Genomic DNA, 115083 nt, shown 5'->3' on the forward strand with positions numbered 1-115083 from the left:
TCCGTCCGGGGTAATCGAGCCAACCGTCGCTGCCGAGCCCGTGGCACTCAAGACTCCCGAGCCGGCCGCGGCGCAACCCACCACTGCAACCCTGGCGCCGATCACGCCGACGGCGAATGTCAGCCCGCCACCAAGCAACGCGGCCCCGGCCAACATACCGGCCGTTTCACCGCCCCCGGCCAAGCCATTTCGAAGCGTAATCGCCATGGAGCACGCCAAGGAACCCGAGTTCATCGTTCCTCCCGCGCCAGTCGAGCCAACACCCGTCGCCGAGAACGCCGCGCGCGAAAAAACCGCACGGCTGGAGGCTGCGCAGCGGGAAGCCGTACGACAGGAAACGGAACGACTTGAGGCCGAACGCCTCGAGAACGCGCTACAGGCAGCCGCCCGACAAGAATTGACGCGCCAGGAAACGGCCCGACTGGAAGCCGCGCAGCTGGAAAAAACACGAGCAAACGCTGAACGCCTCGCCACCGAGCGCCTAGAGAACGAACGACAAACCGCCGCCCACCAGGAAGCCGCCCGGGCCGAAGCTGAGCGCCTCACCGCCGAGCGTCAGGAAAACGAACGGCAAGCTGCCGCTCGCCAGGAAGCAGCGCGACGTGAGGCTGCTCGTCAGGAAGCTGCCCGCGCAGAGACCGAGCGCCTCGCCGCCGAACGCCAGGAAAACGAACGGCAAGCTGCCGCCCGCCAGGAAGCAGCGCGCCGAGAGGCGGCACGGCAGGAAGCCGCCCGGGCCGAAGCTGAGCGCCTCGCCGCCGAGCGTCAGGAAAACGAACGGCAAGCTGTCGCCCATCAGGAAGCAGCGCGACGTGAGGCTGCTCGTCAGGAAGCCGCCCGGGCCGAGGCCGAACGCTTGGCCGCCGAACGTCAGGAAAATGAGCGGCAAGCTGCCGCCCGCCAGGAAGCAGCGCGCCGAGAGGCGGCACGTCAGGAAGCCGCCCGGGCAGAGTCTGAGCGACTGGCGGCCGAGCGTCAGGAGAACGAACGACAAGCAGCCGCTCGCCAGGAAGCGGCACGACAGGAAGCAGCGCAGCGTGAAGCGCGCGAGCAGGCTGCCAGACGGGACGCGAAGCTGCGGGCGATTGGACGACAACTCGACGAGGAAGCCGACCGCCGCAAGGCGGCGGAGGCAGCAAACCGCCTTTCACCGTCGGCCAGCTCCTTGCGCCGTGGCCGGCTCTTCGGGCGCGCCGACCCCAACGCCGAACTCATCATGTATGCCGAAGCCTGGAGCCGGAAGATTCATTTCAGCCCGGCCTTCGAATCGATACGCGAGCTGGTCAGGCAGCCGCACACCAAGCCGCTGGTCACGGTGGCCATTCGCAGCGACGGCTCGGTCGAGTCCGTGACATTTGTGCTGTCCAGCGGCGTGCCCGCCATCGACAACGCGATACGGGAGATCGTGCACAGCCTGGCGCCCTATCAGACCTTCTCGCCAGCGCTGGGCCGCGACTTCGATGTCGTCGAGATTCGCCGGACCTGGTATTTCGACTCGGCCATTCGGCTCTACTGACGGCGCAGCGGCCCCGCGGCTTGCCCGGCCGCTCAGCGTTTCGGAAAGATCTTCTGCAACAGTTTGAGCAAAGCCTGCGGCTTGAACGGCTTGATGATGTAGCCACTGATGCCAAGCTCACGCAGGGTTTCCAACAGTTTGGGGTCGCCTTCGGCCGTCACCATGACGATGGGAATGGTCTTGTTGCGGGCGCGGATCGCAGTGACCAGCTGCGTTCCGTCCATGCCCGGCATGTTCCAGTCGGACAAGACCAGATCGAACGGACGGCGGGCGAGCAAATCGAGCGCGACACGCCCGTTGCTGACGCCCAGCGGCTCGCAACCGACGCTTTTGAGATGGGCCATGATGACCTGCCGAATCGCGCTCATATCATCGACCACCAGCACTTTTTTGCCGACCAGATTCACTCGCTCAGGCTCCCCTCACAAGCGCGCTCCGCGCAACGCTGCCACCACGTTCTGCAAATGTTCCGGCGTCGCCGCTTGCGGAGAAATCGGCGCCCCGACACGGAGGCTGATCGACGAAAACACGCCACGCCGGAACGGCGTCTTCATCGCCTCGCCGTCGATTCGTGAAAAGTAGCTGCCCCACAGGCCGCCGAGCGCCATCGGCACGACCGGCACCGGGTTGGCAGCGAGAATGCGCGAGACGCCCGGGCGGAAGGTCTGCAATTGGCCGTCGCGGCTGATGTGGCCTTCGGGGAAGATGCCGACCAGATCGCCATTGGCCAGCGCCTTGCCGACCTCGGCGAAAGCGGCTTCCAGCATCGCCGGGTCGTCCTTGGCCGAGGCGATGGGAATGGCGCCGCAATGGCGGAAGATGAATCCGAGCATCGGCGTCCTGAAAATACGATGGTCCATGACGAAGCGCACCGGCCGGGGCGAAGCGCCCATGATCACCACCGCATCGACGAAACTGACATGGTTGGCGACAAGTACGGCAGCGCCTTCCTGCGGGATGTGCTCGATGCCCTCGGTACGCAGCCGGTACACCGCCTTGACCAGCAGCCAGGCGACGAAACGCAGCAAAAACTCCGGCACCAGCCCGTAGATATAGATCGCCACCAGCGCATTGAGTAGCGCCGCCAGGCCGAACAAGGCCGGCATCGACAGGCCGGCGCCCAGCAGGCTGGCCGCCCCGAGCGCCCCGACGACCATGAACAGGGCGTTGAGAATATTGTTGGCGGCGATGATGCGCGCCCGATGTTCGGGCGAACTGCGCAGTTGAACCAGCGCGTAGAGCGGCACGATGAAGAAGCCACCGAAAACGCCAAGCATCATGAGGTCGAACAGCACACGCCAGATGGCCGGGATGCTGAGCAAGGCGAGCAGTTCGTGCGGCGTCGTGCCGGGCAGGCCGACCGGCGAGGCGAAGTAGAGGTCGAGGCCGAACAGCGTCAGGCCGATCGAACCGAAAGGCACCAGGCCGATTTCGACATGCTTGCCCGACATCCGCTCGCAAAGCATCGAGCCGATGCCGATGCCGACCGTGAAAATCGCCAGCAGCATCGTCACCGCCGACTCGCCGCCACCGAGCACGAACTTGGCGTAGGCCGGGAACTGGGCGAGGAAGAGCGCGCCGTAGAGCCAGAACCACGAGATGCCAAGGATGGACAGGAAAACCGTGCGGTTCTGCCGGGCGAAGGCGATGTTGCGCCAGGTTTCGGACAGCGGGTTGAGGTTGATCGTCAGCTCCGGCGCCGGCGGCGGCGCGGTCGGAATTCCCCGGCTGGTCAAGTAGCCGGCAAAGGCCACGACAAAACCGCCGACCGCAATCCATGCTGGATGCTCGACCGACCCGGCAAGCAGGCCGCCGGCCAGCGTGCCGATCAGGATGGCGACAAACGTCCCGGCCTCGATCAGCGCATTGCCGCCGACCAGCTCATCGGTGTGCAGATGCTGCGGCATGATCGCGTACTTGACCGGCCCGAACAGCGTCGAATGGCAACCGAGCAGGAACAGCGCCTCCATCAGTACGGGCAGGCTGTGCGCGAAGAAACCGGCCGCCGCGACGCCCATGATGACCATTTCCAGCACTTTGACGAGGCGGGCGAGCATCGCTTTGTCGAACTTGTCGGCGAGCTGCCCGGCCGTCGCCGAGAACAGGAAAAAGGGCAGGATGAACACGCCCGCCGCCATGTTGGCCAGCAGTTCGGGCTTGACCGTCGTCCATTGCGCCGCCTGGAAAGTCAGCAGGACGACCAGCGCGTTCTTGAACAGGTTGTCGTTGAAGGCACCAAGAAACTGCGTGACGAAGAAAGGCGCAAAACGCCGGGTTTTCAGGAGTCCGAATTGACCGCTCATGCGTGGCTCGCAGCAAGAAAATGACTGACCAGCATAGCCGTCAAAGGAAAGGATTTCATTTTTGGGCAATTAATCCGGTTGACCGTGGGAACGCAGAAATTCGAGTTCATACCGCCTCCGCCAGGCGTTTCAGCGTCACGTAATCGACCTTGCCGGTGCCGAGCAGCGGCAGCGAATCGACCTTGTGGATCTTGCGCGGCACAGCGAGTTCAGGAATGCCGGTTTCGCGGGCCTTGGCGGCGAGCAGTTCGCGGGTCAGTTCGCCGTCGGTGGTGAACAGCACCAGCGCCTCGCCCTTGGCCGGGTCGGGCTGACTGGATGCCGCGTGCGGCAAGGCCGGAGAGGTCGCCGTGGCGAGTTTTTCGACGACTTCGAGGCTGACCATTTCGCCGGCAATCTTGGCGAAACGTTTGACCCGGCCGACGATTTTCACGAAGCCGTCGTCGTCCAGTTCGACCACGTCGCCGGTTTCATACCAGCCTTCGCCGACATCCGACACCGGCGCTTGCAGCACGCCGGGCTGGTCGGCCTTGAGGTAGCCGGCCATGACGTTCGGACCGCGGACGTGCAGGATGCCGCCGCCGTCGATGCCGGGCACGGGAACCAGCTTGTGTTCGACACCCGGCAGCAGGTTGCCGACAGTGCCCGTGCGATAGGCCATCGGCGTATTGACGGCGAGCACCGGCGCCGTTTCGGTCGCGCCGTAGCCTTCAAAAATGCGCAGGCCGAATTTCTCGAACCACTGACTACGCACCGATTCCGACAGCTTTTCGGCCCCCGCCACGACGTAGCGCAGACGATAAAAGTCGTAGGGATTGGCGAACTTGGCGTAGTTGGCGAGGAAGGTCGAGGTACCAAAGAGCACCGTGCAGCCGCGGTCGTAGGCCAACTCGGGAATCACGCGGTAATGCAGCGGCGACGGGTAGAGGAAGAGGCTGGCGCCGCTCAGCACGGGCAGCAGCGCGCCGGCCGTCAGACCAAAGGAATGGAAGATGGGCAGGGCATTGAGCACCTTGTCGTGGACCGAGAAGTCGATGACCGAGCATATCTGCGCGACGTTGGCGAGGATGGCACGATGCGGCAGGACGACGCCCTTCGGCTTGCCTTCGGAACCCGAGGTGAAGAGCACGACGGCGGCGTCTTCCGGCGAGGCCGGCAACTCGAAGGCGCGCGGGAAATGCAGTCCGTAGGCCATCAGCCAGAGCTTGTCGCCGAGGCCGATATTTTCGCGGACGTCTTCGAGATAGACGAGTTGCACGCCCTTCAAACCGGCCAGTTTGTCACCCAGCTTGGCCTGCTCGACGAAGGCGCGCGAGGTAACGACCGTGTGGATTTGCGCCGCATCGACGGCGGCCTGCATGGCGTCGGTGCCGGCCGAATAGTTGAGCATGGCCGGGATGCGCTTTCTTGCGGTCAACCCGAAAATCAGGCCAATTGTCGGCACCAGATTGGGCAGCAGCAGGCCGACCTTCTCGCCGGGCTGCGAGATGCGCTCGATCTGGCGGCCGAGCATGAGCGCCATCTTGAACAGGTCGTTGTACGAATACTCGATCTGCTTGACGTCTTCGAGCAGGCGCCGGCCGCGGCCGTAGATATCGGCGGCGTCGCACAGCGCGGAGAACAGCGTCTGCTGCGGGCGCGAGGCGAAGATCATTTCCTGCATCAAGCGGCGCATCGCTTCGCCCGACTTGCGGCGACGCAGCTTGGCGGTGGCGCCTTCCGGCATCGGGAAATGGCGCTCGGCGAGAATGCTCAGGCGGATTTTCGGGAACAGCGTCCGCGGATGTTTGCCCGACAGGCGCGAGAAGTAGCTGCGCGAAGCGCCATCGAGGCGCACCGGCACCACCGTCGCCCCGGTCTTGGCGGCAACGAAAGCCGGGCCGTCGTAGACCTTCATGAGCGAACCGGTCAGCGTGATCCGCCCTTCCGGGAAGATGACCACCGGCCGGCCGGATTCGATCAGGCGGATGACCTTCTTCATGGCCATCGGGCTGGTCGGATCGACCGCCAGATAATCGACCTGCGAAAGCAGGATGCGGAAAAAGAAGCTCTCGGCGATGGTCGTATGGACGACGAAAACCGGGTCGACGGGCAGGAACAGCCCGATCAGCAAACCATCGAGAAAAGACTGGTGATTGGCGACGATGAGCAGTCGCTCATGCTTGAAATTGGCCTGTTGCGCCGAAATTTCGACGCGAAAAAGCAACCGGGCCAGGCCGCGCAACAGCGGCCGCAACAATTTGCGCATCAGGAATTTTCCTTGAGGTAATTCAGGACGTTGGTGAAAGTGGTTTCCAGCGAATCGCGGTTGATCCAGAACCAGACTTCCTTGCCGATCTTTTCGGAAGCCAGTACGCCGGACTCGTGCAGGATTTTCAGATGGTGCGAAACGGTCGACCGGGCCAGCGTCGACACCTCGGCAATCTGCCCGACATTAAGCCGCTCGCCCGGCTCAAAAAGCAGCAGGATGCGCTGCCGATGCTCATCGCCCAGCGCCACGAAAATCCGGGACATCGCCTGCCATGCGGCCGGAATGGTTTGGGTATAGTCGTTTTTCATATCGATGATCTTAGTTATATCGACATGACTTCGTCAAGCGTTTTTATTTTGGATTTTCCAATGCCGCCATACGAGAACGTTCGGCAAACAAGTCTGGCTCGATGAAACTGTGTGGCCGCGGAGAGCGCATATGGGAGAACAATTGCGTCCCGCATGGGGTTTCGGGCTTGGCGCGGCGACGCCGTCCCCTCGGAGGCGGCACTGCAGCAAACTTCATTGCACCTTGGCTGTCATGGGCTGGCGTTCGCGCCGTCGGAATGAACCTCCTCTGCTTTCTCCGCCTTTGCGCCAACCATCGTCGATTCAGTCATGTGGGCAGACTTGTCGATGATGAACTTCGGCCCGCGGCCGCAAAAAAGCACCTTAACCTTGACGGTGTCGTTTCGCTCCGGATTCTCGACCCGTTTGCGGGCCGCTTTGAGGCAACTGACAAGAAAATGGTACTTAACCTTCAAATCTTCGTCACGCGCAGCATTCAGGACGTCGACCGCGTAGTCTCCACCTCTGCTGTCAGCGAGGAGTTTGGCGACAAACTGGTCCAGCCTCTCCATCCAATCCGGCGGGCAGTCAGCCCGGCGGAATACCGCCTCGGCCAGGTGTCCCAGGAACTCGCCGTAGGCGCCTAGCTGAGGGTTGATCCGGAGCAGCATTTCTAAAAACTCAAGAATCACCTTCTCGATTGACGCGAGTTCCGTCTCCGTCGACGAGACGTAATCCTTTAGTCGCGTCATTCCCCTTTGTAGCGACCAGTCTCCCTGGGAGAGCATCCAGAGGATGTTGCCGGAGTCCAGGGACACGAAAGAACGCTTGGAGAGAAAGGAGCCGGCGGTGAAAGCATTCGCATCGTGTTTGGGTAGGATGCCGGAAGCAGATGCAGCCATCACCAGCGCTTGAGGCCACACGCCTCCGACTCCCGCGAAGTGCTTTGCCAACTGGCGCAGCCGTCCGTCGAGAGTAAGGAGCACCCCGCCATGCTCCTTCGCGAGAAGCACGGCCTCCCGTCCCTCATCCCCGAGAATCTCGGAAATCTTGGCAGCCTCCTCGTCGTCCCCGAAGTCCCCGTAGCCAGGCTCGACCCGGCAGTACTCGCGGAGAACATTCAGAAGCCTTTCGCCGAAATCCGATTGCCTTTTTCGGTATGACTCGTCGTATTCGACGAAGCCAATCCGGCCACCGGCGTCGTAGGCCGTTCCGGCTTCGGGGGAGGACTTGGAGCGTTCAGCGAAGGCTTCGATTATCTCCTTCGTTCGGTGGCTGACCACAACCTCGCCAAGACAGGAAAGCGCTGACTCCGAGTCGAACCTGGCGAGTTCGACCAAGGCGAAGGAGTCCGCCACGAACGGCTTTTCGCGCTTCAACACGAGTTCCAGGGCTGCAGTTCTCTCTGCGCCCAACCCAGCGCCCACAAACAGGGGCGGCGCCTCGTCCGGCCACCCTTGACAGACGTCCACCGGCGAACGCCCGAGCAGTTCCGACAACTTGGATAGCGTCAGCAGGCCTTGGGCGTAGATGTCCAGCATTCCTTGGGAAAAGGCCGAGGACCTGCTCAGCATTTCGTGCAGGGGGGCCAAATCCTTCACTGGATCGCCGGAATCGCCGATTTTCAGCGACTGCACGTTTGGCAGCCCGTCCAGTCTGGCGGCGCGCTCCTGAGCCATTTCAAGCAGGGTGAGATATGAGGAGCCGATGGCTGCTATCCGTACCGTCTTCGCCGTCCCGAACATCATCGAGACCTCGACCTCGTCCCCCACGCCCCTGCCGATGAAGGACTGGGCGAACTCCGAAGCCGGATGGTAGAAGCCGGTCCTGTCTGGCAAACCGTCGCAGTCCATGGGGTCGATGACGAAACTGTCCCGACGCCCGTCCGCCTCCTCGAACACGCAGTTGCAGCCGGGGGAAATACAGGTCGGGCTGCTTTCCAACGACGGAATCTTGTTTGTCAGCAGGGACAGCAGGTATGCGGAAAGCGCTTGGGGGTTGTCTGGATTCATGCGCACCAGCCGATAAAGGCGGCGAAGGGCACGCTCCGTCCGCCCGTATCTGAACTCCAGGCTTGCCAGGGTGGCGACGTTCCGCACCGACCCTGACAGGTCGTCCGGAACGCCAAGCAGTTCGTCTTGGAAGCGCGACGGGCCGGCCACCCGGTCCAGAACAGACATCCAGAACAACCACGAGGCGGCCTCGCCAGGACGCTTGTCGAGTTGCTTCCTGGCCAATGGCTCAAGAAAATGCCAATCCCCGGCCATCTGGCCCATGTCCATGGCACACCGCCTCAAATCCTCGACGTCCGCCCATCCCTCAGGAAGCGAGGCCAGCAAGGCCTTGGCCTTCCCCCTCTTTTCAGTTTCGACGTAGCAGGTCAGGAGTCTGGCGTGAAGTTCGGACGCCGTCTTGGCACCCGGGGCAAGCAGCCGTTCGTAGAGCTTGGACGCCTCCAGCCATCTCGACGCGCCGAATAGCGTCTCCGCCACGATCAACAACTCGCCCTGCGGACTTTCCGGGCCGATTTTCGACAAGGCGGCGGTCTCCATCCTCTCCGCCTCCTCCGGCCGTCCCGCCCACCTCATGATTGGCGCCGCCCTGCACAGCATGTCAATTTCGCCGGTGCCGAATGGGTCGGCGCGGATGATCATCTCGACGACCTTCGACTTCCCGCCCCTCTTTGCAGTCGCAGCCCACACTAGGCCGCCGATGTAGCGAAGTATTTCACCCCTATCCGGGAAACGTTCCCCGGCCGTCAGATGGGCGGTCTCCACGAACTCAGCGTCGCCGCCGGCAGCGGCTATCTCGCATGCGGCTGCAACCGCCTCGATGGTCAGATCATCGAGGTGCTCCTTGGCGACGGCGAGCGCATCGGCCTTCCGGCCGAGTTCGTAGAGGGCCTGTATCTCAATCCTGACGAGTTGGGGGTCTGCAACGCCGCCGACCCGGGCCTCTCCGACCAAGTCGAGGGCCGCCCGGGCGTCGCCGAGCAGAAGGAAGGCGAACCCGAGATTGGCGGCGGCCCTGGAGACGTCGTCGGTTTGCACTGACCACAGCCGCTCGGAGTGCGGCAGGAACAGTTCCGTCGCCCTCACCAACCTGCGTCGACGCTCGGCCGGAAGCAGCCCGTGCAGAGCAAGAACCGGGTCCTTGGCGCAGTCCTCCACCGCAAACGCGAGGAAGGCGTCCCGCGCGAAAAACCCTGAATCCTTGTGTTCAGCAGCAGATTCAGCCTGTTCCAATGCCTTTTCATGGTTTCCCGCCTGATGGCTGGCGGCCGCCGCGAAATAGAGGATTTCAGCCTCCCCCCTTATTTTGCGCGGCGCGTCTTCGATGGTGACGTTCTCCCCGAGCAAAATGCGGGCGTTGGCCGTCGCGATCCAAACCTGGGCGGACAGGGGAAAGCGTTCCGACTCCTCGATCCCCGCCTTGACGGCGCCTTCGTTGTCCCCGGAGAGCATCAGCCCGCGGACCCTCCCTGCGGCGACCCTCTCGTCGTCCGGGCAGCATGCGTACGCCTTTGCGAACAGTCGGGCCGCTTCCTTGGCGTCGTCCCTGGACAGCCAGAAGCACACCCCCCTTTGATGGTGCCAGCGCGCCTTTTGGTGGGCATCGAAGCCGGAAAGGTCTTTGCCAGCGGCATCGGCGTTTTCAAGGGCGTCGCGGAACTTGCCTGCCCTGACGAGGGCGCTCGTCCGGTCCAGCTGTTCGGTGACCATCTTGTTCAGAGAATCGGCCCTGCCCTCAGGCAGGACGGCCTCCACGAGCATCTCCTTGGTGTCCAGCACCGCTTTAAGGGTGTCCGAGACACCTCTTTTTATTTCCTCATGCCCCCTCTCGACACGGTTGAAGACGCCGCCGGGCGAGTTCGGGGCGTAGGTTTCCTGAAGGATGGGAAAGGATGAGACCCTAGTCTCGATGTCCTCCCAAAAATCGACGCTCACGTCGAACATGTCCTTCGCAATCCTCTCGCCGGACAGCTTCTGGACCTTCTGTTGCAGAGAGGCGTCGCTGGGAGTGGTCGTCGCGATGAGAAGGCGAACTATTGGCTGTTTTCCGTCGTCCGCCTTGCGCACCTCATCCTCGACGTGCGCCCAAGTCAGTTTCGTCTTAAAATATTTCTTGCATTGGACGCCGATCTTTCCGACACCCTTGTGGGTCACGTAGACGTCCACGCCCCTTTGTTCCTGTCCCTTGCGTCCGTTCATGTTCGGTAGAGGGTCCCCGAAGAGGACGCCGTATATCTCGGCGCACATCTTTTCGAAATCGCTTTCGTTTTTCGGGATGGAAAGTTCTGACGGGATGCCTAGCAAGATTCGTCCTCAGGTCGCGCGACTAACGTTGAATTATGACGTATATGAGGAAACGCAGCCCTTCAAGTGACATGAAGCCTCAATGTCGGCAACCTACGAGTCACCGGCCACTCGACCGAGCCACCGCCAACGTATGCAATGGCCAAGAAGTGGAACCTGGTCACTCATCTATTCATCCGACAAAATCAGGGACGTAGAAATCACCCGGCAAACCTTCGATGCATCAGCCGATCACAGAATGCCTAGAAAACTTAGGCTCAAGTTGAGTTGCATGTTCAATGAATTGCAACCTTGTGAATGGATATCTGCCCAATGGCATTGAACGACAGTAGCAAGGAACGTTTATGCCGACTTCACCTGGCCGTCCGCCCATCGAGCCCGACACCCCAAACCCCAAGGATCCTATCCATCACCCCCATAAACCGGACCACCCGTTTCATGATGAACGTGAAGAAGAAGGGATCGAAACGGATGACGATGAAGATACCGGGGCAGACCCTTGGTGGACTTAGGGCTACTTCAGCCCCGGCCAGAAGTGGGCGTGCTTCCTCGCTGAACAGCTCACCGCGCCTGAACCAGAATGTAGCCCCGGTTCTCGACCACATCCCTGGTTCGCATCCCTTTGATCAAGGTGGAAACGGGCATCCAGACCCACGGGTAATGGCTGGGATTGACGTCGAGGATGAGTACCGAGTCGGTCGCGGTGTCGTAGGCGGCTAGGGGCGAGATGTGGCCGCCGCCGGATTGGCCGACGGCGGCGCGCTGGTAATTGACGATCACCACGTCGCCGGGGCGGTTGAGGTTGTCGATGAGATCGCGGCGGATATCGGCTTCGGCGGTTTGCGCATCGACGATGACGAGGCGGGTGGCGAGGCTGTGGGCCTTGAGCAGTTCGTCGAGCTGGCGTAGCTGGTAGCCGCCGTCGCGCATGAGCTTGCCGTTGACGGTGGCGGGTTCGCCGAAGACCTGGGCGCGCGTCTTTTTGCCGATGGCGATGACGCTTTCCTGGGTGTGGCGGGGCACGGTGAGTTGCAGTGTTTTCGGCAGGTAGCGGTCATCTTCGGGACGCAGGCGGCTGCGGTCGCGGGGCGTCTCGATGGCCGCTGGGCGCAGGGTGTTGAGGACGATGGCGGCGGTGGTCGGGCCGCAGAAGGCGATGGTGGCTTGGGCTTCGAACTGGTTGGCGAGCGGGGCGAAGTCGCTTTTTGCCGTGCTCCGCGCCAGGCGTTCGAGGCCTTCTGTCGAGGCGAAGGGCAGCAGGGGCTGGACTTGCGGCGTGGCGTCGGCACGGGCGAGCGCGGTAGCGCCGAGCAGACTGGCCATGAGCAGCACGCTGGCAATGTGGCCGGGCTTTGACATCGTTTTCTCCAGCGAACGGGGGAGGCCATTTTAACGCTCGCTGCGGCGCCAACGGGATGGCGTCAAAGCGTGTCAAAATGGCCCATCCCCAACTGCCAGCGCGGGCTTGCGCCGCTTCATGCGGCCAGCCGTGCCGAACCATGATGAAACCTTCACGCTCCGAATTTCTCGATCTGCCCGACGTCCGCCTGCACATCCGGCGCTGGGGCAACCCCGATGCGCCGACGCTTTTCCTGCTGCATGGCTGGATGGATGTTTCGGCCTCGTTCCAGTTTGTTGTCGATGAACTGGCGAAAGACTGGAATATCGTGGCGCCGGACTGGCGCGGCTTTGGCCAATCGGAGTGGCTGAACCGGCCGTATTTCTTCGCCGAACATCTGGGCGACATGGAGGCCATCGTTGATCGCTATGCGCCGGAGGGCAAGGTGAAGCTGGTCGGCCACAGCATGGGCGGGATTTTGTCCTGTCTCTATGCCGGCATTCGGCCCGAGCGCGTTGAAAGCGTGGTGTCGCTGGAGGGTTTCGGCATTGCGCCGACGACGCCGGAGATGGCGCCCGAGCGTTACCAGCAGTGGCTGGGCGCCCTCAAGAAGCCGCCGCGCATGCACGCTTACGCCGACCGCGCGGCCTTTGCCCGCCGACTGTTGCACAGCGACCGCTTTTTGACGGCCGAGCGCGCCGAGTTCCTGGCCAAACATCTGGCCCGCGTCGGCGATGGCGAAAACCGGGCCGGCCTGCGTCATCACGGCATCATCTGGAACGGCGACCCGTGGCACAAGGCGCCGGCGCCGTATTTGTTCCGACTGGAGGAATCGATGGCGATCTGGAAGCAGATCGCCTGCCCGGTGCTCTGGGTGGCTGGCCGGCAATCGTGGGTCATTCGCGATTTCGGGCAGCGGCCGGGCGACTGGGAGGCGCGTCAGGCGTGCTTTGCCAATGTCCGCGAGGAATGGGTCGAGCAGGCCGACCACATGTTGCACCATGACCAGCCAGCCGAGGTGGCGCGCATTGTCGAGGCGTTTATCGGCTGATTCGGGGGAATCCCACGGTCAACCGGAAATTTGGGCCAAAAATGAAAAAAGCCGGGAAAACCCGGCTTTCAGCCAAACCTTACCTTCTTAGTGGTAGGCGGTCTTCGAGGCCAGCTTGGCGGCCATGAAGCAGGCCAGACCGATTATAACCACGGTGAAAGTGATGCCGACGTAAGAGAGTTCGTCCATTTTTATATGCCTCTGTTTAGGTTGGGTTAGTTTGCAAAACAGGCTGTAAGACACGGCTCGCGGCAAAAGTTCCCGATTGATGAAAAATTTTTTGTGCAACGCAACAAGGCCCGGTGGACGACACCGGGCCTTCTGTTTTTTGCAGCTGGAAAAATCAGCGGCCGACTGACCCGCTCGGCGCCGCGCGCAAGTATTGGTTGGGCCAGACGCCGACCTGTCGCAATTCCTGCGCGGCCTGCAGCGGCCAGTAAGGATTGCGCAGGATTTCGCGGCCGATCAGCACCATGTCGGCCTGACTGCTGCGCACGATGTGGTCGGCCTGCACGGCCGAGGTGATCAGGCCGACGGCAGCCGTCGGCAAGCCGGCTTCGCTGCGGACGCGGGCGGCGAATTCGGTCTGGAAGCCGGGGCCAGCCGGAATCTTCGCGGTCGGCACCAGACCAGCCGTCGAGATGTCAGCCAGATCGACGCCGAGCGCCTTGAGGCCGCGGCATAGCTCGACCGTTTCGTCAGCCGTCCAGCCGCCTTCTACCCAATCTGTAGCCGACAAGCGGATGAGCAGCGGCAGGTTGTCCGGCCACACGGCGCGCACGGCGGTCACGACCTCGCGCAGCAGGCGGGTACGGTTGTCGAAACTGCCGCCGCAGGCATCGGTGCGCTGATTCGATAGCGGCGACAGGAACTGGTGCAGCAAATAGCCGTGGGCGGCGTGCAGTTCGATGGCCTGGAAGCCAGCCACGACAGCCCGCTTGGCGGCCGCAACGAAGGCCGTGACGACTTCGGCAATCTCGGCGAGGCTCAGTTCATGCGGCTGGGCGTAGCCTTCGCCGAACGACACGGCCGACGGCGCCACGGCCTGCCAGCCGCCTTCATCGGCGCGCAAGCTCCGCTGTTCGCCCCAACCCAGCCCGACACTGGCCTTGCGCCCGGCGTGGGCAAGCTGGATGGCCGGCACGCAACCCTGCGCCCTGGCCTGGGCTGCAATCTTGGCCAGAGGCGCGATCTGTTCATCGTTCCACAAGCCGAGGTCACCCGGGCTGATCCGGCCGGCGGCCGTGACCGCCGTCGCTTCGAGGATCATCAGGCCGGCGCCACCGATGGCGCGGCTGCCGTAGTGGATGAAATGCCATTCGCCGGCCATGCCGTCGGTGGCCGAGTATTGGCACATCGGCGGGATGCCGATGCGGTTCTTGAAGGTGACGTCGCGCAGTTTCAGGGGTTCGAAGAGGTGACTCATGATTTCAATTTTGGGCAAAAATTCCGGTTGACCGTGGAAGCTCGAAAAACAGGTGGATTCACTCGCCGCGCGCCCGGCGAACGGTGATCGACTCGCCGGCCACGCCCCAGTTGTCGGTATCGACTTCATCGATGACGACGACCGTGGTTTTCGGGTTCTTGCCGAGCACGTCGACGAGCAATTGCGTTGCGCCGGCAATCAGGCGCGCCTTCTGTTCCGGCGTCGCCCCTTCGCGGGTGATCTTGATATTGACGTAGGGCATCAGCGATTCACATCCACAACGACACGGCCGCGCACTTTGCCTTCCATCAGTTGTGCCGCCGTCGGAATGGCTTCGGCCAGCGAGACTTCATGCGTGATCAGGCCGAGTTTGCCGACATCGAGATCGGCAGCCAGGCGCTGCCAGGCAACAAGCCGCTCGGGCCGTGGACACATCACGCTGTCGATGCCGACCAGCGTCACGCCGCGCAGGATGAAAGGCGCCACCGACGACGGGAAATCCATGCCGCCAGCCAGCCCGCAGGCGGTCACGACGCCGCGATATTTGGTCGTCGCGCAGATGTTGGCCAGCGTGTGCGAACCGACGACATCGACTGCCCCCGCCCAGCGCTCCTTGCCGAGCGGCTTGCCGGGCGCCGAGAAAACGCTGCGGTCGAGCACTTCGGCCGCGCCGAGCTGCTTCAAATAATCGGTTTCTTCCGGCCGACCGCTGACGGCAACAACCGTGTAACCGAGCTTGGCCAGCACGGCGATCGCCACGCTGCCAACACCACCCGCCGCGCCGGTAACGACGATTTCGCCATCGGCCGGCTTGACGCCTTGGCGCTCGAGCGCCAGGACGCAGAGCATGGCCGTGTAGCCGGCGGTACCAATCGAAACGGCCTGTTTCTCGCTGAAAGCGGCGGGTAGCGGCACCAGCCAGTCGCCCTTGAGCCGCGCCTTCTGGGCCAGCCCGCCCCAGTGCGTTTCGCCGACGCCCCAGCCGTTGAGCACGACTCGGTCGCCGGCCTTGACGTCGGCGTGGCTGCTGCTTTCGACCGTGCCGGCGATGTCGATGCCCGGCACCATCGGGAACTTGCGAACGACCGGCCCTTTGCCGGTAATCGCCAGGCCGTCCTTGTAATTGAGCGACGAATAGTCGACGCGCACCGTCACGTCGCCTTCCGGCAACTGGCTTTCATCGATGTCCTGTACCGACGCGCGGTAACCGGCGTCATCCTTCTCAATCAGAATTCCCTTGAACATGTCTGGTCTCCGTTTAGTTCTGCAAGCTGGGTTCGAGCGCCAGGGTGGCGTCCCGCTTTTCGACAAGTTTCAGTATAGCCAAGAGGACAACGCCAACCACCATGACGCCGGCCGCGATGGTCAGGCCGATCGAATAGTTGCCGAGCCGCGTCGCCAGCCAGCCAACGATGGCCGGGCCGATGATCTGCGCGACGCCGTAGGAAAGCGTCATCTTGCCCATCATCTTGGCCGGCTTGGTCGGGTAATAGCGCCCGGCCATGGTCAGCACCAGACTGACCATGCCGATGAAGGTGCCGCCAAAAAGCAGGGCGCCGAACAGGGTGGCGTAGAGCCCGCCCACCGCAACGGGCATGATGATGCCGACAATCTGCAGCACGGCGGCGAGGATGAGGGCATTGATGTCGCCCGTATAGCGCGCGATCAGGTCCCAATTGAAGGCAGCCGGGGTCGCCGCCAGACCGATGGCCAGGAAGGCGAGTGCGCCCTGCCCGGATAGCCCGGGCAAACCGTCGACGATGGCAACGATGAAGGTGGCGCTGATCACATAACCGAAACCGGCGCAGAAATACGCCGCCATGAAGATACGCAGAAACAGCGGGCTGGGCGGGTTGTCGCGCATCGGCGCACCGCTCTTGGTTACCGTGCTGGTATCGGGTGCCGGCAACCAGGCGAGCGCCGGCACGATGAGCACGCAGGCAATGGCCGAAAAGGCGAACCACTGTTCGCGCCAGTCCAGCCAGCCGTTGGTCAACCACACGGCAATCGAACAGCCGGCGATGCCGAGGCCGATGCCGCCGAAATGGATGCCCAGTTCCGGCCGATGGTTGTGGCGGATCAGCCAGTTGAGAATGAGCCCGGTGCCGAGCAGCATGCCGGCCGCGCTGGACAGCCCGGCGATGAAGCGCGAGGCCATCCACAGCCATGGATCGGCAGTCAGCCCCATCATGATCGTGCTCACGATGGCGACGACCAGACCGATCCGGTACAGCCGGTCCTTGAGCACCAGATCGCTGATCAGCGACGCAATCAGCGCCCCGCTCAGGTAGCCGGCGTAATTGAACGCCGCCAGCCAGCCGGCTTCCGCCAGGCCAAGGCCAGCCTGCTGTTGCATGATCGGCAGCAGCGGCGTGTAGGCGAAACGGGCGACACCGAAGGTCAGCAGCAAGCTGAAAATCCCGGCACCCAGCACCTTGAAGCGCTCTCTCTGTGAGTTCATGGGATGTTCCCTTTGTTATTGATACCCGAACAATAAACAGAGTAAAGTATCAACTCAAATGATTTGTTTTGAACGAACCATTCTTATTTAGAGATACACGATGGAACTCGTCGCCCTCCGCACCTTTCAGGCCGTCGTCGAAGAAGGCGGCATCCTCGCCGCCTCACGCAAGCTGAACACCGTGCAATCGAACGTCACCGGCCGCATCCGGCGGCTCGAAGAAGAACTCGGCGCCGAACTGTTCTTCCGCAAGGGTCGCGGCCTCGAACTCGCGCCGTCAGGCAAGGTGCTGCTCGACTACGCGCGCCGGATGCTCATGCTCGAACGCCAGACGGCCAGCGCCGTGCGGCAGGTCGGCGAAAGCGCCGGCGAACTGCGCATCGGCGCCATGGAAACCTTCGCCGCCCTGCATCTGCCAAGCGCCCTCAAAGCCGTGCGGGCCGAACACCCGGGCCTTGAACTGCGGGTGACGACCGACACGACCAGCACGTTGACCGGCAAAGTCCTCGACCACAAGCTCGACTGCGCCTTCGTCGCCGGCCCGGTCATCCATCCCGATCTGCGCTTCGACGAACTGGTCGTCGAGGAACTGGTCCAGGTGCACGCCGCCGGCACCGATCCGGTCCTGTTGCCGCTCATCCTCTTCCGCGAAGGCTGCGCCTACCGGACCCGCGCCGTCGCCTGGCAACGCGCCCAGGGCCATGCCGTTTCGGATGCCATGGAATTCGGTACGCTCGAAGGCATCCTCGGCTGCATTGCCGTCGGCCTCGGCTGGACGCTGATGCCGCGCCGCGTCGTCGAGCAATCGAGCCATGCTGCCGACCTCGTCATCGAAACGGTGCCCGACGAATTCAGTCTGGTTCCGACCGGCATGATCTATCTGCGCGAAGCGCGGGCGATGGCAGCGCTGAAGACGCTGAGCGACGGCATCATCGCCTCGGCCAATCGCGTCAGGATTTAAGCAGCTCTTCGCGCGAACCGAGCCAGCGTTTGAGGTGGCGTTCGGCCAGTTCGAGGTGCTCGGTCAGCATTTCCTCAGCCACGTCGCGGGCCATTTCGACCAGATCGGCATCCATTTCGAGATCGGCGTAGCGCAGTAACGGCACCCCGCTCTGCCGGGCGCCGACGAACTCGCCCGGTCCGCGAATCTGCAGATCCTGGCGGGCGATCTCGAAGCCGTCGGTATTTTCGAAAATGATCTTCAGGCGCTGGCGGGCAATCTCGCCGAGCGGCCCGGCATAGATCAGCACGCAACTCGACTCATATTTGCCGCGGCCGACCCGGCCGCGCAACTGGTGCAGTTGCGACAGGCCAAAACGTTCGGCGTGCTCGATGACCATCAGGCTGGCATTCGGCACATCGACGCCGACTTCGATGACCGTCGTCGCCACCAGCACATCGATGTCGCCGGCTGCGAAGGCGGCCATCACCGCCTGCTTTTCATCGGCTTTCAGGCGGCCATGCACCAATCCCACGGTCAACCCGGAAAATTGCTCAAAAAGGAAATCGTAGGTTTCCTGCGCCGTCTGCAATTGCAGCGCCTCGGACTCTTCGATCAACGGGCAAACCCAGTACGCCTGCCGGCCTTCCTCGACCGCCTTTTTCACAAAACCGACCACATCGTCGCGCCGGTTATCGGCGACCAGCCGCGTCTTGATCGGTGTCCGGCCGGGCGGCAGTTCGTCGAGCACGGTGACGTCGAGATCAGCGTAATAGCTCATGGCCAGCGTACGCGGAATCGGCGTCGCCGACATCATGAGCTGATGCGGGTTGTCGCCCTTCTTACGCAGGGCGAGGCGCTGGGCGACGCCGAAACGGTGCTGCTCGTCGACAATGGCCAGCCCGAGCTTGGCGAAATCGACGCCATCCTGAATCAGCGCGTGCGTGCCGACGACCAGTTGCGCTTCGGCCGCCGTCGCCGCGAGTTGCTCCCGTTTGGCCTTGGTTTTCAGGCTGCCGGACAGCCAGGCCACCTTGACCCCGAGCGGTTCCAGCCAGTCCTTCAATTTCAGATAATGCTGCTCGGCGAGAATTTCCGTCGGCGCCATGAAGGCCGCCTGCCAGCCGGCCGAAATGGCCTGACACGCGGCCAGCGCGGCAACGATGGTCTTGCCGGCGCCGACGTCGCCCTGCAGCAGACGCTGCATCGGATAAGGCTGGGCCAGGTCATCGGCGATTTCGGCCATCGCCCGCAATTGCGCGCCGGTAAGACCAAACGGCAGCTGGTCGAGGAGCCGCGCGCCGAGATCGTCGCGCGCCACCAGCACCGGCGCCCCCTGCTCGCGGCGCGCGAGATAGGCCCGGCGCAGCGACAGTTGCTGAGCCAGCACTTCGTCGAATTTGACGCGCCGCCAGGCCGGATGGTTGCGCGCGTGCAGGGTGTCGAGATCGGTGCCGGGTGGCGGCGTGTGCAAAAAGCGCAGGCTGCGCGCCAGCCCCGGCAGTTTGAGCCGCTGGCGCAATTCCTCAGGCAGCGTTTCGGACAGATCGCCGACCGCCAGCGCCTTGCCGATGAGTTTTTGCAGGGCCGAATTGGCCAGGCCGGCGGTCGTCGGGTAAATCGCCGTCAATTCCGAAGGCAGCGGCTCGTCGTCGCCGACCTTGCGGAAACGCGGGTGCACCATCTCGGCACCAAAGAAGCCGCCGCGCACTTCGCCAAAAGCCCGGATGCGCGAACCTTCGCTGAGCGCCGCCTGCTGGTTCGGATAAAAACTGAAAAAGCGCAGCGTGATCTCGCCGCTCTCGTCCGCCGCCCGCACGATCATCTGCCGGCGTGGGCGGAACTGGATTTCATTGCTTTGAACAACGACCTCGATTTGTACCGGTTCGTTGCCAAAACTCCGATTGACCGGCGTGATGCGCGTTTCGTCCTCGTAGCGCAGTGGCAGGTGCACCAGCAAATCGGCCTCGCTATGGAGGCCGATCTTGGCGAGCTTCTTCTGCAACGCCTCGGAGGCGCGAATGGGCGGAGAAGTCGGGGCTGGCGCCCCGCTTGTCGTCATCAGGCGTAAATCAGTTGCCCAGGCACATCACCGCATCGGCCTCGACCAGCGCGCCGCGCGGCAGTTCCTTGACGCCGACGGCAGCACGGGCCGGGAACGGCTCGCTGAAATACTTGGCCATCGTTTCATTGACCTTGGCGAAGTTGGCCAGATCGGTCAAAAAGACGTTGAGCTTGACCACATCGGCCAGCGAACCACCGGCTGCTTCGGCCACAGCCTTCAGATTGTCGAAAACGCGAACGATTTGCGCGTCGATCCCGTCTACCATTTGCATGGAAGCCGGATCGAGCCCGATCTGCCCGGACATGTACACGGTGTCGCCGACGCGCACGGCTTGCGAATAGGTGCCGATGGCGGCCGGGGCGTTCGGGGTGGCGATGATGGTCTTGGCCATGAATAAGCTTCCTGTATCCGGATTGCAAAACCCTATTTTAGCCTTGGTAGCCCATGAACCCACGTATCGAATCCCTGGAAAAAATGCTCGACGGCCCGCGCGACGGCGCCCTGCTCCGCTTCTCGCTCGGCAACGAATACCTGAAGGCCGGCGACTCGGCCAAGGCGGCCGATTGCTTCCGGCATGCCGTCGACCGCGACGCCAACTACTCAGCTGCATGGAAAGCACTCGGCAAGGCCCTGGCCGAAGCCGGCGACCATCCCGCAGCCCTGGCAGCCTACGAACGCGGCATCCTCGTTGCCGAATCGAAGGGTGACATTCAGGCTGCAAAGGAAATGACCGTGTTTGCCCGGCGGATTCGCACGGCGTTAGCTGAATAGCGCGCAATCCCCGTAGGGCCAAAATCACCCAGGACCTGCGCTAGGTCAACAATCAGCATTTCCGTTTGGCATAATATCGCCCTCTTTCATTGATAACAGGGGGTGGTATATGAGAAAAGCCATGAAATTGGTGGCCTTGCTTGGACTTGTCGCTACGCTTAGCACCGGCTGCGCGGTCAACCGTGCTACCGGAAGCGTCGATCCTTCAACCAACCTCTCCGCGCTCAAGACGATGTACGTCAAGAGAGTTGCCGAGGATGACAACACTTATAACCTGATAGCCGACAAGCTCCGCACCAAGGGTGTCACTGTCACCACCGGCACCGATGCCCCGGCCGGCAACGTTGATGCCGTGGTCACCTACATCGACAAATGGATGTGGGACATCACCATGTACATGCTTGAACTGACCATTACGATTCGTGACCCGAAAACCGATTTCCCGTTGGCTACCGGCAACTCATTCCATACATCGCTAACCCGCCTGTCACCCAAGGAAATGGTCGAAGAGGTCGTAGAAAACATTTACAAGGGAGCAAAATAAATGAGAGCCGTAGTACTGAACTGGCTGGCCATTGCAGCAATCTCTCTGATCCTGGGTGGATGCGCCTCGCCGGCGGACCGCGCGGCTATGACCCCGAAAGATCTGACCGTCAGCAAACATTTTCCATATAGCCTGAAGGTCCAGACAGGTGGCGGCGCTCAGACCGGCGCCATGGACAGCAGCAATATCGCTGACGAGGACCTAAAAGCCGCCATTGAAGAAGCCGTCGTCAAGAGCAAGCTGTTCAATACCATCGTCCAGGGGAACGATGGCGACTACGCGCTCAGCGTCAGTGTCACCAGCCTGTCGAAACCAGTGTTTGGCGGCACATTCACCGTTGAGCTTGAAACAGCCTGGTCGCTGACCAAACTATCCGATCGCTCCGTGGTCATGCGCAAATCGGTAAAATCAAGTGGCACCGCCACCATGAGCGACGCCTTTGCTGGCGTAACCAGGCTGCGAATGGCTGTCGAAGCGGCAACCCGTAGCAATATCTCGCAAGGCCTCAGGGCAATCGCACTGTTGAACCTCTAACGATTTGTTACAAACAAGCCCGGCATCCATGTATGCCGGGCGGGGGGTGTCCGCGTTATTTGCTCACATGACCCCCGGACACATTCCTCAATGAACATCTCGCAAAAGCTTCTTCGCCTTGGCCTCGCTACCGCACTGATCGGCAGCCTGGGTGCCTGCGCAGTGGCACCTTATCCGGTGGGCTATCACCGGCCACCGCCGGCTTATGTCGAAACCTATCCGGGCTATGGCCAACCAAGCGGGACCATTTACTACAACTCCGGGTATCGGCATTACAACGACCGTGGCGGCAGGTATTACGATGATCGCGGTGGCCGCTATTACGATGACCGTCGTTATGAAGAGCCTCGTCGCCAGGCCGCGCCGTTGCCGCCCCCGCTGCAGTTGCACCGCGATGTCCGGCGCAGCCTCGGCTTGCCGCGCCTGCCGGGCATGCCGGGCATGCCCTGAGCGAGTTAGTTTTTACCCTTGGGCGGAACGAGGATGGTCTCGACGCCCAATTCCTTGAGCTTGGCCTGTGCCGCCTCGGCCTCTTGCCGGGTCTTGAACGGCCCAACCTGAACGCGGGTTTCCAGCGTTGAAGGAACGCCGCTCAGGGTTAGCCGGGCATGCAGTTCCTCGGCACGCTGGACGCTCGAGAAAACGCCAGCCTGCAACAGGAACCCAGAGAACAGTCGAGACACGGCCGGCGGCGTAACCGCCGGCGCCGGGCGTACGTCAACGATCCGCGCAGCGGGCTTGGGCGGCGTTGGCTCAACTGGAACTGCGGCGCGTGGTGGCGGCAGGATATTTGATGGAGCGGTAGTCGCCTCCGGCACCGGTGCTGGCGGCTGAACAGCGACCGGCGATGGCGCTTGCGGCTTTTTGGTGGATTCCACGGTCGACGGGGATTTTGGCCGATTTTCGACAACCGCCTCCGGCTTGGCCTCGACCACGGCCGGCGTATGTGTCTCAACCTGCGGTGGAGGAGGCGGTTCAGCCGGCCCTGACTTTTCAGGCTCCGGTGGCGCGGGCAGGTTTTCGGCCGGGGTCACTGGCTGCGATGCTTCTTTTTTTGGTGCAACCGGCACGGGCTGGGTGAATACCTGCTCTTCCGATTCGTCCGGCGCCGTAGCCAGATAATCAAAGAATGCCAGCACGCCGAGCAGAACAGCGACCAGCACGCCGGCCACGGCCAGGCGCGCGAGGAGTTTGCTGCGAATCTCGCCGGCCCCCGCCTCGCTTTCGGAAACTTCCGGTTCTTCTGCCATTGCCACCCTCAACGTTCCTGACTTTTGGCCAGCGCCACGACCAGTTCGGCTTCGGCGCGGGCGATGCCGCAGCGTTCGGCGATCGCCGCCGGATCGTAACCCGAAACAGCCATCTGCATCGCGTCACCATAAATGGGGGAAACCGTCTGGCCAGCGCGCAGATGGGCCAGCTCTTGATGCATGTCCTGGCGCAAGGCGGCCAGTTCGCCGCGAATGGCGTCGACTTCGTCGCGCATCTGGGCCAGTTCCTGCTCAAGACCGTTGCGCAAGGTGTCTCCGGCCAAACCCGCCGAGGCCAGCGCCCAGCTGTCGTCGACATTGGCGGAGGCCTCAGGCTGCTTCTCATCCGCTTCGTCGCCAGGCACGACCGACGGAACAGTTTTTTCTTTAACGGCCTGGCGATTGCGTGGCAGAAGCATGCGCAGCAAGACGAACAGCATGTAGGCTGCGACCAGCGCGATCAAGCCGATCACGCCTTCGCGCAGCCCCAGCGTCATGCCACCCAGTTCAAGCGCCGGCAATTTGGCCTCGGCCGCGACAGCTTAGAAACCCACCGAATATTGCACGCCGACGATATGGGCACTGGCGTCGTACTTGCCCTGCACTGCCCCTTGGGAAATGGTCGGATCGATAACATAAAGGTAGGTGTAGCCCAGATCGAACTTTCCGACGGGCCCCGCATTCCACTGGCCGCCGAGTGACAACCACAGACGATTGTTGTCCGGCACACGGGGCGAGCGATATTCGTCACGAACCGGCGTGCGGTCGAAGGCGATGCCGAACTTCAGCTTGGCTTTATCGGTCGCCTTGTAGCCGGCACCCCAGGCAAAACGCCAGGAGTTTTCGTAATTGAAGGTTTCGCTGCTCACCAGCCCTCCGCTGGCGCTGCTCATGACATTCAGCGCCTTCATTGAACTCCAGCGGGTGTAGGAGAGATCGCCCATTGCCTCCCAGCGATCCGATACCTGCTGCCAGACCGACAGGATGAAAGTATCAGGCAGCTTGACGTCGGCATAGACCGGCAATGCTCCGTTAACCGTACCTTCAAGCTTGTGCTTGACTGCGGAGCGGTAGGAAATACCAACTCGCATGGCGGGGGACAGGGTGAACAATGCACCGGCATTCCAGCCCCAAGATGTATCGTCGGCCTTGAGGGTAACCAGCGCCCCCGGATTCCGCGTCAACTCACCTTCGATGCTCTGGTAGTTCAGGCCAAAGCCAAGCGACACCTTGTCGCTGACACGATAGGCCAGGGAGGGATTGATGTTGATTGTCGTAATTTCCGACTTGATTGCCAGCGACTTGCCGGCCCAGTTGCTGTCATATTCCGTGGCCAACCCGAACGGCGCCGAAATCCCCAAACCAAGGAAGAGGTCTTTGGTCAGTTGCCCCGAGAGATAGGCATTCGGTACGGCAGCCCAGCCGCCAGCGTCACCCCCCGACTTTACGCCGAACTGATCGCGGTATTCGTAGCTCGGGCCGACACCTGCCACACCGGCCGAAAGCTGGATCCCATTGCCCAACTGCGTCATGCCAGCCGGGTTGTAGAAAATCGTGCTGGCATTGTCGGCAACTGCAGCCGAGCCGGCGTAGGCGTTACCCAGACCGCTTGCATTTTGTTCGAGAAGCTGGAAAGCAGCGGCCGAAGCGGCGCCGGAAAACGCAACCAGCAACAGAGCCGGAACGATACGCAAGGTCATTTTATTCATTGGCTTGCTCCCTAACAGGAGGGGTAATTGGATAACTGACGGATTTTAATCCATTTTCGGCAAGTTTTCGGGCGGAACCTTGCGCTTCATTCCGTCGCCATCAATGGCCACGTAAGTCAGTTCGGCTTCGGTGACCTTGACGATGATCGGCGCGGCGTAATTGCGTTCGGCATAAACCTCGACCTTGACCGTGATCGATGTCGTGCCGACACGCACGATGTCGGCGTAAAGACTGACGATGTCGCCGACTGAAACAGGCTGTTTGAACAGGAAGGAATTGACCGAAACGGTAGCCACCCGGCCACGCGCCCGGCGCATGGCGGGAATGGCGCCAGCCACGTCAACCTGGGCCATGACCCAGCCGCCGAAGACGTCGCCGTTCTGGTTGAGATCCGCCGGCATGGGAACAACGCGCAAGGTGGAGTGCTTGCCGGGAAGGGTGATCTGGTCGAGGGCCATTTGTTGTCCAAAACGCTATGTATGTCGGGATTTTCCCGGAAAGCGAGCAGTTTTCATATACTCGCAGAAGTCACCTCACTCGCCAATCTCCGTCAGGCCCCGCCATGCGCCGTAGCACCGCTCTTCCCAAACCCCCCGCCGGACAACCTCTGCCGGAAACCCATGTGTGGCTGACCTTGCGCACGCTCTTCCCCTACCTTTGGCAATACCGTCTGCGCGTTCTTGCCGCGATGGCTTGCCTGATCAGCGCCAAGGTGGCCAATGTCGGGGTGCCACTGGTTTTCAAGGAGATGATCGACGGGCTGTCGGGCGGCGAGCAACTGCTTGCCTTGCCGATTCTGCTGCTCGTTCTTTACGGCACGCTGCGCTTTTCCACCTCGCTGTTTCAGGAACTGCGCGAAATCCTCTTCGCCCGGGTCACGCAACGCGCCGTCCGGCAGGTGTCGCTGGAAGTCTTCCGCCATCTGCACGCGCTGTCGCTGCGTTTTCATCTCGAACGGCAGACCGGCGGCGTGTCGCGCGATATCGAACGGGGCAGCCGGTCGATCTCCAGCCTGATTTCCTACACGCTTTATTCGATCCTGCCGACACTGGTCGAAATCGGCCTGGTTCTTGGCATCCTGCTCGTCAAATACGACATCGGTTATGTCGTCATCACGCTGATTTCCCTGGTCACCTACGTTGTTTTCACCATCAAGGTCAGCAACTGGCGCATCGACATCCGCCGCGCCGTCAATGAAAACGACTCGGCGGCCAACACGCGTGCGGTCGATAGCCTGCTCAACTACGAGACGGTCAAGTATTTCAACAACGAAGCTTGGGAAGCCCGCCGTTACGACGAACAACTGATCAAATGGGAAGAGGCGGCAACGCGCAGCCAGACGACGCTGGCTTTTCTCAATCTCGGCCAGCAGGCGATCATCGCGCTGGGTGTCACGGCCATGATGTGGCGCGCAGCGAGCGGCGTTGTCGATGGCCGGATGACCATCGGCGACCTCGTGCTGGTCAATGCCTTCCTGATCCAGCTCTACATGCCGCTCAATTTCCTCGGCATCGTTTACCGCGAAATTCGCCAGGCGCTGACAGATATCGAACGGATGTTCAAACTGCTCAACGAGAACCGCGAAATCGCCGATGCGCCGGATGCCCGCGACCTGCCAACCGGCCCTCTGCAGGTCAATTTCGACGCCGTCGAGTTCGCCTACGAGTCGAACCGGCAAATTCTGAAAAACCTGAGTTTTGCCATTCCTCCCGGCAAGACGGTGGCCGTCGTCGGTCATTCCGGGGCCGGCAAGTCGACGCTGTCTCGACTGCTTTACCGTTTCTACGACGTCACGGGCGGTGCCGTCCAGATCAACGGCCACGATCTGCGCGCCTTGAAGCAAACCAGCCTGCGTGCCGCCATCGGCATCGTCCCGCAGGACACGGTGCTGTTCAACGACACCATTTTCTACAACATCAATTACGGCCGCCCGGAAGCCAGTCGCGACGAGGTTTTCGCCGCGGCGCGGGCCGCCCAGTTGCACGACTTCATTGAATCCTTGCCGCTCAAGTACGAGACACGCGTCGGCGAGCGCGGACTCAAATTATCCGGCGGCGAAAAGCAACGTGTCGCCATTGCCCGGGCCCTGCTCAAGAATCCGCCGATCCTGATCTTCGACGAAGCCACTTCGGCGCTCGACTCGGCGACCGAACGGGCCATTCAAACGCAACTGGAACAAGTCGCCATTGGCCATACGACACTGGTTATTGCCCACCGATTGTCTACGGTCATGAATGCCGACGAAATCCTGGTCATGAACGAGGGGCGGATCGTCGAGCGCGGCAGCCATACCGCTCTGCTGGCCGCCGACGGCACTTACGCCCGGATGTGGACGCTGCAACAGCAGGAAGATCGCGACATGGAGCCGATCACGCCGTGAATGCAATGCGCGGCACAACATTGAGGCGAAACCGTGGCAACTGGTTGTTGCCACTGGTGACTTTCTTGTTGCTGGCCTTGGTGACGCTCGCGACTTGGCACTGGCAGCTGCGCCTGGAGACTCACGCCGAGGAACTGGCCAACAATCAGGAAAGCGCGGCGATTACGGCCGAGATTCGCGACCGCCTGAATCTGCACGGCCAGTTCCTCCGCTCGCTGCAGGCCTTTGCCACTGCGGCGCCGATGCAGGATCTGGCAACGTGGCGACGTTTTGCCAAGGCCATGGAAACCGAGGGCAGCCTGACCGGGATGTTTGCCTTCGCCTATGCCCCGGTTGTGCATGGCGACGCCGCAGAGTCATTTCAAAAATCGAGCAAAATTCCGGTTGACCGTAGCAGGCTGCGAATTTTCCCTAAAACCGACTCCCGGCTGGTCTTGCCGCTTGTCTTTATCGCACCGGAGTCGCCAGCCCTTCAAGCCGTGATCGGTTTTGACCTGTTGTCCGAGCCAACTCGCCGCGAAGCGATCAACCGCGCCATCCTTACCGGCAAAATCGCGATGACGGCACCCATCGAACTTCAGCCCGACAAAGGAAAAAAACGTCCGGGCTTCCAGATGGTCCAGGCCATCTTCCACGACCGCACCTTGACCAGCCGCCTCGACACGAACAAGCGCGCTTTCGCCGGCGTCGTCCTGACGGCTTATCGCTTCGACGAGTTCATGTCGTCCTTCAAGCTTCCCCTCGGCAGCCGCTTCGTGCTGCAAATCTTTGACGAATCACTGGCCGGAGACAGCGCCGAGGCTTCGGTCCCGACCCTGATCTACAACTCGGACCCCAGCCACAGCATTGGCGATGCACCTTTGCTGCATCACGAAATCGATTTTGGCGGCCGCAACTGGATTCTTCACTTTTATTTGAACAGCCATGCCAACAAAGGACTCGACACCCCGGCATTGGTTCTCTACGGCGGACTTCTGGGTAGCCTGCTGCTGGCGCTCCTCGTTCACCACCTTGCCACCCATCGAGAACGCGCTGAACGCTATGCACTCTCCCTGACACGAGAGCTGAGCGAGCACCGCGACCATTTGCAGGAACTCGTCCACGAGCGAACAGCCAGTCTCGAAAGCGCCTTGCAGCAGGCGCGCGCCGCCAGCCAGGCAAAATCGGAGTTTCTGGCCAACATGTCGCATGAGCTACGCACGCCGATGCATGCCATCCTCGGCTTTGTCGAACTCGGCAACCGACGCGCCGCGAATGCCAACGACCCCAGAATCACCCAGTACTTCCAGCGTATCGACCAAAGCGGGCAACGCCTGCTCACCCTGATCGATGAATTGCTCGATCTCTCGAAACTGGATGCCGGGCAAATGGCCTTGCACCCGATCACTTTCGACGTGCTTGCCTTGGTCAAGCAGGTCGGGGCACAGCTCGAATCGCTGCTGATCGATCGCAAGTTGCAACTCGATATCAGCAACCTGGCGGCGAGCACTCGCCTCACCGCCGACGAAGGCCGGATAACCCAGGTCATCTGCAACCTGCTCTCCAACGCCATCAAATTTTCACCGGAAGGCGGATGTATTCGCATCGAAATATCGGAAGCCAAACTCCCGGCGGGCCGGCGCGTCGAGGACAGCGGTTTGCAAACGGCACTGGCCATCAGCTTCATTGATCAGGGAATCGGCATACCAAGCGATGAACTGGAGCACATTTTCGAAAAGTTCGTGCAAAGTAGCGCCACCAAGAACGGGGCGGGTGGAACGGGACTCGGGCTGGCTATTTGCCGGGCAATTGTTGCCCAGCACCGTGGTACGATTGCAGCCCACAACAATCCAGGGCCAGGCGCCTGTTTCGTCGTCACCCTGCCATTGAACTGCTGGATGGAAAAATCGGGACAACATGACTAAGAAACGTGTCTTGCTGGTGGACGACGAAGAACTCAACCTGGAAATTCTGGTCGAGTATTTCGAAGGGGAGGATCCCTTCGTCCTGCAAACAGCAGACAGCGGCGAAGCCGCGTGGCAACTGCTACAACATCCGGAAAGCGATTTCAAACTTATCCTGCTGGACCGGATGATGCCAGGGCTGGACGGCATCGCCCTACTCAAAAGGATGAAGGGCGACCCGCGCCTCTCCGGCATCCCCGTCATCATGCAGACGGCCGCCAATTCCCCCGAGCAGATTCGCGAAGGTCTCGAAGCCGGCGCTTACTACTACCTGACCAAGCCCTACCGTCGAGACAGTCTGCTCGCCATCGTTCACGCGGCGCTGAGTGATGCCGAGGCACGTAACTCGCTTAGCCGGCAGTTGCACCAGCACATCAACTCGCTGCAGTTTCTCGACCGCGCTGAATTTTCAATCCGGACCGTCGATGAAGCAGCCCGATTGGCCTCGTTTATTGCGCACGCCTGCCCGAATCCCGAAGCTGCTGTGATGGGAATTTCCGAGTTGCTGATCAACGGGGTGGAGCACGGCAATCTCGGCTTGGCCTATGCCGAGAAAAGCATTTTGAAACAAGAGGATCGCTGGCACGAAGAGATCATCCGACGCGCCGCCCTGCCGGAAAATGCAGCCAAGGAAGTCCGCCTGAGCTATCACCGTCAGCCTGAAGCCATCACCCTTCGCATCTGCGACCAAGGCAGTGGATTTCCATGGCAAAACTATCTCGAAATGGACCCTGAGCGCGCCTTTGATCCCAATGGTCGCGGTATAGCAATGGCCCGCATGCTGAGCTTCAGCAGCATCACCTATGAGGGCAGCGGCAATATTGCCGTCGCCACCATTCGCTGTGGCAATGGAAACAATGGTGAGCATCAAACATGACTTCGATTTCAAGCAAGATGAAGGTACTGGCCGTCGATGACAACCGCACCAATCTGCACATTCTTCAGGTTTTCCTGAAGAAACTGGGGCACGACGTACTGCTGGCCGAGAACGGTGAAGAGGCCGTCCGCCGCTTTGCAGCCGAGTCCCCGGATCTGGTGTTGCTCGACATCATGATGCCGGTGATGGATGGGTTCGAGGCGGCACGCAGAATCAAGGCAATGCCGCGCGACCGCTGGACGCCGGTCATCTTCCTCTCAGCGTTGAATCGCGATGAAAATCTGGTTGAAGGCCTTGATGCCGGCGCCGACGACTACCTGACCAAACCGATCAATTTCGTTGTCCTCGAAGCCAAGCTTCGCTCGATGCAGCGTTCGCTGGCCATGCAACAGGAGTCCATCGACTCACTTCGGCGCGTACAAACCATTTCAGACAACGTGCTCGATGCCATTATCACCAGCGACGAATACGGCACCATGGTATCCGTCAACAAGTCCACCGAGCGTATCTTTGGCTGGACTTCCGATGAAATGGTAGGCAAAAACGTTTCCATGCTAATGCCGGAGCAGGAACGGTCGGCGCATGAGGTCCGAATCAGAGATCACGCCACGGACAGTTCGCCAAAGCCCATCGGCCTAGAGCGGGAACTCGAAGCTCAACACAAGGATGGTCACCGGTTTGCTGCGACAATGACCATCACGGAAATGGTGCTCGACAATCAGCGAATGATGGTCGGCGTCATCCGCGATATTTCTGAGCGCAAGCAAACGGAGCAAAAACTCCGCGAAAATGCCCGCCAGTTGCAGGACTATTACGACCAGACCCAAGCTGAACAACATCTCGCCTTGGGCCTGATGGAGAAGCAACTCCATCGCAAGGGCCTCCAGGACAGCCGTCTACGCTATACAGTCATCCCGGCCGAGAACTTCAGTGGCGACATCGTTGCCGCCAATCGCTCACCAGATGGACTTTTCTACGCCTTGCTCGCCGACGCCACCGGGCACGGCCTGACTGCAGCCATCAGCGTGTTGCCCGTGCTCGCGCTGTTCTACAGAATGACAAAGCTCAATCGGCCAATACGCGAGATTGTTCTTGAACTGAACTACCAACTAAAGGAGTCCATGCCTGTTGGGCGCTTCGTCGCCGTTACACTGGTTTGCCTCGACGAAACGAAAAAACAGGGCGACATCTGGGTTGGCGGCACCCCCGAAGCCTTCCTGTTCGACCGATGGGGAAGGATATCCCGCACCTTCCCATCGGCTAATCTTCCATTGGGGATCGTCGGCAATGACGAACTCGGCGGCAATCCCCAACATTTCGATTGGGCTGGAGAGAGCCAGTTAGTACTCTGCTCGGACGGCTTGCTTGAGGCGACCAACCCAGAAGGCATTCAATTTGGTGTCGAGGGGCTGATAACCGCTACCGCCAATACCTCGCCGACTGACCGCTTTGCCAAAATTGAGGCCGCGCTGGCGAGCCACCAAAATAACGGCGTCGCTAGCGACGACATATCGCTAATGCTTATCGACTGCCCGTAAGCATCAGCAAAAAATACGGACAAAAAAAAGGCCGGAAATTCCGGCCTTTTTAACTACCGCTGCATTTAGGCAGCGGATTCTTCGATTTCCACAGCCTCGGTGGGCTCCGGACGGTCGACCAGTTCAACAAATGCCATCGGAGCATTATCGCCAACACGGAAACCACACTTCAGAATACGAAGGTAGCCGCCCGGACGGGTTGCATAACGCGGGCCGATTTCGGCGAACAGCTTGACCACGATATCGCGGTCGCGCAGGCGGTCGAAGGCCAGACGCTTATTGGCCAGCGTCGGGGTCTTGCCGAGGGTGATCATCGGTTCAACAACACGGCGCAGTTCCTTTGCTTTCGGCACGGTGGTCTTGATGGCCTCGTGCTTGAGAAGGGAAACGGTCATGTTGCGCAGCATCGCCAAGCGATGGCTGCTGGTACGGTTTAGTTTGCGAAGTCCATTGCGGTGACGCATGGTTAATCCTTTCTATATTCTGCAGGCGTCCCTTGACTACCCGGGCGGAAAAGGCTTACGCCTTTTCCAGACCGGCGGGCGGCCAGTTTTCCAGTTTCATGCCGAGCGTCAGACCGCGAGCGGCCAACACTTCCTTGATCTCATTCAGCGACTTGCGACCCAGATTCGGAGTCTTGAGAAGTTCATTTTCGGTACGCTGGATCAGATCGCCGATGTAGTAGATATTCTCAGCCTTGAGGCAGTTCGCAGAACGAACCGTCAATTCGAGATCATCCACCGGACGGAGCAGAACCGGATCAACCTGAGCTGGCTTGGAAGCCTCGGCCACAGGTGCGGTACCCTCCAGATCAGCAAAGACCGAAAGCTGTTCCATCAATACGCGAGCAGCGTAGCGAATGGCTTCTTCCGGCTCGACAACGCCGTTGGTTTCAATATCGACAATCAACTTGTCCAGGTCGGTACGCTGTTCAACGCGAGCGCTTTCGACAGCGTAAGCAACGCGACGAATCGGGCTGAACGATGCGTCAAGAACCAGCTTGCCAATTGACTTGGCATCGCCGAGATTGCGCATATTGCCGGGTACGTAACCACGGCCCTTCTCGACCTTGATCTCCATGGACAGCTTGCCGCCCGTGGAGAGGTGAGCGATTACGTGTTCCGGATTGATGATTTCCACGTCGTGCGGCAATTCGATATCGCCAGCACGAACGGGACCTTCACCTTCCTTGGCCAGCTTCAGGTTAACGACATCGCGATTGTGCAGCTTGAACACGATACCCTTGAGGTTGAGGAGAATGTCGACGACATCTTCCTGCACGCCATCAATGGTCGAGTACTCATGAAGAACACCATCAATACCAACCTCGGTCGGTGCATAACCAACCATTGAGGAAAGCAGGATACGACGCAGCGCGTTGCCAAGAGTATGGCCATAACCGCGCTCAAACGGCTCCATGACCACCTTGGCCTGCACGGGCGAAACGCTCTGCACGTCGATGATACGGGGTTTAAGAAGTCCACTGCTTTGCATGGGCTAGATCCTCTGCTCAGTGCTTACTTCGAGTAAAGTTCGATGACGAGACCTTCATTCAGGGTCGCCGGCAGTTCAGAGCGCTGCGGCATGGCCTTGAATGTGCCCTTGCCTTCCTTGACATCCACCGAAATCCACTCGGGGAAACCGCGGGACTCTGCAGCTTCCAGCGCAGCCTTGCAACGCAGGGAAGCGCGGGCACGATCGGTCAGCTGGACAACATCACCCGGCTTGACGATAAAGGAAGGAATATTGCAGCGCTTGCCGTTGACCAGAACGCCATTGTGACGAACGATCTGACGGGACTCGGTGCGGGAAGCACCAAAACCCATACGGTAGGCGACGGAGTCGAGGCGGGCTTCGAGCAATTGCAGGAGGTTTTCACCGGTCTGGCCCTTGCGACGGTCAGCTTCGGCAAACGTCTTGCGGAACTGGCCTTCGAGGACGCCGTAGACACGACGGATCTTCTGCTTGGCACGGAGGTGAACACCATAGTCAGACAAACGAGCGCCTGATTTTTGGCCGTGTTGGCCAGGAGCATACGAACGACGCTCAATGGCACACTTGTCGGTAAAACACTTTTCGCCCTTCAGGAACAACTTTTCGCCTTCGCGGCGGCACTGACGGCATTTCGGATCGAGATTACGAGCCACTTGTCTTTCTCCTTAGATGCGGCGCTTTTTGGGCGGACGGCAACCGTTATGCGGCACCGGCGTCACGTCGGAAATCGCGGTGATCTTCATGCCCAACGCGTTCAGAGCGCGGACCGAAGATTCACGACCAGGACCAGGGCCCTTGATGCGAACTTCCAGATTCTTAACGCCACATTCCTGAGCAGCCTTGCCAGCGGCTTCAGCAGCAACCTGAGCAGCAAACGGGGTGGACTTGCGCGAACCGCGGAAGCCGGCACCACCGGAAGTAGCCCAAGACAACGCATTGCCCTGACGATCGGTAATGGTGATGATGGTGTTATTAAACGATGCGTGAATATGGGCGATGCCCTCAGCAACGTTCTTTTTAACCTTTTTGCGAACTTTGGTAGCAGTCTTTGCCATGTTCTGTCCCTATTACTTCTTGCCAGCAATGGCCTTGCGCGGACCCTTGCGAGTGCGAGCATTGGTACGGGTGCGCTGACCGCGGCAAGGCAAGCCCTTGCGATGGCGAAGGCCACGGTAGCAACCGAGGTCCATCAGACGCTTGATGTTCATTGTGACTTCGCGACGCAGATCACCTTCTACGGTGAATTTGCCGACTTCGTCACGCAGACGATCCATGTCCGCATCGGACAGGTCTTTCATTTTGGTAGAACGAACGATACCGGCCGCGTCACAAATCTTCTGTGCGCGGGTACGGCCGATGCCGAAAATCGCGGTCAACGCGATCTCTGCATGCTGATGGTTCGGAATGTTTACCCCTGCGATACGGGCCATCGAATCACTCCACTATTTCAAAATTAACAAATGCCGACGCCAAAGCCATTAGCCTTGGCGCTGCTTGTGACGCGGGTCCTTGCAAATGACGCGAACGACACCCTTGCGACGGATGACTTTGCAATTGCGACACACGCGCTTAACTGAAGGATGCACTTTCATGTTTAACTCCTCGTCTGCGAGAGCTTGGAAGCAGCCGTGATTCCTTGCCCTGCGGTTTATTGCGTAGAGAACTCTTTTACTTGACCCGGAAAACGATCCGGGCCTTGCTTAAATCATATGGCGTCAACTGTACGGTCACTTTGTCACCGGGAAGAATGCGTATGTAATGCATTCGCATCTTTCCGGAAATGAACCCAAGCACAATATGGCCGTTTTCCAACTTGACCTTGAAGGTCGCATTTGGGAGATTTTCAACAACCTCCCCTTGCATTTCTATGTAATCCTCTTTTGCCATGAGCAATTACTTGATCATCGGTGCGCCTTTGAAATTTGCCTTCTTCAGCAAGCTTTCATACTGGTGCGACATCACGTAGGCCTGAACCTGCGACATAAAGTCCATGGTCACGACTACGATAATCAACAGCGAAGTGCCACCAAAATAGAACGGTACGTTCCATTTCAGGATCAAAAATTCCGGAAGCAGACAAACGACAGTGATGTAGGCGGCGCCGATCAGGGTCAAACGCATCAATATCTTGTCAATGTAGCGCGCTGTCTGCTCACCCGGGCGAATACCGGGAACGAACGCACCGCTTTTCTTCAGGTTATCCGCAGTTTCCTTGGAGTTGAACACCAAGGCGGTGTAGAAAAAACAGAAGAAGACGATCGCCGAGGCATACAGCATGACGTAAATCGGCTGTCCTGGCGACAAAGTACCAGCAACATCCTTCAACCAGTGCATCGACTCGCTAGCGCCAAACCAGTTGGCGGCTGTGGCGGGGAACAGGATGATCGACGAGGCGAAAATCGGTGGGATAACGCCAGACATATTCAGTTTGAGCGGTAGATGCGAGCTCTGACCACCGTAAATCTTGTTGCCAACCTGGCGCTTGGCATAATTGACCAGAATCTTGCGTTGACCGCGCTCTACAAACACTACGAAGCCCGTCACCACCACAACCAGAACACAGATGATCAGTGCGGTCAGCGGATGCATGGCACCGGTACGAACCAGTTCAAGCAGTCCGCCAATGGCGTTTGGCAAGCCGGCAGCGATACCTGCGAAAATGATGATCGAAATCCCGTTCCCAAGACCGCGCTCGGTAATCTGCTCACCCAGCCACATCAGGAACATCGTACCGGTCAGTAGCGTCGACACCGTGGTCAGACGGAACATGAACCCAGGATCGTTAACCAGCCCAGCCTGCGCCTCGAGCGCCACAGCGATACCCAGCCCCTGAAAGAGGGCGAGAATCACGGTGCCATAGCGGGTATATTGCGTAATCTTGCGACGTCCGGCTTCACCCTCTTTTTTCAGGGCTTCGAGTTGCGGACTGGCAACACTCATCAGTTGCATGATGATCGAGGCCGAAATGTACGGCATGATCCCAAGTGCAAAAATGGTGAATCGCGACAAGGCACCACCCGAGAACATGTTGAACATGCCCAGGATGCCGCCCTGTTGCGAATTGAAGAGATCGGCCAGCGCGTTCGGGTCAATCCCAGGAACCGGAATATGGGCGCCAATGCGGTACACGACCAGCGCACCAAGCAGGAACCAGAGCCGGCGCTTGAGATCGCCGAACTTGCCACCCTTGCCAACGGTATTGGGATTTGCTGCCAACGTTCTAACCTTTCCCTGTCTTACTCTGCGACGACCGAGCCGCCGGCAGCTTCGATAGCAGCCTTGGCACCCTTGGTAGCGCCCACACCCTTAAGGACAACCTTGCGGGCGATGGCGCCAGATAGGATAACCTTGGCGGAGAGAGCGTCACCCGGAACGATACCGGCAACCTGCAGGGCGAGGAGATCAATCTCTTCAACCGGCAGACGCTCGAGGTCGGTCAGGCGAACTTCGTAGTTACGGGCACGGGTCAGCGAGTTGAAACCACGCTTCGGCAGGCGACGCTGCAAAGGCATTTGACCGCCTTCGAAGCCAACCTTGTGGAAACCGCCCGAACGGGACTTCTGACCCTTGTGGCCACGGCCGCAGGTCTTGCCGAGGCCGGAACCGATGCCACGACCGACGCGCTTGGCGGCCTTCTTGGAGCCTTCACCCGGCTTGATGGTATTCAGACGCATGGCTTAACCCTCAACCTTGACGAGATACTGAACCTTCTGGATCATGCCGCGCACGCACGGCGTATCCACCAGTTCAGAGGTGCTGTTCAGCTTGCGCAGACCCAGACCACGCACCGTGGCGCGGTGGTCCTGCTTGGTGCCGATGATGCTCTTGACGAGCTTCACTGTGATTTTCTTGTCAGCCATCACTTACCCCAGAACCCGTTCAATCGGAAGACCGCGCTTGGCGGCGATTTCCGATGGCGTATTGACCTTCGACAGACCGTCGATGGTGGCACGCACGATGTTGTAAGGATTGGTCGAGCCGTGCGCCTTGGCCACCACGTTGGTGACGCCGACGACTTCGAAGACAGCGCGCATGGCGCCGCCAGCGATGATGCCCGTACCTTCCGGAGCCGGCTGGATCATCACGGTGGTGGCGCCGTGACGGCCCATGACGGTGTGATGCACGGTGCCGTTCTTCAGGCTGACCTTGGCCATCTTGCGACGGGCCTCTTCCATTGCCTTCTGAGCAGCCACGGGCACTTCGCGGGACTTGCCCTTGCCCATGCCGATGCCGCCATCGCCGTCACCAACGACAGTCAGGGCTGCGAAACCGAGGATTCGGCCGCCCTTAACCACCTTGGTAACGCGATTGACCGCGACCATCTTTTCGCGCATGCCGTCATCACGCTCTTCAGCTTGCTGCGGCTTCTTGTTTCTTTCAGGTTTAGCCATTTTTTAACCTTATCCTTTCGCAGCGATCAGAACTTCAGACCGGCTTCACGCGCGGCTTCCGCCAGCGCCTGAACCCGACCGTGGTACTGAAGACCGGAACGATCGAAAGCCACTTGCTCGATGCCGGCGGCCTTTGCGCGCTCGGCAATCAGCTTACCCACCGAAGTGGCAGCAGCCTTGTTACCGCCGTTCGGGACGTCGTTGCGAACGTCCTTGTCCAGCGTGGAAGCCGAAGCCAGGACCTTACCGCCACAGGGCGAGATGATCTGGGCATAGATGTGCTGATTCGTGCGATTGACGCACAGACGCACAGCCTTGAGTTCGGCGATTTTGGCCCGGGTTTGGCGGGAACGGCGCAAACGCGCTTGTTTCTTATTAAACATATGCCACCCTTACTTCTTCTTGGTTTCCTTGATAACCACCACTTCGTCCGAGTACCGAACGCCCTTGCCCTTGTAGGGCTCCGGCTTGCGGTATGCACGAACTTCGGCAGCGACCTGGCCAACCTGTTGCTTGTCGGCCCCCTTGATCAGGATTTCGGTCTGGGTCGGGCATTCCACTTTCACACCAGCCGGCATCTTGTGCGCGACCGGGTGTGAAAAGCCCAACGACAGATTCAGGACATCACCCTGAGCCTGGGCGCGGTAACCCACGCCGACCAACTGGAGCTTGCGCTCGAAACCCTTGGAAACACCAGTGACCATATTGTTGATGTTGGCACGCATGGTGCCCCACATGGCAGCTGCGTTAGCGGCGCCTTCAACCTTGGAAACCTGGACGTTTTGACCTTCGACGGAAATCGTCACGGACGGATGCGTAATCGCCTTCAGGGTACCCAGCGGGCCCTTGACGGTAATGTCCGCACCAACCGAAACTTCAACGCCGGCCGGCAGAACGATGGGATTTTTACCAATACGAGACATCGATATCCCCTTATGCCACGATGCAAAGAACTTCGCCGCCGACCTTGCTGGCGCGAGCCTTGCGATCAGTCATGACACCCTTGGGGGTCGACACGATGGCAACGCCCAGACCGTTCATGACGCGAGGAATATCTTCGCAACCCTTGTAGATACGCAGGCCAGGCTTAGAGACACGCTCGATGCGCTCAATGACCGGACGACCGGCGTAATACTTGAGTGCGATATCGAGGGTCGGCTTGCCATCAGCCTGACGAACTGCGAAATCATCAACGTAACCTTCATCCTTCAGCACGGCAGCGATAGCAACCTTGACTTTGGACGAGGGCATGGAGACAGACGCCTTTTCGGCGAGCTGGGCGTTGCGGATGCGAGTCAGCATGTCCGCGATCGGATCGCTCATAGCCATTTCTGAATCTCCTTTTTACCAGCTGGCTTTAACAACACCCGGAACTTCGCCATTGAAGGCCAGTTCGCGGATCTTGTGACGGCACAGACCGAACTTACGGAAAACACCACGCGGACGACCAGTCAGCTGGCAGCGGTTGCGCAGACGAGACGGGCTCGAATTGCGCGGCAGGGCCTGGAACTTCAGACGGGCAGCGTAACGCTCATCGTCAGACAGGCTCGCGTTATTGAAAATCGCCTCGAGGGCAGCACGCTTCTTGGCGTACTGAGCCACAAGCTTGCGGCGCTTTTCTTCACGGTTGATCAGAGCAAGTTTTGCCATGATTGCCTCAATTCTTGAACGGGAACTTGAACGCCGCCAACAGAGCCTTGGCTTCTGCGTCGGATTTCGCGGTCGTGGTGATGCTGATGTTCATACCCCGGAGAGCATCAATCTTGTCGTACTCGATTTCCGGGAAAATGATCTGCTCTTTGACACCCATGTTGTAGTTGCCCTGGCCATCGAAACCCTTGCCAGAAACACCACGGAAGTCGCGAACTCGCGGCAGCGCAACGGTGACCAGACGATCAAGGAACTCGAACATGCGCGGACCACGCAGCGTGACCATACAGCCAATCGGATAACCGTCACGAATCTTGAAGCCGGCAATAGACTTGCGGGCCTTGGTCGTCACCGGCTTCTGACCTGCGATCTTCTGCATGTCGCCAACAGCATTCTCGAGAACCTTCTTGTCAGCTACCGCTTCACCGACACCCATGTTCAGGGTGATCTTGGTGATGCGCGGGACTTCCATCACGGACTTGTAACCAAATTGCTTGCTCAGATCAGCAACAACGGTTTCTTTGTAAAACTCTTGCAAACGCGCCATGACCACTCCTTATGCGTTGACCAGTTCGCCGTTCGACTTGAACACGCGAACCTTGCGGCCATCCTCGAGCGCCTTGATGCCGACACGGTCGGCCTTCTTGGTCGCCGGATTGAACAGCGCAACATTGGAGATATGAATCGGCATGTCCTTATCAACGATGCCACCCGCTACACCCTTTACAGGGTTCGGCTTGACGTGCTTCTTGGCACGATTGACACCCTCGACGAGCACATGCTCATCATCGACACGACGCAGCACGGTACCGCGCTTGCCTTTGTCTTTACCGGTAATAACGACGATTTCGTCGCCTTTACGAATCTTTTCCATGGCCAGTCCTTACAGCACTTCAGGAGCCAGGGACACGATCTTCATGAAGCGCTCGGTACGCAGTTCGCGGGTTACCGGGCCAAAGATGCGCGTGCCGATCGGCTCGAGCTTGTTGTTGAGAAGAACGGCGGCATTGCCATCAAAGCGAACCAGCGAACCATCGGGACGACGAACGCCCTTGGCGGTACGAACCACCACAGCATTGTAGACATCACCCTTCTTGACGCGGCCACGCGGCGCAGCATCCTTGATGCTGACCTTGATGATGTCACCAATGCCAGCATAGCGGCGCCTGGATCCACCGAGCACTTTGATACACATTACTGAACGTGCGCCGGTGTTATCGGCGACATCCAGAGTCGTCTGCATCTGAATCATTTAAATTAACTCCAACTTAATCCGCTTGCGCGGTCAGTCTTGGAACCCGTACGGGTTGAACAACTTCGCAAACCCTCAGGACGAAGGCTGCAAAAAAGAAGCCGGATTATACCGGCTTCTTTCAAGACTGCGCAAGCATTTTAAGAAATTTTCGTTATACAACGATCGCCTTCTCAAGAACACTCGTCACTGCCCAGGTCTTGGTACGCGAAACCGGACGGGTTTCGACGATCTCAACGAGATCACCTGCCTTGGCCGAGTTGCCCTCGTTATGGGCATGATACTTCTTCGAACGAACCATCACCTTGCCGTACATGGGGTGCTTGACCTTGCGTTCGACGAGGACGGTAACCGTCTTTTCCATCTTGTCGCTGACAACGCGACCGACGAGAGTACGTTTGATACTGGTGGTTTCGCTCATTGCTGCACCGCCTTTTCACGGATAAGCGTACGAACGCGAGCGATGTCGCGACGCACCTTGGACATTTGGCTGGTATTGGACAGCTGCTGGGTAGCGAGCTGCATACGCATACCGAACTGGGCCCTCAACAGGTCCAGCAATTCCTTGTTGAGCTCGTCCACGCTCTTGGTTCTCAATTCACTAGCTTTCATGATTACCCCAGATGACGAGTCACGAAGGTGGTGGCAATCGGCAACTTGGCGGCAGCGAGAGCAAATGCTTCGCGCGCCAAAGCTTCATTAACACCATCCATCTCATACAGCACTTTGCCCGGCTGGATCTCGGCGACCCAATACTCCGGGTTACCCTTACCGTTACCCATACGAACTTCAGCCGGCTTCTTGGAAATCGGCTTGTCCGGGAAGATACGGATCCAGATGCGGCCGCCACGCTTGATGTGACGGGTCATGGCACGACGGGCAGCTTCGATCTGACGCGCCGTCAGGCGGCCACGACCGGTTGCCTTGAGACCCCACTCACCGAACGACACTTTCGTGCCGCGGGTGGCCAGGCCTTCGTTGCGCCCCTTATGTTCCTTGCGGAACTTGCGGCGATTTGGTTGCAGCATGTTAAGCACCTGCCTTTCTTGCGCCCGGAGCGCCAGCGCCATCAGCCTTCTTGACGGTACGGGTACGCGGCTTGTCGCCTTCCGGCTTGCCCGGTGCACGACGCGGACGACGATCATCGGCTACCGGCTCGACAACTTCCGGCTGCTCGTTGCGATCCAGCATGTCGCCCTTATAAACCCAGACCTTGATCCCGATGATGCCATAGGTGGTCAGAGCTTCCGAGGTGGCGTAGTCGATGTCGGCGCGCAAGGTATGGAGCGGCACACGGCCTTCGCGATACCATTCGCTACGAGCGATTTCAGCACCATTCAGACGGCCAGCGCTCATTACCTTGATGCCCTGGGCACCCAGACGCATGGCGTTCTGCATGGCGCGCTTCATGGCGCGGCGGAACATGATGCGCTTTTCGAGTTGCTGCGCAATTGAATCAGCGATCAGTTGTGCATCGATTTCCGGCTTGCGGATTTCCTCGATCGAAACATGCACGGGAACACCCATGATGCGCTGAAGATCTGTACGCAGTTGCTCGATGTCTTCGCCCTTCTTGCCGATGACCACACCCGGGCGAGCCGAGTAGATGGTGACACGGGCATTCTTGGCGGGACGCTCGATCAGCACACGACCAACAGAGGCGTGCGCCAGCTTGCGCTTGAGATACTCACGAACCTTGATGTCTTCGTTGAGCATGCCCGGGAAATCCTTGCTGTTGGCATACCAGCGCGAACCCCAGTTCTTGGTGACTGCCAGGCGGAAGCCAGTCGGATGTATTTTCTGTCCCATGGCTCTTCCTTAGTTACCAACGGTCAGATAGATATGGCAGGTCGGCTTGACGATCCGATTGCCACGACCCTTGGCGCGCGCCGTAAAGCGCTTGAGCACCATGCCTTTTTCAACGTAGATGGTTTTCACCGTCAGTTCGTCGATATCAGCACCATCATTGTGCTCGGCGTTGGCAATTGCCGACTCCAGCACTTTCTTGACGATTCCGGCGCCCTTTTTGGGGCAAAAAGCCAGGATGTTCAGAGCCTGGCCAACCGGCTTGCCGCGCACCAGGTCCGCAACCAAGCGGCCCTTTTGCGCAGAGAGGCGTACGCCTCGCAAATTTGCACGAGTTTCCATGTCAGCTCCTTACTTCTTGGCCTTCTTGCCGGCGGTGTGACCCTTGAACGTGCGGGTCAGCGAGAACTCGCCGAGCTTGTGACCGACCATATTTTCGGTAACGAACACCGGAATATGCTGCTTGCCGTTATGCACCGCAATCGTCAGGCCGATGAACTCGGGGAGGATCGTCGAACGACGCGACCATGTCTTGATCGGGCGCTTGTCGCTGGTGGCGCGGACCGCTTCGACTTTGTCGATCAGATGCGCATCAACAAACGGGCCCTTTTTGAGAGAACGTCCCATTTCCTACCCCTTAACGCTTGTGACGGCGCTGAACGATCATGCTGTTCGTGCGCTTGTTGCTGCGGGTGCGGTAACCCTTGGTGGGCTGACCCCACGGATTGACTGGCACGCGACCTTCGCCGGTCTTGCCTTCACCACCACCGTGGGGGTGATCAACCGGGTTCATGGCCGTACCGCGAACGGTCGGGCGAATACCACGCCAACGCATAGCACCGGCTTTACCGAACTTGCGCAGGTTGTGCTCTTCGTTGCCAACTTCACCGATGGTGGCGCGACATTCGACATGCACGCGACGCACTTCGCCGGAGCGGAGGCGGATCTGGGCATACGAACCTTCACGGGCCAGCAGCTGTACTGAGGTGCCAGCCGAACGGGCAATTTGCGCGCCCTTGCCAGGCAGCATCTCAACGCAGCAAATGGTCGTACCAACCGGGATATTGCGGATCGGCAGTGCATTACCAGACTTGATTGGTGCTTCGGAGCCACTCATGATCGGCTGACCAACCACCATGCCCTTGTTGGCAATGATGTAGCGACGCTCACCGTCGGCGTAGCACAGCAGTGCAATATTGGCCGTACGGTTCGGATCGTACTCCAGGCGCTCAACCTTGGCCGGAATGCCGTCCTTGTTGCGCTTGAAATCGATGACGCGATAAGCCTGCTTGTGACCGCCCCCCTGATGGCGAACGGTGATACGGCCATTGTTGTTGCGACCGGCGTTGCCAGACTTGGCTTCGACCAGCGGAGCGAACGGCTTGCCCTTGTGCAGATTGGGATTAACCACCTGGACAACAGCGCGACGCCCAGGGGAAGTCGGTTTGACTTTAACGAGTGCCATTACGCATTCCCCCCTTCAATAAAATTCAGTTCCTGGCCCGGCTTGAGGCTCACATAGGCTTTCTTCCAGCCCTTGCGACGACCGACCGCACCTTTGAAACGCTTGACCTTGCCCTTGACGTTGGCGACCTGGACGGCACCAACCTCTACCTTGAACAACAGTTCAACGGCAGCCTTGATTTCCGGCTTGGTGGCATCGGAAGCGACGCGGAAGATCACCTGGTTGTGCTTGTCAGCAACGTAGGTGGCCTTCTCGGAGATTTGCGGTGCTAGCAGCACCTGCATCAGACGCTCTTGATTCATCCCCACATCTCCTCGAACTTGGCCACGGCGTTCTTGGTCACAAGGACCTTAGGGAAGCGGACAAGGGAAACCGGATCGGCTTCCTGGGCTTCCAGCACCAGAACGTTGGGCAGGTTGCGCGACGAGAGATAGAGGTTCTCGCTCAGCGCGTCGGTGATGACCAGAAGCTTGCCTTCGAGACCCAGATCCTTGAGCTTCTGCATGAAAAGCTTGGTCTTGGGCGCATCGACGGACAGATCGTCGATGACGACAAGACGGTCCTGGCGGGCCAACTCAGAGAGGATCGCAGCCATGCCGGCGCGAAACATCTTCTTGTTAACCTTCTGGCTGAAATTCTCTTCCGGAGAATTCGGGAAAATACGACCACCCCCACGCCACAGCGGGCTGCCATTGCTACCGGCACGGGCACGACCCGTACCCTTTTGGCGCCAAGGCTTGGTGGTGGTGTGACGGACTTCGGAGCGATCCTTTTGCTGACGGTCGCCGGAACGTGCATTGGCCTGATAAGCAACGACGATCTGGTGAACCAGCGCCTCATTGAAATCGCGACCGAACAGCACATCGGAAGCCTGCAGCTTGGCAGATTCCTGGCCTTGTTCGTTAATTACCTTGAGTTCCATGTCGCCCCCTTAGCCCTTGACTGCCGGACGTACGACGACGTCAGAACCCTTGGCACCAGGAACGGCGCCCTTGACCAACAACAGCTGGCGGTCGGCATCAACGCGAACAATCGTCAGTCCCTGCATGGTCGATTGCACATCGCCCATGTGGCCGGCCATGCGCTTACCCGGAAAAACACGACCCGGATCCTGCGCCATACCAATGGAACCCGGCGCGTTATGCGACAGCGAGTTACCATGGGTTGCACGGTTTGAACTGAAATTGTGGCGCTTGATACCACCTTGGAAACCCTTACCAATGGAGCTACCGGTCACATCAACCTTTTGCCCTTCGGCAAAAATGGTGACGGCAACCTGGTCGCCCGCCTTAAAAGTGGCGAGCTGATCAGCACCAATCAGGAATTCCTTGAGCACATGCCCGGCTTCGACACCCGCTTTGGCCAGATGGCCAGCAAGGGGCTTCGAAACACGAGAGGCACGGCGCTTGCCGAATGCGACCTGAATGGCTGAGTAGCCATCGATCTCCGGCGTTTTTACTTGGGTCACTCGGTTGTTAGACACGTCAAGCACAGTTACCGGAATGGACGCACCATCCTCGGCAAAAATGCGAGTCATGCCAACCTTGCGACCAACAAGGCCTAGACTCATGGTTATTCTCCTCATCGCCGGCTGCGATTGGCCGGTCGATGTAAAACAACAAATGGGCAGCCGTCGCCGGCCACCCCCGAAAGGCGCGGATTATATCCGCAATTACCCTATTACTGCAACTTGATTTCGACGTCGACGCCAGCCGGGAGGTCCAGCTTCATCAGTGCATCAACGGTCTTGTCAGTCGGATCAACAATATCCATCAAACGCAGATGGGTACGAATTTCCAACTGATCGCGGGAAGCCTTGTTCACGTGGGGTGAACGCAGGATGTCGAAACGCTGTTTGCGGGTCGGCAACGGCACGGGACCACGAACAACTGCACCGGTACGCTTGGCGGTTTCGACGATTTCCTGAGCGGATTGATCGATCAGACGATAGTCGAAGGCCTTGAGACGGATACGAATTTTCTGGTTTTGCATTTTTGACTTCCAAAGAGCGATGGGGTGAAGCGAGCCTCACCCGGGATTTTTAAAAGAACGAATTACTCGATGATCTTGGCGACGACGCCGGCGCCGACGGTACGACCGCCTTCACGAATGGCGAAGCGCAGACCTTCTTCCATGGCGATCGGAGCGATCAGCTTGATGGTCATGGCGATGTTGTCGCCAGGCATCACCATCTCAACGCCTTCCGGCAGATCGATGGAGCCGGTCACGTCGGTCGTGCGGAAATAGAACTGGGGACGGTAACCATTGAAGAACGGGGTGTGACGACCACCTTCATCCTTGGACAGGATGTACACCTCAGAGGTGAAGTGGGTGTGCGGCTTGACAGAGCCCGGCTTGCACAGCACTTGGCCACGCTCGACGTCTTCACGCTTGGTACCACGGAGCAGGGCGCCAACGTTGTCGCCAGCCTGACCTTGGTCGAGCAGCTTGCGGAACATTTCAACACCGGTACAGGTGGTCTTGACGGTCGGGCGGATACCGACGATTTCGATTTCTTCGCCAACCTTGACCACACCACGCTCGATACGACCGGTAACAACGGTGCCGCGACCGGAGATGGAGAAGACGTCTTCAACCGGCATCAGGAAGGGCTGGTCAATCGCACGTTCCGGGGTCGGAATGTAGGAGTCCAGGGCATCAGCCAGACGGAAGATGGAGCGTTCGCCGATTTCGGACTGGTCGCCTTCGAGGGCTTTCAGTGCGGAGCCGTGAATGATCGGGGTATCATCGCCGGGGAAATCGTACTTGGAGAGGAGCTCACGGAGTTCCATTTCGACGAGCTCGAGCAGCTCGGCGTCGTCCACCATGTCGCACTTGTTCATGAACACCAGAACGTACGGCACGCCAACTTGACGGGCCAGCAGGATGTGCTCACGGGTCTGCGGCATCGGGCCGTCAGCGGCGGAACAGACGAGAATGGCGCCGTCCATCTGGGCAGCACCGGTAATCATGTTCTTGACGTAGTCAGCGTGTCCCGGGCAGTCAACGTGGGCGTAGTGACGATTGGCGGTTTCGTATTCGACGTGGGCGGTATTGATGGTTATACCACGGGCCTTTTCTTCCGGCGCCGCGTCGATTTCGTCATACTTCTTGGCCGAACCACCAAACTTGGCGGACAGCACCGTCGTGATCGCCGCCGTCAGCGTCGTCTTGCCGTGGTCAACGTGACCAATCGTGCCAACGTTTACGTGCGGTTTGGTACGCTCGAATTTCTCTTTAGCCATTATCGGTTCTCCAACAATTACTTCTTGTTAATGACAGCCTCAGCGACATTCTTCGGCGCTTCGGTGTAGTGCTTGAATTCCATAGAGTAGGTAGCCCGACCTTGCGACAGGGAGCGCACAGAGGTCGAGTAGCCGAACATTTCCGACAGGGGGACTTCGGCCTTGATTACCTTGATGCCGCCAACCTGGTCTTCCATGCCCTGAACGATGCCGCGACGAGAAGATAGGTCGCCCATCACGTTACCCATATACTCTTCCGGCGTTTCGACTTCAACCGCCATCATCGGCTCGAGGAGCGTTGGGCTGGCCTTCTTCATGCCCTCCTTAAAGGCCATCGAAGCAGCCATGCGGAACGCATTTTCGTTGGAGTCCACATCGTGGTAGGAACCGTCAAACAACGTGAACTTGACGTCAACCACCGGGAAGCCAGCCAGAACGCCGCTGGTCACCGCATCGCGCAGCCCCTTGTCGACCGCGGGGATGAATTCGCGCGGAACCACGCCACCCTTGATGGCATCAACGAATTCGTAGCCCTTGCCGGCTTCGTTCGGCTCGATCTTGAGCCAGACGTGACCGAACTGACCGCGACCGCCAGACTGCTTGACGAACTTGCCTTCCTGCTCGACCGCCTTTTTGATGCACTCGCGGTAAGCCACTTGCGGGGCACCAACGGTTGCTTCGACGTTGAATTCACGACGCATGCGATCGACCAGAATTTCCAGGTGCAGTTCGCCCATACCGGAAATGATGGTTTGACCCGACTCTTCGTCAGTACGCACGCGGAAGGATGGATCTTCCTGAGCCAAACGCCCGAGAGCGAGCCCCATTTTTTCCTGGTCGGCCTTGGTCTTCGGTTCGACGGCAACGTGAATCACCGGCTCCGGAAAAACCATGCGTTCGAGGGTAATGACCTTTTGCGGATCACACAGGGTGTCACCGGTCGTCGCCTCCTTGAGACCAACGGCAGCAGCGATGTCGCCAGCGCGCACTTCCTTGATTTCTTCACGCTGGTTGGCGTGCATTTGCAGAATACGACCCAGACGCTCCTTACGCCCCTTGACCGGGTTGTAAACAGTGTCGCCAGAATTAATTACGCCGGAATAGACGCGGAAGAAGATCAACTGGCCAACGAACGGGTCGGTCATGATCTTGAAAGCCAGAGCCGAGAAAGCCTCATCATCGGCAGCACGACGCTCGCCTTCTGACTCATTCTCAAGGATGCCCTTGACCGGCGGAATATCGACCGGCGACGGCAACAGTTCAATAACGGCGTCAAGCATCTTCTGTACGCCCTTGTTCTTGAACGCGGTGCCGCACAGCATCGGCTGGATTTCGCAAGCGAGGGTACGGGTACGCAGACCGAAGATAATGTCGGCCTCCGACAACTCCCCCTCTTCCAGGTACTTGTTCATTAGCTCTTCAGTGGCTTCGGCAGCCGCCTCGACCATCTGCTCGCGCCAGCTGGCAGCATCGTCGGCCAGATCAGCCGGAATGTCACGGGCGTCGTACTTCATGCCCTGGGAAGCCTCATCCCAGTAGATCGCCTTCATCTTAATCAGGTCAACCACGCCCTCAAACTTCTCTTCAGCTCCGATAGGGATAACGATCGGCACAGGATTGGCTTTGAGCCGCAGCTTGAGCTGGTCCACTACACGGAAGAAATTGGCACCGGACCGGTCCATCTTGTTCACGAACGCCAAACGCGGCACGCCGTATTTGTTAGCCTGACGCCAGACAGTCTCGGACTGCGGCTGAACCCCACCGACCGCACAGTAGACCATGCAGGCAGCGTCAAGAACACGCATCGAGCGCTCGACTTCAATGGTGAAGTCAACGTGCCCGGGGGTATCGATGATATTGATGTGATGGGGCTGAAACTGCTTGTCCATGCCACTCCAGAAACAGGTGGTGGCAGCAGAGGTAATGGTAATACCGCGCTCCTGCTCCTGCTCCATCCAGTCCATAGTGGCGGCGCCATCATGCACCTCACCGATCTTGTGATTGACACCGGTGTAGTACAGGATGCGCTCGGTCGTTGTCGTCTTGCCGGCGTCGATGTGCGCGCTGATACCGATATTGCGGTAGCGCTCGATGGGTGTTTTACGTGCCACGTTAGAGCCCTTAGAAAATTAGAAGCGGAAGTGAGCGAAGGCCTTGTTGGCATCAGCCATGCGATGCACTTCGTCACGCTTCTTGACTGCACCACCGCGGTTTTCGGCCGCTTCCAGCATTTCAGCAGCCAGGCGCTGCCCCATGGACTTCTCAGAGCGCTTGCGGGCAGACTCTCGCAACCAGCGCATGGCAAGCGCGGCGCGACGAGCCGGGCGAACCTCAACCGGAACCTGGTAGTTGGCACCGCCGACGCGGCGCGATTTCACTTCAACCATCGGACGAACATTTGCCATCGCAGAAGCGAAGACTTCGAGCGGATCCTTGCCGGACTTGCTGGTGATGATATCGAAAGCGCCATAGACGATGCGCTCGGCAACAGATTTTTTGCCGCTTTGCATGATGGCATTTACAAACTTGGAGACATCGACATTGCCGAACTTCGGATCCGGGAGAATGTCACGCTTAGGTACTTCACGACGACGGGGCATATTAACCTCTATTAAACACGATTCAGTTGAAAAGCCGGGCTAGGGTTTTACCCTCCCGGCCTCTCCCGACCGCCCAAGGGGACGGCCACTTACTTAAGCCACTAATTAAATTAAGCAGCCTTCGGACGCTTCGCCCCGTACTTGGAACGGGACTGCTTACGATCCTTGACACCCTGCGTATCTAGGGAGCCACGCACGGTGTGGTAACGCACACCTGGCAAGTCCTTGACACGACCACCACGGATCAGGACCACGGAGTGCTCCTGCAGATTGTGACCCTCACCACCGATGTAGGAAATGACTTCGAAGCCATTTGTCAGACGAACCTTACAAACCTTACGGAGAGCAGAGTTCGGCTTTTTTGGGGTGGTAGTATAAACACGGGTACAGACACCACGCTTCTGCGGGCACTTTTCCAGAGCAGGAACCTTGCTCTTGGCCTTTTCGGCTACGCGCGGCTTGCGCACGAGCTGGTTAATGGTCGGCATATCAAACTTCCTTCAACGGCCGGGCACAGAATTACTGGTACACGACGGCTATTTTGTTATCCAAAGCGGAGACAATGATTAGCCCCCGCCGACAAAGACCATAAATTCTATGGCCGATCACCCCCCATGTCAACGAGACATGAGGGGTGCAAACAGACTTACTGATCCTGATCACTTCCTTGCGTTGCGTTTTCTGCAACAACCTCCTCAACCGGAAGCGTTGCAGCGAGCTCTTCGCTTGCCAGTTGAGCCTTACGGCTACGGTGATAGGCTAAGCCAGTACCCGCCGGAATAAGGCGACCAACGATAACGTTTTCCTTAAGTCCGCGTAGCTCATCGCGCTTGCCCATGATGGCAGCCTCGGTCAACACGCGGGTCGTTTCCTGGAAGGATGCGGCAGATATAAACGAATCGGTCGACAGCGAAGCTTTCGTGATACCAAGCAGCATGTGGTCAAAATTCGCTGGTATCTTGCCTTCGGCAATGGCCCGGTCGTTTTCTGCCAGCAACTCAGCGCGCTCAACCTGCTCAGACTTGATGAACTTGGTATCACCCGGCTCGGTAATAGCAACACGGCGCAGCATCTGGCGAACAATCACTTCAATATGCTTATCGTTAATTTTCACGCCTTGCAGACGGTAGACGTCCTGGACTTCGTCGGTGATATAGCGAGCCAACGCCTCGACACCCTGCAGACGCAGGATATCGTGCGGATCCGGCTCGCCCTCAACGATTTTTTCGCCCTTGTTAACGACTTGGCCATCATGAACCAGCACGTGCTTGTCCTTGGGAATCAGGTATTCGTGGGTTGCGCCGTCGAGATCAGTAATGATCAAACGCTGCTTGCCCTTCGTATCCTTCCCGAAGCCGATGGTTCCCGTGTATTCCGCCAGGACTGAAGCATCCTTCGGGGTACGGGCTTCGAACAATTCGGCAACCCGTGGCAGACCACCCGTAATGTCGCGCGTCTTGGCAGACTCTTGCGGCATACGCGCCAGAACATCGCCGACCCCAACCTGCTGGCCATCAAGTACAGAGATAATCGAGCCAACTTGGAAAGCTATGGATACCGTGTGATCGCTACCGGCCACCCGGACTTCCTGCCCATTTTCGTCAAGCAGTTTGACGACAGGACGAACACCCTTGACGGCTGCCTTACCACCACGCTTGTGGTCGATAACCACGAGCGTGGAAAGACCGGTCACATCGTCGACCTGCTTGGCGACGGTAACGCCTTCTTCGACGTTCTCAAAGCGGGCAGTACCGGCATATTCGGTAATAATCGGGCGGGTATGCGGATCCCAAGTTGCGAGCTTAGCGCCAGCCTTGACGGCCTTCCCTTCATCAACCGACAGCATGGCACCGTACGGCACCTTGTGACGTTCACGCTCACGACCGTGGTCATCGACAATCAGCACTTCGCCTGAACGGGAAATGACGACCTTTTCGCCCTTGGCGCTGGTGACATAACGCATGTTGGACGTGTAGCGGACGGTACCCGCCGACTTCCCCTCGACCTTATCGGCCACAGCAGCACGGGAAGCCGCGCCACCAACGTGGAAGGTACGCATGGTCAGCTGCGTGCCCGGCTCGCCGATCGACTGTGCGGCGATAACGCCCACTGCCTCACCAGCATTGACCATCGTGCCGCGACCAAGATCGCGGCCGTAACATTGAGCACATAGACCGTAACGCGTGTCGCAAGTCAGCGGAGTGCGAACCTTGACCTCGTCAATGCCCAACTTGTCGATCAGGTCGACCAGATCTTCATCCAACATGGTACCCGCAAAAATCACCGACTCCTGGGTTTCCGGATCGACCAGATCATCGACAACAACACGGCCGAGAATACGCTCACGTAGCGCCTCGATGACTTCGCCGCCTTCAACCAGTGCCTTGACGACGAAACCATTGCGAGTACCGCAATCATCCTCGGTGATGACCAGATCCTGCGTCACATCGACCAGACGGCGCGTCAGGTAACCGGAGTTAGCCGTTTTCAGTGCCGTGTCGGCCAGACCTTTACGAGCACCGTGTGTCGAGATGAAGTACTGGAGAACGTTCAAGCCTTCGCGGAAGTTGGTGGTAATCGGTGTTTCGATAATCGAACCATCCGGCTTTGCCATCAAGCCGCGCATACCGGCCAACTGGCGAATCTGGGCCGCGGAACCGCGCGCGCCGGAGTCTGCCATCATGTAAATGGAGTTGAAGGAATCCTGCTTGACCTTCTTACCGTGACGGTCAACCGTTTCCTCGTGACCGAGTTCGTCCATCATGACCTTGGCTACCTGGTCACCTGTACGGCCCCAGATGTCGACGACCTTGTTATAGCGTTCGCCGTTCGTCACCAGACCATTGGTGTACTGGATTTCGATCTCTTTCACTTCCGCTTCTGCAGAAGCAATGATCTCGTATTTCTTGGCCGGCACGCGCATATCATCAGAGCAGAAAGAAATACCAGCGCGAGTTGCGAGGGCATAGCCGTTCTGCATCAGCTTGTCAGCGAAGACGACCGTTTCCTTGAGGCCACAGCGACGGAAGGATTCATCGATCAGCTTGGAAATTTCCTTTTTCTTCAGCGCCCGATCAATCGTCTTGAAAGGCATTCCCTTCGGCAGAATTTTGGAAAGCAACGCACGGCCGGCAGTCGTTTCGACACGTACCATTTTTTCAACAAATTCGCCGTCGACCGCAGAAGCCTCGTACTGCTTGAGGCGCACCGAGATACGGGAGTGAACATCCAGTTGGCCTGCGGCCATGGCACGTTCAATTTCATTGGTATCAGCGAAGTACATTCCCTCGCCCTTGCCATTGATCTTCTCACGAGTGGCGTAGTACAGACCGAGCACGATATCCTGCGAAGGAACGATGATCGGCTGGCCGTTGGCCGGCGATAGCACGTTGTTGGAGGCCAGCATCAGGGTGCGGGCTTCCATCTGGGCTTCAAGCGACAGCGGTACGTGAACAGCCATCTGGTCACCGTCGAAGTCGGCGTTGAATGCCGCGCAAACGAGCGGGTGCAACTGGATGGCCTTGCCTTCGATCAGGGTCGGCTCGAATGCCTGGATACCCAGACGGTGCAGCGTTGGAGCGCGGTTGAGCATGACCGGATGCTCGCGGATGACGTCTTCCAGGATGTCCCAAACGACCGGCTCCTGACCTTCAACCATCTTCTTGGCCTGCTTGATGGTGGTGGCGTAGCCGAGCACTTCCAGCTTGTGAAAGATGAATGGCTTGAACAATTCCAGAGCCATCAATTTCGGCAAGCCGCACTGATGCAGCTTGAGCTGGGGACCGACCACGATGACCGAACGGCCAGAGTAGTCGACGCGCTTACCCAACAAATTCTGACGAAAACGACCGCCCTTGCCCTTGATCATGTCAGCCAGCGACTTGAGCGGACGCTTGTTGGCACCGGTCATCGCCTTGCCGCGACGACCGTTGTCGAGCAGGGAGTCGACAGACTCTTGCAGCATGCGCTTTTCATTGCGGACGATGATTTCCGGTGCCTTCAGCTCGAGCAAGCGCTTCAGACGGTTATTCCGGTTAATGACGCGACGATAGAGGTCATTCAGATCGGAGGTCGCAAAGCGGCCGCCATCGAGCGGGACCAGCGGGCGCAGATCCGGCGGCAACACCGGCAGCACTTCGAGGATCATCCAGTCAGGCTTGATACCCGATTTCTGGAAGCCCTCAAGGATCTTCAGACGCTTGGCCAGCTTCTTGTTCTTGGCTTCCGAACCGGTGACTTCGAGCTCAGCGCGCAGGGACTCAACTTCGCTATTCAGGTCAAGGTTGCGCAGCAGTTCACGGATGCCTTCGGCGCCCATGAACGCGACGAATTCGTCGCCATGCTCTTCCATCATCTCCAGGTATTGCTCTTCAGTGAGCAACTGAGCGCGCTGAAGATTACTGACCATGCCCGGATCGGTCACAACATAGGCTTCGAAGTACAGGACACGTTCGATGTCGCGCAGTGTCATGTCGAGCACCATGCCGAGACGGGACGGCAGGGATTTGAGGAACCAGATGTGGGCAGTCGGCGAGGCCAATTCGATGTGCCCCATGCGGTCACGACGAACCTTCGCCAGTGTCACTTCAACGCCACACTTCTCGCAGATCACGCCACGATGCTTAAGACGCTTGTACTTGCCGCACAGACACTCGTAGTCCTTGATCGGGCCAAAAATCTTGGCGCAGAAGAGGCCATCGCGTTCCGGCTTGAAGGTACGGTAGTTGATGGTCTCCGGCTTCTTGACTTCACCGTAGGACCAGGAACGGATCTTTTCGGGCGAGGCGAGACCAATGGTAATCGCGTCAAATTCCTCTTCCGCCGTTACCTGCTTGAATAGATCGAGCAATGCTTTCATCGTTTAACTCCCAGCCCTAAATCAGTAACGTTCCAGATCGATATCGATCGCCAGCGAACGGATTTCCTTGACCAGCACATTGAAGGATTCCGGCATGCCGGCATCAATCCTGTGCTCGCCCTTGACGATGTTTTCGTAAACCTTGGTACGGCCGTTTACATCGTCGGACTTCACGGTCAACATTTCCTGCAGCACGTAGGAAGCGCCATAGGCTTCGAGCGCCCATACTTCCATTTCACCGAAGCGCTGACCGCCGAACTGCGCCTTGCCGCCCAGCGGCTGCTGGGTAACCAGAGAGTACGGACCGGTCGAGCGGGCGTGCATCTTGTCGTCAACCAAGTGATGCAGCTTCAGATAATGCATGTAGCCAACGGTCACTTGACGCTCAAAGGCCTCGCCAGTGCGACCATCGAACAGGGTCATCTGACCCGAAGAGGGCATACCGGCCATGGCCAGCATGGCCTTGATTTCCTCTTCCTTGGCACCATCGAACACAGGAGTGGCGAACGGCACACCATTGGTCAGGTTACCTGCCATTTCGAGAACTTCAGCATCATTCAGTTCCTCGAGATTCTCGGACTTGCCGCTCGAGTTGTAGATTTGATCCAAGAATCCACGCACTTCCTTGGCACTGGACTGGGCGCGCAACATGGCGCCAATCTTGTGTCCAAGTCCTTTGGCTGCAAGACCGAGGTGAACTTCAAGAATCTGACCAACGTTCATCCGTGACGGCACACCCAACGGATTCAGGACGATATCTACCGGGCTGCCATCTTCCATGTGCGGCATGTCTTCAACCGGCAGGATACGCGACACAACACCCTTGTTACCGTGACGCCCTGCCATCTTGTCGCCAGGTTGCAGACGACGCTTGACGGCGACATAGACCTTGACCATCTTCTGAACACCTGGCGGCAGTTCATCGCCTTGTGTCAGCTTCTTGCGCTTACCTTCAAAAGCAATGTCAAAATCCTTCCGAGCCTGCTCCAGGCCATCCTTGACCTGCTCCAACTGCTGAGCTACATCATCGTCGGCAAGGCGAATATCAAACCAGTGATGCGGATCCATCCCGTCGAGATAGGATTTCTCAACGACCGCCCCCTTGGCCAGCTTCTTCGGACCGCCGTTGGCTTTCTTGCCGAGAATCAGACGCTCGACACGAGCGAAGGCATCGCGCTCGACGATGCGCATCTGGTCAGCAAGATCCAGCTTGTAGTGGCGCAGGTGCTCATCGATGATTGACTGGGCGCGCTTGTCACGCTCAATGCCTTCGCGGGTAAACACCTGAACATCGATGACGGTACCGGCAATACCCGACGGCACGCGCAGCGAGGTGTCCTTAACGTCAGAAGCCTTTTCACCGAAGATGGCGCGCAAAAGCTTTTCTTCCGGCGTCAACTGGGTTTCACCCTTGGGCGTGACCTTGCCGACGAGCACGTCGGCTGCTTCAACCTCAGCGCCGATGTAAACAATGCCGGAATCATCCAGGCGAGACAACTGGGACTCACCCAGCGAAGCGATGTCACGGGTAATTTCTTCAGGGCCGAGCTTGGTATCGCGCGCGACAACCGTCAGTTCCTCGATGTGGATCGAGGTGTAGCGATCCTCGGCAACCACACGTTCGGAGATCAAAATCGAGTCTTCGAAGTTGTAGCCATTCCACGGCATAAAGGCAATCAGCATGTTCTGGCCAAGCGCCAATTCGCCCTTGTCCGTCGAAGCACCATCAGCCACCACGTCACCCTTGGCTATATGGTCGCCCACGCGCACCATCGGACGCTGATTGATGTTTGTGTTCTGGTTAGAACGGGTGTACTTGACCAGATTGTAAATATCTACGCCCACTTCGCCGGCGATCGTTTCATCGTCATTGACACGAACCACGACGCGCGCTGCATCAACATAGTCAACCTTGCCTCCGCGCAGGGCAACTACAGCAGTACCGGAGTCGACCGCAACCGTGCGCTCGATACCAGTGCCGACCAACGGCTTTTCCGGACGCAGACAAGGAACGGCCTGGCGCTGCATGTTGGCGCCCATCAAGGCACGGTTGGCGTCATCGTGCTCAAGGAAGGGAATCAGCGAGGCAGCAACAGAGACGATCTGCCCTGGGGCAACGTCCATGTACTGGACACGTGACGGCTCGGCCAGGATGGTTTCGCCCTTTTCACGGCAAGTCACCAAATCGTCAGAGAGACGGCCATCAATTAACGAGGCATTGGCCTGAGCAACGACGTAGTTGCCCTCCTCAATAGCCGAAAGGTATTCAATTTCGTTGGTAACGTTGCCGTCCGCTACCTTTCGGTAGGCGGTTTCAATAAAGCCGTAGCTATTAACACGGGCGAACAACGCGAGCGAATTGATCAGACCGATGTTCGGACCTTCCGGCGTTTCAATCGGACAAACTCGGCCGTAGTGCGTCGGATGCACGTCACGAACTTCGAAGCCGGCACGCTCACGGGTCAAGCCACCGGGGCCGAGTGCGGAAACACGGCGTTTGTGCGTGATTTCCGACAGCGGATTGGTTTGATCCATAAACTGCGACAATTGGCTTGAGCCGAAGAACTCCTTGATTGCAGCGCTGATCGGCTTAGCGTTGATCAGGTCGTGCGGCATCAGGTTGTCGGACTCTGCTTGCGACAAGCGCTCCTTGACTGCGCGTTCGACGCGGACCAGACCGGCGCGGAACTGGTTTTCTGCCAACTCACCGACGGAACGAACGCGGCGATTGCCCAAGTGGTCGATGTCGTCAATCTCGCCACGGCCATTGCGTAGCTCGACGAGAATTTTGATGACTTCAACGATGTCACGCGGTGACAGGGTCAACTGCTCGCGCACTTCGATATTGGCGCCGAGCGGCTTGATCTTCGCGGCCAGTGCTTCGGCTTCAGCCAGAGTGACATTCTCCACCATGGCGCGGGCGCCATAGGGCATCAACCCAACTAAATCCTGAATGGCGGACAGCGCAAAGCCGGAGGCTTCAGCCAGATTTTTCAATGCCGCTTCGGCCTTGGATGCCAAGCCCTTGAGCATCAACTTGTACTCAATGACGTCAGGACGAACCAAACGCCGATTGAACTTCATCCGGCCAACACCAGAAAGATCGTAACGCTCGTCGGAATAGAAGAGTCCGTTGAACAGAATTTCCACGGCCTCTTCCGTCGGCGGCTCCCCCGGACGCATCATGCGATAAATCGCGACACGTGCAGCCTGGCGGGTTGCTGTTTCGTCCGCACGTAGCGTGTTTGAAATAAACGAGCCACGGTCAAGTTCGTTGGTATACAACGTTTCGATCGCAGAAATCTCAGCCTCGCGCAGTTTGGCGAGCAATGTTTCGGTGATTTCGTCGTTGGCATTGGCAATGACTTCGCCCGTTGCCTTGTCGATGATGTTCTTGGCGACAACACGCCCGACCAAGAAATCTTCCGGCACTGCGATTTGCTTGATGGCAACTGCTGCAATGTCACGGATATGTTTGGCGGTAATACGCTTGTCTTTAGCGACGATCACCTTGCCATCAGGACCAACAAAGTCAAATCGGGCAACTTCGCCACGCAACCGCTCGGGAACCAGAGTGAATTCGATCTTTTCCTTTGACAGAAGGAAGGTATCAAATTCAAAGAACTGCGCAAGGATTTCCTCGGACGACATTCCGATAGCCTTGAGCAACGTCGTGACGGGCATCTTGCGCCGACGGTCAACCCGGAAAAAGAGCGTATCTTTGGGATCGAATTCGAAATCCAGCCACGAACCGCGGTAGGGAATCACACGCGCCGAGAAGAGCAACTTGCCGGAACTGTGGGTCTTGCCCCGGTCGTGCTCGAAAAAGACACCTGGCGAGCGATGCAACTGGGAAACGATGACACGCTCGGTTCCGTTGATGACGAAAGAACCGTTGGTCGTCATCAAGGGCATCTCGCCCATGTAAACTTCCTGCTCCTTGACCTCCTTCACGGTGTCCGGAGCCTCGCGGTCCATAATGACCAGGCGAACCTTTGCACGTAGCGAAGACGCAAAGGTCAGACCACGTTGCTGACATTCGGTCACATCGAAGGCCGGCTCGCCGAGCATGTAGCTAACGAACTCCAAGCGAGCGTTGCCCGAATGTGAAACGATCGGAAATATCGAGGTAAATGCAGCCTGCAACCCCTCATTCTTCCGCCGCTCGGGAGCGACTCCGTCTTGCAGGAAATCCTTGAAAGACTGCAGTTGGGTCGCCAACAAGTAAGGGACGTCAAGCACACTAGCGCGCTTGGCGAAGCTCTTGCGGATGCGTTTCTTCTCGGTGAAGGAGTAAGTCATGGTAACTCCGTGAGGATGGAATCAAACGTTGAACCTGAGAAAACAGGCAAACGCAAACGAACTCTCCTCCCCTCCGGGGAAGAAGAAAGCATCGTTTGCGTTTGCCAGTTGGCGTTATTCAAGTTCGGTTTTGGGGTCTATGAAACCTGTCATACAAAGCACAAAAGGGCTGGCGACAAAGCCGCCAGCCCGCTTGCGAAGCGTCGATTACTTGACTTCGACCTTGGCGCCCGCGTCTTCCAGTTGCTTCTTGAGGGCTTCTGCATCAGCCTTGGAAACACCTTCCTTGACTGCCTTCGGAGCTCCATCAACCAGATCCTTGGCTTCCTTGAGGCCCAGGCCGGTAACAGCACGGACGACCTTGATGACTTCGACCTTCTTGTCGCCAGCTGCGTTCAGCATAACGGTGAATTCGGTCTGCTCTTCGACAGCGGCAGCTGCACCACCTGCCGGGCCGGCAACGGCGACGGCAGCGGCGGAAACGCCAAACTTCTCTTCGAATGCCTTGACCAGGTCATTCAGTTCCATAACGGTCAGGGAACCTACGGCTTCCAGGATATCTTCTTTGCTAATTGCCATTTCAATAAACTCCTAAATCAGTTCGTATGCGGTAGTGATCAAGCGGCAGCTTCTTCGCGCTGGGTAGCCAGGGCAGCCAGACCGCGGACGAAGCCGGCGACCGGAGCTTGCATGACGTACAGCAGCTTGGAGAGCAGCTCTTCGCGGCTCGGGACGGACGCAAGCGCCTGCACACCAGCCTTGTCGAGCACATTGCCGGCGTAGGAGCCAGCCTTGAGTACCAATTTGTCGTTGGTTTTAGCGAAATCGCTAAGCACCTTCGCAGCAGCCACGGGATCGGCGGATACGCTGTAAATCAGCGGACCGACCATGTGATCTGCCAGGCCTGCGAACGGGGTGTCCGCGACGGCGCGACGCACCAAGGTATTCTTCAACACACGCAGATAGACGCCAGATTCGCGAGCCTTCTTGCGCAGCACGGTGAGGTCTCCGACCTCAATGCCACGATATTCGGCAATCGCGATAGTCTGGGCGTTGGCTACTTGTGCCGATACCTCAGCTACAACCGCTTTTTTGTCGTTCAGATTGAGACCCACAGGTCTTTCCTCCTTTCAAGTCATAACACGACGGGAAGAATTTCCCGCCGCACCTACGGCGACCTGAACCAGAAGCTATGCCGCCCGTTACCGGTCAGCAGAAAATCTTGTTCTGGGACACCGTCTGCGCAGGGTGCTTTCGCGATTAAGCCTCGTTACCAAGGCGCCTGCGGTCTTTGACGATCTGCCGGTGATTGCTTACGCAGCCACCGGCAGCCCAAAGTACTTTTTAGCCAACCAGCGTGGCCTGATCGACGCGAACGCCGGGGCCCATCGTGGCAGCAACAGCAACCTTGCGAAGATACTGCCCCTTGGAAGAAGCCGGCTTCGCCTTGTTCAATGCATCGATCAGCGCCTTGAGGTTGGACTCGAGGCTCTCGACCGAGAACGATGCACGACCGATGGTGGCGTGAATGATGCCAGCCTTGTCAGTACGGTACTGAACCTGACCAGCTTTTGCATTCTTCACGGCGGTAACGACATCCATCGTCACAGTACCAACCTTCGGATTCGGCATCAGACCGCGCGGACCTAGGATCTGGCCAAGTTGGCCGACGATCTTCATGGCATCTGGCGTCGCAATGACGACATCGAAATTCAGGTTACCAGCCTTGACTTCGGCAGCCAGATCGTCGAAACCGACGACTTCAGCACCGGCAGCCTTTGCGGCTTCAGCTTTTTCGCCCTGGGCAAAAACGGCAACACGGACGGACTTGCCAGTACCCGCCGGCAGAACAACCGAGCCACGAACAACCTGGTCCGACTTACGTGCATCGACACCCAGATTTACTGCAACGTCGATGGACTCGTCGAATTTCGCAGTCGCGGTTTCCTTGGCTAGGGTCAGCGCTTCCTGAACCGGGTACAGCTTCATCGCAACGACTTTGCCCGCTTGGGCTTTTTGCTTTTTGGTGAGCTTAGCCATGATTACAGACCCTCTACCGTGATGCCCATGGAGCGGGCGGAACCAGCGATGGTGCGAACGGCTGCATCCATGTCGGCAGCAGTAAGGTCAGGCATCTTGGTCTTGGCAATTTCTTCAGCCTGAGCACGAGTGATCTTGCCAACCTTGTCGGTATGCGGCTTGGCCGAACCGGACTTGATACCAGCAGCCTTCTTGATCAGGATCGTAGCCGGCGGCGTCTTCATCACAAAAGTGAAGGACTTGTCCGCAAAGGCGGTGATCACGACAGGAATCGGCAGACCCGGCTCGACGCCCTGCGTCTGGGCGTTGAAGGCCTTGCAGAACTCCATGATATTCAGACCACGCTGACCGAGGGCGGGGCCAATCGGGGGCGACGGGTTTGCTTTGCCAGCAGGCACTTGCAGCTTGATATAACCAATAATCTTCTTGGCCATAATTGCTCCTTATTGATGAGTGATAGCGCGCTTTCACGGAAACACATCCGCTACCAGCGCTCCTCTTGCCGAAACAAAGGGCTTTCGGCTTGCCCTAAAATAACAATCAGGCTTTCTCGACCTGACCAAACTCCAACTCGACCGGCGTAGCACGACCAAAGATGGTCACCGAAACACGAATGCGATTTTTTTCGTAATTGACGTCTTCGACCGCGCCATGGAAATCGGTAAACGGACCTTCCTTTACGCGCACAACTTCGCCAACTTCAAACAGCACCTTCGGACGGGGTTTCTCAACGCCCTCCTGCATTTGCTGCATGATTTTTTCGACTTCTTTTTCAGAAATTGGAGTGGGCTTGGTCGCCGTTCCGCCAACAAAACCGGTGACTTTGGGCGTGTTCTTTACCAAGTGCCAGGAATCGTCATCCATTTCCATTTCGCACAACACATAGCCCGGAAAGAACTTGCGCTCAGAGATGGCCTTCTGACCATTCTTCATTTCAACAACTTCCTCAACCGGCACCAAAATGCGGCCAAATTTATCCTGCATACCAAGACGCTCTATGCGCTCCAAAATTGCGCGCATGACGCTTTTTTCGAAGCCCGAGTAAGCGTGAACAACGTACCAGCGTTTACTCATGATTTCTTCCAGCCCAAGACCAGGTCATAAAGGACCCACTCAAGACTTTTGTCAGTGAGATACAGGAAGATCGCCATCACTACGACAAAAGCGAAAACCGCCCCTGTCGTCTGCATGGTTTCCTTACGGCTTGGCCAAACAACTTTCTTGGCCTCAACAACCGCCTCGTTGGCAAACATGAAGAAGCGCTGCCCCGGCTCGGTTTTCCAAGCAACGGCAATCGCCAGCGCCAACCCAACGAGGACCGCCAGGACGCGCAAAATCATTGCCTGCTCGGAGAGCAGGTAGAAGCCAGCCACGCCAGCAGCCAGAATAACCAGCGCCAGCGCAAACTTGATCTTGTCAGCCATGAAATTCGCGATCTTTATAGAGAGTGGCAGGGGCGGAGGGAATCGAACCCCCGACCTACGGTTTTGGAAACCGTTGCTCTACCAATTGAGCTACACCCCTGCGGCAGAAACATCAAAGCGCTTCAGTTACCCGAAGCGCCTTGATTACAAAAATTACCGATTACTCGATGATCTTGGCGACGACGCCGGCGCCGACGGTACGACCGCCTTCACGAATGGCGAAGCGCAGACCTTCTTCCATGGCGATCGGAGCGATCAGCTTGATGGTCATGGCGATGTTGTCGCCAGGCATCACCATCTCAACGCCTTCCGGCAGATCGATGGAGCCGGTCACGTCGGTCGTGCGGAAATAGAACTGGGGACGGTAACCATTGAAGAACGGGGTGTGACGACCACCTTCATCCTTGGACAGGATGTACACCTCAGAGGTGAAGTGGGTGTGCGGCTTGACAGAGCCCGGCTTGCACAGCACTTGGCCACGCTCGACGTCTTCACGCTTGGTACCACGGAGCAGGGCGCCAACGTTGTCGCCAGCCTGACCTTGGTCGAGCAGCTTGCGGAACATTTCAACACCGGTACAGGTGGTCTTGACGGTCGGGCGGATACCGACGATTTCGATTTCTTCGCCAACCTTGACCACACCACGCTCGATACGACCGGTAACAACGGTGCCGCGACCGGAGATGGAGAAGACGTCTTCAACCGGCATCAGGAAGGGCTGGTCAATCGCACGTTCCGGGGTCGGAATGTAGGAGTCCAGGGCATCAGCCAGACGGAAGATGGAGGGTTCGCCGATTTCGGACTGGTCGCCTTCGAGGGCTTTCAGTGCGGAGCCGTGAATGATCGGGGTATCATCGCCCGGGAAATCGTACTTGGAGAGGAGCTCACGGAGTTCCATTTCGACGAGCTCGAGCAGCTCGGCGTCGTCCACCATGTCGCACTTGTTCATGAACACCAGAACGTACGGCACGCCAACTTGACGGGCCAGCAGGATGTGCTCACGGGTCTGCGGCATCGGGCCGTCAGCGGCGGAACAGACGAGAATGGCGCCGTCCATCTGGGCAGCACCGGTAATCATGTTCTTGACGTAGTCAGCGTGTCCCGGGCAGTCAACGTGGGCGTAGTGACGATTGGCGGTTTCGTATTCGACGTGGGCGGTATTGATGGTTATACCACGGGCCTTTTCTTCCGGCGCCGCGTCGATTTCGTCATACTTCTTGGCCGAACCACCAAACTTGGCGGACAGCACCGTCGTGATCGCCGCCGTCAGCGTCGTCTTGCCGTGGTCAACGTGACCAATCGTGCCAACGTTTACGTGCGGTTTGGTACGCTCGAATTTTTCCTTAGCCATTCCAGTTCCTCAATAATCAAATAAATAAAAAATCCAGAATCCAAGCTAATCGGTGGTGCCCATGGGCAGGATCGAACTGCCGACCTCTCCCTTACCAAGGGAGTGCTCTACCACTGAGCCACATGGGCCTACCTTAAAACTCCAGCCGTACTGCGTCATGGAGCGGGTGAAGGGAATCGAACCCTCGTCTTAAGCTTGGAAGGCTTCAGCTCTACCATTGAGCTACACCCGCTTATTACGCCCGCAACACAGGCTGCTACAGCATTCAATCTGGTGGAGGGGGAAGGATTCGAACCTTCGAAGGCAGAGCCGACAGATTTACAGTCTGTTCCCGTTGACCGCTTGGGTACCCCTCCGGAAGAACCCGGGATTATCCGGACGACCACCAGCCCTGTCAACACCCAAAAACAGAAAAGCCGGCATATAGCCGGCTTTTTCCGCTTTCGAAACTGAAATTACTTCTGGGCGAGGACCCAGGCGACCAGCTTCTTGGCTTCGTCTTCAGTAACGTTGTTGGGCGGCATCGGGATCTGACCCCAGACACCCTTGCCGCCAGCCTTGACCTTGGTGGCCAGCATGGCGGGGGCAGCCTTGTCGCCCTTGTATTTTGCAGCGACTTCCTTGTAAGCCGGACCAACCAGCTTTTTGTCGATGGCATGGCAGGACATGCAGTTCTTGGCCTTGGCCAGAGCTTCGTCGGCTTGGGCCTGACCGGCCATCACGATACCAGCGGCGGCCATCACGGCAACATAAACAGCTTTCATTCTCTCGCTCCGTTATTCAGGTTGGTGGATAAATCAGTATTGGATGATAAAACCCTTTTCTTTCCCTTGCAAACAGGAAGCTTGGGGCAACCGCATCTCTTCCACAAGACGGTTAACGCAGCACCCCGGGGCGCGTTGACAGGGAATGCTCATGAAGGTCGCGACGACACGGCCAACAAAGCACCGGCCGAGACGAACAAACCACCGAAAAGGCGATTCTGCAAACGAATTGCGACCGGGTCATGCAACCACCTGCCCAGATGCACTGCGGCAAGTGCGTACCCGGACATCACCGCCATGTCAGTCAGGCAGAGTGTTGTGGCTATCAACAGGTACTGGGGAATTTGGGGTTCCGCTGGATTGACAAACTGGGGCACCAGCGCACCGATGAATATGATGGCCTTCGGATTGGTCAGATTGACCAGAACCCCCTGCAAAAATAGTCCTTTGCGATGCACTATCGGAGCATTGGCATCGACCGGAATGACCGGCGCCCGCCATTTCTGGATGCCGAGCCAGAGCAGGTAGGCCGCACCCAAAAATTTGACCAGCAAAAATGCTGTTTCCGAGGCGGCCAATAGTGCGCCTAGGCCAAGTGCGACAATCAGCAGATGGAGCAAAATGGCCGACTGAAGGCCAAGAATGGCTGTCAGTGCAGCCCAATAGCCGTGCCGCATGCCGGTGCTCATGCTGATCACCGCGCCCGGCCCGGGGGTCACCGCGATCAGGATGGCCGCCAGCAGGAACCCAAGCCAGACCGCAAGTGTCATTTACGGCGCTGAATCTGCTTGACGTCGCGCACGGCGCCCTTGTCGGCCGAGGTGGCCATCAGGGCATAGGCTTGCAGCGCGGCAGAAACCGTACGTTCGCGATTGACCGGCTGCCAGGCAGCATCGCCCTTGGCTTCCATCGCGGCGCGGCGGATGGCGAGTTCGTCATCGGCGATAGCCAAGTGGATGCGACGATTCGGGATGTCGATTTCGATGGTGTCACCCTCTTCGACCAAACCGATGGCGCCGCCATCGGCTGCTTCCGGCGAAGCATGGCCGATGGAAAGGCCTGAGGTGCCGCCAGAGAAACGGCCATCAGTGAGCAGCGCGCAAGCTTTGCCGAGGCCCATCGATTTCAGGTAGGAGGTTGGGTATAGCATTTCCTGCATGCCGGGGCCGCCTTTCGGGCCTTCGTAGCGGATGACGACGACGTCGCCGGCAACGATTTTTTCGCCCAGAATGGCGTCGACCGCAGCATCCTGGCTTTCGAAGACGCGAGCACGGCCGCTGAATTTCCAGATGGACTCATCGACACCGGCCGTCTTGACGATGCAGCCGTCAAGCGCGATGTTGCCGTAAAGGACGGCCAGGCCGCCCTCCTGCGAGAAAGCGTTGGCCTTGTTGCGGATGCAACCGTGGGTACGATCGAGATCGAGTTCGTTGAAGCGACGATCCTGCGAGAAGGCGACTTGGGTCGGCACGCCGCCCGGGGCGGCCTTGAAAAACTCGTGCACCTTGACGTCGTGTTCGCGGACGACGTCCCAGCGTTCAATGGCTTCCCCGATATTCTTGATATGGACGGTCGGCACATCGCGCGTGATCAGCCCTGCCCTATCCAGTTCGCCGAGGATGCCCATGATGCCGCCGGCCCGATGGACGTCTTCGATGTGATACTTGTCGGTCATCGGCGCGACCTTGCACAGGCAGGGCACGGCGCGCGAAATGCGGTCGATGTCGGCCATCGTGAAGTCGACACCGGCTTCCTGCGCCGTGGCCAGGATGTGGAGCACGGTGTTGGTCGAGCCGCCCATGGCGACGTCGAGGGTCATGGCGTTTTCGAAAGCGGCCTTGGTGGCAATGGAGCGCGGCAGCACCGAGGCGTCATCCTGCTCGTAATAACGCTTGCACAGTTCGACGATCAGGCGTCCGGCACGCAGGAAGAGGTGCTTGCGGTCAGCGTGCGTGGCGACGACGGTGCCGTTGCCGGGCAGGCTGAGGCCGAAAGCTTCGGTCAAGCAGTTCATCGAGTTGGCGGTAAACATGCCGGAGCAGGAGCCGCAGGTCGGGCAGGCGGAACGCTCGATTTCGTCGAGATCGGACTGGGAAACCGTGTGGTCGGCAGCCTTGACCATGGCATCGACGAGATCGAGGTGCACGACGTTGCCCTGGATCTTGACCTTGCCGGCTTCCATCGGTCCGCCGGAGACGAAAATGACCGGAATGTTGAGGCGCATGGCGGCCATCAGCATGCCCGGGGTGATCTTGTCGCAGTTGGAGATGCAGACCATGGCGTCGGCGCAGTGGGCGTTCACCATGTATTCGACCGAGTCGGCAATGAGGTCGCGGCTGGGTAGCGAATACAACATCCCGCTATGGCCCATGGCGATGCCGTCGTCGATGGCGATGGTGTTGAATTCCTTGGCAACGCCGCCGGCTGCCTCGATCTCGCGCGCTACCAGCTGCCCCATGTCCTTGAGGTGCACGTGGCCCGGCACGAACTGGGTGAAGCTGTTGACCACGGCGATGATCGGCTTGCCGAAGTCGCCATCCTTCATGCCGGTAGCGCGCCACAGGGAGCGGGCACCGGCCATGTTGCGGCCGTGGGTGGAGGTGCGGGAACGGTATTGCGGCATGACTCTCTCTCCGTCTGAATCTGGCGCCGATGTCTTGTCATGGCGCGCGAACTATAATCAGCTAATTCTAGCCCACTCTTAACCTTCAATGCTTCTTCACCCGCAGTTCGATCCTGTTGCCTTTTCGCTCGGCCCGCTCTCGGTGCGCTGGTACGGTTTGATGTATCTCGTCGCCTTCGTTCAGTTTATTTTGCTCGGTCGCTACCGGATCAAGAGTCGCCCGTCGATTCTCTCCGTCGAACAACTCGACGACCTGCTTTTCTACGGCATGCTCTGGGTCATTGTCGGTGGTCGCCTCGGGCAAGTGCTGTTCTATGAGCCGGCTTACTACTTGAGCAATCCGCTGGAAATTCTTGCTGTCTGGAAAGGCGGCATGAGCTTCCATGGCGGCTTTCTCGGCGTGCTCGCCGCCATGGGCCTTTGGGCCAACAAGCAAAAGCTCAACTGGTGGGACATCATGGATTTCGTCGCGCCGCTCGTCCCGCTTGGCCTGGCCGCCGGCCGTCTCGGCAACTTCATCAACGGCGAACTGTGGGGCCGCGTCGCCGAGGCCAGCCTGCCGTGGGCGATGATCTTTCCGCAATCCGGCGACATGCAGCCGCGCCACCCGTCGCAGCTTTATCATATCGGTCTGGAAGGCCTCGCCCTCTTTTCAATTTTGTGGCTTTTTTCCAGTCGACCGCAGCAACGCGGTGCGGTGTCCGGCGTTTTCCTGATCGGCTACGGTGCGTTCCGTTTCATCACCGAATTCTTCCGCGAGCCGGATGCCGGCATCTTCGGCCAGTCCTATACGATCAGCATGGGTCAGTGGCTGTCGCTGCCCATGGTGCTGGCCGGCCTCGTTTTGCTGATACTCGCCAAGCGCCGGAAAATTCTATAATTATGGATTACGTTATCCACTACACGACAGGAATCGACTCATGACACGTCCGTTCAAGGTTCTCGGCATCCAGCAAATCGCCATCGGCGGCCCTTCCAAGGAAAAACTGCGCACCCTGTGGGTCGAGAAATTCGGCCTGGAAATCACCAGCACCTTCGTTTCCGAGCGCGAAAACGTCGACGAGGACATCTGCGCCATGGGCACCGGCCCGTTCAAGGTCGAAGTCGACCTCATGCAGCCGCTTGATCCGGACAAGAAGCCGGCTGTGCACACCACGCCGCTCAACCACGTCGGCCTGTGGATCGACGATTTGCCCAAGGCTGTCGAATGGCTGTCGGCCAACGGCGTACGTTTTGCCCCGGGCGGCATCCGCAAGGGCGCTGCGGGTTTCGACATCACCTTCCTGCACCCGAAGGGCAACGAGGAATTCCCAATTGGCGGCGAAGGCGTGCTGATCGAGCTCGTTCAGGCGCCGCCGGAAGTCGTCTCAGCCTTCGCCAGGCTGGCCGCCCAGTAAGCCAAAATGGCTGACATCCCCGAGCACGAACTCGAGGAAACCCGCGCCGCGCTCGCCCCCACGCTGGAGGCGACCGCGGCGATCCTGCCCTGGGTGGCCACGCCCAGAAAGGCGCGCTTCGACCCGAAGCTCAATGAACGCTGGATTGCCGCCAACAAACGGCTTGCTGCAGCATGGTCGGAGCGCCATGGCGACGGCTCCGACGATATTCGACCGGCCGTTTTCGGGCTCTACACCATCGCCATCGAAACCGCCGACGCCAACTGCCTGCGTCTCGGCGAAGCTCTGGCCAGCGCCGCCGACCGCCTTGAAGATGATGCGCTGTCTCCTCGCCTGATCGCAGCCATGAGTGCCGCCATCGAATGCCTGAGCGAAGCAGACGGCCTTGAGCACCCAGCCTTCCCGGAACGTGCCGACCACTTTGCCGGGCGCCTCGAGGCCTGTGCCAAGGCGACCAAAATCGACGAGCGCTCGGCTGTTCTCGACCAACTATTCGTGGATGAAGCCAGCGAGCAAATCCAGTTGATGCACGATGCCCTGGCCACCCTGCCGCCGGATGCCTACGCCTTGACCACGGAGGCGCTCAAGCTGGCCCAACAGGCCGAATTGCTTGAAATCTGGGGCGTCATGCACCTTGCCCGGCAACTCTCGGAATGCATCACACGCAATGCGGCCGACCTTGATAACGCTGCCGTCCGCATGGAAATACAAAATCGGCTGGAAGCACTCAGCACCACCGTTGCCACGGTCAACCGGTAATTTCGACCAAAATTGAAATGTCGTCAGATCGCACCGCAAACGGCGCGCAGCCGTTCGCCAGCGGCACGGGCCTGGAGCTTCGCCTCTTCCGCCTCATATTCGACCAGTGCCAGCGTCACCAGATTGGCCACCGCCTGCGCAAACAGCCCGTGCGACGACGTCCACGGTTGGCGCGATCCGACCTGCTCGAGACAGAGCACTCCCTGCAACTCGCCGCGGATATGAATTGGTGTATCAAGCATGGCCATCACACCATGACAGGGCAGGTAATCGGCAGCAAACTCGGCGGTCAATGGATGAGTGTAGGCATCGTCAGCCGCGATGCTGCTGCCCGCCCGCAATGCCTGGAAGTACAGCGGATACTGGCGGGCATGGATACGCTGGTCTTTGCTGTGGCGCCGCGGCGACAGCTCGAAGAGGTCAAGACAGAGCAGTTCCTGATGCTGGTTGGTGAGCGCCCAGATGCTGACGCGCTCGACGCCGGACATCTGCGCCGCCGACTCGGTCAGGATGCTCAGCATCATGTCGAGCGGCGCCTCCTTGAAATATGCGCCGCGCGACAGGCTGGCAATACCTTCCTGCAACTCCAGCGGCGACATCAGGGTTCTGCCGAGACCCGGATTGACCATGTTTTCCATAAAATTCCGACTGACCAGTCCCAAGGGACAAATATTCAAGTCCGAATTTTAAGAAACTCGGCCTGTTTCGCCCGTGAAATCCTCCACACCTGACAAAAGTAATAGCCGGGGCGCCGCGTTTAATCGGGTCCTGGCGTCGTCTTGAAGATGAAAGCCGCCTTCTGGACTTCGGTAATCCACACCAGCCCGTCACCGTAATGACCGGTCTGTGCCACCTCGGTAATCCGCTGAAAAATGGCCTCGGCCACCTCATCCGGGGCGACGATTTCGACGCGTACCTTGGGCGTGTAATCGGTCAATTCATCCTTGATCTTTGTCCGCGCCGGCACATGGCGCGACGGCGCACTACAGCCTTCGACCTTGGTCACCGTCATGCCGGGAAATCCGGGCAGGACGACTAGCGCATCACGCAAATCCGCCAGTTTGTTGGGGCGAATGACAGCCTTGATTTCTTTCATGCTTCGACCTCTTCATCGTCAAACCAGCGGTAAATGGTGGGCAAGACCAGCAGCGTCAGCAGGGTACAGGTAATCAGGCCACCAATCACCACGATGGCCAGCGGCCGCTGCACTTCGGAACCCGGCCCGCTCGAAAACAGGAAGGGAATCAGGCCGAGCATGGCCACCGTCGCCGTCATCATCACCGGCCGGAAGCGCAGCGTGGCGCCCTCGACCACCGCGTCGCGCACGCTGCGTCCCTGGTCGCGCAGACCACGGATGTAGGACACCAGCACAACGCCGTTGAGCACGGCAATACCCCACAGCGCAATGAACCCCACCGAGGCGGGCACCGACAGGTATTCGCCACTGATAAACAGGCCGATGATGCCGCCGATGGAAGCAAAAGGCAGCACGGTGATGATCAGCGTGGCAAAACGCAGCGAATTGAAGAGCAGGAAGAGCAGGAAGAAAATCGCCGCGATGGTGATCGGGATGATGATCTTCAGGTGACCCAGCGCCCGTTCCATATTCTGGAACTGACCGCCCCACTCCAGATAATAGCCGTCCGGCAGCTTGATCTGGCCATCCACCTTCTGCTGCAATTCGGCGACAAAACTGCCGAGGTCGCGATCCTTGACGTTGACGCCGACGACGATGCGGCGCTTGCCCAGCTCGCGCGAAATCTGCGCAGGGCCATCCATGACGCTGATTTTCGCCACGTCGGCCAGGCGCGCCTGGGCGCCATTGCGCGAGGTGATCAGGATGTTCGAAATTGCCTCGACGTTGTTGCGGAAGCTCTCCGGCAAACGCACCACGCCCGGGAAACGACGTTCGCCCTCGAAGATCTCGGTCGCCACCTTGCCGCCAACTGCCGTCTCCAGCAAATCGTTGACGTCGGAAACGTTCAAACCAAGCCGTGCGATCGCCTGGCGGTCGATTTCAATGGACAAATACTGCTGCCCGCTGATCCGCTCGATACGCAGATCCTGCGCCCCCTCCAAGGTCTGGGCGACCTTGCCGATCTGGCCGGCAATCTTCTTCAACTGATCGAGATCGTCGCCGAAGACCTTGACCGCGATGTCGGAGCGCACGCCAGTGACCATTTCATCCACACGGTCGGAAATCGGCTGGGCCATGACCACTTGCACACCCGGCAGCACCTTGAGCTTCTCGCGCATGGCGTCCTGAATATCCTCCTGCGTCCAGCCGGAAGGCCATTCGCTACGCGGCTTCAGGCTGACGATGGGCGTCGACTCGTTCGGCCCCTGCGGGTCGGCGGGCGATTCGCCGCGACCAACGCCGGACACCGCGGACTTGACGCCCGGCACCTGCATGACCAGACGCATGGCCTCCATTTCCATCTTGATCGACTCGTCGAGCGAGATGTTGGGCACCCGATTGATACCCGGCACGACAGAGCCTTCCTTCATTTCCGGAATGAAGGCGGTGCCGAGGAAAGGCAGCGTACCTACCGTCAGGATGAAGGCGCCAACAGCCAGGATCACCGTCTTGCGCTCGTTGCCCAGCGTCCAGTGGAGCATCTTGAGGTAGCGGCGCTTCATGGCCGCGATCAGCTTGGTGTCGTGGTCACCATCGTGGGCCGGCGGCTTGAGCAGGTAGGTAGACATCACCGGCGTCAGTGTCATTGACAGGACCAGCGAAATGGCCAGCGCGATGGCGATGGTGTAGGCCAGCGGCGCGAACATCTTGCCTTCCATGCCCTGCAAAGTCATCAGCGGCAGGAAGACGAGAATGATGATGCCAACGCCGAAGATGACCGGCGTCGCCACCTCGACCACGGCGCGCAGGATCACCCGCAACTGGCTCTCGCCGCTCTTGGCATGGCGCCCGAGTTGCAGGTAGGCATTTTCGACAACAACCACCGAGCCGTCGACCATCAGGCCGATAGCAATGGCCAGGCCGCCGAGCGACATCAGGTTGGCCGAAATACCCAGCTTGTTCATCGCCATAAAGGTCAGCAACGGGGTCAGCACCAGCGTACCGACGACGATCAGCGATGAACGGACATCACCGAGAAAGAGGAAGAGCACGACGACGACCAGCGCGACGCCCTCAAGCAGCACCTTGGTGACCGTCCACAACGCCGCATCGACCAGTTCCGAACGGTCGTAATACGGCGCGATCTTCAGGCCGTCGGGCAACATGCCCTTGCGGTTGATCTCCTCGACCCGCGCCTTGACCCGGCTGACCACTTCCTTGGCGTTGCCGCCGGCAATCATCATGACCACGCCACCGACCGCCTCGGTCGTGCCGTTCTTGATCACGGCGCCCTGCCGGACATCGTGGCCGATCTGCACTTCGGCGACATCGCGCACGTAAACCGGCACGCCGTCCTTTTCCTTAAGCACGATAGCGCGCAGGTCTTCCAGATCGCGGACCAGGCCAACGCCGCGAATCAGGTACTGCTCGGCGTATTGCGGCAGGACGCCGCCGCCGGCATTGGCATTGTTGCGACCGACCGCCTGATAGACGTCGGCGACGCTGAGCCCGAAGTGGCGCAGCTTGTCGGGATTGACCAGCACCTGATACTGCTTGGCGTAGCCGCCCTGTGAATTGATCTCGGCGACACCCGGAATCGAGCGCAACAAGGGGCGCACCACCCAGTCCTGGGCGACGCGGCGCTTCATCAACTCGTCTACGCTCAGTGTCCGGTCGCCATCATCGGGCCGCTCCAGCGTGTATTGATAAACCTCGCCGAGACCGGTAGATACCGGCCCGAGCACCGGCGTAATGCCTGCCGGCAAGCGCGAACCGACTTCGAGCAGGCGCTCCATGACGAGTTGGCGGGCGAAATAGACGTCGGTCTTGTCATTGAATACCAAGGTGATCAGCGACAGGCCCGGCTTGTTCAGCGAGCGCATCTCCTCCAGCCCGGGCAAGCCGGTCATCGCGACCTCAAGTGGCACCGTGGCAAAACGCTCGACCTCTTCCGGCGAACGGCCGGTGGCCTCGGTGGCGATCTGGACCTGAACATTGGTCACATCGGGGAAGGCATCGACCGACAGCTTGCGCGCCGCATCGAGCCCGAAGAAGAAAAGGACGGTCGCGATCACCGCGACGATCAGGCGCTGCTTGAGCGCCCCACGGACGAGGGACTCGATCACGATCCCTCCATTTCCTTGCGATTACGCTCGTTATTCAGGTGGAAAGCGCCATCGACCACCAGCTTTTCACCGCCCTTGAGGCCGGAGACAACAACGCGCACGCCCCCCTGCTCAGGGCCCAGCTTGACCTTGGCCAAACGGAAGGCACCATCGCCCTCGGCGATAAAAACGTTGTCCTCATCATTTTCACGAACGACTGCGCCGGCCGGTATGACCAGGCGATTCACCGGCTTGGCTTCAATCAGCATTGAAGCCAGCATGGCCGGTTTGAGGCGGCCATCGCGGTTATCCAGTTCGGTACGAACCAAGACCGTGCGCGTCTCCGGGTCGATGGTCTGACCGACAAAAATCAGCTTGCCGACCAGCTTTTCATGGCCCAGCGCCGGCACTTCGATGCTCACCGACTGCCCGGTCTTGACCTGGCTGACCTGCTGCTCAGGCACCTGCGCAACGGCCCACAGGCGCGACAGATCGGCGACGACAAACAGGGAATCGGCGGGTTGCACAACCTGCCCCTGCGCCAGCTTGCGTTCAACGACAACGCCATTCAAGGTCGCCACGACCGGCGTCACGGAATTGACCTCGCCCTGCTTGCCCAAGCGGTCAATGGCCGCCGGACCGACGCCCAGCAACTGCAATTGATCGCTGGCCGCCCGCGTTTCAGCCTTCGAAATCTGGTATTCGCTTTCCCGACGCTGCAACTCGGCCGCACCGATCACGTCTGCCTCAAACAAGGCCTTGGCGCGTTCGGCATTGCGCCGATTCAGCTCCAGCTCGGCACGTGCCTTGAGATAAGCCAGTTGCTGGCTGGACAACTCACTGCTGTTCAACTTGGCGAGAATTTCACCCTTTTTGACACTCTGACCAAGCAGGGCGTCGATATCCGTCACCCGGCCGGTTACCGTCGCACCAATGCGGGCCAGACGCTGTTCGTCAAAATCGATACGCCCGCTGACGCGCAGTGTTTCAGCCACGGGCTGGGTGCTGACGTCGCTCAATTTAAGCTGATCGAGCAACTCCGGCGAGGGCGTAACGCTCAAGGGGTCGCGCACCTGCTGCGCGGCCGATTTGTCATTCTCCTGATTACAGCCGGCCAGTGTTGCCACGGTCAACAGCAAAAATAGGGCTTTTTTCATTATTCTTTTCCTCCGGGGATCGCCCGTAGTCGTTCAATTTCTACCCAGGCCGAAGCCAGTTCGTAACGTGCAGTAATCAATTCGGCGCGCGCGGCGCGGAAAACCCTTCGCGCATCGAGCACTTCAAGAAAACCACGTTCGCCAAAACGATAGGCCGCTTCAGCCACCTTCACGGCTGCTTCGGCCTGCTTGAGAATGCCGGACTCCAGCGCGACAACCTGAGCCTGGGCAATCTCATATTGCTGGAAGGCGATTTCAAGCTGCTGGGCCAGCGAAAACTCCTGCGCGGCCAACTCATGACGAGCCCGCGACAACTGTGCCGAGGCTTCGCCCACCGGGCCGCTACGGCGGTCCCACAAGGGAATCGACACGACAACACCAAGCTTGTTGGCGCGCATATCGGGATCTTCTTCCATGCCAGCCTTCAGCGCCACATTCGGCCAGCGCTGGCGTCGTTCGAGATCGAGTTGATGCTGGGCGCGCACCATTTCGGAGCGTGCGCGCGCCAAATCCGGGCTGGTTTGAGCCAATTGCTTGAGCAAGCTGTCGAGCGGCGGTAGTTCCGGAACGTCTCGCAACAGGCCGCGCAGGGCAAAGTCGGCGGGCAACGCGCCTCCCACACTCTGGCGCAATTGCGAGCGTGCCTGCTCACCGCGAAATCCAGCCGCCTGGGCCGTTTTCTGAACATTCAGCAACTCGGCATCGGCCTTGATCAACTCGAAACGCGGCGCCTCGCCGGTTTCCACCCGCAGCGCGATACGTGAGCGCACACTCTCCATGGCTGCCAAATCTTCACGCGTATTGCTCAGTTCAACATCACGCCGCAAGACCTCGAAATAACTCAGACGCAGGCGGGCCACCGTATCCGCCTCAAAGGCCCTGACCGCTGCCGTCGTCGATTCCAGCCCGGCCTCTGCCGCGCCAATCCGCGCTGACCGCCGCCACGGCATATCAAGCGGCTGGGTTAGCGTAACGCTGCGGGCATCACCGGTATTGCCACCCACCCCGCGGCTGCGCGATGTCCCGCCAAGATATTCCAGTTCGGGGTTGGGAAAGGCGCCGGCGCTATCGACCGCGTAGCGTGCCGCAGTGATCTGGTCGCGTGCCGACAGTACGGCTCGGCTGGACGACAGCGCCAGCGCCTCTAGTTTCGGCAGATCGAATTCGGGCTGCGCGATAGCTAGCGTCGCGCTCATGCCCAAAGCGAAGGTGAGTATTTTTGTGCAATGCATCATAAAATTTACTTAGCAAACCGCGTGCCATTGGCTGGCTACGGTCAACGACCTCCCAAGGCAGCAATACGTTCTTCAAGCGGCGGATGCGTCGAGAACAAGGCCATCCAGCTGCTACCACCAGCGATGCCCGACGCGGCCATGTTCTGTGGCAACGGCTCGGTATGCAGGTTGCCCAAGCGACGCAGCGCGTTTTGCATCGGCACCGGCGAGCCCATCAGGCCAGCTGCCCCGGCGTCGGCGCGGAATTCGCGCTGACGCGAGAACCAGGCGACGATGATGCTGGCGAGCAGGCCGAAGACGACTTCACAGATCATGCTCGTCACCATGTAGCCTATGCCCGGGCCAGTGTTTTCGCTGTCGCCGCGGCGCAGGAAGCCATCGACTACGTAGCCGACGATGCGCGACAGGAAGACGACGAAGGTATTCACCACGCCCTGGATCAGCGTCAGCGTGACCATGTCGCCATTGGCGATGTGAGCAACTTCGTGGGCCAGAACAGCTTCGGCTTCGTCACGCGTCATGCCCTGCAACAGGCCGGTCGACACCGCGACCAGCGAACTGTTTTTGGTGGCGCCGGTAGCGAAGGCATTCGGCTCGCCGTCGTAGATGGCAACTTCCGGCATCGGCAGGTTGGCGCGCTTGGCCAGTTTGGCGACAGTGTCGACCAGCCACATCTCCGTCGACGAACTCGGCGCCTCAATGACCCGGGCGCCGGTGCTCCACTTGGCCATGGTCTTCGACATGAGCAGCGAAATGAAGGCGCCACCGAAGCCGATTACGGCGGCGAAGACGAACAGCATGCCGACATTGAGACCGTTGGCCGTCAGGAATTTATTGACGCCCAGCACGCTGGTCGCCACGCTGAGAACCAGCATGACGGCGAGGTTGGTGGCGAGAAAAAGCACGATGCGTTTCATTATCAACTCCTCGAAAGAGAAACAGGCGGATGTTATTGCATTGCAACAAACTAAAAAACGAGAGCAAAATGGAAATACTCTTCGATTTTTTCTGCAGAACTCATGACGCCACTTAACTATAAACATCTTCATTATTTCTGGGTCGTCGCTCAGGAAGGCAGCATTACCCGGGCGGCCGAACGCCTGGGCGTAGCCGTCCAGACAATCAGCGGCCAGCTCTCGCTACTTGAAAGGCAACTCGGCAAAGCCTTGTTCCACAGCCAGGGCCGCGGCCTGGTCCTCAGTGAGGCCGGGCGAGTGGCGCAGGGCTACGCCGACCAGATTTTCCAGCTTGGCGAGGCGCTGACCGAGGCCGTCGAGAACAGCGGTAGCGAGTCCACACTTCGCTTGCGCGCTGGCATTTCCGACGGAATTCCCAAACTTCTGGCTTACCGCCTGCTTTCGACTGTGACCAGCATGCCGGCCGATGTCCGGCTGATTTGCGACGAAGGCGAATTCGATACCTTGCTCGCCGACCTCGCCCTGCACCGACTCGATGTCGTGCTGACCGACCGGGCAGCCCCGGTCAGCGCCAATCTCAAGGTGTTCAGCACGCCACTCGGTGATTTCGCTACCGGACTGTTCGCGACGCAAGGGCTGGCCGAGCAGTACCGCGAAAATTTCCCGAAAAGTCTGGACGGCGCGCCACTGCTCCTGCCCACCCGCCACAATGCGCTGCGTGGCCGCATCGACCGTTGGCTGGAGAATTCGAACATCCATCCGAAAATCGTTGGCGAATTCGAGGACAGTGCCTTGCTGACGACCTTCGGGCGCGGCGGTCTGGGCATTTTCCCGGCTCCGCTGGCGCTCGCCGAGCAAGTGGCCAGCCAGTTGCAAGCCGTGCCGCTCGGCGCCATGAGCGGGGTCAGCGAGCACATTTACGCCATCTCCAACGAGCGGCGCATCCGCCACCCGGCCGTCGAGGCGCTTTGCGCCGCCGCGCCGCAAGTCGTGATTGAGCCAAGGGTATAATTTCCACCCCCCAACGCAAAACAAAGTCCAAAACCAATGTCGCTGTTCCGCAAGACCACCCTTCTCGCCCTGAGTTTCGCTTTCGCCGCCCAGGCGCTGGCCCAGCAATTGCCCGTTCCCCCGTCTCTGGCCGCCAAATCGTGGCTGCTGCTGGAAATGGGATCGAATCAGGTGTTGACCGCAGAAAAATCCGACGAGCGCCTTGAACCGGCTTCGCTGACCAAGCTGATGACCGCGTACCTGACTTTCGCCGCCCTGCACAAGAAAACGCTGGCACTAGAACAGCCGCTGCCGGTCTCCGAAAAAGCTTGGCGCACCGGCGGCTCGAAGATGTTCGTCCGCGTCGACACGCAAGTACCGGTGGAAGACCTGATCAAGGGCATGATCGTCCAGTCGGGCAACGACGCTTGCGTCACGCTGGCCGAAGGTATTGCCGGCAGCGAGGAAAACTTCGCGCAGATGATGAACCGCGAGGCGCAACGCCTGGGCATGAATGCCTCAAGCTTCCGCAACTCGACCGGCCTGCCCGATCCGGAGCACTACACCACGGCACGCGACCTTTCGTTACTGGCCAGCGCCCTGATCCGCGACTTCCCCGAGGAATACAAGAAGTATTACTCAATGAAGGAATACACCTATAACGGCATCACCCAGCCCAACCGCAACCGCCTGCTCTACATCGACCCCACCGTCGATGGCGTCAAGACCGGCCATACCGAAGCCGCCGGCTACTGCCTGATTTCCTCCGCCCTGCGCGACAAGCGCCGTCTGCTCTCGGTCGTCCTTGGCACGTCTTCGGACAGTGCCCGGGCCAGCGAGTCGCAGAAACTACTCAACTGGGGCTATATCTCCTACGACTCCGTGACCCTTTTCGCCAAGGATCAGGCGGTTGCCACGCTACGTGCCTGGAAGGGCGCACAGAGCGAGGTCAAGGCCGGCTTTGCCAACGACCTGTCAATCGCCGTGCCCAAGAGTTACGCCGACAAGGTCAAGAGCGATTTCGTCGCCGAACCACGCCTGATCGCCCCGATCGAGGTTGGCCAGAAACTGGGCGTGCTTAAAGTCAGTATCGACGGCAAGGTTTATGGCGAATATCCGGTCGTCGCTCTTGAAAATGTGCCGCTCGGCAACATCTTCATTCGTATCCTCGACACCATCCGACTCTGGTTCAACTAAACCCATGACGCCCTACGTCGCCGATCCCGTTTACCTGAACGGCCAGTTCAAGCCGCTGGCCGAAGCGGGCATTTCGCCGCTCGACCGCGGCTTTCTGTACGGCGACGGCGTCTATGAAGTAATCCCCGTCTATTCGCGCCGGGTATTTCGTGTCGATGAACATCTGAAACGCCTGCAGGCGACGCTGGACGGCATCAAGCTGGCCAATCCGCTGACGGCTGACGGCTGGAAGGCCGTCGTCCTCAAGCTGATCGAAACCGCCCCGTGGGAAGACCAGTCGATCTACCTGCAAGTCACGCGCGGCGCCGACGACAAACGCGACCACGCTTTCCCGCCGGCCAGTGTGCCGCCGACGGCTTTCGCCTTTTCTTCGCCGCTGGTCACCACGCCGGCCGACATCCGCGCCAAGGGCGTCGCGGCGATCACCGTGCCCGACCTGCGCTGGTCGCGCTGCGACCTCAAGGTCATCTCGCTGCTCGCCAACGTGCTGGCCCGCCAGCAGGCCGTCGAGCAAGGCTGCGCCGAAGCGCTGCTGATTCGCGACGGCTTCATGAAGGAAGGCGCGGCCTCAAACATTTTCATCGTCAAGGACGGCGTGCTGTGCGCCCCGCCCAAGACCCACCTGATGCTACCGGGCATTACCTACGACGTGATCCTCGAATTGGCCGAATCCCACGGTCAACCGGTAAAAATCGCCGAAATTGAAGAAACTGAACTTCGTGCCGCCGACGAGGTCTGGATGACCTCATCGACAAAAGAAATCCTGGCGATCACCACACTCGACGGCCAACCAATCGGCACCGGCCAGCCCGGCCCGCTGGCCGGACAGATGTGGCAGTGGTACCAGGACTTCAAGAACACCGTAATGCGCAAAGGCTGAAATGGCTTCGTACAAGGACACCCTCCTCGAATTCCCCTGCGAGTTCCCGCTCAAGATCATGGGCAAGGCTGACGACAGCCTGGCTCAGGTCGTCCTCGACATCGTCACCGTGCACGCCCCTGATTTCGACGGCGCCAGCATGGAAATGCGCGCCAGCTCGGGTGGCAACTACGTCAGCCTGACGTGCACCGTCATCGCCACATCCAAGCCGCAACTCGATGCGCTATACACCGACCTCAGCGGTCACCCGATGATCAAGGTCGTGCTGTAAGTGTTTCCTGTCGTCAAGCGCCTGGGGCGGGTCGATTACCAACCCACCTTCCAGGCCATGCAGGATTTCACGGCCTGCCGCACGGCCGAAACCCCTGACGAAATCTGGATTGTCGAACACCCCCCCGTATACACGTTGGGCCAGGCCGGCAAGCCGGAACACATCCTCAAGGACGTTGGCATCCCCGTCGTCAAGATCGACCGCGGCGGCCAAGTCACTTACCACGGCCCTGGTCAGGTCGTGCTCTACCTGCTGCTCGATCTCGCTCGCCTGAAAATCAAGGTGCGCGAACTGGTCACCGCCATCGAACAGGCCGTCATCGACCTGCTGGCCAAATACGGCGTGACGGCCGAACGCCGCGATGGCGCCCCCGGCGTCTACGTCGGCGAAGCCAAGATCGCCGCGCTCGGCCTGCGCATCCGCAACGGCTGCAGCTACCACGGCGTCTCGCTCAATGTCGATATGGATCTTTCCCCCTTTGCGGCGATCAATCCCTGCGGCTATGCTGGCCTGAAGGTCATCCAGACCACGGACTTCAATATTCCGCTCACCGCTCACGAGGCTGGTGAGCAACTCTCTCAACACTTGCTACAGCAACTGGACAAATAGAAATGGCTGAAAAAGGCGTCAAGCAAAAAGGCGAACTGAAAACCGCACGCATTCCCATCAAGATCGTGCCGGTCGACACCCCGTTGCGCAAACCCGAGTGGATACGCGTCAAGGCCGGCAACAGCGCCGGCCGCTTCGGCGAAATCAAGTCCATGCTGCGTGAAAAGAAGCTGCACACCGTCTGCGAAGAAGCCACCTGCCCGAACATCGGCGAATGCTTCGGCCGCGGCACGGCGACCTTCATGATCCTCGGCGACATCTGCACCCGGCGCTGTCCGTTCTGCGACGTCGGCCACGGCCAGCCGCTGCCGCCCAACCCGGACGAACCGCGCGAACTAGCCGAGTCGGTCGCCGCCCTCAAGCTCAAATATGTCGTGATCACCAGCGTCGACCGCGACGACCTGCGCGACGGCGGTGCCCAGCACTTCGTCGACGTCATCCGCAACACCCGCGAGCTGTCGCCAGCCACCACCATCGAAACACTGGTTCCCGACTTCCGCGGCCGCATGGATGTCGCCCTCGACGTTCTCGGCGGCGCCCTGCCCGACGTCCTCAACCACAACATGGAAACCGTACCCCGCCTCTACAAGCAGGCCCGCCCGGGCGCCGACTACCAGCACTCGCTCGAATTCCTCAAGCAGTTCAAGGCGCACTACCCGAACGTCAAGACCAAATCCGGCCTGATGGTCGGCCTCGGCGAAACCGACGAGGAAATCCTTGAAGTGATGCGCGACCTGCGCGCCCACGATGTCGAAATGCTGACCATCGGCCAGTATCTGGCGCCGTCCGGCCACCACCTGCCGGTGACGCGCTACGTCCATCCCGACATCTTCAAGATGTACGAGGAAGAGGCCAAGAAAATGGGCTTCACCGGCGCCGCCTGCGCGCCGATGGTCCGTTCCAGCTACTGGGCTGACGAGCAGGCACACAGCGCCGGCGTCGCCTGATGTTAACTAATGCAACTGGATGAGAATATTCGCAAGCCAGTGATAATTTTCACAAGGTCGTTTGAGTTAAATTACGGCAGAACCCTTGTTTAGCATTCTTCTTGCCCGTTGTCCGTAGGCAAACTTTATGGAGAGCCAGCTATCAGCGGCACTTTGGCCCGTCCATCCCAGGCCGATGGATGGGGAGGTATTGTCTTCATGGTTGCTTAGGATTGCAGAAGGAAACGGCCTAAACCTTTCTTGTCTGGTAGAACTCGGCCTACCGAAAGTGGCCAATACCTGTATTGACATAGATTTGATTGACGATGCCGAGTTCTTTAAAACTCTATCGACGCGATCCGGCATTGACCAGACACTTGCGATGTCCACAGGATATGCCAACGACAACGGGGCACGTCGCTCCCGCCTCAAGCCTAATGATTTTGTATGGGTAGTACCTATTTTTCTGGAAGGAAGCAGTGAATCAAGAAAAAAGGCGCCTGTTCCTTTCTGCCCATCTTGCCTGACTAGTGGTGATATTCCCTATTACCGGAAGATTTGGCGCTATGCTTTTTATCCTGTTTGTCCAAAACATGGACTACTACTGGACCATTGTCCGACCTGTGGCCATCCGTTTTCGTATGCTGGAACTGATCGGCAGCCTAGTCAACATGGACTCCAAGGCAACCGGTGTTTAGGTTGCCGCCGGATTTTCAAGCGCTCAGCATGGAAGGAACACGATCCTTTACTTGAGAGAGTTGCTGAAATTGAGCACTTGATCATTCACGGCATAACTAGCGGCTGTATATCAATTGCAAATCACCCGCCCCTACCCATTGCAAATTTCCTCAGTGGATTTCGTGATCTGGTCTCCTTTGTCTCGCTCCTCCCTTCTATCCAAAAAACAGAAAATTGGATAGTACCCAGTCTCGGTAACCTCCCATACCCCAGCCAAGAGTGTTTAGGGCAAGGTAACTTTGAACGCCGCTCTCCAATCGCCAGGGCGTGGTTGCTGGCTTTAGCATTTCGCTTATTTGAGGAATCACTTCCTCAAATAATCGCCGAACGGTGCGGAGTAGATATTAATTCGCTACTCTAGGCCCGGCGACAACACCAAATGCCCCTTTGAAGCGCCCGGTGGAACTCACATCTCGATCCAGAGATGGTCGATCTTGATATCGTTCAGATCACGATCCCGTTTGTGCTCCGACTGGAGCATGGCAGTCATTGATGCGGCATCGTGCTGTGTAAGCTTGAGCTTATCGGCAACTGACCAACCTACTACTGAGGCAGTCTCTAAATCGTCAATCCATTGATCAAGCTGAGCGTTCCAGGCAGGAATAGACTGCTCTTGAACGTAGCCAATCATTGCGGCGCGATTGTGTGATGCACCATGATGGCCGGCTTTAAATCTCTGAATGCCTCCAGTGGTACTGAACCGACTGTAGAGATATTCTCTTTCATCGCGATCGACTCCAGCTGGAGTTGGCAGCCTTTTGCATTCGATCGGAAGAAGAGTCTGATATTCGGTGTATCTGCGACCTTCAATCCAAATGACGGAATCACGAGGCGCCACGGTTAGATCGATTGCGCGGCGGCCGTCCGCTTCATCTGGTTCTTCCCGCTTAAATTGAAGGAAGTCCCAACCGACTGTGCGGTGACTCGCGCTATTGAGGCGAGAGCACAGTTGAGCTGTGAGTTTGGTTTCGCCTGTTTGAGCCGGCCTCACCGAGTCGTCGCGCCAACCTGGCAAAACACCGCTAATGAACCTTATCAGAGATTCAAACCATTCTTCAGGCAGGAGTACTCCGGGATTAAGCACTCCCGCCGCCAACTGACGTTCTCCTTGATCTGCGAGCATGTTAAAACCCCTGCGCGCGAAGATCAGCGAGCACGTCATCGGCATCCCGGAGTGCAATAGATCGTGTCCAAAAACGATGGCGGTCGGGCTTCAGGAGAAATAAAAAATTCCCGTCATAAATTCTAGTAATGCGTGTAACCGTCAGGCTCGCTCCACGCTGCTCGTAAAGGAGTGCATTTAATCTATTGCGTAGATCGCTAGCATCAGACCAATCCACGGCCCCTTCTCCGAAGCAATACGCCTTGCAGATGGCTCCCGCCCAGTGTTGTAAAGGTAGTGCTCGCAGAGGGTTGCGAGAGTATATGGCATTGATTTGATTTGTAAGGACATCGTCGAATGCCTCAAGCGCTTCAGTCGGCGCCTTCTGCATCACTTTAGCGCCTGTTCCCAGCCGAATATAGTCGCGCTGAAATGAAACAATATCTTCAGCAAGAATCTTTTCGTTCGGGCTTATGTCGAGTTCCCTACTCTCTGGGTAAGGGAGAGAAAAAATATCGGCATTGAAAATGGATGTTGCCCTCTGCGTGATGAGTCGCGAACTGATCCCCGCTACATAGGCTCGAAGTACGGCTGATTCTTGCTGGAGCCAATTTGCAACTTCCCCAAGTTGTTCAGTATCGCCGGGGGCTGAAAATCCAACGATTTCGTTCTTGTAGGTCAAATAACCTTCATCCCATATGTCGTGATAAAGGTCTTCGTGCTCTTTGATAAGTAGTAGGGGCGGCATAAACCGGCCAGCCGACTTTGGATCCTTGATTGGCTTGTTTGGTACTGTTTTGATCAAAGAGTGATCAATACCTTCTGGGCCTAAAGCTTCGGTCAGTAGTAATGGTTTGCCGATCAGATGCTGTACGTTATCCGACGCGTTCTTTTCACCACCGAAATAGCCTTCACCGAAATTCCAGCCTCGCTCGGCGGCAAAATCCTTCAGCGTGGGGTAGCTGCGCAACCGCGTAATCATGCTATGGACGCGGCTTCCTCCCAGCAAATTCGATCTCCAGACATCACGCGATCGCTCCGCGTCTACGCTGCGAAGCCAGTGAAGGTCGTAATAATCTATGTCGAAACCCTGTTCGGCGGTTGCCCGTCCGCTGCGACGGAAAACAGCATGAAGTAAGTGGCCGTCGGGAGTCGATTTTTTCGCCTCCGCGATCACAACGACAATCTTCGGATCTGCGCCTCCTTTTTTGAACAGTCCCCGCACTGATACGAAATCGAGGATTTCACGCACTTTCCAGCGACTGAAAAAGGAGTGGCGAAAAGGCAGGGCATGCTGGTTGTAGAGAAAGCCGGCCGGCTCGACCATTGCCAGCAAACCGCCTTTAGTTAGCATCTCCATTGCTTCATGGAGGAAGAGGTACGCAAGTTGTTTGTCCGCGAGAATCCCATGGACAAGGTTATAGGCCTTATAACTCTGGCGCGCACCGTCAGTTGTGAAGGAGGATTCAAATGGCGGGTTGCCGAGAATCACAGAGACGGGAGCTTTAATCAGCCCTTGGGCCTTTGCATTAAAGAAACAGCTATGGTGCAAAGTTACATCAGCTAGCTGCGGGAAGAGTTTGACGCTGGAGCGAATTTCCTCAGGCTGGAGCGCGTCACAAAGGCTAAGGCACAGGCTGAACGCCGCAAGCTCAATGGCCCCCTCTTCAAGATCAATACCGTGCACGCGCTGAAGTAGGAGACGCAACTCTTCAATGCCCGGGCGAACCCAACCGTTACGCCACCGCCAGTGCAAGACGAGCCGTTTGTAAGCTTCGACTAGAAAAACACCGGATCCGCAAGCCGGATCGAGAATTACACCATCCCCCTTCATCAGCCCGTCAATTTTCTCCCAGTTCAACGTTTCTTCGAGCATCAACCGGACGAGCGCGGGAGGTGTATAGATAGAGCTCGACGCATCCTTTACGAAAAGCTGGTAGATATTGCTTATCAGTTCGACGGGCAGATCACGAAACGAATACAAGCGCCACAGGCTCAGCTGTCCGTTGCCGTCCTCATAGCCTTCAACAAGCCGAGCGTAGCTTGCAAGCTCAGCGCTTTCCATCAGCAGCACATGCTCATCTTTCGCTAAACGAAAGACGTGGCCGTTAAATCGCTCCTCGAGTGATTCGAGTAACTTGGACAGTGCTCTGCCGTCAGCCAGAATCTCAAAGAATTTGGTCGCGCCTGGGCGAGCCTCGTTAAAATCAGCCGGTAGCAGGACCGACCTTTCTTCAAGGTAGGCTATGAGCAGCGAAAGGATAAGCAGCTTTCGACTCAGTCGAGGAGGAAGCAGATCCCGTTGTGAAAGCTGCGTAGCCAACATGCGCACTGCGTCGACCAATGTCCGATGTGCAGCCTTTTGCGCAGATAGCATAAGGTCGCATGCATTGGGATCATCCCATATCGCCCCGTTCCGAATCCTCTCTGCGTCCCACCAGATGTCCTGCTCAGCGATTTTTGCGCCCAGATTAAGCGTGCGGATCGGGCTGCAAATGGTCGTATTGTTGGGGCCAATGAAGTCAGGCTTATGGGCACAACGAAAGAGTTGAATACAACCAGGCGAAGCTCGATAGACTAGCGGCACGCCTCCCCAACTCCATAAGCGTTTATGCAACTCGGCAAAACGGATGCTGTCTGGCTCATCGTCCGCATCAAAGATGAAAGCCTGGGCAACTGGCGCTTTCCCATGATGAGCCGCCTCGAAAAATGCAGCACGAGCACCAAAGTGGCGCGCCTTCTCCATCATGGCGACCTCCTCTGGAGGACGTCCAGCGGGGGAGTAACCGACAACGGCAACCAAACCGTCGACGGCTGCCATACTGTTACCGTGACAGATCGAGAACAGCCATTCGGCCGAGATCTGTGCGGAGTTAGGTGCGTCAAGCGCCATTGGAGCCACGTTGAACCGGAGACATTCGATCTTGGTCCATCACCTTAATCACTCGCTCCATCATTTTTCCTCACCTTTCGAACAAGCTCGAACCCCTCCTTAAGGAGGGCGGTCATGCTGACCCCCTGCGCAACAGCAAACCCCTTGAAATCCTTTTTGAACTTAGGGCTGACTTTGAAATTGAGGGAAGCTTCCTTCTCATTTCCTGCCAGCACTTTGCTGCCAAGTCCGACTAATTCGCTGTTAGGCATCCACTACCTCCCCCTCTTGATTGGTGGCCCAGCGTGAGCATTTTACTTAGTGAATTATGACAGGTTTCTGTCTTTCCTGAAATCCTGAAATCCTGAAATCCTGAAATCCTGAAATCCTGAAATCCTGAAATCCTGAAATCCTGAAATCCTGAAATCGTTACGCTGAGCGCTCCGCTGCGAGGCATGCTCGCAATCGAGGCTGGTTCGACGGTGATCAGGTTGAGCGAACTATAGGGGCATCAGATTGTGACAGAGCCGGCCCCGAAAATTCGGACAGTCGGATAGGTGATAGCCAGGGTCAACCGATGGCCGCATAGCGACCGAGAAGAGGAGCAAGAAGATGACAAGAATGAAGAGGCGGAACCACTCGGCTATCAACCGGCTGGCGCCGCCATGGATTTGTACGCTCGCTTGACTTGGGCCGGCTAATGGGCGCCCCCTATTTCCCCTACCTAGAAATCCTTGAATCGGCCACCAAGCTGACGTTCCAGTTCACCTACAAGTTGAGTACCAGTGTCTGGCATGAGCGAGCACAGAATCCGAGGTGTTTCATGCAACCCCTGACGTAGACCCTTTAGCATCTCGCGGCCCGTTTTTGCATCCCCACCATCGCTGATCATTACCCGTAACTGGCTTATCGCATTAGCGACGCTTTCAACATAGGAAACCACCCGCTTATCTTCCATTCCTCTCAGCAGCGGAATCAGAAGATCATAAACTCCCACTAACCCATTGAGTTTTGCAAAGGTAGCAGCAGTAATCCGTGATGATTTAACAGGCGAGGCTGGCATACCTCCCTCCCCAGCCAGTGTTGGATTTTTCGGTCCTCGCTGAATTACTTCGCCGGTCTCCGGATCAAGCTCTTGTTTCGTAGTGGGGTCATAACATTTGTTCTTCCGGGTGCTCTCGAATTCCGCATTCGGACGCCCATCGAAGTGGTCGACCAACCGCTGCACAACGTGTTGCTCGAACCAAACAGACATCGCTTCCAAGTCCTTGGCTTCATCGTAAGCTGCCAGACGGACTTGGTTTCCCTTAATGATATACACCTGATTCGAACCCACCGGCTGGTTGCGGTAGCTAGACACCTCTTTCAGTAGCCCTTTTGGAGGAACATTTCCGAGCATCACCCAACCAGCTTTCATGACTGAGCTTGTGACTGTAGGCACCCGAAATGCGACTGGACTGACTACAATTTCATCAATGGAAGGAAACGTACTGCTTCTTAGATCGAAATAGGCGTAATCCCCCCCCGCACATACTTGGCTAAAGCCGTACGTGCCATCCCCCAAGGGAATGGCCAGCACATCGCCCTCCCTAGGCTTGCGTTGTCGTTTCGGTTTGCTAGATGTCATCACAGAAATTATGGCCCCAACAGATTCATCAGGTAGGGGAATATTTCCGTACCAAACCGTGGGCGGCTGGGCGAATTATCTGGCAACGGACCGAATTCCCTATTGGACTGATACATATACCATGGCCGATTAGGATTGATATCGCTGACGCCGTTGATCCTGTTGCGCGCCGTACCTCCCACACTTTGGGAACCACCGTTGTAGTCGATCAGTTGCTGTTCGCGACCCCGGATTGCATCGAAACTGGTAGATATCTGATCCAAAACCGGGCGGCCAAATCCCTCAGTGTTCAGGATAGGCTGTCCATTCATCCGGCGATCAAGGATGGTATTGATCGATTCATCCGCATTGCCACTTGTTCGCCCAGAGTAGACATCTCCCGTCCCAGGATTGGTTCGAGTGTAGGTCAGATACACTTGCGTTTGCTCCTGCCGAGTATCGCCCGAGAGCGACAGAGGTAGCAGGAGCGCACCGCCACGCAAGACATTCAACAGTTCTCCGGCGCTCACCCCAGAGGCCGCCGCACTTCCCGGCCATGTCCCGGCAGCGCCCGCCGTCGCGCCCAGCACCCCACTACATCCATTGCACACCACCTTCGGCAACATCCCATCCGGATCGTTGTAGCGGATTGGATTCCCATCGGCGTAGGCATAGGGGTTGATCCCGGCCGCGAAGCCGAGCGGGTCTCTGGAGGCGAAGCGCCCGCTGCCCGGGTGGTAGTAGCGCGCCCGGTAGAAGATCAGCCCGGTCGCATCCGGCTCCCGGCCGGTGTAACCGAATTGCGGGATGCTGCCGTTGCTCTGGGCGACATTGCCCCAGGCGTCGAAGCGCTGCGTCGCTGCGGCGAAGCCGGGCGCGCTCCAGGCCTGCAGTTCGCTCAGCCAGACCAGGACGCCGTTGGTCGAGGCGGTGAAGCGCACGCGCAGTGCCGTGGTGACGATCGGCGGGAAGCTCTTGACGGCGCGCACACTGGAGTTGTCGGCCCAGGCCGCGAAGTCGTCGCCGGTGCCGCTGGCAATCGCGGTCCAGCTGTTGTCGGCGTTCTTCTGCTCGATGACGAAGGCCGCCGGCTTGTAATTGCTGACCGCCATCAGTTCGACCCGCTCAATGGCTTGTGCCATCGGGAAGCTCAGGGTAGCCGCCGCCCCTTGGTCGGTCCGCCCGACCCAGCCTTCGCTGCTGGAGATGACGGTGACGCCGTTGGCCAGGTCGGCCACCGGATAGCTGCCGGCCGAGTAGTCACCGGTGCTGCTCAGGGTGTTGGTGGGGTCCGCTGTCTGGTTCTTGACTTCGCCGCTCTGGAGCAGCGCAATGACGCTGCCGACCCCGTCCTGGGCGTAGTAGCGGGCGCTGGCGGCTGGACTGTTGGTGCTGCCAGTGAGGCGCAGCAGCGGTTCGTCGATACCGGCGCCGTGAGCGTAAACCGCACTCGGGGATTGTGCCGGGTTGGCGTATTCGGCGATCAGGTCGGGGCCGTCGTAGGCGTAGTGGGTGGATGTGCCGCCAACGCTCTTGCGGAGCCGCCGGCCGCTGTCGTCGTAGGCGTAGGTCTCGACCGGCAGGCCGCTCTTGCTGGCCTGGATCAATTGGTCGAGGCCGTTCCAGGCGAGTGTCAGGAGATTGCTGCCGGTGCAGTCGGCGCTGTTGCCGCTGGCCGCGCCGGCACAGTGTTTTTTCAGGTTGCCGTTGTCGTCGTAGACCAGGCGTTCGGCGGTGACGCCGTTTTGCTGGATTTCGGTGAGCTGCTGGGCGGCGTCATGGAGGTAGCTGGTGGTGACGCCGCCGACGATCCTGCTGCTGCGGTTGCCGAAGAGGTCGAAGGCGGTGGTTTCGGTGGCGCCGCCGGCGGTCACGCTCTTCAGCCGGTTCAGGCTGTCGTAGCCGTAGGTGCTGGCGGTGAGCGTGCCACCGACGGTTTCCGTGCCGCTCGCCCGGTTGCCCCAGACATCGAAGGTGTAGGCGAGGTCGGCAAGGGTAGTGCTGCCGGCATGGTGCTGGATGGCCGCGAGGCTGCCGTCGGGGTGCCAGGCATAGTTGCTGCGGACGCCATTCGGCCAGCGCCGTTCGAGGAGCCGTCCGCCGGCGTCGCGCGCATAGGCCACGGTCTGGCCGTTGGGGGCAACGAGGGCCGAGAGGCGCCCCACCCCGTCGTATTTGAACGCCCAGGCGTGGCCGTCGAGGGTGATCGTGGCCAGCCGCCCACCCGGCGTCCAGGTGTAGGCGAGCGTCTTGCCGCTGCGGCTGTCGGTAATGCCGGCCACCCGGTGGGCGGCGTCGTAGGAGGTGTCGTAGGCGACGAGGGTGTTGCCGCTGCCGTCCTTCGTTTCGGCGCGGGTGACCTGGCCCAGCGCGTTGCGACTGTAGCTGACGCTCTGCCCGGCGCTGCCCGGGACGCTGCGGGTCTGGAGCAGACCATTGACGGTGGCGTCGTAGGTGTAGGTGGTCTTCTGGCCGGCCTTGGCTTGTTCCGGCGTCGTGCTTTCGATCAGGTTGCCATGGCTGTCGTAGGTGTAGGTCCAGGTCCGGCCCAAGGCGTCGCTCCTGGAAACCAGATTGCCGAAGTCATCCCAGGTCTGGGTCGCCTGCACCGCCGGGCTGCCGACGCAGGTGGCGCTGGTTGTGTCGGTGGTAGCGCCGGCCCGGAGCTGGATGAGGTGGGAGAGGCCGTCGTAGCTATAGCAGACTTGCAGGCGCTGGCCGCTGTCGTCGGGCGGCGAGACACTACGCACCAGCCGGCCGAGTTCGTCGTAAAAACGATGGGACTGACGGGCCTGGCCGTCGGCGCTAACTTCGCGCAGGCGGACCGGCAGACCGCCTGCATCGGTGTCGCTTTCCGTCGCCCGGCCGCCGGCCTGGCCGGGGATGGCTGGGAGTTCGACGCGGGCGAGGCGCCCATCCTGATCGGCGCCATGGTAGTCATAGGTGGTGGTGGCGCCGTTGGGGTCGGTCACGGTCTGAATGCGGCCGAGCACGTCGAGGCTGGTATAGACGCGGTTGCCTTCCTGGTCGTAGGCGGAGAAAGGACGATTGGCGATGTCGTAGTCGAAGCCGATGGCATAGCCGTCCGGGCCTTGGACGCTGACCGTGTTACCAACTTCGTCGTAGGTGGTGGCGGTACGGTTGCCGGCGTGGTCGAGAACGCGGATCGGGCGGTCCTGGGCGTCGTAGACCAGGGTGGCGGAATCGACGCGGCTGCCACCGGCGACGAGTTCCATGCCGGAGCGGTTGCCGTTGGCGTCGAAACGGTAGTTGCGGGGCTGGCCCAAGGCGTCGGCGCCCTGGATGGCGCGGTCGAGAGCGTCGTAGCCGAAACCGACCACATACCAGCGGTCGTCGACGCCGCCGGTCTGGCGCCCCAGGTTGTCGTGGACAAAGGTCGGGCTGGTTTCGTTGATCGCGCCGCTGTTGCGGGTACCAGTGCGGTTCAGGTTCTGGAGGTTGAGCTTGCTGGCGTCGTAGTTGCTCACCAAGCTCGGCCCGCTGCCGCTGGCGAAATTGCCCAGGGTGGCGCCGCTCCAGTCTTTCAGGCGCTTGATGCCGGTCAGGTTGCCGACGCTGTCGGCCTGGTATTTGGTCCAGGCGACGATGTTGGCGGCCGCCGGGGCAACCCCGGCCACCGGGACGACGCCGGCCTTGGCGCGGATGACGTCGGTCAGGTTGCCGGCGGCGTCGAAGCGGTTGAGCGTCCAGTTGCCGCGAGCGTCCTTGACGCGCTGGGGCTGGGCGAAGGTGGTGGTGTAGTCGCGGTATTCGAGCACGGCACCGGAGGGTAGCGTCCGGGTTTCGAGGTGGCCGGCGGCGCTGTAGGTGTAGTTCGTGGTCCGGCCGATCGGGTCGGTGTCCTGGGTGCGCAGGTGGGGATCGTTGGGGTCGGCATAGACGTAGCTGTGGACCGCGCCGTTCTCGGCAGTCTGGGCGACGAGGTTGCCGTATTTGTCGAAGACGAAGCGCTGTTCGCCGCCGCGCCCGTCCACACTCCAGCTTTCGCGGCGGTGGAGGTTGTAGTGGAAGGTGAGCGCCGAGGCCTCGATTAGCGCGCCGGCGGTATCGAAGGGGGTGTGCCGGAAGACCTGGCCGCCGGCGTAGTACTCGAATTCCATGCCGTTGCCGCGCGGCCGGGTGACCCGGCGCATGGCGTGGTTGAGTTTGGTGCCATCGGTGGTGGTGTAGTAGCTGTACCGTGTGGTCTGGGCCAAGGGGTCGATGACCCGTGTCAGGTTGCCGTTGCCATCCTCGTAGAAGTACTGGAATTCGCGGTTGGCGAGGTCCTTGACCTTGCTGATACGGCCGCCGTTCCAAGTAAAGGTGAGGACGGTGCGGGAGAGGCTGTCGGTGACGGTGGCAAGTTGGCCGCCGGTGTAGTTCAGGGTCAGGGTGTTGCCGTTGCGGTCGGCGATGGACAGCAGCTTGGCCTTGGGTTCGGTCCCGGCGGCGGGCGGAGTAGCCGGATTGGTGACGGACTCGAAGGTATAGGTCAGGCCGTTGGTTTCCTTGATCTGGTAGCGGCCGTCGGCGAGTCGGGAGAGCTGGGTAAAGACGCCGTCCTGTGCGTTCAGGGTGCCGCTGGCGATGTTACCGTTGCTGTGGCTGGTGGTGGCGTAGTAACGTTGGCCGCCGCTGCCGTCCACCCAGCCGACCTTGGCCTGGCCGGATTCGACGCCGTAGAAGCGCAACTGATGGTTGAGGCTGTGCGTCCAGCCATGGCCGAAGGGTCCGTCCTGGCCGCTGGCCGAGTTGTAGCCGCGTTCGAGCACGATGGGCAGACCGCCCCGGCCCTTGATCGTGAAGTCGCGCTCCTGGTGGGTATAGTTACCGGTGAGCATGTTCACCGGGTCGCCCCAGGTAACGGTATTGAACTGTTGGCCGAGAAAGCCGCCGGGCAGCGCTTCGAGTGCCCCGGTGCCGCCGTCGGCGCTGTTTTGCGCAACCGGAGCGACGAAGTTGAAGCTGAACAGGGAGGCAAAGCTGGTACTGTTGAGCAGCGGGAAACCGCCGGCGATCTTGCCATTGATGATGGCGCCGTATTCTCCTGTGGTGCCGTTCTCGGTCATGTAGATGGCGCCCGTCCATTTCTTGCTGGGGTCCACCGGGTCTTCGTAGGCGATCTGCTCGCGGGGCACGGTGACGACGCCGTGATAGCCGTTGTCCGAACCCTTGACGGCGTTCTGGATGGCGGTCTTGTGGAGCGCCATGCTGGTGGCGCCGCTGATTTGCATCAGGCTGTCAAACTGACCGATGTTGGCCGAATTGAAGGTGACGAGGGGGATGCCTTTTTCCGCGGCGTATTGCAGGCCGCGCACGGTGGAGACGGCATCGGTGCGCAAGGTCTGTTGCCAGACGTGATGCTCCAGCGCCGAACCGGAATAGATCGAGAGCTTGGCGAGATCCACGCCTTCGGCCTGGAGCGCTGCCCCGGTGGTCGCCGCGGTATCGAGCTTGACGAAACCGTAGATGCCGCCCTTGAAGTCCACGAAGACGCCGGCCGGCTTGACCGCCACCGGGATATCGAAGATGTAGTCGGTCTTCAGGTCGGAGGCGGTGAGGCCCAGATCGTAGGGGCCAATGCTCCGGAAGCCGCGCAACTCGGCGGTGCGCCGGTCGGCGTGTTCGGTCTGGTGCAGGTATTGCTGCAGTACGAAGTGCAGCAGTTCGCCGACGGTCGCCTCGTAGCCGGCGCCGGCGGCCGGGGTAGGCGCTGTCGGGTAGGCACGGGCGCCTTCGGCGAGAAGGTCGGCGCGGTCAGCGAGGTAGGCCGCTGAAGTATGCAGTGCGTTCACGCCCAGGGCGTGATAGGCCCCCGCCTTGATGCTGGTGTAGACCGTCTTGTTGACGCAGGTGGCATCGGGGTCCTTGGCATCGGCCGGGTTGCCGCTATCGTTGATGCAGTCGGCGCCGGTCTGCTCGCCCTGGGCGAATTTGAGGATCACGTTGTGGACGGTGGCCAGCGGCATGGCGTTGGCGGCGGGGCCGGCGGCCAGGACCGTGCCCTCGGCCTTGATTTGCGGATAGACCTTGATGCTGCCGTCGGGCGCCACCGGCAAGGCACCGCCCCAAGCAATCCAGGCCGCTTGGCTGGCGGTGTCGGGCTGGTAAGAGAGCGTGATGCGCTTGTAGGTATTCTGCGGATAGGGCAGCGTCGCACTGGCCAGCGTGCTGGCACCGTTTTTCACGGTAATCGTCAGACTGTGACGGTGAGCGTCCGGCAGGCTAGCCGCTTCGGGGGAGCCTAGGCCTGGCCAGTCGGCGAAGGATTCGACCTCGTAGGGCAGCGAGCCGGGCAGCACGTCATAACGGAGGGACTTGGGCGAGCCCTTGTAGGGAACGTCTTCCACCGAGGCGTCGGCAACCACTGTGCGAGCAGCGGTTTCCGTCTTGGCAGCATAGTATTCGTGGGGCAGTTGGTCTTTCCGGTTGGCCAGGTAAGGGTCGTAGAAATCCGCCTTGGTGAGCGGGACATTGACCGCGATGCCTTGCTGGTAGTCGTGGTCCTTGACCGCTGCGTCGAGGGCCAGCCAGCGGTAGCCGCCGGCTTCCGCCGGGGCGCCCCGGTAGGAACCGTAGGGCACGCAGGCCTCGACCCAAACATGGTCAAACCGGATGCCACGCCGCTCCACGGTGACGTTATCCGAGAGCAGGATGTTGTAGATACCCGCATTTATGCCGCCCTTGGCCAGTATCCAGGAGGACGCCTGATAGGTCTTGGCGCCCAGCCAGCGTTGAGAACGGCCGTTGACGTTGTCCTGGGAATCGTGATCGAACAGGCGCACGGTACCGCGCACGTAGCGCGACGGCACGTTGGAGGCGCGCAACAGCGCGATGAAGAGGCTGGACTGATCGGTGCTGTTACCGGCCCGTGTCTCCAGGACGCCCTCGGCGCCCTTCAGTCCGCCCCAGTAGGGCTCGAAGGCGATGCTTTGTTGCATCCAGCGCAGAATCCGGGCCGGCGAGTAGCCGAGCGAGGCCGCCAGATCCTTGATCGGCTGCGTAAGTTGGACGTCCTTGCCGTCGCCGATGAGGTCAGCATTCCCGGCGCCGCAGTCGGCAGCGGCTTCGGCGGCCACCGGCGGCGGCGTGTTGGCCACCTTGATCAGGCGATAGCCATCGAAGCCAACCAGCCGCCGGGGCGGTTCGCCGGCCTGGGCGTAGAGGGGCAGCTTGGCGCTCGGCTTGCGGTGGGCGGGTTCGCCAGCCGGCCGCTTCGGCGACAGAGTGGGCACCGGGACGGTAGCGGGCAGGTCGATGTCCTCGTGGCGCAGCGATTCGAGCATGGCCCGCAGGTCGTGCCGCGCCTGCCGACGCGCATCAGGCGTCGCTGCCTTATGCAAGGTTTTGAACGAGGCATCAACCCGGTCGAAGCGCTGCTCGACCAGGGCAGCGATGGTATCGACCCGTTCGGCGGCATTTGCGGCGCCGGCGGCCAGCGCCGCCGCCTTCATCGCCGCCAGATCCTGCCGCGCCTGGTCGCGCAGGCTGGCAAGTTCCGCCGCCCGCGCCGCGAGGCGACTGCCGATGCGCTGCCCGCCGGATGCCGCAGCTTCCTTGCCATCTTCCTCGGCATCGCGCCGGGAATCATCTAGATAGCGCCGGACTGCTGAGGCCGCGGGCAAACCGCCGGAGGCCAGCGTTTCGCGCAACTGGCGGACGGTATCGTCGGACAGTGCCCGCGCGGCGGAAGGCTCCTTCGCGAGGCTGGGGAATGCGAGGCTGGCGGCGACGAGAAGGCAGGCGATCAGGCGGAAGGGGCGCATGGGGTTCGCTCGAAAAACAAGGCGTGGAGAAAAGACGGAATCGTTGGGATCGGAGGTCAGTGGCGCGGCTTGCGCAGCGCGCCGCGCATCAGCACCGCACCGAGTGCGACCAGAGCCCAGGCCGGAACGGGCACGTCACCATTGCCGTCGGCGGCGGCAACCTCGCTGACCACATCGATGCGACCGATAACGGTCTGGGTTGCACCGGCGCTGAGCAGATCGAATTCGAAGCTGTAGCTGCCGCCCTGGGTAGGCGTGCCAGAGAGTTGGCCGGTCGCGGCGTTGAGCGAAATCCCCGGCGGCAGGCTGCCGCTGACCACTGCATAGTTGCTGCCCCCGCCAAGGTCATAGGCGAAAGCCTCTCCGACCTTGCCGCTGACCACGAAGGAGGTGGCGGTGATGCCGGACTGAGCGAGGTCCGGACTCTTCAATTGGCTGCTGGCGTCGGCCAGTACGGTACTGCTGCCCAGTTGCTGCTCGACGACGTCCGGAATACCGTCCTGATCGGTATCGGTGACTTGGGCACCGGTCGCTGCCGGGAAGACGGCAAGTACTTGGGCGGTAATGAAAGCATCGCCCCGCCAACTGCCGTCGGCAGCATTCTGCTGGGCCAGAATATAGTTGAAAGTGTTGTCGGTGGCAGGCTGCGAGGGCGTCGCCATGCTCTTGAGGGCGCGGTAGGCTTGCGCCGAGACGAAGACGTTGGAGGTCCCTTTCGTGCCGTCGGAGCGCACCTCGCCGAAACCGGAATCGGCATTCTGTTGCGTTTTCAGCCACGCTTCCGCTTCTTGGAGCAGCGTCGCGACAGTGTAGGGAATCACCGTGGGCGTGCCGTCAATGGTCACGTTGCAACTTCCTGAAACCAAGTTGGAGTGTTGTTGCATGGCCCGTATTTCTGCCAGCACCAGGCTGGTGGCGACAACGGACGGGCGGGCGCCGGTGGCTGCCTGCCCGGTAGTGGTCGGGGCGACCGACCAAGCCAACTGGCCGCTGGCCGGCGTCAGCTTGCCGATCACCAAGCGACATAGTGCCGCTGCAAGGGGGCTGCTCGCCTGACTGGCCTTGGCGTTGTAACCGGCATCGGCCGCGCGCAGGGCGGCCAACCCCAGGGCGGTATCCACGAAGTCGAGGGTGTGTCCGGGGTAGCCCCCCCAGGCAGCGGTGCCGGCGCCAACCCGCCGCCCATAAAGCGTATCGGCAGCGCTCTGCGCCCCGGCAGTCATGCCGCCAATGGCGAGAGCCTCAGCCTTGCGCGCAAGAGCGTCGGTGCTATCGCCGTCGGCGTTGGCCAGCCAGGACAGGGCAGCACCGTAGCTCGGCGATGTCGGCAATCCGCCGTTCTTGAGAGCGATGATGGCGTTGGCGGTAGACTGCACTTCGAGGCCGGCCGCGCCGCTGCGCCAGGCACCATCGCCTTGCTGGGTTTGAATGAGGTATTTGAGTCCCTTGGCCCGCGCATCGTCGATGGCCCCTTGCGCCGGCAAAGCGACAGCTACGGTCAGCAGCATTGCTGACAGGAAATGATGGCGGTCCACGAGCTCTCCCCTCTGCTTATCCAGAGGTCGAGTTTATTCAAACATCATTACCGCCATTGCACTGATGATATGGTGTTTTCATGAGCCGATCGGATCATGCCAAATGCAATTTATATGCCCTTGGTTATAGGAAAGCTCGAACTCAACCACTCTTGAATCTTCAGGGTTGCTCCCCGCGCGCCATAAGCAGCCGACGCCGCAAGCAGGATGCCAACACCTAGGCGACCGCCACCATGCAGAAAACGGTGAATCAGCATCAATGGGGAAATATGCTCGGGGTCGAAGCGTTCGAGAAACATATCCCAGGTGTAGGCGTGCAACGTGAGGGGAATATCGATCGCCATGAACAACAGACCAAGCGTTGCCGCAAACGCCAGGCGCAACAGAATGGCGGCGGCTTTGCCTGGCCAGGCGGCGACCAAGCCCAACGCGATGGTCAGAGGTTGCAGCATGGCGCCCACCGTGGTCGTTACTTCCAGCCAGCCTTTCGGATGGGGTTCGGTGACATGGCTACCGACGACGATCATCCGGACAAGATTGACCCGTAACCGGATTACGGTGTCCTGACCGGTATGGTCGAGGCCGAAGTAAAGTATGGCGAAACGGTCGTCTATCCAGATGAGGACAGTCTGGGCGAGCGGCAACATGACCTCAACCAACCAGCGGCCACCCAGCCAAGCAAGGGCAATTGCCAGCGCGAAGGCGGCAGCTAGCCGAAGAAACAGCCAGCCGGGCTCAGGCCAGACGGCGCTGGCTGTAGTGGAGGACGGCATAGAAGTAGGCGGCCGTGGCGGCGACCAGCAGCACCGGGAGCACGGCTGTGTGCAGCGCATCGAAGAGACTACGGTCGGCTCTGAAAGAGTAGAACAGGGTCAGGATGCGCGCCTGATTGAGGACGAAGATCAGACCGAAGCCAAGCAGCATGGCAAGGACACGGTGGTACCACGGCAAACTGACTGCGGCAAGTGCAGCTGCCAGCAGGAACATCACTTCCGTTCCCTCGCAGCCATTCAGGATATTGAGTCCGCCGCCGGGTGCCTTGATGCTGGCGGCAACGGCTTGGGCAGGTATATCCGGAGTTAGCAGGCGAATCAGCGCGGCAGCGGGAGTAACAGTAATCTGATGGACAACCAATCGCTCCACCCAACTACTGCGCGCCGCGCTCCAGCCCCATTGCAGCAGAACGAAGATGGCGATGAAAATGATCAGCGTGTTCAGTATCGATCGCTGCGGCAACGGTTCTGGTGCATCAATGGTTCCATCGGGGCAAAAGGCTTCGCCGGTGGGAGAGCGTTTAAACATTGCGTCGCCAATTGTATGAGATTGCTTCTATGCTGGAGTCATCCGATGACAACGCTGTGACAATCGGCGGGTTCAGACCGACGACGTGCTTTCCAATCGACCCGGCGCTTCGCTTCGGGCTCTTGGTGCCGCGCATCGTCGGCAGTATGCAGGTAGCTCGAGGTCAGCGATTCGTGCGCCAGATTGTCTCGAATGTGACGCAAATCCATGGACTAGTCAGTCAATAAGAACCCGCAGTGTGCCGTAGCCACCGGGCTGATGGGGCAAAACCCATGTTGCTTGATGGAAGCCAGATTGACCACACGTGTAAAGTGCAACGGATAACCTGCTGGGCCTGGAATCAGGCGGCAGGCTACCTGCCGTTCAACTGCTGATGCTGGTCAATAGCTGCTTTCGTCAGCAGCATAGGAGCCCCCCTCCCATTGCGATCATTCGAGCTTATTTGGCCAGCGTCTGCTTAGCAGCGAAGGCCGGTAGCCAAGTCCCTTCAAGAAAAGCCCAGATGCAATTCGTAGATGCGTGGCAGGAAGAATAAGGCTGGATGAGTTTACGTGATGCAAAAGATCGAGCCTACAGGGGGAGCACAATATGACTAGCTTTCAACGAAGAGCGTCAGGTATCCAATTAGCTTGTCCGCACGGATTGATGATCGTTCGATCAGTTGCTGGCATTGCCCTTCCAGCTCGATGTCGGTGAGCTGAGACTCGCACAACTCCGTTAACAGCACGCGTGCATCTGCAACCAGTGCATTCAGGCGGTCCAGTGTTAATGCATAGCTGTCGTGGGCGGCAGCTGCGGGGGTCGCCTTGTTTGTCGGATGAACGACGACGCGCAGGCTGGTATACCCGTCGTAGTTTTTGTCGAACCATTGCTGTGCGACGAGCAGTTGGCCATGCTCATCCTTGGTCAAGGGGTTCTTGTCCAATTTGCGGCTCTTGGCCTCCAATATCCACGCAATCTTTGTCGGCAGCAGCCACAGCACGTCCGGCCCTTCGCCGCCATCGTCATGGCGCTCTGTCGACAGACCGATCATTTTTCCGAGGTCTGCCAAGGCCTGCTCGAACTGGTTGGCACTGGCGTTGGCATTGAGCTTCGAGACCACCTGTTCGAACTGTTGCAGCAAGCCGCGTCGCATGCGGTATCCACGCAGTTGGTAAGCGATGGCGGCGCCCTGTGCTCCCGGCATCGGCAGCGGCCGGTACGGCGGCATGACACGCGGGCGCAGCAAGTTGCGATTGGCGCCAAATGCAGACCGCTGCAGTTCGTCGCTGCGGTCGTTCTGGCCCCAGTTGTGCGCAATCCGGGCCGCCAATTGGAACAGCCAGCCGCGTGTCTGCTCGTCCGGAGCCTCTTTGCCGCTCGTCACCTGATCCAACTTGGCGATTGCCTTGTCGTAATAGCCATCGGCCCAGTTATTGAAAGCCTTGCGTTCGGCAGCAGCCACGTCAAAGCGCTTTGGGTCGGCTGTCTCCTGCGTCACGTTCTCTGCAAGAGTGTCCGCATGGTACTCGACCCAGCTGGAATCCCGGCGGATACTCATCGTGATGGTGCTGGCCAGATCGTTGACGTCCTTTACCTCCTTACTGACTGTCGACCCCATATCAAGCTGCGCGCGGGTTGCACTGGTGAGTAGCCTAAAGTTGGCGTCCTTGGCGATCCAGCCAGCCAAGTCCGAGCCCGCAAGCAGCACAACGCAGTGATCACCCGCGCCGCGCGCGCCTCGACCGATGCCCTGCTCAATCCGCTGCGCCAACATGCGGCTGATGGTCGCACCGCCGTATAGGGTGGCCGCACGCAGCAACTCATAATCGGACGTTCCAGCCGGAAGCCCTTCCATGACGAGAAGCCTGCAGGAATCACCGGGGAGGTCAATCCCGTCATAGCGGTTTGCAAAAACGACTGGGCCGCTGGTCGTGCGCGCCTGCAATGCCTGGACCTTTGCCTCAACTTTGTCCGAGCCTTCAGCGAACTCAGCGACGTCCTCCCATGCTTTGGCTGCGAAATTTGAGGGCACGAGAACAACCGCGCCAAGGTTGGCGCCCGCGACCTGTTGGAGAAGCGCCTTTCCAACCTGAGTTGTGTTGAAGTCGAACTTCATCAGGTTCGGGATCAGTATCATGCGCTCACTGATGCCGGCCAATGATCGCGACGTCAGGGCCTCGTTGACGTGCCTGGGTTCGGCATCGAATGTGCGCACGATCTCGCTGTCGTCCGCAATCGTCGCCGACATGTAAATGCGGCGTTGTGCGTCGGCGAAGGTCGGGAAAATGTTGACCAGTGGAAGCACCGATGTGACCGTAAAAGCGTCGCTGCTGATGAGTGCATGGCAAAGGTGCAGGTTGTCACGCAGCAGCGGCCAAGCGTAGGGAGTATCCTCCCCATCGCCGCGCAGTAGCCCGCGTGCCGCATCGATCTGTTCGTGCCACGCCCAATACGGCACCTCGACCACCACGTTACTGTAACCGGAGACGGTATCGTCGAAGGTGCCTAGTCTGTCCATGTTCTTGAACGCGGCCCGAAACAGCGTACACAGCGCGTCATACCGTTCCCTGTCATCTTTGACCTTAACTTCAAGCGTGAACGACTCGCGAACTTCTGAGAACGCAACGTGTGCGTCGTCTAGGATCACTGCCCCCGCCTTTACTGGCATCCCTCTGCCTCGGATACCAAACTTGCTGAAGCCATTAAACAGCGCCTTGTACGACGCCACCATAATGGCCTTGCAGTTCACGAAGTCATCCGCCAGCGGCTTTCCTCGAACGTAGGGCACTGCGGCGATCCCCAGCGCTTGCGCCTTTTCTAGCGTCTGCTTGACCAACTGGTTCGTCGGCGCCAAGTAGAGCACTGGCTCCTTCAGTTCATTCAGCGTGGACTGCGCCATCAGCAAGCCGACCAGTGTCTTACCGCCGCCGGTGTGCAGTTTCACGACAGTGTCCCGCTCATCCTTTCGTTTGAACCATGCCTCTAGCACTTCGGCCTGACTTGTGTACAGGTCATTGATGCCCTGTGGCTTGGGCAGCCGCCGGAATATCTCCAGCGGATCTATCGGTACTGCCCGCGGGGACAGGGACCTAAGCTTGTTAAAATCGACCACCCTTACTAGCTCCTCTGCGATTACTGTCACCTACGACGATTAATGCTCGCCGGGATTTAATGGGCATCGATGTCCGCAGACTTAACCGGACATTACTCCCAATTTGACGAATTTCTGCATCTGGCAAATTATTAGAATTTTATCACATTGGAATTGTCATCTAGAGGGCCGACCTGTTGTCTGAACACCGCAAACAGCTACATTGAGATTTTGCGACGCCAAACGGCGGCATAGTTTCAGAAACGAGTCATTGGTAAAGCATAAGCGGCAGTATTTGAGCGGCTAAAAAGTGTCTAGCGAAGCTTGGGCGATTCACAATTGATTGGGCTCCTCAGGCCGATTAGTACAATTAATAGGAGACAATTCAATGAACTCGCCAGCACCTCGACTCAATCAGATCACAATGCAAGTGAGCCTTCCTCGGGAGCAGGCTGAAGCATTTATCGCCGCTATGCAGCAATGGATGCTGATGGTGCCAACTGTCTACTTCCTAGACATTTGTTCGATAGGCCACATCAAGACCTTCCTCCCGAAAGAGAGCTTCAAAGACGAGCGTCACAAGGTTTCGATCCAGGCACTTCAGGAGCTCGACCTCCCGCACAACCGCGTTTCGTATATTCCTGCCTTGATGGAAAAGGCCAGCGACCAACGCAGCAAGTTTTCTGCGGAGGAGTTTGTCGTTGAGGCGCGGCGTGACTGGGATGCCATGGGCTCCTTCTTCAAGAATGCGTGTATTTACGAACCCTGGGAATTCGTCAAGGCCTATGCGACAGAACTCTTCGGAGCCCATCTTGAGCAGTCGCACTCAGCATATCTTGCGTTTCTTCAGTTCGCGAACGACCACGGCTTGCACAACACAATTTCCGATGCGCAACGCCTCAAGACGGTACAAGTCCTTTGTGCCAAAGCGCAAGAACTCGGGATCAGTACAAGCCACCCAGTGGTGCTGGTGCCAATCGCGTGCGTGTATGGATGCTTTGATGCCAAACGGGTGATGAAGTTTTCTGCAAAGCCAGAGAACTTTAATCCCAACAATGCGTTAGGCGATATTCAATCGATCTCTCGTGTTTGCGGGATGATGACTGATTTCATCCAACGTGCTGGCGCGAGTGGCGGACCATTCAAAAATGGGAAATTCAAGACAGCAGATTCCCCTCTCCACAACATGTTGCGCTATTTCACCGTGCGATCTGTTAGCACAACGAAAATGCCGGATGGGGCAGTCCAGAGGATTTCTGTATCCGTAGACGCTCCAAGTCTTTACCCTGATCTCTTCGGTGCTGATCGTGAGCCCAAGGACGAGAAAAGTCGAGCGGAACTGGATAAGCTCTACGACCTGCTGGGGGCTGAATTTCACCAGGGGTCATGATCTCTTACCGAACTCTAGAAACCGATGCTACCAACGGGACTTCGCCTAATCAGACGGATAATAGTCGCGCGCATAAGAGTCACGTTTGCCCCTGGCCGGCCAGCGCGTGATGTGGGCTGCCGAGCATAGCCCTTTGCCGTTCCACAACAAACTCACCCCAAAAGCATGTCAAAACCATTTTCTCGACTGAAAGTGCCCGCAGGAGCTGGTGTGTTCGGCTGGTAACATTGAAATGCGCTGTACAAGGCTTTCAGCACTTCCGTTTTTCGGCACAACGGTGTTGCGTCATGGCGGTGGTCGTCACGACCAGCAAAACATGAGGTCTAGTATCCCGATTCCGCTCGCAGGTATGCGTTGCGGATTGCGCGAGCGTCACATAGCGCATGGTGCGGTTTCTCATCAGGGTGGCGCAGGAAAAACGCCGCCATCTCGTCGTTGAACAAACTGCGCTGCATGCCATTGGTGAAATTGTCTGGGGTTTTCTGGAAACGCCAGTTGTCCGGGATTGTTTTGCCGACCGAGGCAAAGGTTTTGCTCAGCATCTTCTGATCCCATCCCGAGTCGGCAACGAATAGAAAATCCCCGCCCAAGGTGTTCAGCCAATCGGTCAGCGAGGAAACGAAGTCGAGTGTTGAAATCGGGGGCAAAGACAGCAGGGGCAGAACCGTTGCCTTCACAAAATCGTTGCAAGCGCCATCTTCGTAATCCGAGAGTTCGGCGTAAAACTGGTCACCTGACTGGGTAATGAACCCAACTGCGATCAACGATGCTGAGCCGCTCAGATCGGTGAATTCACAGTCGAAGAAAAGTAGCGTTGCCATTTAGCAGAAAGGCGATACCATAAAAAAGAAGCCCTTGGTGTGACCTCTGCGCAAGCATGCCCCCGGTGGCGTTGTGAATTCGTTCTTCATACCGAGAGCGTATCAAAGGTTTGCTGTCTGAGCGCTGGTTCCATAGCGACCTCTCGTTAAACTGGCAAAGGTTATGAGCCGGTTTCGTTTGTTCCAGATCAGGCAGTCAATCGCTGCTTGTGAATCCGCCGAATCTCTGGGCAGGCATACGATATTCCAGCATGGTTCAATGCGGTTTTTAAGATTCGTTCGCCCCAAGTAGTAATGTAGGTTCCTCGCGCTGTCGCCAGTTCGGAAAACGTCTGACTATTTGAACGAACTGTCGAGGCCAATCATCGAAATCCCGAAGGAGCGCGCTACGGGTGATCGCACCGGCATTCCAAGCCGCGTTCAACCTCTCCGGCACATTGGCCAGCACCCAGAAACTCAGTTGCAGGACGTGATGCCGCTCTTCGACAGATCTAAGCTCAAAAGGCACATCGCGCACCAGCCCTTTCAGACCCGGCGCATGAATTGTTTCATCAACGAAATCCCGCAGCGACACATTCCGGTAGTGGATAGTCGCCAAACGACACAATTGGTGAAGTAGGTTGTAGTAACTGACTCCTCTCGGCTTACACCATTTTCCGCGATGCTCGAGCCGGCTGATCGCGAGGCCGAACGCCGCCTTCGAGGAGGCCTCGTAGAACACCGGCTCCTGGCAAGGTGCTTCCCGCAAGTCGAAATCGCACCCGCTACACGACGTGACTTCCCCGACCTTTTCGGGAGAAGCTGCATTCAGGTCCCTGCGATGAAAGGTTACGGGAGCACCACAGTTGGGACAACGATCGTGGACCATCACATGGTGCCGTCCGCACCAAGTATAGAAAGCGACCCGCCAGCGCTTCCGAAAATAAGGAACCGCATCCTCCGACAGACACCTCGGGCAATACTGTAGGCCGAAACCTTTGTGCTGCCACTCCGAAACGAGCAAAGGAAGGATCCATTGCAAAACCCCGCTCTCCCTGGCGTTCCGGTAGATCCGCCCTTGATACGCTCGTAGCGTTGTCGCCTCCAACTTAGCCATCTGTATCCCTGTGTGGGCGGACAACTCCATCAGGAGTTGTGCGGGAGCATAGCGATCGACATCCCGATACCAGACCTCCGGTTGGGTCGGCCACAACAGCCGAGCGAAAGTCCGCAATTTGAGATTGTGGGCGTACCCCAATCGAACAATCCAACTGCTCAACAACTCATCGGCCAATGGCCGCAAGTGAATGGGCCAAAGCACCTCGCCGGGATTTAGGCGGCGCCTAGGCAAGGCCTGGTTTCTCCCGCCGGTCTGACGGCCGAGCCCAGCGAATCCGGTCCAAGGCGTCTAGAGTAATCTGCTCGTCGCCATCGCGAATCGCCTGGACAGCGGCCCGCTTCAGCACTTCGTAAATTTCGCCGATCAGCCCCTCGCTCATCCACAACACTTTTTGCAATATCTCGGGCTGCTTCAATCCGGAAGGTTTACGGAGAGGCAATCGCCTTTCGAATGAGGCCAGCAGCGCGCCACCTTCCTTATCCAGTTTCCAGCGAGGAAGCACCGCCGGCGTGAAGCGGTTGGATAACTGGGGATCGGTTGCGAATACGGTGTAGGCATCCTCGATGCCCGCCGCCACGATCGACATCCGTAGCTCGTTTCCCAGGTCCTTGATGCCGTTTCGAAACTCGCGTTGCTTGACCGCACCGCCGGTCGTCATGTTGTTGATTTCGTCGATCAGGAGCATCCGGGTTTCGAGTTGGCTCAGGATCTTGGTCACCGTCCGAATTCGCTCTCCCGGCGTCGACCTTTCTCGATAAGGCGCATTTACAGCATCCAGAATTCGACAGCACAAATTCCCGATATCAGGGCCCAGGGCCGAAACATAGATAACCGGATATTTGGCCGCCTCTCCATTGGGATTGGGGTCGGCCGGATGGAGACTCAGGAAATGCCGCAGCAATTCCGTTTTCCCGTTGTTACTTGGCGCCACGACCATCATATGGGGCATCCGATTGATCGGCGGATGGGCGAGCAATGTTTCCATGTCTGCAAGAATTTCCTTTGCTCGCTGATACGGCACCCAAAACCCTGACTGGATCGCCCGGATTCTGAAATCGTCGGCCATGACAGCTATCTCAGCGGACGCCTGCCGCAGGTGAGGAAAAACGCCAGCGCGGTCACTCATCGTCGTAGGCCTCCACCGAGCCGGGGTCGTATCCTTTGATCACGGGCGGAGGAGCGACTCGGGGCGGGGAGGAGGATACAACCGGGAGTTCCTTGGTTGTCCTGATCCTCGCCTTTGCATGCTCGGCGTTGCGCTGCCCTTTACGGCGGGCGGATTTTGTCTTGATTGCAGCCTCCTCGACTTCCACCCGCATCTTTTTCGCATATTCGAAGACCACTCGGTCATCGATTTCCTTAAGCCCGGCCTTACGGGCGGCCTGTTTGGCTTCGCGGTATTCCCACAGGCTAATTGGGGGCTGTGACAAATCGCGATAGTGGATCGGGAAATAGCGTTTGGCGTTCGGCTCGAGGAAGTAGATCTGACTGATGTCCCTTGGGTCCCGGCGAAAGCGGAATTGCCGTTTCAGCTTGGGATTGGCCGGATCCAGGGAATTGATCCAAGGACGCAGCACGTCCGAGTAATACGTTAGATCCCATTGGACCCCATAGTCCTGAACAGTGCGCTCTTCGAACGGCATGAAGTCAATTCGCACCTTCTCTTCGTCGAGACGACGTGCGGGAAGCCCTCGACCAGGCCTGCCTTTCGAGCCCAGTAATCCTTCCCGATACTTTGCCAAGGGACTCGTACCGATCCCCGAGTGCAGGCGATGGTGGTATTTGGCAATCAAGAAAACCAGCCAACGCTCCAGTTCAGCCAGGGTCATAACCGCATTTCCCTCGGAGTCGTATTCACCCTTTTCCTTGAAGTTACCGAAAGTGGTTCCAGGAACCACCTTCAGTTCTTCGGAGACGGTTCCCATCAAGCGTTCGATGTAGCCGCCGTAATGCGGCGTTTTGACGGGCCGGAGGTGGAGATCAATGGTGTATTCCTCGCACGCTGCACGGAGCATGTTCCCCCTAAATTCTTTGGCGTTGTCCATGTGAAGAATGCCCATTACGCCCCATACCGGCCACTCTGCTTCTATTCCGCGCTCTGCAAGCCATCCATCCTTAGGAAGGATGGAATGGGACAAGCACATCCCGGCCGACGTGGCAGACGGCGCATCCAGGGACAAGTACATCCCCGGTACCACTCGACTAAATGCGTCGATTGAGAAGGTAACCCAGGGGCGACAAATCGAGCGGCGGGTCTTCTCGTCCACCACAATGACCGGCAACTCCGTATGGTCGACCATCACCAGCGCCAGCGGCCAATTAGCATCGGGAACGGCCCCTAGGATGGGATCGAATTTTTCCCGAGCATACTTCTCGCCGTACCGCGCAGCGGTCATACTGCGCCCGGACTGCCAGACAATCCGCCTTCGAACGGTCTGATAGTTGGGTACTGGCAGATTCGCCAACTTGCAACGCTCCTCGACTTTTCGGTGAGTAGCCGAAATCGAAGGATGGGCATCGGTCATGTGGAAATCGCGGATTGTGTCGGCGATAATTTCCTCAACCTCATCGTTTTCCAGACGGGCTTTGCCTCGCCCTCCATCCGGCTTGGGAGGAAGCAACGAGGACAATTTTCCGGAGTTAAGGAAATCGCGACGCCAACGATAAAGCGTCGCTATCCCCACTCCATTCTGCTGTGCGATTTGCCGGGCTTGGGCTTTCCCCCTCTCGACAGGAGAGAGTAACGGTTTGATAAGCTCATAACGGCGCTTCGCTTCCGCCCAATGTTCGGGTGACACATCTTCCAAATCCTGGAGCTTGTTTGTACTCCTTTGATCCGTAGGCGCTTCATTCTCAACGGGGCCCACCTCCTTGATCGAGATGGTAGTCAGATTCCCCGTCTCCACAGATTTCGCCAGAACCGTATCCAGATCGAGCACACGAGTGACAATAAAGACACTGCCGGCGCACATCACCTCGGCCCCGGGTTCGATGCGAAGCACAGAAAGATTCTGGGTCATGCTTTCCTCCTATCCGAAGGGAGGCTGATCAAAACTTCATCGGTCACAGGCTGATCCAGATCCACGATGAGCCGCCTAACCGCGACCAAATACCAAATCACCGGAATCAACTGCAACCTGGTTTCATCATCGCGGGAAAGGGCGTCGAGGAGTGTTTTGTAGGAGCTAGCACCGCCCAAATACGCCAACGCTCCAGTCACCGAGGCGATATCCGCCGCATCCGGATCGATGCAGTGGTACTCCCGGAGAAACTTCAGGAAATCCAAGCGCAAGCAACGGATGTCCTTTTCCGACCGCGTCTTGAAAACCCAGCCACGGTCTGCGGCCCATTTTTTTGCCACAGAAAATTTCCGCGCATATTTGGTTTGGTTCTTCTCCAGATCCTGAGTCGTCTTCACCTCTACCAGTAAAGGCTTGGCCGGCCGGGCAGGTTTCGGTTGCCGGTAGTGGATCACCACGTCGGGCACGTAAGGTTTCGTTTTGCCCCCGAGGGGAATCGCAACCGGCTGCTCCTCAAAGGAGGCGACCTGGTCGTCGTACTCGAGGAGGATGAAGTGGTCTTTCTCGAGCAAGGACTCGAAACCGAGCATCCGGCCGTTCTTCTGGCTCGAAAATCCGCCCGTCACCCCCAGGTAATTCTTTGGAATTTTTCTGACCGGCATAGAGACCCCAAATTATGATCATGGCCTATGATCAATCTAGACTTGGAATCACCAACTTACAAATAAATTGTCTGCGTCTTGAAAAAAAACCAGGGGTTATTTATGGATATTTCTCATCCTCTTGCATAGACCACACCTGAACCCCAACCGACAGGAAGACTTCCACGGTCAACCGCAAAAAACGTCCAAAAACAAAATGCCCGGCAGGTGATGCCGGGCATTTTTCATGGCCAAAGGCTTATTGCACGCCGGGCGGGGGTGGCGGAGGTGCGCCCGGTGGCGGTGGCGGAAGGCCTGCATCACCGGAACGCACGGCGCGCGGATAAGCCATGCTGGCTGGCACGGGCACGCGGTGCCCCTTGCTGTACATGCACTGGATGTAGGCATTGTCGTATTGACGCTGGGTGCCGACACCCGAGGCGCGAGCCGTATCGGCGCCGGTTGCGCTGCCGAGCAGCAAACCAACGCCAGCGCCGGTCGCCGCACCGCGACCGTCACCACCAATCGCCGCGCCGGCCACAGCACCAACGGCAGCACCGACAGCAGCGCTGGTCACCGCAGATTCACGGGCAGCCTCGCCGGCGGTCTTGCCGCCAATCTGGATGTGGGCAAACTGCCGGCAATACTGGTCGTCTTCACGAAAACGCTCAATGCTCTGCCCTGTACCCGGCAAAACCATGACGCTCGGCCCGGTCGGCAACACCGTACAGGCGCCGAGAAACAAGGCGCCGCCGAGCAAGCTCAATCGCGGGAGAAGTCTTTTCATTTCAGCCATGATTCATTTCTCCGGTTGCGGCAGAACCTTCTGCCAGCCGCCAGGACATTCCTTGACGTAAGGGTAATAGCCCTGAGCGCTCTTGCAGTAATACCAGTATTGCTGGCCAGCGTCGGGGGCCGGTGCCGACTCCTGGGTCTGTTCGATATAGACCGGGGGTTGCGGCGCCGGCACGACAACCACCTGGGGCGGATAGTAGTAAGGCGACGGATACCACATCGGCCCCCACAACACCGGGCCACCAATGTACACCCCAACACGACCCCGCGAACCATGTGCCGAGGCGGTCGTCGCCATCCCGGCCATCACTACAGCCAACACGACCATCAGTATTTTTGCCGCTTTCATGGGGACCTCCAACCTTCCTTGACCTCAATTACACGATAGTCAATTTTAGGCCGGACGAGCGACTAAATTTGCTACAAGTTGTAAGCGAAATACGAGACAAGCTCAGTCGTCCCGGGCGATTACTTCATCGCGTCGGCGGCGCAGGCCCTCCGGCATTTTGAGCGTCGTCCGGTCCCAGCCCTCAAGCGCAAGAATGTCCACCATGCACACCTCCATCAACGCGTGCGCCCGCATGGTCGCCTCGGCGATGGCCTTATGAACGCGATGATCGTTGCCCGGGTCGACTTCGCAGGCGTTCTGATAACGGTGCAGTTCGCGCAAGCTACGCAACTGCACCGCCACCTGCGCCGGGCAGGCGCACATGTAGATCGCACCTTCCTCGATGATCTGCGACAACTCCTGATCGGTAAATTGCTTTTGCAGAATCATCATCGCTCCTTTAGAGCAGCTTCAGGCGTTTCGCGGCGTCGCGCAGCTCGCCCCGGAAATTCGGGTGAGCGATGCCGATCAGCGCTTCAGTGCGCTGCTTGGCCGTCTTGCCGCGCAGTTGGGCGACGCCGAATTCAGTAACGACATAGTTGATGTCGTTCTTGCTGGTCGATACATGGGTGCCCGGCGACAGGGTCGGCACGATGCGCGAAATGGTGTCGTCCTTGGCCGTCGACGGCAGCACGATGAAGGCCTTGCCGCCATTCGAGCGATTGGCGGCACGGACGAAGTCGGACTGGCCGCCGGTCCCCGAGTAGGGAATCGGGCCCAGGCTTTCTGAGCCGCACTGGCCGAGGAAATCGATCTGCATCGTCGCGTTGATGGCGTGCAGGTTGTCGTTCTGGCCCGCCAGATAGGGGTCGTTGGTGAAATCGACCGGGTGCATTTCGAGCGCCGGGTTGCGATGCATGAACTGGTAGAGCTTCTTCGAGCCAAGCGCGAAGGTCGCCAGCATCTTGCCGTGGTGGTAATTTTTCTTGCGATTGGTGACGACACCGGCTTCGACCAGCGACATGATGCCATCGCCGACCATTTCCGTATGGATGCCGAGATCGTGCTTGTCGGTCAGCTGCATGACCACCGCATCGGGAATGCCGCCGTAGCCGATCTGCAAGGTGGCGCCATCCGGAATCATGTCGGCGACGTATTTGCCGATGGCTTCCTGGACCGGGCCGATCTTCGGCAGGCCGACTTCGAGAATCGGTTCATCGCTCTCGCAGAGCGCGGCAACCTGCGAAATATGAATATGGCAATCGCCGTTGGCGAAGGGCACGTTTGGATTGACTTCGAGGACGACAACACGCGCCCGGTCGATGGCGGCCATCGTGTAATCGGCAGCCAGTGACAGCGAGAAGAAACCATGCTCGTCCATCGGCGAAGCCATGGTAAACACGACATCGGCCGGCATCAGGCCACGGTTGAGCAGCGACGGCATTTCCGAGAAGTAGGCCGGGATGAAATCGACCCAGCCATCCTTGCCGCCCGGGCGGGTCGCGCCGCTGTAGAAGTAGGCGGTATGACGGACATGCTCGACCGTATCCGGGTCCAGATAACCAAACTTGCGCACGGCCAGAATCTGCGAAACCTGCACATCCCGGAAGTCGCGACGCGCTTCCGACAACGCGGCCAGCAGACTGGGCGGTTCACCGACGGCGGTCGGAACGACGATGGTGTCGCCATTTTTTACGACGCGAATGGCATCGGCGGCAGACATGCGTTTTTGTTGGTAGAGGGCCTGGACGGACATGCGCTATCTCCTGAAATTATTATTGCAAAACGTTAATCCTCGCATGGCGGTCAGACCAATAAGCTGACCGGGATCAAAACCCCATGCGTATTCCATTGCAGCAATCGCGGTGTGCCTACGCCTTGCGATTGCTTCCGGCAACCATGCGAATTTCAAACAGGCGGCACTCGAGCGGACCGTTGAACAGCGGCGTCTTGCGGCTCGGCTTGAGCCCGACCAGTTTAGGCAAACGGAGGTCGGCTGTGAAGAAGAAACAGTTCCAGCCGGCCCAGTGTTTTTTCAGGGCGGAACCGAGCTCCGGGTAAAAAGCAGCCAGCTCATCCTGCTCACCGATCCGCTCGCCGTAGGGTGGGTTGGTGACGAGGATGCCGTGATCGGTCAGCGGTTGCGTTTCGAGCAGATCGCCCTGGTCGACCGTGACAACGTTGCCAAAACCGGCTTCCTGCAGGTTGCGCCGGGTGGCGCGCACAGCCTTGTCGTCGATGTCGTAGCCGCGGATGTCCATCGGCTCGGCCGGCTTGACGCGGGCTTCGGCGGCCTGACGGATATTCGCCCAGTTGAGCGCCTCGAAATTGCGCAGCATCTCGAAGGCGAAACCGCGGTCCAGACCGGGCGCGCGGTCAAGCGCCATTTGCACGGCTTCGAGCAGGAAGGTGCCGCTACCGCACATCGGATCGACCAGCGGCGTGCCGGGCTGCCAGCCAGTGATCTTGAGAATGCCGGCCGCCAGGTTTTCCTTGAGCGGCGCATCGACACTGGCTTTGCGGAAACCGCGCTGCCACAGCGGCTGGCCTGAGGTATCGAGATACAGCGTGCACTCGTTTTCGGACAGGAAGACATGGATGCTGACATCCGGGTGACGCGTCTCGATGTTCGGCCGGTCGCCGCGGTCCTCACGGAAGCGGTCGCAGACGGCATCCTTGACGCGCAGCGTGACGAAATCGAGCGACTTGAGCGGGCACTTGATCGCCGTTGTCACCACGCGCATGGTGCGCGTCACGTCGAAATGGTTCGGCCATAGCTGGCGGACGGCCAGCCGGTAGATATCCTCTTCCTTCTGGTACGGCCCCTTGACGATGTGCCAGAGGATGCGGGTGGCGATGCGCGATTCCAGGTTGGCGCGATAGCAGACCGACCAGTCGCCGGTGAAAAATACGCCACCGTGGGTCGTCCGCAAATCCTCGCCGCCGACGCCACGAAGTTCCTCGAGCAGATGTTCTTCCAGCCCGCGCGGGCAGATTGCGAAATAGGTATTCATGTCAGAAGGGCTTGAGGACGACGAGGAAGAGGACGATCAACAGGACGATAACCGGCAGTTCGTTATAAAACCGGTACCAGATGTGGGTTTTCTTGTTGCCGCCGCCCTGGAACTGCTTGAGCACCCGGCCGCAATGCCAGTGGTAAATGGCGAGCCCGGCGACCAGCGTGGTCTTCGCATGCAGCCAACCGCCCGAAAAGCCGTAGCCGAACCACAGCCACAAGCCGGTCAGCACAGCGAATACGCCGAGCGGCGTCATGAACTTGTACAGCTTGCCGGCCATCAGCAGCAGGCGGTCGCGCTCGGCGACGCTGTCGGCCGGCACCATGGCCAGATTGACAAAAATGCGCGGCAGGTAGAACAGGCCGGCAAACCACGAAATGACCATCCAGATATGCAGGGTCTTTACGACGAGCATGCGCTTCTCCTAGTTGGCAGCCAGCTTGGCTGCTTTCGCCTCGGCGATCCCGACATCAACCGTCGGATATGCGAGACGCAGTTTTAATTCTGTTTTCAGGCGCTTGTTGCCAATACGCCGCGATTCACGCATGAAGGACATCTGCACCGGCGACAGCGTTCTCGCCGCTTCCTCCCGCGAAATGCGCGGCGGGCGCGGTAGCGCGAAGGCATCGGCGACCCGGTCGAAGTACTCGGCCATCTTCAGATCGGAATCATCGACGACATTGTAGACGCGGTTGGCGCCGCCATGACGCAACGCGGCGACACAGGCAGCCGCGAGGTCATTGGCATGGATGTGGTTGGTGTAGCCGTCATCGGCCGCGCACAGCGCCGGAAGGGACTTGTTCAGGCGCTCGATGGGCAGGCGGTCGGCGGCGTAGATGCCCGGGGCGCGCAGGATGGAGACTTTGACGCCGGTCCGCTTGCCCCATTGGCGCAGACAGTTTTCGGCATCAACCCGCCGGCCGGCCCGGGAACTCTCCGGATTCAGGCGGCGCGTTTCGTCAATCTGCGCCCCGCCACAGTCGCCATAAACCCCTGTCGTGCTTACGTAAACCAGACGCCGTGGTAGACTTTTGCTCTTGCCCAAGGCGGCCAGCAGGTTGCGGGTACGCGTGTCGTGACGGCCTTCGCCGGGCGGTGGCGCCAGATGCAAGACGTAGTCGGCCAGTCCGGCAATGCGCTGCAGGCTGCCCCGGTCGTCGAGATCGGCCAGCACCGGCAGCGCCCCCGCTTCGCGCCATTCGGCCGCCCGGCTGGCATTGCGCAGCAGGGCATAGACGCGAGCATTAGGGACAATGCGGGAGAGGATGCGGCGGGCAACGTCCCCGCTGCCGACAATCAGGATTTTTTGCACGCCGGCATTGTAGCCGACGACCAAGGGGAAATTATGAGCTACCAGATCACAGTCCAGCCGAGCGGCCGCGCCTTCAGCGCCGAAGCCGGCGAGACCCTGCTCGACGCCGGGCTGCGCCAGGGCCTGATTCTGCCTTACGGCTGCAAGGATGGTGCCTGCGGCGCCTGCAAGGGCAAGGTCGTCAGCGGCACGGTTGACCACGGCAAGTCGCAACCACACGCGCTGACCGACGATGAAAAGGCCGCCGGCATGACCTTGTTTTGCTGCGCCAGCGCCCAGACCGATCTGGTCATCGAATGCAAGCAACTGGCCCTGGCCAGCGACATCCCCGTCAAGACCCTGCCTTCGCGCATCGAGAAGCTCGACAAACTGGCACCGGATGTCATCGAAATGCATCTGCGCCTGCCGGCCAACGAACGGTTTGAGTTTCTCGCCGGTCAGTACATCGACGTTCTGCTCAAGGACGGCAAGAAGCGCAGTTACTCGCTGGCCAGCGCGCCACGCGATGAAAACATGCTGGAACTGCATATCCGCCACGTTCCCGGCGGCCTGTTTACCGAGCAGGTTTTCTCGACCATGAAGGTCCGTGACATCCTGCGTTTCAATGGCCCGCATGGCAGCTTCTACCTGCGCGAAGATTCGTCCAAGCCGATGGTTCTGCTCGCCGGCGGCACCGGCTTTGCCCCAGTCAAGTCGATCGTCGAACACGCCATTGCCAAGGGCATCACCCGACCGATGTTCATCTACTGGGGCGCCAAGGCACGCGTCGATCTGTACCAGAACACGTTGCCCGAAAAATGGGCGGCCGACCACGCGCATCTCCGCTACATCCCGGTGCTCTCGGAGCCGGCGAGCGGCGACGAGTGGGCCGGTCGTACCGGCTTCGTGCACCAGGCCGTACTGGCTGACTTTCCCGACCTTTCGGGCTTCCAGGTCTATGCCTGCGGATCGCCGCTCATGATCGAGGCGGCAAAGCGTGATTTCGTCGCGCAAGGCATGCCGGAAGAAGAGTTTTTCGCCGACGCTTTCACGTTTTCGACGACTTGAATTTTGGCCGTTATTTCCGGTTGACCGTGGCAAGCCCGGTTAACCGGAAATCCACCCGAATCAACGCTGCCAGGCGCAGCCCTTGAGTACCTGGCCGTTCAATTCGACCGAGGCCGTCCACGCGAACGCGCCATTGGCCTGAGCATCGCGGCAAATGGTCTTGTCGAGGCGAACAGCCAGCCTGCTGTGATCGCTGGCGCCATCGTAGCGGCTGACATTCCCTTCGCTCCGGAACTCCGTGTACGGCAGCACGACTTCGGGCTTGCCGTAGCGCTGCAGGCGGACATGCTCGCCGCCGGCGACCAGCGCCCAGGCCGGATCGTTGCCGG

General features: G+C 59.1%; 112 protein-coding genes, 4 tRNA genes and 1 pseudogene (1 of these 117 running past the window's edge). 23 read left to right on the top strand and 94 right to left on the bottom strand.

Features of this window, described 5'->3' with window-relative positions; translation table 11 throughout:
- On the top strand, positions 1–1516 hold a 1516-nt coding region (locus AC07TV_RS10445; RefSeq protein WP_494648323.1), incomplete at its 5' end, for a hypothetical protein.
- Between the two features lie 32 nt (positions 1517–1548).
- Here the strand turns inward: AC07TV_RS10445 and AC07TV_RS10450 are convergent.
- The 6 genes from AC07TV_RS10450 to AC07TV_RS10475 all read right to left on the bottom strand — a co-directional run bounded on the left by AC07TV_RS10450 (position 1549) and on the right by AC07TV_RS10475 (position 12032).
- The gene (locus AC07TV_RS10450) at positions 1549–1923 is read right to left on the bottom strand and encodes a response regulator (protein ID WP_494648324.1); all 375 of its coding nucleotides are present in this window, start codon (positions 1921–1923) and stop codon (positions 1549–1551) included.
- Positions 1924–1938: 15 nt separating this feature from the next.
- Positions 1939–3819, bottom strand: a complete 1881-nt coding sequence (locus AC07TV_RS10455; RefSeq protein ID WP_494648325.1) for an MFS transporter — start codon at positions 3817–3819, stop codon at positions 1939–1941.
- A gap of 106 nt (positions 3820–3925) precedes the next feature.
- Entirely contained in the window at positions 3926–6067 is a 2142-nt protein-coding gene (aas, locus tag AC07TV_RS10460; RefSeq protein WP_494648326.1) for a bifunctional acyl-ACP--phospholipid O-acyltransferase/long-chain-fatty-acid--ACP ligase, read from the bottom strand.
- Complete coding sequence (locus AC07TV_RS10465; RefSeq protein WP_494648327.1) at positions 6067–6378, bottom strand: ArsR/SmtB family transcription factor; 312 nt, start codon at positions 6376–6378, stop codon at positions 6067–6069. The genes aas and AC07TV_RS10465 overlap by 1 nt, the downstream gene beginning before the upstream one ends.
- A gap of 230 nt (positions 6379–6608) precedes the next feature.
- Positions 6609–10673: a PIN domain-containing protein gene (locus AC07TV_RS10470; RefSeq protein ID WP_494648328.1), complete on the bottom strand. Its 4065-nt coding sequence runs from the start codon at positions 10671–10673 to the stop codon at positions 6609–6611.
- Positions 10674–11234: 561 nt separating this feature from the next.
- The gene (locus tag AC07TV_RS10475) at positions 11235–12032 is read right to left on the bottom strand and encodes a phytochelatin synthase family protein (RefSeq protein ID WP_494648329.1); all 798 of its coding nucleotides are present in this window, start codon (positions 12030–12032) and stop codon (positions 11235–11237) included.
- Positions 12033–12172: 140 nt separating this feature from the next.
- On the opposite strand from AC07TV_RS10475, the gene AC07TV_RS10480 reads away from it, so the two are divergent.
- On the top strand, positions 12173–13063 hold the full coding sequence (locus tag AC07TV_RS10480; RefSeq protein WP_494648330.1) for an alpha/beta fold hydrolase: 891 nt from the start codon (positions 12173–12175) through the stop codon (positions 13061–13063).
- 343 nt (positions 13064–13406) lie between these two features.
- Here AC07TV_RS10480 and AC07TV_RS10485 read toward each other — a convergent pair whose 3' ends face one another.
- From AC07TV_RS10485 to AC07TV_RS10500, 4 genes are read right to left on the bottom strand one after another with little or no spacing between them, the layout of a single operon-like run.
- Entirely contained in the window at positions 13407–14489 is a 1083-nt protein-coding gene (locus AC07TV_RS10485) for an NADH:flavin oxidoreductase/NADH oxidase (RefSeq protein ID WP_494648331.1), read from the bottom strand.
- A 58-nt stretch (positions 14490–14547) separates the two neighbouring features.
- The gene (locus AC07TV_RS10490) at positions 14548–14751 is read right to left on the bottom strand and encodes a tautomerase family protein (RefSeq protein WP_226497023.1); all 204 of its coding nucleotides are present in this window, start codon (positions 14749–14751) and stop codon (positions 14548–14550) included.
- The gene (gene acuI, locus AC07TV_RS10495) at positions 14751–15734 is read right to left on the bottom strand and encodes an acrylyl-CoA reductase (NADPH) (protein WP_494648332.1); all 984 of its coding nucleotides are present in this window, start codon (positions 15732–15734) and stop codon (positions 14751–14753) included. The genes AC07TV_RS10490 and acuI overlap by 1 nt, the downstream gene beginning before the upstream one ends.
- A gap of 13 nt (positions 15735–15747) precedes the next feature.
- Positions 15748–16950 carry a YbfB/YjiJ family MFS transporter gene (locus AC07TV_RS10500; protein WP_494648333.1) on the bottom strand — a complete coding sequence of 401 codons (1203 nt, stop codon included), beginning with the start codon at positions 16948–16950 and terminating at the stop codon, positions 15748–15750.
- Positions 16951–17050: 100 nt separating this feature from the next.
- On the opposite strand from AC07TV_RS10500, the gene AC07TV_RS10505 reads away from it, so the two are divergent.
- Complete coding sequence (locus tag AC07TV_RS10505; RefSeq protein ID WP_494648334.1) at positions 17051–17911, top strand: LysR family transcriptional regulator; 861 nt, start codon at positions 17051–17053, stop codon at positions 17909–17911.
- On the opposite strand, the gene recG is transcribed toward AC07TV_RS10505, so the two are convergent.
- Positions 17901–19952, bottom strand: coding sequence for an ATP-dependent DNA helicase RecG (recG, locus tag AC07TV_RS10510; RefSeq protein WP_494648335.1), 2052 nt, complete (start codon positions 19950–19952; stop codon positions 17901–17903). The two genes, AC07TV_RS10505 and recG, sit on opposite strands and share 11 nt — an antisense overlap.
- A gap of 10 nt (positions 19953–19962) precedes the next feature.
- The gene (locus AC07TV_RS10515; protein WP_226403558.1) at positions 19963–20346 is read right to left on the bottom strand and encodes a RidA family protein; all 384 of its coding nucleotides are present in this window, start codon (positions 20344–20346) and stop codon (positions 19963–19965) included.
- Positions 20347–20399: 53 nt separating this feature from the next.
- Between AC07TV_RS10515 and AC07TV_RS10520 the strand changes: the two genes are divergently transcribed.
- The 4 genes from AC07TV_RS10520 to AC07TV_RS10535 all read left to right on the top strand — a co-directional run bounded on the left by AC07TV_RS10520 (position 20400) and on the right by AC07TV_RS10535 (position 22254).
- A complete protein-coding gene (locus AC07TV_RS10520; RefSeq protein ID WP_494648336.1) occupies positions 20400–20726 on the top strand; it encodes a tetratricopeptide repeat protein in 327 nt (108 codons plus the stop codon).
- A 121-nt stretch (positions 20727–20847) separates the two neighbouring features.
- Positions 20848–21270, top strand: a complete 423-nt coding sequence (locus AC07TV_RS10525; protein ID WP_494648337.1) for a hypothetical protein — start codon at positions 20848–20850, stop codon at positions 21268–21270.
- Positions 21271–21804, top strand: coding sequence for a hypothetical protein (locus AC07TV_RS10530; RefSeq protein WP_494648338.1), 534 nt, complete (start codon positions 21271–21273; stop codon positions 21802–21804). It abuts the gene before it with no gap.
- 90 nt (positions 21805–21894) lie between these two features.
- Positions 21895–22254 carry a hypothetical protein gene (locus AC07TV_RS10535; protein WP_494648339.1) on the top strand — a complete coding sequence of 120 codons (360 nt, stop codon included), beginning with the start codon at positions 21895–21897 and terminating at the stop codon, positions 22252–22254.
- 5 nt (positions 22255–22259) lie between these two features.
- Here the strand turns inward: AC07TV_RS10535 and AC07TV_RS10540 are convergent, their stop codons facing one another.
- The 4 genes from AC07TV_RS10540 to AC07TV_RS10555 are packed head-to-tail and all read right to left on the bottom strand — an operon-like array spanning position 22260 to position 25222.
- Positions 22260–23054, bottom strand: coding sequence for an SPOR domain-containing protein (locus AC07TV_RS10540; RefSeq protein ID WP_494648340.1), 795 nt, complete (start codon positions 23052–23054; stop codon positions 22260–22262).
- 8 nt (positions 23055–23062) lie between these two features.
- Entirely contained in the window at positions 23063–23575 is a 513-nt protein-coding gene (locus AC07TV_RS10545; protein WP_494648341.1) for a DUF2802 domain-containing protein, read from the bottom strand.
- 21 nt (positions 23576–23596) lie between these two features.
- Positions 23597–24763, bottom strand: a complete 1167-nt coding sequence (locus tag AC07TV_RS10550) for an OmpP1/FadL family transporter (RefSeq protein ID WP_494648342.1) — start codon at positions 24761–24763, stop codon at positions 23597–23599.
- A gap of 45 nt (positions 24764–24808) precedes the next feature.
- Entirely contained in the window at positions 24809–25222 is a 414-nt protein-coding gene (locus AC07TV_RS10555; protein ID WP_494648343.1) for an acyl-CoA thioesterase, read from the bottom strand.
- A 104-nt stretch (positions 25223–25326) separates the two neighbouring features.
- Between AC07TV_RS10555 and AC07TV_RS10560 the strand changes: the two genes are divergently transcribed.
- From AC07TV_RS10560 to AC07TV_RS10575, 4 genes are read left to right on the top strand one after another with little or no spacing between them, the layout of a single operon-like run.
- Positions 25327–27144, top strand: coding sequence for an ABCB family ABC transporter ATP-binding protein/permease (locus tag AC07TV_RS10560; protein ID WP_494648344.1), 1818 nt, complete (start codon positions 25327–25329; stop codon positions 27142–27144).
- Between the two features lie 5 nt (positions 27145–27149).
- Positions 27150–29048: a CHASE domain-containing sensor histidine kinase gene (locus tag AC07TV_RS10565; protein WP_494648466.1), complete on the top strand. Its 1899-nt coding sequence runs from the start codon at positions 27150–27152 to the stop codon at positions 29046–29048.
- Positions 29041–29964, top strand: coding sequence for a response regulator (locus AC07TV_RS10570; RefSeq protein ID WP_494648345.1), 924 nt, complete (start codon positions 29041–29043; stop codon positions 29962–29964). The genes AC07TV_RS10565 and AC07TV_RS10570 overlap by 8 nt, the downstream gene beginning before the upstream one ends.
- A complete protein-coding gene (locus AC07TV_RS10575) occupies positions 29961–31502 on the top strand; it encodes a PAS domain S-box protein (RefSeq protein ID WP_494648346.1) in 1542 nt (513 codons plus the stop codon). Before AC07TV_RS10570 ends, AC07TV_RS10575 begins: the two co-directional genes overlap by 4 nt.
- A 65-nt stretch (positions 31503–31567) precedes the next feature.
- On the opposite strand, the gene rplQ is transcribed toward AC07TV_RS10575, so the two are convergent.
- From rplQ to ilvD, 49 genes are all read right to left on the bottom strand, one after another.
- Positions 31568–31966 carry a 50S ribosomal protein L17 gene (gene rplQ / locus AC07TV_RS10580; RefSeq protein ID WP_117607667.1) on the bottom strand — a complete coding sequence of 133 codons (399 nt, stop codon included), beginning with the start codon at positions 31964–31966 and terminating at the stop codon, positions 31568–31570.
- Positions 31967–32021: 55 nt separating this feature from the next.
- Positions 32022–32996 (bottom strand): DNA-directed RNA polymerase subunit alpha, encoded by a 975-nt coding sequence (locus tag AC07TV_RS10585; protein WP_226403544.1) that lies wholly within the window; start codon positions 32994–32996, stop codon positions 32022–32024.
- A 23-nt stretch (positions 32997–33019) separates the two neighbouring features.
- A complete protein-coding gene (rpsD, locus tag AC07TV_RS10590; protein ID WP_117607665.1) occupies positions 33020–33649 on the bottom strand; it encodes a 30S ribosomal protein S4 in 630 nt (209 codons plus the stop codon).
- A 12-nt stretch (positions 33650–33661) separates the two neighbouring features.
- Positions 33662–34051, bottom strand: coding sequence for a 30S ribosomal protein S11 (gene rpsK / locus AC07TV_RS10595; protein WP_066880003.1), 390 nt, complete (start codon positions 34049–34051; stop codon positions 33662–33664).
- A gap of 12 nt (positions 34052–34063) precedes the next feature.
- On the bottom strand, positions 34064–34426 hold the full coding sequence (gene rpsM / locus AC07TV_RS10600; protein ID WP_117607664.1) for a 30S ribosomal protein S13: 363 nt from the start codon (positions 34424–34426) through the stop codon (positions 34064–34066).
- A gap of 48 nt (positions 34427–34474) precedes the next feature.
- Positions 34475–34588: a 50S ribosomal protein L36 gene (rpmJ, locus tag AC07TV_RS10605; protein ID WP_226403541.1), complete on the bottom strand. Its 114-nt coding sequence runs from the start codon at positions 34586–34588 to the stop codon at positions 34475–34477.
- Positions 34589–34664: 76 nt separating this feature from the next.
- A complete protein-coding gene (gene infA, locus AC07TV_RS10610; protein WP_226497006.1) occupies positions 34665–34883 on the bottom strand; it encodes a translation initiation factor IF-1 in 219 nt (72 codons plus the stop codon).
- A gap of 6 nt (positions 34884–34889) precedes the next feature.
- On the bottom strand, positions 34890–36212 hold the full coding sequence (gene secY / locus AC07TV_RS10615; RefSeq protein WP_494648347.1) for a preprotein translocase subunit SecY: 1323 nt from the start codon (positions 36210–36212) through the stop codon (positions 34890–34892).
- Positions 36213–36232: 20 nt separating this feature from the next.
- Positions 36233–36670 carry a 50S ribosomal protein L15 gene (gene rplO / locus AC07TV_RS10620; RefSeq protein WP_494648348.1) on the bottom strand — a complete coding sequence of 146 codons (438 nt, stop codon included), beginning with the start codon at positions 36668–36670 and terminating at the stop codon, positions 36233–36235.
- A 3-nt stretch (positions 36671–36673) separates the two neighbouring features.
- Entirely contained in the window at positions 36674–36856 is a 183-nt protein-coding gene (gene rpmD, locus AC07TV_RS10625; RefSeq protein WP_117607660.1) for a 50S ribosomal protein L30, read from the bottom strand.
- 3 nt (positions 36857–36859) lie between these two features.
- Positions 36860–37387 carry a 30S ribosomal protein S5 gene (gene rpsE, locus AC07TV_RS10630; RefSeq protein WP_117607659.1) on the bottom strand — a complete coding sequence of 176 codons (528 nt, stop codon included), beginning with the start codon at positions 37385–37387 and terminating at the stop codon, positions 36860–36862.
- 26 nt (positions 37388–37413) lie between these two features.
- Complete coding sequence (rplR, locus tag AC07TV_RS10635; protein ID WP_117607658.1) at positions 37414–37770, bottom strand: 50S ribosomal protein L18; 357 nt, start codon at positions 37768–37770, stop codon at positions 37414–37416.
- 9 nt (positions 37771–37779) lie between these two features.
- Positions 37780–38310 carry a 50S ribosomal protein L6 gene (gene rplF / locus AC07TV_RS10640; protein ID WP_226497002.1) on the bottom strand — a complete coding sequence of 177 codons (531 nt, stop codon included), beginning with the start codon at positions 38308–38310 and terminating at the stop codon, positions 37780–37782.
- A 10-nt stretch (positions 38311–38320) separates the two neighbouring features.
- Positions 38321–38716: a 30S ribosomal protein S8 gene (rpsH, locus tag AC07TV_RS10645; RefSeq protein WP_117607656.1), complete on the bottom strand. Its 396-nt coding sequence runs from the start codon at positions 38714–38716 to the stop codon at positions 38321–38323.
- A 15-nt stretch (positions 38717–38731) separates the two neighbouring features.
- Positions 38732–39037 carry a 30S ribosomal protein S14 gene (gene rpsN, locus AC07TV_RS10650; protein ID WP_117607655.1) on the bottom strand — a complete coding sequence of 102 codons (306 nt, stop codon included), beginning with the start codon at positions 39035–39037 and terminating at the stop codon, positions 38732–38734.
- A gap of 7 nt (positions 39038–39044) precedes the next feature.
- Complete coding sequence (rplE, locus tag AC07TV_RS10655; RefSeq protein ID WP_226403532.1) at positions 39045–39584, bottom strand: 50S ribosomal protein L5; 540 nt, start codon at positions 39582–39584, stop codon at positions 39045–39047.
- 9 nt (positions 39585–39593) lie between these two features.
- Positions 39594–39911 carry a 50S ribosomal protein L24 gene (rplX, locus tag AC07TV_RS10660; RefSeq protein ID WP_117607653.1) on the bottom strand — a complete coding sequence of 106 codons (318 nt, stop codon included), beginning with the start codon at positions 39909–39911 and terminating at the stop codon, positions 39594–39596.
- Positions 39912–39920: 9 nt separating this feature from the next.
- Positions 39921–40289, bottom strand: coding sequence for a 50S ribosomal protein L14 (rplN, locus tag AC07TV_RS10665; RefSeq protein ID WP_011286097.1), 369 nt, complete (start codon positions 40287–40289; stop codon positions 39921–39923).
- 154 nt (positions 40290–40443) lie between these two features.
- Positions 40444–40710, bottom strand: a complete 267-nt coding sequence (rpsQ, locus tag AC07TV_RS10670; RefSeq protein ID WP_117607652.1) for a 30S ribosomal protein S17 — start codon at positions 40708–40710, stop codon at positions 40444–40446.
- Entirely contained in the window at positions 40707–40901 is a 195-nt protein-coding gene (rpmC, locus tag AC07TV_RS10675; protein WP_117607651.1) for a 50S ribosomal protein L29, read from the bottom strand. Before rpmC ends, rpsQ begins: the two co-directional genes overlap by 4 nt.
- A gap of 2 nt (positions 40902–40903) precedes the next feature.
- The gene (rplP, locus tag AC07TV_RS10680) at positions 40904–41317 is read right to left on the bottom strand and encodes a 50S ribosomal protein L16 (protein WP_028994191.1); all 414 of its coding nucleotides are present in this window, start codon (positions 41315–41317) and stop codon (positions 40904–40906) included.
- A gap of 1 nt (position 41318) precedes the next feature.
- On the bottom strand, positions 41319–42098 hold the full coding sequence (rpsC, locus tag AC07TV_RS10685) for a 30S ribosomal protein S3 (protein ID WP_117607650.1): 780 nt from the start codon (positions 42096–42098) through the stop codon (positions 41319–41321).
- A gap of 9 nt (positions 42099–42107) precedes the next feature.
- Entirely contained in the window at positions 42108–42437 is a 330-nt protein-coding gene (gene rplV / locus AC07TV_RS10690; protein ID WP_226497000.1) for a 50S ribosomal protein L22, read from the bottom strand.
- Between the two features lie 9 nt (positions 42438–42446).
- On the bottom strand, positions 42447–42722 hold the full coding sequence (gene rpsS, locus AC07TV_RS10695; RefSeq protein WP_011286091.1) for a 30S ribosomal protein S19: 276 nt from the start codon (positions 42720–42722) through the stop codon (positions 42447–42449).
- Between the two features lie 10 nt (positions 42723–42732).
- Positions 42733–43560, bottom strand: coding sequence for a 50S ribosomal protein L2 (gene rplB, locus AC07TV_RS10700; RefSeq protein ID WP_494648349.1), 828 nt, complete (start codon positions 43558–43560; stop codon positions 42733–42735).
- Positions 43560–43862 carry a 50S ribosomal protein L23 gene (gene rplW / locus AC07TV_RS10705; RefSeq protein WP_494648350.1) on the bottom strand — a complete coding sequence of 101 codons (303 nt, stop codon included), beginning with the start codon at positions 43860–43862 and terminating at the stop codon, positions 43560–43562. The genes rplB and rplW overlap by 1 nt, the downstream gene beginning before the upstream one ends.
- Positions 43859–44482 carry a 50S ribosomal protein L4 gene (gene rplD, locus AC07TV_RS10710; protein WP_226496997.1) on the bottom strand — a complete coding sequence of 208 codons (624 nt, stop codon included), beginning with the start codon at positions 44480–44482 and terminating at the stop codon, positions 43859–43861. The genes rplW and rplD overlap by 4 nt, the downstream gene beginning before the upstream one ends.
- 9 nt (positions 44483–44491) lie before the next feature.
- Positions 44492–45130, bottom strand: coding sequence for a 50S ribosomal protein L3 (gene rplC / locus AC07TV_RS10715; RefSeq protein WP_117607645.1), 639 nt, complete (start codon positions 45128–45130; stop codon positions 44492–44494).
- A gap of 110 nt (positions 45131–45240) precedes the next feature.
- Complete coding sequence (gene rpsJ / locus AC07TV_RS10720) at positions 45241–45552, bottom strand: 30S ribosomal protein S10 (protein ID WP_027456678.1); 312 nt, start codon at positions 45550–45552, stop codon at positions 45241–45243.
- A gap of 62 nt (positions 45553–45614) precedes the next feature.
- The gene (gene tuf / locus AC07TV_RS10725; protein ID WP_494648351.1) at positions 45615–46805 is read right to left on the bottom strand and encodes an elongation factor Tu; all 1191 of its coding nucleotides are present in this window, start codon (positions 46803–46805) and stop codon (positions 45615–45617) included.
- 17 nt (positions 46806–46822) lie between these two features.
- A complete protein-coding gene (fusA, locus tag AC07TV_RS10730) occupies positions 46823–48916 on the bottom strand; it encodes an elongation factor G (RefSeq protein WP_494648352.1) in 2094 nt (697 codons plus the stop codon).
- A gap of 18 nt (positions 48917–48934) precedes the next feature.
- Complete coding sequence (rpsG, locus tag AC07TV_RS10735) at positions 48935–49405, bottom strand: 30S ribosomal protein S7 (RefSeq protein ID WP_226403524.1); 471 nt, start codon at positions 49403–49405, stop codon at positions 48935–48937.
- Positions 49406–49515: 110 nt separating this feature from the next.
- Positions 49516–49893 (bottom strand): 30S ribosomal protein S12, encoded by a 378-nt coding sequence (rpsL, locus tag AC07TV_RS10740; RefSeq protein WP_011286083.1) that lies wholly within the window; start codon positions 49891–49893, stop codon positions 49516–49518.
- 158 nt (positions 49894–50051) lie between these two features.
- The gene (gene rpoC, locus AC07TV_RS10745) at positions 50052–54263 is read right to left on the bottom strand and encodes a DNA-directed RNA polymerase subunit beta' (protein ID WP_494648353.1); all 4212 of its coding nucleotides are present in this window, start codon (positions 54261–54263) and stop codon (positions 50052–50054) included.
- A 21-nt stretch (positions 54264–54284) separates the two neighbouring features.
- Positions 54285–58565 (bottom strand): DNA-directed RNA polymerase subunit beta, encoded by a 4281-nt coding sequence (gene rpoB, locus AC07TV_RS10750; protein WP_494648354.1) that lies wholly within the window; start codon positions 58563–58565, stop codon positions 54285–54287.
- 207 nt (positions 58566–58772) lie between these two features.
- Positions 58773–59144 carry a 50S ribosomal protein L7/L12 gene (rplL, locus tag AC07TV_RS10755; protein WP_117607640.1) on the bottom strand — a complete coding sequence of 124 codons (372 nt, stop codon included), beginning with the start codon at positions 59142–59144 and terminating at the stop codon, positions 58773–58775.
- Between the two features lie 38 nt (positions 59145–59182).
- Positions 59183–59680, bottom strand: coding sequence for a 50S ribosomal protein L10 (gene rplJ, locus AC07TV_RS10760; RefSeq protein ID WP_494648355.1), 498 nt, complete (start codon positions 59678–59680; stop codon positions 59183–59185).
- 229 nt (positions 59681–59909) lie between these two features.
- Positions 59910–60605 (bottom strand): 50S ribosomal protein L1, encoded by a 696-nt coding sequence (gene rplA / locus AC07TV_RS10765; protein WP_494648356.1) that lies wholly within the window; start codon positions 60603–60605, stop codon positions 59910–59912.
- Between the two features lie 2 nt (positions 60606–60607).
- Positions 60608–61039 (bottom strand): 50S ribosomal protein L11, encoded by a 432-nt coding sequence (rplK, locus tag AC07TV_RS10770; protein WP_066879525.1) that lies wholly within the window; start codon positions 61037–61039, stop codon positions 60608–60610.
- A 106-nt stretch (positions 61040–61145) separates the two neighbouring features.
- Complete coding sequence (gene nusG / locus AC07TV_RS10775) at positions 61146–61679, bottom strand: transcription termination/antitermination protein NusG (RefSeq protein ID WP_226403518.1); 534 nt, start codon at positions 61677–61679, stop codon at positions 61146–61148.
- Entirely contained in the window at positions 61676–62029 is a 354-nt protein-coding gene (gene secE / locus AC07TV_RS10780) for a preprotein translocase subunit SecE (protein WP_226403517.1), read from the bottom strand. The genes nusG and secE overlap by 4 nt, the downstream gene beginning before the upstream one ends.
- A 24-nt stretch (positions 62030–62053) precedes the next feature.
- Positions 62054–62129: transfer RNA gene (locus tag AC07TV_RS10785), tRNA-Trp, on the bottom strand.
- 60 nt (positions 62130–62189) lie between these two features.
- Positions 62190–63380: an elongation factor Tu gene (gene tuf / locus AC07TV_RS10790; protein ID WP_117607634.1), complete on the bottom strand. Its 1191-nt coding sequence runs from the start codon at positions 63378–63380 to the stop codon at positions 62190–62192.
- 53 nt (positions 63381–63433) lie between these two features.
- A tRNA-Thr gene (locus AC07TV_RS10795) sits at positions 63434–63508 on the bottom strand.
- Between the two features lie 30 nt (positions 63509–63538).
- Positions 63539–63612: transfer RNA gene (locus AC07TV_RS10800), tRNA-Gly, on the bottom strand.
- Between the two features lie 39 nt (positions 63613–63651).
- Positions 63652–63736, bottom strand: a tRNA-Tyr gene (locus tag AC07TV_RS10805).
- A gap of 99 nt (positions 63737–63835) precedes the next feature.
- On the bottom strand, positions 63836–64144 hold the full coding sequence (locus AC07TV_RS10810) for a c-type cytochrome (protein ID WP_494648357.1): 309 nt from the start codon (positions 64142–64144) through the stop codon (positions 63836–63838).
- 149 nt (positions 64145–64293) lie between these two features.
- Positions 64294–64914, bottom strand: a complete 621-nt coding sequence (gene rhtB, locus AC07TV_RS10815; protein ID WP_494648358.1) for a homoserine/homoserine lactone efflux protein — start codon at positions 64912–64914, stop codon at positions 64294–64296.
- On the bottom strand, positions 64911–66767 hold the full coding sequence (gene ilvD, locus AC07TV_RS10820) for a dihydroxy-acid dehydratase (protein ID WP_494648359.1): 1857 nt from the start codon (positions 66765–66767) through the stop codon (positions 64911–64913). The genes rhtB and ilvD overlap by 4 nt, the downstream gene beginning before the upstream one ends.
- An 88-nt stretch (positions 66768–66855) precedes the next feature.
- Here ilvD and lgt point away from each other — a divergent pair, with 88 nt between their 5' ends.
- From lgt to AC07TV_RS10835, 3 genes are read left to right on the top strand one after another with little or no spacing between them, the layout of a single operon-like run.
- A complete protein-coding gene (gene lgt, locus AC07TV_RS10825; RefSeq protein WP_494648360.1) occupies positions 66856–67647 on the top strand; it encodes a prolipoprotein diacylglyceryl transferase in 792 nt (263 codons plus the stop codon).
- Positions 67648–67687: 40 nt separating this feature from the next.
- Positions 67688–68164 (top strand): VOC family protein, encoded by a 477-nt coding sequence (locus AC07TV_RS10830; RefSeq protein WP_494648361.1) that lies wholly within the window; start codon positions 67688–67690, stop codon positions 68162–68164.
- Positions 68165–68170: 6 nt separating this feature from the next.
- Positions 68171–68923, top strand: a complete 753-nt coding sequence (locus AC07TV_RS10835; RefSeq protein WP_494648362.1) for a hypothetical protein — start codon at positions 68171–68173, stop codon at positions 68921–68923.
- Between the two features lie 23 nt (positions 68924–68946).
- Here the strand turns inward: AC07TV_RS10835 and AC07TV_RS10840 are convergent, their stop codons facing one another.
- From AC07TV_RS10840 to htpX, 6 genes are all read right to left on the bottom strand, one after another.
- A complete protein-coding gene (locus AC07TV_RS10840; protein WP_494648363.1) occupies positions 68947–69561 on the bottom strand; it encodes a GAF domain-containing protein in 615 nt (204 codons plus the stop codon).
- 119 nt (positions 69562–69680) lie between these two features.
- Complete coding sequence (locus AC07TV_RS10845; protein ID WP_494648364.1) at positions 69681–70019, bottom strand: P-II family nitrogen regulator; 339 nt, start codon at positions 70017–70019, stop codon at positions 69681–69683.
- Positions 70016–73126: an efflux RND transporter permease subunit gene (locus AC07TV_RS10850; protein ID WP_494648365.1), complete on the bottom strand. Its 3111-nt coding sequence runs from the start codon at positions 73124–73126 to the stop codon at positions 70016–70018. The genes AC07TV_RS10845 and AC07TV_RS10850 overlap by 4 nt, the downstream gene beginning before the upstream one ends.
- The gene (locus AC07TV_RS10855; protein WP_494648366.1) at positions 73123–74262 is read right to left on the bottom strand and encodes an efflux RND transporter periplasmic adaptor subunit; all 1140 of its coding nucleotides are present in this window, start codon (positions 74260–74262) and stop codon (positions 73123–73125) included. Before AC07TV_RS10855 ends, AC07TV_RS10850 begins: the two co-directional genes overlap by 4 nt.
- Entirely contained in the window at positions 74262–75458 is a 1197-nt protein-coding gene (locus tag AC07TV_RS10860) for a TolC family protein (RefSeq protein WP_494648367.1), read from the bottom strand. The genes AC07TV_RS10855 and AC07TV_RS10860 overlap by 1 nt, the downstream gene beginning before the upstream one ends.
- Before the next feature lie 80 nt (positions 75459–75538).
- Positions 75539–76414, bottom strand: a complete 876-nt coding sequence (htpX, locus tag AC07TV_RS10865; RefSeq protein WP_494648368.1) for a protease HtpX — start codon at positions 76412–76414, stop codon at positions 75539–75541.
- Positions 76415–76516: 102 nt separating this feature from the next.
- Between htpX and AC07TV_RS10870 the strand changes: the two genes are divergently transcribed.
- From AC07TV_RS10870 to AC07TV_RS10900, 7 genes are all read left to right on the top strand, one after another.
- Entirely contained in the window at positions 76517–77425 is a 909-nt protein-coding gene (locus AC07TV_RS10870) for a LysR family transcriptional regulator (RefSeq protein ID WP_494648369.1), read from the top strand.
- A 36-nt stretch (positions 77426–77461) separates the two neighbouring features.
- Positions 77462–78601 (top strand): D-alanyl-D-alanine carboxypeptidase family protein, encoded by a 1140-nt coding sequence (locus AC07TV_RS10875; RefSeq protein WP_494648370.1) that lies wholly within the window; start codon positions 77462–77464, stop codon positions 78599–78601.
- Positions 78602–78605: 4 nt separating this feature from the next.
- Positions 78606–79481, top strand: coding sequence for a D-amino acid aminotransferase (locus AC07TV_RS10880; RefSeq protein ID WP_494648371.1), 876 nt, complete (start codon positions 78606–78608; stop codon positions 79479–79481).
- Position 79482: 1 nt separating this feature from the next.
- Positions 79483–79752: a YbeD family protein gene (locus AC07TV_RS10885; protein ID WP_494648372.1), complete on the top strand. Its 270-nt coding sequence runs from the start codon at positions 79483–79485 to the stop codon at positions 79750–79752.
- A complete protein-coding gene (gene lipB, locus AC07TV_RS10890) occupies positions 79753–80361 on the top strand; it encodes a lipoyl(octanoyl) transferase LipB (RefSeq protein WP_494648373.1) in 609 nt (202 codons plus the stop codon). It abuts the gene before it with no gap.
- Between the two features lie 2 nt (positions 80362–80363).
- Complete coding sequence (gene lipA / locus AC07TV_RS10895) at positions 80364–81308, top strand: lipoyl synthase (RefSeq protein WP_494648374.1); 945 nt, start codon at positions 80364–80366, stop codon at positions 81306–81308.
- A 127-nt stretch (positions 81309–81435) separates the two neighbouring features.
- Positions 81436–82386 carry a TniQ family protein gene (locus AC07TV_RS10900; protein ID WP_494648375.1) on the top strand — a complete coding sequence of 317 codons (951 nt, stop codon included), beginning with the start codon at positions 81436–81438 and terminating at the stop codon, positions 82384–82386.
- 45 nt (positions 82387–82431) lie between these two features.
- On the opposite strand, the gene AC07TV_RS10905 is transcribed toward AC07TV_RS10900, so the two are convergent.
- The 9 genes from AC07TV_RS10905 to AC07TV_RS10945 all read right to left on the bottom strand — a co-directional run bounded on the left by AC07TV_RS10905 (position 82432) and on the right by AC07TV_RS10945 (position 101335).
- A complete protein-coding gene (locus tag AC07TV_RS10905) occupies positions 82432–83148 on the bottom strand; it encodes a hypothetical protein (protein ID WP_494648376.1) in 717 nt (238 codons plus the stop codon).
- Between the two features lies 1 nt (position 83149).
- Entirely contained in the window at positions 83150–85948 is a 2799-nt protein-coding gene (locus AC07TV_RS10910; RefSeq protein WP_494648377.1) for an HsdM family class I SAM-dependent methyltransferase, read from the bottom strand.
- Positions 85949–86064: 116 nt separating this feature from the next.
- Positions 86065–86271, bottom strand: coding sequence for a hypothetical protein (locus AC07TV_RS10915; protein ID WP_494648378.1), 207 nt, complete (start codon positions 86269–86271; stop codon positions 86065–86067).
- A gap of 452 nt (positions 86272–86723) precedes the next feature.
- Positions 86724–87578 carry a hypothetical protein gene (locus AC07TV_RS10920; RefSeq protein ID WP_494648379.1) on the bottom strand — a complete coding sequence of 285 codons (855 nt, stop codon included), beginning with the start codon at positions 87576–87578 and terminating at the stop codon, positions 86724–86726.
- Between the two features lie 56 nt (positions 87579–87634).
- On the bottom strand, positions 87635–95374 hold the full coding sequence (locus AC07TV_RS10925) for an RHS repeat-associated core domain-containing protein (protein WP_494648380.1): 7740 nt from the start codon (positions 95372–95374) through the stop codon (positions 87635–87637).
- A 56-nt stretch (positions 95375–95430) separates the two neighbouring features.
- The gene (locus AC07TV_RS10930; protein WP_494648381.1) at positions 95431–96909 is read right to left on the bottom strand and encodes a putative Ig domain-containing protein; all 1479 of its coding nucleotides are present in this window, start codon (positions 96907–96909) and stop codon (positions 95431–95433) included.
- A gap of 110 nt (positions 96910–97019) precedes the next feature.
- Positions 97020–97682: a hypothetical protein gene (locus AC07TV_RS10935; protein WP_494648382.1), complete on the bottom strand. Its 663-nt coding sequence runs from the start codon at positions 97680–97682 to the stop codon at positions 97020–97022.
- Entirely contained in the window at positions 97645–98211 is a 567-nt protein-coding gene (locus AC07TV_RS10940) for an archaeosortase/exosortase family protein (RefSeq protein WP_494648383.1), read from the bottom strand. Before AC07TV_RS10940 ends, AC07TV_RS10935 begins: the two co-directional genes overlap by 38 nt.
- Before the next feature lie 592 nt (positions 98212–98803).
- Positions 98804–101335, bottom strand: coding sequence for a DEAD/DEAH box helicase (locus tag AC07TV_RS10945; RefSeq protein ID WP_494648384.1), 2532 nt, complete (start codon positions 101333–101335; stop codon positions 98804–98806).
- Positions 101336–101672: 337 nt separating this feature from the next.
- On the opposite strand from AC07TV_RS10945, the gene AC07TV_RS10950 reads away from it, so the two are divergent.
- Positions 101673–102674 (top strand): hypothetical protein, encoded by a 1002-nt coding sequence (locus AC07TV_RS10950; protein ID WP_494648385.1) that lies wholly within the window; start codon positions 101673–101675, stop codon positions 102672–102674.
- Positions 102675–102997: 323 nt separating this feature from the next.
- On the opposite strand, the gene AC07TV_RS10955 is transcribed toward AC07TV_RS10950, so the two are convergent.
- The 13 genes and pseudogenes from AC07TV_RS10955 to AC07TV_RS11015 form a co-directional block, all read right to left on the bottom strand.
- Positions 102998–103495, bottom strand: a complete 498-nt coding sequence (locus AC07TV_RS10955) for a hypothetical protein (protein WP_494648386.1) — start codon at positions 103493–103495, stop codon at positions 102998–103000.
- A gap of 268 nt (positions 103496–103763) precedes the next feature.
- Complete coding sequence (locus tag AC07TV_RS10960) at positions 103764–104216, bottom strand: hypothetical protein (protein ID WP_494648467.1); 453 nt, start codon at positions 104214–104216, stop codon at positions 103764–103766.
- Between the two features lie 159 nt (positions 104217–104375).
- A pseudogene (locus AC07TV_RS10965) lies at positions 104376–104795 on the bottom strand (TniQ family protein); the annotation flags it as partial.
- Between the two features lie 22 nt (positions 104796–104817).
- Positions 104818–105660 (bottom strand): TniB family NTP-binding protein, encoded by an 843-nt coding sequence (locus AC07TV_RS10970; RefSeq protein WP_494648387.1) that lies wholly within the window; start codon positions 105658–105660, stop codon positions 104818–104820.
- Positions 105661–105712: 52 nt separating this feature from the next.
- The gene (locus tag AC07TV_RS10975) at positions 105713–107614 is read right to left on the bottom strand and encodes a transposase (protein ID WP_494648388.1); all 1902 of its coding nucleotides are present in this window, start codon (positions 107612–107614) and stop codon (positions 105713–105715) included.
- The gene (locus tag AC07TV_RS10980; protein ID WP_494648389.1) at positions 107611–108276 is read right to left on the bottom strand and encodes a TnsA endonuclease N-terminal domain-containing protein; all 666 of its coding nucleotides are present in this window, start codon (positions 108274–108276) and stop codon (positions 107611–107613) included. The genes AC07TV_RS10975 and AC07TV_RS10980 overlap by 4 nt, the downstream gene beginning before the upstream one ends.
- A 238-nt stretch (positions 108277–108514) precedes the next feature.
- A complete protein-coding gene (locus tag AC07TV_RS10985) occupies positions 108515–109051 on the bottom strand; it encodes a glycine zipper family protein (protein ID WP_494648390.1) in 537 nt (178 codons plus the stop codon).
- Positions 109052–109054: 3 nt separating this feature from the next.
- Complete coding sequence (locus AC07TV_RS10990) at positions 109055–109399, bottom strand: hypothetical protein (protein WP_494648391.1); 345 nt, start codon at positions 109397–109399, stop codon at positions 109055–109057.
- A 102-nt stretch (positions 109400–109501) separates the two neighbouring features.
- Positions 109502–109831 (bottom strand): hypothetical protein, encoded by a 330-nt coding sequence (locus AC07TV_RS10995; RefSeq protein WP_494648392.1) that lies wholly within the window; start codon positions 109829–109831, stop codon positions 109502–109504.
- Positions 109832–109838: 7 nt separating this feature from the next.
- On the bottom strand, positions 109839–111134 hold the full coding sequence (locus AC07TV_RS11000; RefSeq protein WP_494648393.1) for an acetyl-CoA hydrolase/transferase family protein: 1296 nt from the start codon (positions 111132–111134) through the stop codon (positions 109839–109841).
- A gap of 115 nt (positions 111135–111249) precedes the next feature.
- The gene (locus tag AC07TV_RS11005) at positions 111250–112392 is read right to left on the bottom strand and encodes a THUMP domain-containing class I SAM-dependent RNA methyltransferase (protein WP_494648394.1); all 1143 of its coding nucleotides are present in this window, start codon (positions 112390–112392) and stop codon (positions 111250–111252) included.
- 1 nt (position 112393) lies between these two features.
- Positions 112394–112810 (bottom strand): CopD family protein, encoded by a 417-nt coding sequence (locus AC07TV_RS11010; RefSeq protein WP_494648395.1) that lies wholly within the window; start codon positions 112808–112810, stop codon positions 112394–112396.
- Between the two features lie 9 nt (positions 112811–112819).
- Entirely contained in the window at positions 112820–113707 is an 888-nt protein-coding gene (locus tag AC07TV_RS11015; protein WP_494648396.1) for an SDR family oxidoreductase, read from the bottom strand.
- 33 nt (positions 113708–113740) lie between these two features.
- Between AC07TV_RS11015 and AC07TV_RS11020 the strand changes: the two genes are divergently transcribed.
- Positions 113741–114754 (top strand): CDP-6-deoxy-delta-3,4-glucoseen reductase, encoded by a 1014-nt coding sequence (locus AC07TV_RS11020; protein ID WP_494648397.1) that lies wholly within the window; start codon positions 113741–113743, stop codon positions 114752–114754.
- A gap of 60 nt (positions 114755–114814) precedes the next feature.
- Here the strand turns inward: AC07TV_RS11020 and AC07TV_RS11025 are convergent, their stop codons facing one another.
- Positions 114815–115083, bottom strand: partial view of a COG3650 family protein gene (locus AC07TV_RS11025; RefSeq protein WP_494648398.1) — the end only. It continues 364 nt past the right edge of the window; 269 of the gene's 633 nt are visible here — the last part of the coding sequence; its start codon lies beyond the right edge, outside the window; its stop codon occupies positions 114815–114817.

The organism is Azonexus sp. GW821-FHT04F04 (assembly GCF_059420025.1).

Coding starts and splice junctions, on each gene's coding strand:
- AC07TV_RS10455 (WP_494648325.1), bottom strand. CDS start 3,819: ATGAGCGGTCAATTCGGACTCCTGAAAACCCGGCGTTTTGCGCCTTTC.
- aas (WP_494648326.1), bottom strand. CDS start 6,067: ATGCGCAAATTGTTGCGGCCGCTGTTGCGCGGCCTGGCCCGGTTGCTT.
- AC07TV_RS10465 (WP_494648327.1), bottom strand. CDS start 6,378: ATGAAAAACGACTATACCCAAACCATTCCGGCCGCATGGCAGGCGATG.
- AC07TV_RS10475 (WP_494648329.1), bottom strand. CDS start 12,032: ATGTCAAAGCCCGGCCACATTGCCAGCGTGCTGCTCATGGCCAGTCTG.
- AC07TV_RS10480 (WP_494648330.1), top strand. CDS start 12,173: ATGATGAAACCTTCACGCTCCGAATTTCTCGATCTGCCCGACGTCCGC.
- AC07TV_RS10485 (WP_494648331.1), bottom strand. CDS start 14,489: ATGAGTCACCTCTTCGAACCCCTGAAACTGCGCGACGTCACCTTCAAG.
- AC07TV_RS10490 (WP_226497023.1), bottom strand. CDS start 14,751: ATGCCCTACGTCAATATCAAGATCACCCGCGAAGGGGCGACGCCGGAA.
- acuI (WP_494648332.1), bottom strand. CDS start 15,734: ATGTTCAAGGGAATTCTGATTGAGAAGGATGACGCCGGTTACCGCGCG.
- AC07TV_RS10500 (WP_494648333.1), bottom strand. CDS start 16,950: ATGAACTCACAGAGAGAGCGCTTCAAGGTGCTGGGTGCCGGGATTTTC.
- AC07TV_RS10505 (WP_494648334.1), top strand. CDS start 17,051: ATGGAACTCGTCGCCCTCCGCACCTTTCAGGCCGTCGTCGAAGAAGGC.
- recG (WP_494648335.1), bottom strand. CDS start 19,952: ATGACGACAAGCGGGGCGCCAGCCCCGACTTCTCCGCCCATTCGCGCC.
- AC07TV_RS10515 (WP_226403558.1), bottom strand. CDS start 20,346: ATGGCCAAGACCATCATCGCCACCCCGAACGCCCCGGCCGCCATCGGC.
- AC07TV_RS10520 (WP_494648336.1), top strand. CDS start 20,400: ATGAACCCACGTATCGAATCCCTGGAAAAAATGCTCGACGGCCCGCGC.
- AC07TV_RS10525 (WP_494648337.1), top strand. CDS start 20,848: ATGAAATTGGTGGCCTTGCTTGGACTTGTCGCTACGCTTAGCACCGGC.
- AC07TV_RS10530 (WP_494648338.1), top strand. CDS start 21,271: ATGAGAGCCGTAGTACTGAACTGGCTGGCCATTGCAGCAATCTCTCTG.
- AC07TV_RS10535 (WP_494648339.1), top strand. CDS start 21,895: ATGAACATCTCGCAAAAGCTTCTTCGCCTTGGCCTCGCTACCGCACTG.
- AC07TV_RS10540 (WP_494648340.1), bottom strand. CDS start 23,054: ATGGCAGAAGAACCGGAAGTTTCCGAAAGCGAGGCGGGGGCCGGCGAG.
- AC07TV_RS10550 (WP_494648342.1), bottom strand. CDS start 24,763: ATGAATAAAATGACCTTGCGTATCGTTCCGGCTCTGTTGCTGGTTGCG.
- AC07TV_RS10555 (WP_494648343.1), bottom strand. CDS start 25,222: ATGGCCCTCGACCAGATCACCCTTCCCGGCAAGCACTCCACCTTGCGC.
- AC07TV_RS10560 (WP_494648344.1), top strand. CDS start 25,327: ATGCGCCGTAGCACCGCTCTTCCCAAACCCCCCGCCGGACAACCTCTG.
- AC07TV_RS10565 (WP_494648466.1), top strand. CDS start 27,150: ATGCGCGGCACAACATTGAGGCGAAACCGTGGCAACTGGTTGTTGCCA.
- AC07TV_RS10570 (WP_494648345.1), top strand. CDS start 29,041: ATGACTAAGAAACGTGTCTTGCTGGTGGACGACGAAGAACTCAACCTG.
- AC07TV_RS10575 (WP_494648346.1), top strand. CDS start 29,961: ATGACTTCGATTTCAAGCAAGATGAAGGTACTGGCCGTCGATGACAAC.
- rplQ (WP_117607667.1), bottom strand. CDS start 31,966: ATGCGTCACCGCAATGGACTTCGCAAACTAAACCGTACCAGCAGCCAT.
- AC07TV_RS10585 (WP_226403544.1), bottom strand. CDS start 32,996: ATGCAAAGCAGTGGACTTCTTAAACCCCGTATCATCGACGTGCAGAGC.
- rpsK (WP_066880003.1), bottom strand. CDS start 34,051: ATGGCAAAGACTGCTACCAAAGTTCGCAAAAAGGTTAAAAAGAACGTT.
- rpsM (WP_117607664.1), bottom strand. CDS start 34,426: ATGGCCCGTATCGCAGGGGTAAACATTCCGAACCATCAGCATGCAGAG.
- rpmJ (WP_226403541.1), bottom strand. CDS start 34,588: ATGAAAGTGCATCCTTCAGTTAAGCGCGTGTGTCGCAATTGCAAAGTC.
- infA (WP_226497006.1), bottom strand. CDS start 34,883: ATGGCAAAAGAGGATTACATAGAAATGCAAGGGGAGGTTGTTGAAAAT.
- rplO (WP_494648348.1), bottom strand. CDS start 36,670: ATGCGTCTGAATACCATCAAGCCGGGTGAAGGCTCCAAGAAGGCCGCC.
- rpmD (WP_117607660.1), bottom strand. CDS start 36,856: ATGGCTGACAAGAAAATCACAGTGAAGCTCGTCAAGAGCATCATCGGC.
- rpsE (WP_117607659.1), bottom strand. CDS start 37,387: ATGGCTAAACCTGAAAGAAACAAGAAGCCGCAGCAAGCTGAAGAGCGT.
- rplR (WP_117607658.1), bottom strand. CDS start 37,770: ATGTTTAATAAGAAACAAGCGCGTTTGCGCCGTTCCCGCCAAACCCGG.
- rplF (WP_226497002.1), bottom strand. CDS start 38,310: ATGTCTCGTATTGGTAAAAATCCCATCGTTCTGCCGGCCGGCGTTGAA.
- rpsH (WP_117607656.1), bottom strand. CDS start 38,716: ATGGCTATGAGCGATCCGATCGCGGACATGCTGACTCGCATCCGCAAC.
- rpsN (WP_117607655.1), bottom strand. CDS start 39,037: ATGGCAAAACTTGCTCTGATCAACCGTGAAGAAAAGCGCCGCAAGCTT.
- rplE (WP_226403532.1), bottom strand. CDS start 39,584: ATGGCGCGTTTGCAAGAGTTTTACAAAGAAACCGTTGTTGCTGATCTG.
- rplX (WP_117607653.1), bottom strand. CDS start 39,911: ATGGAAAAGATTCGTAAAGGCGACGAAATCGTCGTTATTACCGGTAAA.
- rplN (WP_011286097.1), bottom strand. CDS start 40,289: ATGATTCAGATGCAGACGACTCTGGATGTCGCCGATAACACCGGCGCA.
- rpsQ (WP_117607652.1), bottom strand. CDS start 40,710: ATGAGCGAAACCACCAGTATCAAACGTACTCTCGTCGGTCGCGTTGTC.
- rpmC (WP_117607651.1), bottom strand. CDS start 40,901: ATGAAAGCTAGTGAATTGAGAACCAAGAGCGTGGACGAGCTCAACAAG.
- rplP (WP_028994191.1), bottom strand. CDS start 41,317: ATGCTGCAACCAAATCGCCGCAAGTTCCGCAAGGAACATAAGGGGCGC.
- rpsC (WP_117607650.1), bottom strand. CDS start 42,098: ATGGGACAGAAAATACATCCGACTGGCTTCCGCCTGGCAGTCACCAAG.
- rplV (WP_226497000.1), bottom strand. CDS start 42,437: ATGGAAACTCGTGCAAATTTGCGAGGCGTACGCCTCTCTGCGCAAAAG.
- rpsS (WP_011286091.1), bottom strand. CDS start 42,722: ATGGGACGTTCTCTCAAAAAGGGCCCGTTTGTTGATGCGCATCTGATC.
- rplB (WP_494648349.1), bottom strand. CDS start 43,560: ATGGCACTCGTTAAAGTCAAACCGACTTCCCCTGGGCGTCGCGCTGTT.
- rplW (WP_494648350.1), bottom strand. CDS start 43,862: ATGAATCAAGAGCGTCTGATGCAGGTGCTGCTAGCACCGCAAATCTCC.
- rplD (WP_226496997.1), bottom strand. CDS start 44,482: ATGGAACTCAAGGTAATTAACGAACAAGGCCAGGAATCTGCCAAGCTG.
- rplC (WP_117607645.1), bottom strand. CDS start 45,130: ATGAGTCTAGGCCTTGTTGGTCGCAAGGTTGGCATGACTCGCATTTTT.
- rpsJ (WP_027456678.1), bottom strand. CDS start 45,552: ATGCAAAACCAGAAAATTCGTATCCGTCTCAAGGCCTTCGACTATCGT.
- tuf (WP_494648351.1), bottom strand. CDS start 46,805: ATGGCTAAAGAGAAATTCGAGCGTACCAAACCGCACGTAAACGTTGGC.
- rpsG (WP_226403524.1), bottom strand. CDS start 49,405: ATGCCCCGTCGTCGTGAAGTACCTAAGCGTGACATTCTCCCGGATCCG.
- rpsL (WP_011286083.1), bottom strand. CDS start 49,893: ATGCCGACCATTAACCAGCTCGTGCGCAAGCCGCGCGTAGCCGAAAAG.
- rpoC (WP_494648353.1), bottom strand. CDS start 54,263: ATGAAAGCATTGCTCGATCTATTCAAGCAGGTAACGGCGGAAGAGGAA.
- rpoB (WP_494648354.1), bottom strand. CDS start 58,565: ATGACTTACTCCTTCACCGAGAAGAAACGCATCCGCAAGAGCTTCGCC.
- rplL (WP_117607640.1), bottom strand. CDS start 59,144: ATGGCAATTAGCAAAGAAGATATCCTGGAAGCCGTAGGTTCCCTGACC.
- rplA (WP_494648356.1), bottom strand. CDS start 60,605: ATGGCTAAGCTCACCAAAAAGCAAAAAGCCCAAGCGGGCAAAGTCGTT.
- rplK (WP_066879525.1), bottom strand. CDS start 61,039: ATGGCCAAGAAGATTATTGGTTATATCAAGCTGCAAGTGCCTGCTGGC.
- nusG (WP_226403518.1), bottom strand. CDS start 61,679: ATGAGTAAACGCTGGTACGTTGTTCACGCTTACTCGGGCTTCGAAAAA.
- secE (WP_226403517.1), bottom strand. CDS start 62,029: ATGGCTGACAAGATCAAGTTTGCGCTGGCGCTGGTTATTCTGGCTGCT.
- tuf (WP_117607634.1), bottom strand. CDS start 63,380: ATGGCTAAGGAAAAATTCGAGCGTACCAAACCGCACGTAAACGTTGGC.
- AC07TV_RS10810 (WP_494648357.1), bottom strand. CDS start 64,144: ATGAAAGCTGTTTATGTTGCCGTGATGGCCGCCGCTGGTATCGTGATG.
- rhtB (WP_494648358.1), bottom strand. CDS start 64,914: ATGACACTTGCGGTCTGGCTTGGGTTCCTGCTGGCGGCCATCCTGATC.
- ilvD (WP_494648359.1), bottom strand. CDS start 66,767: ATGCCGCAATACCGTTCCCGCACCTCCACCCACGGCCGCAACATGGCC.
- lgt (WP_494648360.1), top strand. CDS start 66,856: ATGCTTCTTCACCCGCAGTTCGATCCTGTTGCCTTTTCGCTCGGCCCG.
- AC07TV_RS10830 (WP_494648361.1), top strand. CDS start 67,688: ATGACACGTCCGTTCAAGGTTCTCGGCATCCAGCAAATCGCCATCGGC.
- AC07TV_RS10835 (WP_494648362.1), top strand. CDS start 68,171: ATGGCTGACATCCCCGAGCACGAACTCGAGGAAACCCGCGCCGCGCTC.
- AC07TV_RS10840 (WP_494648363.1), bottom strand. CDS start 69,561: ATGGAAAACATGGTCAATCCGGGTCTCGGCAGAACCCTGATGTCGCCG.
- AC07TV_RS10845 (WP_494648364.1), bottom strand. CDS start 70,019: ATGAAAGAAATCAAGGCTGTCATTCGCCCCAACAAACTGGCGGATTTG.
- AC07TV_RS10855 (WP_494648366.1), bottom strand. CDS start 74,262: ATGAAAAAAGCCCTATTTTTGCTGTTGACCGTGGCAACACTGGCCGGC.
- AC07TV_RS10860 (WP_494648367.1), bottom strand. CDS start 75,458: ATGAGCGCGACGCTAGCTATCGCGCAGCCCGAATTCGATCTGCCGAAA.
- htpX (WP_494648368.1), bottom strand. CDS start 76,414: ATGAAACGCATCGTGCTTTTTCTCGCCACCAACCTCGCCGTCATGCTG.
- AC07TV_RS10870 (WP_494648369.1), top strand. CDS start 76,517: ATGACGCCACTTAACTATAAACATCTTCATTATTTCTGGGTCGTCGCT.
- AC07TV_RS10875 (WP_494648370.1), top strand. CDS start 77,462: ATGTCGCTGTTCCGCAAGACCACCCTTCTCGCCCTGAGTTTCGCTTTC.
- AC07TV_RS10880 (WP_494648371.1), top strand. CDS start 78,606: ATGACGCCCTACGTCGCCGATCCCGTTTACCTGAACGGCCAGTTCAAG.
- AC07TV_RS10885 (WP_494648372.1), top strand. CDS start 79,483: ATGGCTTCGTACAAGGACACCCTCCTCGAATTCCCCTGCGAGTTCCCG.
- lipA (WP_494648374.1), top strand. CDS start 80,364: ATGGCTGAAAAAGGCGTCAAGCAAAAAGGCGAACTGAAAACCGCACGC.
- AC07TV_RS10900 (WP_494648375.1), top strand. CDS start 81,436: ATGGAGAGCCAGCTATCAGCGGCACTTTGGCCCGTCCATCCCAGGCCG.
- AC07TV_RS10905 (WP_494648376.1), bottom strand. CDS start 83,148: ATGCTCGCAGATCAAGGAGAACGTCAGTTGGCGGCGGGAGTGCTTAAT.
- AC07TV_RS10910 (WP_494648377.1), bottom strand. CDS start 85,948: ATGGCAGCCGTCGACGGTTTGGTTGCCGTTGTCGGTTACTCCCCCGCT.
- AC07TV_RS10915 (WP_494648378.1), bottom strand. CDS start 86,271: ATGCCTAACAGCGAATTAGTCGGACTTGGCAGCAAAGTGCTGGCAGGA.
- AC07TV_RS10925 (WP_494648380.1), bottom strand. CDS start 95,374: ATGCGCCCCTTCCGCCTGATCGCCTGCCTTCTCGTCGCCGCCAGCCTC.
- AC07TV_RS10935 (WP_494648382.1), bottom strand. CDS start 97,682: ATGCCGTCCTCCACTACAGCCAGCGCCGTCTGGCCTGAGCCCGGCTGG.
- AC07TV_RS10940 (WP_494648383.1), bottom strand. CDS start 98,211: ATGTTTAAACGCTCTCCCACCGGCGAAGCCTTTTGCCCCGATGGAACC.
- AC07TV_RS10950 (WP_494648385.1), top strand. CDS start 101,673: ATGAACTCGCCAGCACCTCGACTCAATCAGATCACAATGCAAGTGAGC.
- AC07TV_RS10955 (WP_494648386.1), bottom strand. CDS start 103,495: ATGGCAACGCTACTTTTCTTCGACTGTGAATTCACCGATCTGAGCGGC.
- AC07TV_RS10970 (WP_494648387.1), bottom strand. CDS start 105,660: ATGGCCGACGATTTCAGAATCCGGGCGATCCAGTCAGGGTTTTGGGTG.
- AC07TV_RS10975 (WP_494648388.1), bottom strand. CDS start 107,614: ATGACCCAGAATCTTTCTGTGCTTCGCATCGAACCCGGGGCCGAGGTG.
- AC07TV_RS10980 (WP_494648389.1), bottom strand. CDS start 108,276: ATGCCGGTCAGAAAAATTCCAAAGAATTACCTGGGGGTGACGGGCGGA.
- AC07TV_RS10985 (WP_494648390.1), bottom strand. CDS start 109,051: ATGGCTGAAATGAAAAGACTTCTCCCGCGATTGAGCTTGCTCGGCGGC.
- AC07TV_RS10990 (WP_494648391.1), bottom strand. CDS start 109,399: ATGAAAGCGGCAAAAATACTGATGGTCGTGTTGGCTGTAGTGATGGCC.
- AC07TV_RS10995 (WP_494648392.1), bottom strand. CDS start 109,831: ATGATGATTCTGCAAAAGCAATTTACCGATCAGGAGTTGTCGCAGATC.
- AC07TV_RS11000 (WP_494648393.1), bottom strand. CDS start 111,134: ATGTCCGTCCAGGCCCTCTACCAACAAAAACGCATGTCTGCCGCCGAT.
- AC07TV_RS11005 (WP_494648394.1), bottom strand. CDS start 112,392: ATGAATACCTATTTCGCAATCTGCCCGCGCGGGCTGGAAGAACATCTG.
- AC07TV_RS11010 (WP_494648395.1), bottom strand. CDS start 112,810: ATGCTCGTCGTAAAGACCCTGCATATCTGGATGGTCATTTCGTGGTTT.
- AC07TV_RS11020 (WP_494648397.1), top strand. CDS start 113,741: ATGAGCTACCAGATCACAGTCCAGCCGAGCGGCCGCGCCTTCAGCGCC.